The organism is uncultured Sneathiella sp., from assembly GCF_963973085.1.
In the GTDB taxonomy this organism is placed as follows: Bacteria; Pseudomonadota; Alphaproteobacteria; order Sneathiellales; family Sneathiellaceae; genus Sneathiella.
The window spans coordinates 740,432-855,318 of the sequence record NZ_CAXAXA010000001.1 but is presented as its reverse complement, the minus strand read 5'-3'; the positions used below and the strand labels follow the sequence as shown (position 1 = coordinate 855,318).

Genomic DNA, 114,887 nt, shown 5'->3' with positions numbered 1-114,887 from the left:
TATGTTGTTTACTCTGTTGAACCGCTCCGTGCTGGATGTGAATGTCATCCGGGATCGCAATCCATTATTTGTGACGCTGTCTGATGGATCTATCCGTAACGGCTATACGGTTAAGATCCTCAACAAGGTCCATGAAACACGACAGTTCCGAATTGAGGTTGAGGGGATAGAAGGCATGACAGCCTGGCTTGAAGTCTCCGGAGAGAGTGACCGGCCGCTGTTGGTGACAGTGCCAGCGGACGCCCTATCCAGCTATAAACTGTATGTGTCGGCGCCGGTGGATAACCTTGAGGAGAAAAGTACGGATATAGATGTTATTGTCACTGACACTGAAGGGACGGAGCGGGATGTCCAGGAAACCAGCTTCAAGGGGCCGGACAAATGAGCACAAGCATTGAAGGCAAGAGATTGACGGGCCGTCACGTGGCAATAATGCTTGCCGCCTTTTTCGGGCTCATGTTCGCCGTTAATGGTGTTTTTGTTTATTTTGCGTTGGGGAGTTTCTCGGGTGTGAGCGAAAAAGATGCCTATAAGCGTGGTCTCTCCTACAATCAGGAAATCGATCATCATACCCGCCAGCTGGCGCGCAACTGGCATTCCGAGATCAATTTCATGCAAACCGGTGCGTCGCAAGGCACGCTGACATTGGATATCCGCGATAAAGACGGCAAGGCGCTTGAAGATTTGCGTATCGTTGCGACCATTCGACGCCCTGTCGTCGACAGCACTGACCAGGAAGCGTCTTTGCTGTATGGTGGGGAAGACTATATCGCTGATTTAACTCTCGGCGGGCCGGGACAATGGGATGTGTCCATTCTGGCCTATGGCGGCGGATATGAAGAACCCTATCGGTTGGATAAGAGGTTATGGCTGAAATAGCCCTTGAGAAACGAAGAGACCTGATGACAGACCGATCCCATGACTTGGGAGCTGGCTGTTGCTCTGGTGGTGTGATGGCGCTGGCGGCGGCATCCACGACTGGAGCCGACTATTCCGATTTTGTCAGCGCCGATCCCTCAGCCTTCGTCGAGGCAGATCAGGACGGCAATTTGATGCTGCATATGCTGGTCGAGAATATGCATTGCGCAAACTGCATCAAAACGATCGAAAAAACCTTGAAGTCAAATGATGCGGTTCTCGAGGCGCGGGTGAATTTTTCAACCCGGCGCCTGTTTCTGCGTTGGCGGCCGGATGAGGTCGAGGTCGGTGAACTCGTCAGGCCTGTGATTACGCTAGGCTATCCTTTGACGCCCTATAACCCGGAAATGATCAAATCCGCATCGGCGGAAGAAAATACAAGATTGCTGCGGGCACTTGCCGTCGCGGGCTTTGCCGCCGCCAATGTCATGCTGCTTTCCGTGTCGGTCTGGGCCGGTCTTTTTTCCGAGGATATGGGACCGGCAACCCGGGATTTTCTGCACTGGATTTCGGCCATGATTGCGTTGCCAGCCGTGGCATATGCAGGCCAGCCATTCTTCAAGTCCGCAATCGGCGCGCTCAAGGCGGGTCATGTCAATATGGATGTGCCCATCTCTCTCGCTGTCATCCTCGCGTCCGGAATGAGTCTGGCGGAGACGATCCAGAGCGGGATGCATGTATATTTTGACGCCTCTGTCACGCTGTTGTTCTTCCTTCTTATCGGCCGCTACCTGGACAGCGCGGCCCGGAGCAAGGCGCGATCTGCGGCGGAACGGCTGGTGATGCTAAAAGCGGTCGCTGCGACCCTTATCCTGCCGGGCGGCAGCCGCAAGACAGTATCGGTAGAGGCGGTTACTCCAGGTTCCCTTGTTCAGGTCATGACTGGCGACAGATTGCCCGTTGATGGTGTCGTTGAGGCAGGGCAGTCGGACCTGGACGTCAGCCTTATAACGGGGGAAAGTCTGCCAAGTACTGTCAACGCAGGGGATGACGTTTTCGCGGGCACCCTAAATCTTAGCGCGCCTTTGGAAGTCAGGGCCACCAAGACCGGCGATAATACATTACTTGGCGATATAGTGCGCCTGATGGAATCCGCCGAGCAGGGACGCGCGAAATATGTCCGCCTAGCCGACCGGATTGCCGGATACTACGCTCCGGCTGTGCATATTCTTGCTGCCGTTACATTTGCGGGCTGGTGGTTCTTTGCCGGAAGTTGGCAGGTCGCGTTGATGCAGGCCGTTGCAGTGCTTATCATAACGTGCCCTTGTGCGCTGGGCCTTGCAGTGCCGGTTGTACAGGTAGTCGCCAGCGGGCGTCTTTTGTTGAAGGGAATACTGGTCAAGGCCGCCGATGGCCTCGAGCGTCTGGCGGAGATCGATGTGATTGTCTTTGACAAGACGGGGACTTTGACGGAAGGGCGCCTTGACCTCATTAATCGGGATGAAATTCCGAATGAGGCCCTTCATCTCGCAGCCCGACTTGCGCGCAACAGCCGTCACCCGCTTGCGATGGCTGTCGCGCGCGTTGGAACTCCGGGCAGTGAGTATCTGGCGGTTACAGAATGCCCCGGGCTTGGCCTGAAAGCCGTTTGTGCAGGTGAGGAAGTCCGTCTCGGCAGTCGGGAATTTTGCTCGGTAGTGGAGGTTGAGAATACGGACTTTACTGTTGGCCCTGAACTCTGGTTGCGGGTCGGGCAGGGCGAGGCCATCCAGTTCCGTTTCAAGGATCGTTTGCGTCCCGGCGCGCAGGCGGCTATCGAGAAGCTGAAATCACAAGGGTACGCAATAGAAATTCTTTCCGGTGACCGTGCCGAGGTTGTTGAGGAACTCGCAACAGCGCTTGGCATAGAATACTGGCGCGCACAACAAAAGCCGGAAGACAAGGTCAATCGGCTTAAGTCACTTATTGCTGCCGGACATAAGCCCCTGATGGTCGGTGATGGGTTGAATGACGCCCCGGCGCTGGCGGCGGCTCATGTCTCGCTTTCTCCGGCAAGCGCTGCCGACATCAGCCAGACCGCTGCGGATTTTGTTTTTCAGGGACGGGATCTTCAGGCAGTACCGGAAACGATATATGTTGCCAAAGCGGCGCGGAGGCTGATTTTACAAAACTTCTCTCTTGCGTTTCTTTATAACGCAATTGCCATTCCGCTTGCAGTGGCGGGGATTGTGACGCCGCTGATTGCGGCTGTTGCCATGTCTGCCTCTTCCCTGATCGTTTGCCTGAACTCTCTGAGGCTCCGCCTTGAGCGAGGCATTATTTCGTCATGAATGTCTTGATTTACCTCATCCCGGTGGCGTTGTTTCTCGGTGGCCTCGGTCTCGCCGCCTTTCTCTGGAGCCTGAAAAGTGGTCAGTATGAAGACCTGGACGGTGCCGCCAACAGAATTCTCATTGATGATGAGGACGAAGACCTTCGATAAAGATATATGAAATCCGTGTAGCGGAAAGCTGGCGATTTTAAAACTGTCCTGATACTGTATCCTTCTTTGCAAAATCCGGACAGCGTATTTCATTATGGCAATTTGGGGTAAAATTCTCGGCGGAGCAGCCGGACTTCTGGTTGGGGGGCCGCTTGGTGCCCTGGTTGGCGGTCTCGCAGGACATGCTGTTGATAAGTACCGAGAAACATCTACGGAGATTGATGAGGGCATTGGCGGACATCAGGTCAAGCAGGTTGCATTTACCATTGCCGTCATCGCGCTCGGGGCGAAGATGGCCAAAGCGGATGGTGTTGTCACTCGCGAGGAAGTCAAGGTTTTCAAGCAGGTTTTCCGCATTCCTCCGAATGAGGAAAAGAATGTCGGGCGTGTCTTCAACATGGCGCGGCAGGATACGGCGGGCTATGAAGAATATGCAGCCCAAGTCGAGAGAATGTTCCGCGATACGCCACATCTGATGGAAGACCTGCTACACGGCTTGTTTGCAATTGCGATGGCCGACGGCGTTCTTCATCCGGCTGAGGATATATATCTTCAGAATGTCGCGTCGATCTTTGGTTTTAATGAAGCTGCCTATGCCCGTATTCGAAGCTATCACGCCAAGGATGGGGAAGCGGATCCTTACCAGATTTTGGGTGTCTCGGCAGACATCTCGGATGCGGAGCTTAAACAGGCTTATAGAAGACTAATCCGTGAAAATCATCCTGATAAGGTAATGGCGGAAGGTTTGCCGCAGGAGTTTGTCGATGTCGCCAATGACAAACTCGCCAAAATAAACGCGGCGTATGACCAGATAGCCAAGATACGCGGTCTTTAAGAATCGGAACATATATTGAGCAATAAAGATCTTGCCCTCATCTTGTTGATAAACATGTTGTGGGCATCTAATTTCCTGGCGGCAAAGATCGGTATGGAAGTTTTCTCGCCGATATTGTTTACGGCAATCCGGTTCACAATTGTCATTTTTATCATGGTTCCCTTCATCACGTTGCCTCACGGCTATTGGCGGAAGATGATCCTTGTCGGCCTGATCATGGGGGTGTTCCATTTCACTCTCATGTTCTGGGGGCTGTCCCTGTCCCCGGATATTTCCTCTGTCGCTATTATCAATCAGACGTTCGTGCCGTTTTCTGCTCTTCTGGCAATGATTTTTCTGAAGGAAAAAATTGGGTGGCGCCGCTGGACAGCGATTGCTCTGGCTTTTTGCGGTGTCATGGTTATCGGGTTTGATCCGATTATTTTTGCAAATTTGCTCTCACCCACACTGGTCGTTATTGCGTCTTTCCTCGTCTCACTGAATATGGTGATTGTCCGGACTATGCCCGGTATTGGTGCACTTAACCTGACGTTCTGGACGGCGGCAATCGGTGTCGTCCCGCTGTATATCATTTCATTTCTGGTTGAGGATGGACATTTTATGGCTGTACAGACGGCCGGTTGGGAGCAATGGAGTGCTGTGGCCTTTTCCGCCATCGGCGCGACAGTCGTTGGTCACGGCCTTACAAATTATCTGATACGGCGGTATCCCGTGAGCACCATTTCCCCTTATTTTTTGTTAGTGCCGGTGTTTGCCGTAATTCTGGGAATCGTGTTTTGGGGTGATATACTAACGACCGAACTGATGATCGGTGGGGCGATGGTCATGAGCGGTGTGACAGTTATTACGCTCCGGTCTGGGAAGAAGAAGTCCAAAGAGGAGTCAAATGCCGCTTGAGAATATTGCTTGGCGGCCGTCACCCAACTTCGATGAGCGCGAAGCCGACACTCCTATCGACATGCTGGTCCTCCACTACACCGGCATGCAAACGGCAGAGGAGGCGCTTAGCCGTCTGACCGATGAGAAGACGAAAGTCAGTGCCCACTATTTCGTCGAAGAGGATGGCAAGATCACGGCTCTTGTCCGGGAAGAGCAGCGCGCTTGGCACGCGGGTGTCTCTAGCTGGCGCGGAAAGAGCAATATCAATGCTCGCTCCATTGGGGTTGAAATCGTCAATCCCGGCCATGAATTCGGGTACAGGCCTTTTCCGAAAATGCAGATGGAGGCGGTCAAGGCCCTATCCGTTGATATTGTTGCGCGTCATGAAATCTCGCCGCGAAATGTTGTCGGACATTCGGACGTTGCCCCGGACCGGAAAGAGGATCCGGGAGAGCTTTTTGACTGGCGCGCCCTTTCTGATGTGGGTGTGGGGCTTTGGTTTGAGGAGAGTGCCGCCATTCCGCCTAGTGACAAGGTGATCTCCGTCGGCGCAAACGAAGCGGAGGTTTTAGAGTTACAGCAGGCGCTTCGGGAAATCGGCTACGGGACAACGCTGACGAGCCTGTTTGATCGGTCGCTTGAAAATATCCTTCGCGCTTTCCAGCGGCATTGGCGTGCAGCGCGGGTGGACGGAGTAGCGGATCCGGAGACGCAAGGCATCATTTATGCCGTTCTTGCAGAGGTTCGCCGCTTGACTTGATGCATCACCGCGCTTAGTTACATTTCTGCAGATGGCTGGATGATCGCCGCTCGCCCATGAGGTGAGGGGAGGAAAGTCCGGGCTCCACGGAAATGCGATGCCGGTTAATGGCCGGCGGGGGCGACCCTAGGGAAAGTGCCACAGAAAGGAAACCGCCCGGTTTTTCCGGGTAAGGGTGAAAGGGTGCGGTAAAAGCGCACCGCGCCACTGGCAACAGGGGCGGCATGGTAAACCCCATCGGGAGCAAAACCAAATAGGGATGATCAGCGCAGGGGTAACCCGTGCGCAGGCCGGTTTTCCGGGCTATCATCCGGGTTGGTTGCTTGAGGTGCCTGGCAACAGGCATCCTAGATGAATGATCATCACCTGGTAACAGGAACAGAACCCGGCTTACAGGCCATCTGCCTTATTTTCTGCCGCCAAGTGCAGTAAAATGATAGATTAAATTGAGCGTCTTCTCACGGTAGGAAATGAAATGGTTTTTTTGCGGGTGGTTGGTCTTGGGATGGGAGCAGTTCTGCTGCCCGGCTTAGCATCACCTGCGTTGGCGGCCGGTACAGATATGCCGTCCCTCGTTTATGATATTGGTATCAGCATCTTTGTTGCCAGTATTCTTGCCATTCTCTTTGTACGTGTCAAAATTCCAAGTATTGCGGCGTTTCTCGTTTGCGGAATTCTTATTGGCCCGATCGGCATCAAGCTGATCACGCAACCGGAAAATATTGAAACCATCTCCGAGCTTGGGTTTATCCTGCTCCTGTTCATGATCGGGATGGAAATTGATCTGCGTCGAATGCTGCGAAGCGGCAAGATGATTATCGCAACCGGTTTGCTGCAATATCCTCTGACGGTGTTATTCGGAATTCTCGCAGGCAAGGCCCTGGCCTGGTTTGGGCTATCGACTGTTGGCGATACGTATGATGCGCTTTATTTTGGCCTGTTCATTGCCGGGTCATCGACCCTGCTGGTGATCAAGCTTTTCCAGGAAAAATATGAACTCGATACGGAGCCGGGGCGTATCGCCCTCGGCCTTCTGGTGTTTCAGGATTTCTGGGCCATTATCGTGATCATCCTGCAGCCCTCCTTTGCCGCGCCGGAGCTGGCGCCGGTCCTTTATACGATGCTGGCGATTGCGTTGCTGGCGATTGTCTCCTATTCGCTGGCGAAAAGCCTTGTCCCGCTGGTATTTCGCTGGCTTTCAAAGGAGCCGCAGATGATGCTGGTGGGAGCGCTTGGCTGGTGCTTCGCCATTGTATTTATCGGGCGTGGGTTTGAATATGTCGGTGACTATGTCTTTGGAGAGGGCAAGCATATGTCCGTCGCCACGGGCATGAGCGCGCTGATTGCCGGACTTACTGTTGCGACGCTTCCCTATAGCCGTGAGATCGTTGCGAAAGTGGGGATTGTCAGGGATTTCTTCATTACACTTTTCTTTGTCGGGCTCGGGATGAGCGTACCGCCGATTGACGGGATAGAGGTTATCCTGATTGCCGTAGCGCTCACATTTTTCGCCCTTTTAAGTCGCCAGATTATTTTCTTTCCGCTGATGTATTTCACCGGCGGAGATCAGCGTCATGCTGAAGTTGCATCCATCCGGCTTGCGCAAATTTCGGAGTTTGGCCTCGTTATCTCCTATCTGGGAACGCAGTACGGCCATATCTCGAATGAATTTGCCAGCGCAATTATTTTTGCCTTTATCATTACAGCGCTGCTCACCCCAACCCTCTATAAGCATGCCTACAGAATCCATGCCTGGATGGCCCCCTATTTGCAGGCCATCGGTTTTCGCGAGCCGGAGGAAGGGGCTGTTGATACGGAACGGGAATTTGACTTGGTGTTGTTGGGTTTCCATCGGGTGGCGTCCTCCCTTCTTCATGATATCGCGAAAAACAATCCCGACCTTCTGCCCCGTATTCTGGTCATCGATTTCAATGTTCATCTCCATCCGGCTATTCGCAAGCTGGGGGCGTCGGTGCGGTATGGTGATTTGTCGAATGATGAAATCCTGCTCCATGCCGGCGTTGGCAAAGCAAAGGTCGTGGTCTCCACAATTCCCGACGATATTCTTCGCGGCACCAACAACAAGGAGCTGGTGGAAGTTATCCGCCGGATAAACAAAGATGCGGTCGTTATAGCCAATGCCGAGGAACTTAGTTCTGCTCAGGAGGTGTATAGCAGCGGAGCGGACTATGTGTATATGGGCCGCATCAATACAGCCCGCACATTGGAAGAGATTATTGTCCGGACGATGGACGGGGCGCTGTCCGATTATCGGCGGGAGCAGGAAGAGCTTCATGGGCGCCATCATGAGAGAACGGAAATCCTGAAATAGGGCTCTTTCATGAGGTTTTCTCCCGTTAACTGATGCTTTATATTAGAAGTTGGCGAATCTTTATCGGCCGATTCAAAAAAAATCCTCAAATATCCAGATAAATCCAGAAACTTTCTGAAGCTTTGATCCTGCTCAAAATCCGCCAGAACTCTCTCTGCGTTGGGTGAAGTAGAGCATATTGACAGTTTTTTAGCGATCATCAAATAAGAACAAATAAAGAACATGAATTAAATTATTCATTACTTTCAAGCTTGGAAGTGACAATACGGTTGATCGAATGCTGCCTGAGAAATAGAAAATTTTTTACTTGTTTTGTATCTATTTTCCTCTGTGAAACCCGCTATTTTCCAGCCGTTTGGCATTGACTTCCATAAAATCCCATGATATTCCGGTTTTTATCCATGACATGCCAGAAACGCTTGTTTTTACCGGTCGATGCCGGATTTTCACAAGGAGCGACGGGGGCAATTGGATGATTTTGGTTTAAGGGGGATTTTGGCTGCATGGCCCTGTTTCTGTCCACATATGTAAACAAGGTCGACAAGAAGGGGCGGGTTTCCGTTCCCGCGCGATTTCGCGCCGTCCTTGCTTCAAAGGGCTTTGACAGCGTTGTCCTTCTGCCAACCGTTAATGGGGATGCTATTGACGCATGCGGCATGGACGTGATGGAGCGGTTGTTGGAAAAAATTGGCGGCTTTGACCCTCTCTCTGAAGATCGTGAAAGCTATGCCGACGCGCTGATGAGTGACGCGATTGAATTACCGATTGACGGCGACGGAAGAATTATGGTGCCCCTTGAAATGCTCGAGGACGCCGGAATTGACGGCCAGTGCGCATTCGTCGGGCGTGGCGACAGTTTCCAGCTTTGGCAGCCCGCCGCATTTGAAGTTCGCAAGAAGCAGGCTCGTACCCGTGCTGCCAACAAGCGCGCAGCAAGCACTGGGCTTGGCTCGGAAGGAGGGGGCGATGACTAAGCAAAACGCTCCCCATATTTCCGTACTCCTCCGGGAGGTTCTGGATATTCTCGCGCCGAAAGACGGCGGCGTTTACGTCGATGGCACATTCGGTGCCGGTGGATACAGCCGTGCCATTCTTGAATCAGCGGATTGCAAGGTCTTTGGTATCGATCGTGACCCCCTTGCAATCTCAATTGGTCAGGAAATGGCAAAGGAATTTGCGGGCCGGCTGGTCATGATTGAAGGTTGCTACGCGGATATGGAGACACTTTTGTCCAGCCTCGGCGAAGGTGCGGTCGACGGCATTGCGCTCGATATTGGCGTGTCTTCCATGCAGATCGATGAAGCTGAGCGTGGCTTTTCCTTCATGCGTGAGGGGCCGCTTGACATGCGGATGTCCGGTAAAGGCCGGACGGCGGCAGAGGTTGTTAATGAAGAATCTGAAGCAGAACTCGCCAAGATTATTTTTGTGTATGGCGAGGAGCAAAGATCACGTGCGATTGCACGTGCAGTAACCGAAAGGCGCGAGTTGGCGCCTTTCAAGAGTACAGTTGAGTTAGCGGAAGTGGTGGCTTCGGTTGTTCGTCCAACAGGAAAGGGCATACATCCGGCGACGCGTACCTTCCAAGCGTTGCGTATAGTAGTAAATGATGAACTTGGGCAGCTGGTCAAGGGTCTGGCCGCATCCGAACGATTGCTTACTCCCGGCGGTCGTTTAGCGGTTGTATCTTTCCATAGTCTTGAAGACCGACGCGTGAAAAAATTCCTGTCAGCAAGGTCTGAAGGGCGTGCCAGGCCGTCTCGTCATGTTCCTGTCTCGGACGAGGGGCCAGCTCCCACTTTCAAGCTTATCAAGCGCGGTGCCTTCAAGGCCCGCGCAGACGAACTAGCCGTTAACCCGCGTTCGCGATCGGCCCGCCTGAGAGGGGCAATCAGGACATCGGCTCCCGCTTGGACGGAGGCGGCATGAAACTAAACCTGACAGTTTTGACGTTGGTGCTGTTTGCGGTGGTTTCCTATGGCCTTTACCAGCTTTCCTATGAAGTGCAGGAGCTGGAAAAAGACCTGAAGTCACTAAACGTAAATATCGCCGAGAATAAAGAGTCTGTCCGTATCTTGAAGGCGGAATGGACCTATCAGAACCGTCCTGACGTATTACAGACGCTCGCCACTAAGTATTTGCCATTGTTGCTAATTGCTCCATATCAGGTGGCGTCTGTTGGCGAGGTGCCCTATCCGCCTGTGGACCCGGAGCAATATTCCGTGCCGGTCCCGCGCCATAATCCTCGCCGAGATTATTCTCCGGTTGAAAGGATGCCGACAGGGCCACTCCAGTTGGCAACCTTCACACGAGCGGGGAGTTTGCAATGAGCGAACTGACTTGGCTCACTAAGTCACCTCGCCCACGCATCTCGTTGACGACACCCCTCGGCCATAAAAATCTGGAAGATCGTCACAAGCCATTGCGCCTTGATGGCAGTGCGAAGGAGACGCTGGAGCAGGGGCGGAACCGTCTTGTCATGGCAGGCGTCATCTTTGCGTTCTGTTTTGTTATCCTGGCAGGCAGGCTCGTCGGGCTTGCGATTAGCGGCATTGGTGAAGAAGAGGCACCGACTGCCGATACCGATATTTCGCGGCCTGTCGCAATGGTCGAAAACAAGCGCGCTGAAATCCGCGATCGCAACGGTGTTTTGCTAGCGACAACGCTTACAACGGCATCTTTATTCGCTGAGCCGAAAAAGGTTATAAACCCTAAGGAGCTGGCAGCAAAGCTGACAACGGTTCTGGACGATTTGAGTGAGGCGACAATCCTGAGCAGGCTCGCTTCTGCCCGTAATTTTGTCTGGCTTAAGCGTAACCTGACCCCGTCGCAACAATATCAGGTGAATGCGCTTGGTATTCCCGGCCTGCATTTCCGCTCGGAGGAGAAAAGATTTTATCCCATGGGCGCGCTGGTCTCCCATGTGATGGGGTTCACTGACGTGGATAATCACGGAATTGCTGGGGTGGAGAAGTATTTCGATGCGCAACTTGGCGGATCGGAGGATAGCCCAGCGCAGGATTTGTCGCTTTCCATTGATGTGCGCATTCAGCATGCGCTGAGGGACGAACTTTCCCGCCATATGTCGGTTTTCCGGGCGATCGGAGCGGCAGGCATGGTGATGGATGTCAAAACCGGTGAGATCCTCGGAATGGTATCCCTGCCAGATTTTGACCCGAACCGGCCGAGCGATTTTTCCGGCGATGCCAAATTTAACCGGATTACCCTTGGCGTTTATGAGATGGGATCGACCTTTAAGACTTTTACTACGGCGATGGCTCTCGATTCCGGCACCGTTGGTCTAAAAGGTGGATATGACGCGACAGAACCTATTCGCAAGGCCGGCTTTCGAATTCGGGATGATCATCCCAAGAAACGTTGGTTGTCGGTTCCGGAAATCTTCATGTACTCATCGAACATCGGCGCCGCGAAAATGGCTGACGAAGTGGGACCGAAGAACCATAAGGCATTTTTGGCGAAACTCGGGTTGCTCGACAAGCCATCGCTTGAAATTCCGGAGATCGGTGCCCCAATTTTGCCGCCAAGATGGAATAGTCTGGAGACCATGACGATTTCTTTTGGTCACGGGCTGTCCGTCAGTCCCTTGCAACTGAGTACGGGGATCACGGCGATCGTTAATGGCGGCGCTTACATTAACCCGACGGTGATCCGTCGTGATAACATGAAGACATCACCGGTACGTCAGGTCATTCGCGAGGAGACGTCCAGCATCATGCGGCGCTTGATGCGACTTGTTGTTGAAAAGGGAACTGGCGGCAGGGCGGCTGCGGAAGGTTATCTCGTCGGCGGCAAGACCGGCACCGCGGAAAAGGCCGTGGGTGGGCGTTACAAGCGCGATGCTCTTATTGCGTCCTTCGTGAGTGCGTTTCCGATGAATGATCCACGCTATGTGGTCTTTGCCATGCTTGATGAGCCGAAAGGGAATGCGGAGACCCATGGATTCAGGAGCGCTGGCTGGACGGCGGCTCCGATTGTTGGGCGCCTCATTTCCCGTATCGGTCCGATATTGTCGATTTCTCCTGTTAACGAGGAAAGCGAAGCCGTTCAGAAGGCGATGTTTATTCCCATCTACTCACGGGAGAAGAAACTTGCGTCTTTCTGAGTTGATGAAAGGGCGGGATGTGCCCGTGGTTCATGATAAACATATAAAGGGACTGACCGCAGACAGCCGTATGGTTGAGCCTGGCTTTCTCTTCGCGGCGCTTTCTGGAACCCGCGCCGATGGACGTGAGTATATTGAAGAGGCGGTGAACAAAGGGGCCGTTGCCATTCTCACGGATACGGCATACGAGCCCGAAGATTGCAGCCTTCTTTGTTTTCGCGAGGAAAATCCGCGCTTGATTCTTGCCCGTTTGGCCTCTCGTTTCTATGGGGCCGAGCCTGAAACAATCGCAGCGGTGACCGGGACGAATGGTAAAACCTCTGTCGCTTATTTTACCCGCGCGCTCTGGGAAGCTATGGAATTACCGGCCGCAAGCATCGGGACGCTTGGGGTTGTCATGCCAGAGAAGATAATTCCGCTCGGCTATACGACACCTGACCCGGTCTTGTTGCACAAAACCTTGACCTATCTGGTCGGTCACGGCATCCAGCATGCCGTTATCGAGGCGTCAAGTCATGGGCTCGATCAATATCGTCTGGATGGCGCACGTATCAAATCCGCAGCGTTCACCAATCTGACACGGGATCACCTTGACTATCATCCGACATCGGAAGCTTATCTGAACGCGAAACTGGGGCTTATTTCACGGGTTCTGGATCGCACGGGAACAGCGGTGCTGAATGCGGATTCGGAAGTTTATCCCACCTTTTTGCGGACCGCGAAGAACCGCGGAGTCAAAATCATCTCCTATGGCCGTGAAGGCGAAGAAATAAAGCTCGTTGATGTCGTGCCGGAAAGCGCAGGCCAGGCCATAAAAATTGATGTCTTCGGAACACGCCATGACATCATGCTGCCGCTTGCCGGTGAATTCCAGGCCCTGAACGCGCTCTGTGCGCTCGGTCTGGTGATCGGAGCGGGCGGTGATCCGGTCGCTGCAAGCAAGGCGCTTTCGAATATAACCAACGTGCCGGGCCGGCTGGAACTTGTCGCACAGCTTTCAAACAATGCGGCGATCTATGTTGATTACGCGCATTCACCGGATGCCCTTGAAACGGTGCTGGAGGCAGTCCGTAGCCATGCCAAGGGTAAAATTCTTGTGGTCTTTGGGTGCGGCGGAGATCGGGACAAGGGAAAACGCGCGGAAATGGGCCGCATTGCCGGACTTTATGCGGACCATGCCATTGTCACAGATGATAATCCGCGAACCGAGGATCCTGCCTTGATCCGGGCCGAAATCATTGTTGCCTGCCCAGATGCTTTGAATATTGGAGATCGGTATGCGGCAATTGAAGCCGCCATCAAAGAATTGGAATCCGACGACATCCTCGTTGTCGCAGGCAAAGGGCACGAAGAGGGGCAGGTCATCGGGACCGAAACGATCCCTTTTAACGACAAAAAGGCTGTGCTGCAGATTGTGGCGGCGCTAGGGGGCGGCAATGGTTGATACACCGCTCTGGGAAGGGACCGACGTAATCTCCGCCGTTAACGGCAAGGCGACGAACGACGATTGGAAAGCGACCGGCGTTTCCATCGACAGCCGGTCCCTTACGGCTGGGGACTTGTTCGTTGCAATCGTTGGTCCTGTTCATGACGGCCATGAGTTCGCGAAGGTAGCCCATGAAAACGGAGCAGCCGCGCTGTTACTGAGTCGGGTGCCAGAAGATCTGCCGAAAGATGCCAAAGTTGTTATGGTGGATGATACGCTGCGGGCGCTTGAAGAACTTGGCGCCGCCGCCCGCAAAAGAACAAAGGCCCGGATCGCAGCAGTGACGGGTAGCGTCGGCAAGACAGGAACCAAGGAAGCACTCTTGCATATCCTGTCGCGACAGGGAAGAACCCACGCCAGCGTCGGCAGCTTCAATAACCATTGGGGAGTTCCCCTTTCCCTTTCCCGGATGCCGGTGGACACTGAATTTGCTATTTTCGAACTGGGAATGAACCACCCCGGCGAACTGGGCCCTTTGTCCTGTATGGTCCGCCCGCATGTTGCCATGATCACCACGATTGAGGCCGTGCATCTTGAGTTTTTCCCTGATGTCGAGGCTATCGCCCGCGCAAAGGCGGAAATATTTGAAGGTTTGACTTCAAGCGGTTCGGTTATTCTGAACGGAGACAACAGCTATGGCGGCTTATTGAAAAGCATTGCGGCCAATGCCGGAATCACGCGGATCCTGACATTCGGGGAGAAATCCGAGGCAGATGTCCGCCTGACTGATTTTACTCTCTATGCGGATTATAGCGATATGGCGGTCAGGATCGCGTCACATGAGGTGTTTTTTCGCCTCGGTGTGCCGGGGCGTCACTGGGTGAGCAATGTTCTCGGGGTGCTTGGGATGATTAGCGAGCTCGGCGCAGATATCGAGCAGGCTGCCGAGACACTCGGTGACTTGCGGTTGCCGAAGGGGCGGGGAGAGCGCCATATGGTGCCATGCCCTGACGGCAGCTATATGGTGCTGGATGACAGTTATAATGCAAGTCCGGCGTCCATGCGGGCATCGCTTGAGGTGCTCCATACTCTTTATCCTGACGGAAAAGGGCGGCGTATTGCTGTTCTGGGAGACATGTTGGAACTTGGCGACAAGTCCGCAGATATTCACCGCAGCCTTAAAGAAGATGTTTGTGCCGCGGAGGTAAACATCCTCTTTACGTGCGGTCCCAATATGACGCATTTAACGAAATCCATGCCAAGCTCGGTCACAACATATCATGCGATGACGTCCGAGGAGTTGATAGAACCGTTGCTGGAAACGGTAGGCGCCGGGGATATTGTGTTAGTGAAGGGGTCGCTTGGAAGCAAGATGAGCGTGCCGCTTGAGGCATTGCTTGCCAGACGACCTGCGGTTTTGGTCGCCGCCGAACAGAGGGGGCGCTGATGCTCTATAACTTCCTATTTCCGCTGGCAGATGATTTTGCTCTCTTTAATCTCTTTCGTTATCTGACATTTCGAACTGGCGGAGCAGTTATGACGGCGCTCCTGATCAGTTTTATCTGTGGCCCCAGCGTTATCAGGTGGCTGAAAAGCAAGCAGCATCGCGGACAGCCGATCCGTGACGACGGTCCGCAAAGCCATATCATCGCGAAACAGGGTACGCCGACGATGGGCGGGTTCCTGATCCTTCTGGCATTGGCGATCAGTACGCTTCTCTGGGCGGATTTAAGTAATATCTATGTCTGGGTTGTATTGTTGGTCACCATCGGATTTGGTGCGATCGGGTTTGCCGATGATTACTTGAAGGTCAGCCGTCACAACACGCGGGGCTTGCCAGGAAAGCTAAAACTGCTGTTGGAGTTCATCATTGCCGGTTTGGCCGGTTATGTGGTGATGATGAGTTCGCCAGTTGATATCTCCGGTGTCCTGACAATCCCGTTCTTCAAGAATGCCATTCTTAATCTCGGCTGGTTCTATATTCCGTTTGCTATATTGGTCACAGTTGGCGCGGGGAACGCAGTTAATCTGACGGACGGGCTGGATGGTCTCGCCATCGTTCCGGTGATGATCGCTGCCGCCTCTTTTGCCTTGATTGCCTATCTCGTCGGCAATGCTGTTTTCTCCAACTATCTGCAGATTCAATACGTTCCGGGGTCCGGCGAACTGACTGTTTTTTGCGGGGCCCTGATCGGAGCAAGTCTCGGATTCCTCTGGTTCAATGCCCCGCCAGCAATGGTTTTTATGGGAGATACGGGTTCGCTTGCCATGGGTGGCGCCCTTGGCTCCATCAGCCTTGTGGCGCGTCACGAAATCGTTCTGGCCATTATCGGAGGGCTTTTCGTACTTGAGACGATTTCAGTCATCGTGCAGGTGGCATCCTATAAAATGACTGGGAAGCGGGTATTCCGCATGGCGCCGCTGCATCATCATTTTGAGCAAAAAGGCTGGGCGGAGCCGACAATCGTCATCCGGTTCTGGATCATCGCTGTCATCCTTGCCCTGGTCGGCCTTGCATCGTTGAAGTTGAGGTGAGGGATGATGCACAGCCACGCATATCAGCATAAGAATATCGCCGTTTTTGGACTTGGTAAAAGCGGTCTGGCGACGGCACGTCAGCTTCATCTTGGGGAAGCCCATGTATTCGTCTGGGACGATGACGAAGCGCGCCGTAAGGCGGCGCTTGACGCCGGGCTGACCGTTCAGGATCCGTTCCAACAAAGCTGGCCCGGGGCAGAAGCGCTGATATTAAGCCCAGGTGTCCCTCTCACCCATCCCGCACCTCACCCTGTTGTCGAACTCGCCAAAAAAGCAGGCGCGTCGGTGATTGGCGACGTGGAAATTTTTCTGCAGGAGAAGGAGGCTGGCCGGATCATCGGGATTACGGGAACGAACGGCAAGTCGACGACGTCCGCCCTTATCCATCATCTGTTGAGCAAAGCCGGCAAGTCATCCGCACTTGGCGGGAATATCGGCACGCCGGTTATGGATCTGCCGGAGCTCGACGAAGATGGAAACTATGTTCTTGAGCTATCATCCTATCAGCTTGATCTCACGCCCTCATGGCATGCGGACATTGCGGTATTACTGAATATTACGCCAGACCATCTGGATCGCCATGGTGATATGGCAGGATACGCGGCGGTCAAGCGGCGGATTTTTCAGCGCCAGAATGAGGATGATGTTGCGATCATTAACATTGATGATCCACTTTGCGAGCATATTGCGACCTGTCTCGCCATACATGGCGAAGGACGGATAATTCCTGTTTCGACAACCACGCCGGTTGATAGCGGGGTTGCTGTTATTGACGGCCGTCTGGAGGATCGATCCTTCGGCGATCAATCTTGGACGATGGATATTTCAAAGATTGGTTCTCTGCGCGGCCGTCATAACTGGCAAAATGCGGCGGCAGCTGTTGCTGCAGCGAGGAGTGCGGGGCTGACGTCCGATGAAATATGCGCTGGGCTCTTGTCATTTGGAGGTCTACCCCACCGGATGGAGGAAGTTGGCCGCTGGAATAATGTCCTGTTCATAAATGATTCCAAGGCCACAAATGCTGAGGCGGCCGAGAAGGCGCTGACCAGCTTCGATAATATTTTCTGGATTGCTGGCGGCCGGGAAAAAGCTGGCGGGATAACGGCTCTTGTCCCTCATTTCGGCCGTATTCGTGAGGCATTCCTGATTGGCGAGGCGGCCGATAATTTTGAATCCACGCTAAAAGGCAAGGTGCCTGTCCGCAAATGCAATGAGCTTGAAGACGCGGTTCGTCAAGCAGCGGATGCCGCGTTTCGGTCTGGGTATAGGGAGGCAATTGTCCTGCTGTCTCCGGCTGCGGCAAGCTTTGATCAGTTCGAGAGTTTTGAGGCGCGCGGCGATGCTTTTCGTGCCGCCGCAAAACGATTGATAGGAGAGGCGGCATCATGACAACATTTACGCGCCTCGACCGTTCCGTCGTTGGAAGTTGGTGGTGGACAGTTGATCGCTGGACTTTGGTAGCTGTTGGTCTGCTGGTCGTCATGGGCGGCGTCATGGTTCTCGCGGCAAGTCCGGCGATTGCCGCCCGCCTGAACCTCGATAATTTCCATTTTGTTCGCCGTCAGTTCATGTATTTACCGATGGCGGCAATGATCATCTTTGCGATTTCGTTGCTGTCCCCGTTGTGGGTACGGCGGCTGGCAGTTGTCAGCTTCGGTGTTTTCTCGCTTCTAACCATTGCGACGCTTCTGGTTGGCCCGGAAGTCAAGGGCGCGCATCGCTGGTTGCAATTCGGCAGCTTCACCTTGCAGCCAACGGAATTTCTCAAGCCGTCTTTTGCGGTCGTCGCCGCCTGGATGTTTGCGGAACAACGGCGCAGCGATGAAATTCCTGGAAACCTGATTTCGATCCTGCTGTTTGTTTTTGTGATCTCCTTGCTGTTGCTGCAGCCTGATGTCGGTATGAACCTCCTGGTTTCAGCCGTGTGGTTTGTGCAATTTTTCCTGGCGGGTCTTCCGATTATCTGGGTGGTAATGTTCGTCGTTGTTGGCATCGTCAGCGCGGCGGCGGCCTATAGTTTGTTTCCTCATGTGGCCAGCCGGGTTGATCGTTTCCTTGATCCTTCGGGCGGCGGAAACTACCAGATTGAGCGCGCGATGGAGGCGTTTCAGACGGGCGGTTTCCTCGGTGTGGGTCCCGGGGATGGTTCGGTAAAGCGGCAACTGCCAGATGCGCATACGGACTTTATCTTCGCCGTGCTAGGCGAAGAATTTGGCGTGGTTGTCTGCCTTCTCGTCGTTGCAATTTTCGCCTTTATCGTCCTGCGCGGATTCAGCCGACTTCTGGAAGAGAAGAACTTTTTTGTGGTTCTCGCTGCGGCCGGTTTGCTGACCCAGTTTGGTCTTCAGGCCGTTGTGAATATCGGCGTTAATTTACGCCTGATGCCGACCAAAGGCATGACATTGCCGTTTATCTCCTATGGCGGCTCGTCGATGTTCGCGCTGGCCCTTTTGATGGGGATGCTGTTGGCACTGAGCCGTCGTCGTGCGGGCACAGGGGAACTAAAATGACGGTGGCGGTAAAGAAAAATATCGTTCTTGCGAGTGGCGGTACGGGGGGACATATCTTCCCGGCCCGCGCTCTTGCTGAAGAGCTGACAGCACGCGGATTTGCTGTCACCCTGATAACGGACGGTCGCGGCGAAAAGTTCGAGCAGCTGTTTCCGGGGGTTAGCATTCTGCAGGTGAAAGCTGGCTCCCCGTCCGTTCGCGGCATCGTTGGCAAGATCAAGGCGGTTGCATCACTGATTATCGGCTTTTTTCAAGCCCGTCGTGCATTGCGGCGTCTTAAGCCGGCGGTTGTTGTCGGTTTTGGCGGATATCCCTCAATGCCACCTGCCGCGGCGGCGGCGAGCCTTGGCATTCCATTACTTTTGCATGAACAAAATGCGGTTTTGGGACGCGTGAATAAACTATTGGCAAATCATGCGCGTATTATAGCGACTTCCTTCGACCATACCGAGAGTCCGGATAATGAGATTGCCAACAAGATGATTTATACGGGTAACCCTGTTCGCCGTGCGATCCTGCCGTTGTTTGGCAAGCACTATGAAAGCTTGACGCCGGAAGGCGAGATCAAGCTCCTTGTCCTGGGCGGAAGTCAGGGTGCGACAATCCTGTCTGAGGTTGTGCCGACAGCACTCGCGGCGCTTCCCGAAGATCTGAAATCACGGCTTCACGTAACCCAGCAGTGCCGTGCAGAAGACCTCGAGGCTGTCCGTACAGTATACAGCGGCGCAAATATCGACGCTAATCTCTCTACTTTTTTTGACAATGTGGCGGAACTATTGGGCGAATGCCATCTGGCAATCACCCGTTCGGGCGCGTCAACATTGTCTGAACTGACGGTGGCTGGCCGCCCCTCTCTGCTGGTGCCCTACAAGCATGCCATGGATGACCATCAACGGAAGAATGGAGAGAACGCTGTAGCGCGCGGTGCCGCCCGATTGATCCTGCAAGATAATTTTACGGTAGAGGAGGCGACACGCCAGTTGACCTATCTTCTCCGCCATCCGGACTGCTTGTCCGTTATGGCTTCGGCGGCATCCAGTCTTGGCGAAATTCACGCCGCTGAAAAACTTGCAGACCTTGTGGAGGAATGCAAACCGGCGAATAGCGACAGCAAGAATAGTGGAAAGGCCGCGGCATGAGAACGTTACCGCTAGATATGGGCCTTGTGCATTTTGTCGGAATTGGCGGCATCGGGATGAGCGGCATTGCGGAGGTTATGCATACGCTCGGCTATCAGGTGCAGGGTTCCGACCTCTCCGCCAATGCAAATGTGGAGCGCCTCCGTTCCTTGGGGATTACCGTTCATGAAGGCCACGATGCGAAGAATCTCGGGGAGGCGCAGGTGGTTGTGATTTCCTCGGCGGTGAAGGCGGATAATCCGGAAGTGCGCGAAGCGCGCGATCATCTGATTCCTGTGGTTCGCCGCGCTGAAATGCTGGCGGAATTGATGCGCCTCAAATGGGCGATTGCCGTGGGCGGCACGCATGGAAAGACGACAACAACCTCAATGCTGGCAAGCCTTCTGGATGCTGCCGGTATGGAACCGACGGTAATCAATGGCGGCATCATCAATGCCTATGGGACCAATGCCCGGCTTGGAAATGGGGAATGGATGGTGGTTGAGGCGGATGAGTCCGACGGTAGCTTCACGAAGCTGCCCGCCACAATCGCCGTCGTAACGAATATCGATCCGGAGCATCTTGATTTCTATGGGGACTTTGACGGGGTGCGAGATGCATTCCAGACCTTTGTGCAGAATATTCCTTTCTATGGTTTTGCCGCGGTCTGCATTGACCATCCGGAAGTGCAGGCGCTTATTGGACGGATTTCGGATCGCCGCCTCGTTTCCTATGGCACATCGCCGCAGGCGGACTATCGGGCAACAGACATCCGCTTTTCCGATGGCCATGCGCATTTCAACGTTGTGATAAGCGATCGCGTAGAAAGTGAATCCCGTTTGATGGAGGGCTTTGAGCTGCCAATGCCGGGGAATCATAATGTGATGAATGCCCTGGCGGCCATTGTTGTCGGCAGAGAGATGGATTTCTCCGAAGCGGATATCAAGAAAGGCCTGCGGGCGTTTGGCGGCGTCAAACGGCGTTTCACCAAAACCGGGGAGGTGAACGGCGTGGCGATAATTGATGATTACGGTCACCATCCCGTGGAAATAGCCTCCGTTCTGTCGGCCGCACGTCAAGCCTATGACAAGAAGATCATTGCGGTGGTTCAGCCACATCGCTATTCCCGCCTTCACGACCTGTTTGAAGAATTCTGCACCTGCTTCAATGACGCCGATACAGTTATCGTTGCGGATATCTATGCCGCAGGGGAGGCGCCGCTCCCGGGGATCGACCGCGATCATTTCGTGGAAGGCTTGCGCGCGAGAGGGCATCGACATGTAATCGCCCTTGAGGGGCCGGAGGCATTAGCAGAAATAATCAAGAATATTAGCCATCCTGGCGATGTTGTCGTCTGTCTTGGCGCCGGTTCCATTTCGACTTGGGCGAACAACTTGCCGGGTGAGCTTGACGCCCTGTCAGGCGGGAAAGGGGAAAGGTGAGCATCATGTCTCCTTCAGCTCCGGAAATAAAAAAGTCGGTCCGCCTGATGGACAGGATGCCTGCCGTTCGGGGTCGCCTTCGCGAGAATGCCGACCTTGGAAAGGTGACGTGGTTCCAGGTTGGCGGCCCGGCGGATATATTATTCAAGCCCGAAGACGAGGCTGATCTCGCGGGTTTCTTGAAAAACCTGCCACGAGATATACCGGTTTACGTCATTGGAGTCGGTTCTAACCTGCTGGTGCGTGATTCGGGTGTGCGCGGTGTTGTTATCCGGCTTGGGCGGCATTTCGCGAAAATCAATAATGATGGCGAAAAGCTGATCGTCGGCGCGGGCGCCCTTGATGGTCATGTCGCGCGATTTGCAGCTGACGTAGGACTTGAGGGCGTGGAGTTTCTAAGCGGCATTCCAGGAGGCATCGGCGGAGCGTTGCGTATGAACGCCGGAGCCTATGGGGCGGATATCTCGGAGATATTCCTGTCGGCCGTAGCCTATGATCGTGACGGCGAGCGGCATGAGCTGACATTGAAAGATATGGGTTTTTCCTATCGCCATACGGATATTCCGAAGGACTGGATTTTTACCCAAGCCGTCTTCCAGCTTTCATATGGCGACAGGAACGAGATTCTTGGCCGTATGGCGGATATCTCGCGCAATCGGGAAGAGAGCCAGCCGATCAGAAGCCGTACCGGGGGTTCTACATTTGCTAATCCACCCGGCAAGAAGGCGTGGGAATTGATCGACAGCGTCGGCGGGCGCGGCTTGACCATTGGGAATGCCATGGTCTCCGAAAAGCACTGTAACTTCCTGATTAATAAAGGCGCCGCGCGGGCGACCGATCTTGAGGCTGTCGGTGAAGAGCTGCGCCGACGGGTCTTTAAAACGCATGACGTGTTGCTGCGATGGGAAATTGTCCGCCTTGGAGCCGGTGGGAAGAAATCGGAAGGAAAGGCGTTATGAAACATGTCGCTGTGTTAATGGGCGGCTGGTCCGCTGAGAGGGAAGTGTCGATGAACAGCGGCCTTGCCTGTGCTGAGGCGTTGAAGAAAAGCGGCTATCAGGTAACCCCTGTCGACGTCGGGCGGAATATCGCGGAAACCTTGAGCGAGATAAAGCCGGATGTCTGCTTTAATGCGCTGCATGGCCGCTATGGGGAAGACGGCTATATTCAGGGACTGCTTGAAATTATTGGCATTCCCTATACCCATTCGGGCGTTCTTGCCTCGGCCCTTGCCATGGACAAGCCGGTTGCCAAATCTCTTTTTGTACAAGCCGGAATTCCCGTTGCGGACGGTAAAATCCTGACGCGTCAGGAAATTCAGGACGGGGCAACCTATCCAAAACCCTTCGTGGTCAAACCGCTCAATGAAGGGTCCAGCGTCGGTGTGACGATCATTCTCGAAGAAGAGAATATGAGCCTTCAGGATTTGCCTTGGACATTTGGTGAGGAGGTACTGGTAGAGACATTTATTCCCGGCCGGGAAATTCAGGTCGCCGTCATGGGGGAAGCCGCACTTGGTGCCGTTGAAATTCGCCCCCTCGGGCGATTCTACGATTACGAAGCCAAATATACCGAAGGTAAAGCAGAACATCTGATGCCCGCTCCGCTCAGTGAAGCGGAATACGCGGAAGCCCTGCGCCTTGCCTTGCTCGCGCATCAGACTCTCGGATGCCGGGGGGTCAGCCGAAGCGATTTGCGTTTCGATGATACCGGTGAGGGGGCAGGTAAATTCTATATGCTGGAGACGAATACCCAACCCGGCATGACGTCGCTCAGCCTCGTGCCGGAAATTGCCGGTCATTCCGGCATTTCCTTTGAAGAACTGGTCAGTTGGATTGTGGAGGATGCCTCATGCGACCGATAACCATTGATCGGGACGATCGCGTGGATCCGCGCGCCCGTCCAAAAAAGTCATCTAAGAAAGGCGGATTGTTCAAAACCATGTTTGGCGGATCGAAGAAGAAGCCCGCAAAGCGAAAGGCGGAACCCCGGCTTTCCTCTGGCGGAGCCTTTTCGCGCCTTGGCGGGATGTCAGTCCAGATAGGCGATCGGATCAGCGCATCTTTCCGTCAGGAAAAGCCAAAGCGGGGAGGGCGACGCAAACCGGTGCCAGCCTGGCGCAAACCTGCATTGATCTGTGGCGGCGTCTTGCTCATCGCCGTGATCATCGGCGGCATTACAAACTTTATGGTTCGCACTGAGGTACTAGAGAGATCTGCAGCATGGATTGATGAGCAACAGCAATCGCTCGCTGAGGTTTTCGGACTGACGGTTCAGGAAGTCAGCGTGATTGGGCGTGACAAGGCTTCAGGGCAGGATATTCTGAAGGTGCTCAATGTGAAGCGCGGCGACAGCATACTCGGTATTGACCCGGAGGCCGCGCGGGAGCGGCTGGAAACTCTGGGATGGATTGAAACCGCCTCCGTGATGCGTCGGTATCCTGATGAAATCTTCATCGAAATAACGGAACGCCGCCCCTATGCCCGCTGGCAGATTGACGGGAAGACTGGCGTTATTGATCGAACCGGTGTGGTTGTTTCAAAAAAGGATGAAGCAGCGTTTCGCTATCTGCCAAGAGTCGTTGGACCCGGGGCAAATATGCATGCAGCCGAACTGTTCGACATGCTGGTACAGACACCGGAACTCTTTACCCGATTGGAAAATGCTGTGCGCATCCGGGATCGCCGGTGGAATCTGGAATTCGAGAATGGGGTCACGGTTTTGCTGCCCGAGAAAGGGACGTTGCAGGCGTGGAAGCATCTCTATCAGATTCAGGTCGAGCAGAAAATCCTCGACAAGGATGTGGTCGCGATCGACCTGCGGGCCAGCGACCGGACATATGTACGGCTGAAGGAAGATTCGGCAAAGCTTCGGCGGCTTGCCGGGAATGATGCGTGAACATCGAATGACGGAAAAGAACAGACATAAGATGGAGCAGTTGGAAAGTTAATGGCAGCGGGACGTAATGGACCTTTGGCGGCACTGGATGTCGGTTCGACAAAAGTATGCTGTTTTGTTGCGCTTGAAGAAGCAGGGCGTCTTCGTGTGACCGGAATCGGACATCAGGTCAGCCGGGGATTGCGCGCGGGCGGTATCACCAACATGGAAATGGCCGAAGAAGCGATCCGCTCGGCTGTTGATGCGGCGGAGCGCATGGCGGGAGAGACAGTCCGTGAAGTCTATCTCGGGGTGTCGGCTGGAAAGCCCGCGTCACAGACGGTTGATGTGGAAATGTCCATTGGCGGGCAGGAAATCACGGAAAGGGATTTGCAGCGCACTCTGAAGGAAGCCCGCGCGAGCTATCAGCCCGAAGGACGGACCGTCGTTCATGCGTTGCCGGTGGGCTATACGGTCGATGGCAATCGCGGCATTCGTGATCCGCGTGGCATGTACGGCGAAAGTCTCGGCATCAGTATGCATATGGTGTCTCTGCAAAACAGCCATATGCGAAACCTCGCCAATTGTGTGGAACGTTGTCACCTCGGGGTTGCCGGCATGGTTGCTGCGCCTTACGCCTCGGGCCTTGCATGCCTGGTCGAGGATGAAATGGACCTTGGAGTCACAGTGATCGACATGGGCGGCGGGTCGACGTCTTTTGCGGTCTTTTATGATGGCGAGATGGTCTATAGCGAAGTTATTCCGGTCGGCGGCGGCCATGTAAGTAACGACATTGCGCGGGGACTTTCTACGACACTCGCCAATGCTGAGCGTATGAAAACATTGTATGGCAATGCTCTGGCCAGCCCGGCGGACGAAAAGGAAATCATCGACGTCCCCCTGATCGGGGAGGCCGATCATGATGTTGCCAATCATGTGCCGCGCTCGATGCTGGTCGGCATTATCAAGCCGCGCCTTGAAGAAATCCTCGAGCTTGTCAATGACCGCTTGGTAGCATCCGGATTTAACAAAGTCGCTGGACGCCGGGCCGTGTTGTGTGGTGGGGCTGCTCAGCTTGCCGGATTGCAGGAACTCACTGCGCGCGTTCTCGACAAGCAAGTCCGCATGGGTAAACCTATCCGTGTTAAGGGACTGGCGGATGCAACAGATGGCCCCGCCTTCACGACAGCGGCCGGACTATTGTCATACGCCGTTCGGGAAAGATTTGATGAAGGTATCAAGATGTCGGTGGCGGAAAAGCCGCCTAAAAACCGGTTTCTGAGAGTCGGAAACTGGTTCAAGGACAATTTTTAGGCATAAAAATGCATAAAAATTGTCAATATAGTGAGAAGTAGGGTTTCATTAACCACAATATTTGGTATTAATTAGCTGTTCGTCAGCGTAACCAAGGAGGAGAGTACCGTGAGTATCAATTTGTCAGTGCCGGAACAGTCGGAGTTGAAACCAAAAATCCTGGTATTGGGCGTCGGAGGAGCTGGCGGTAACGCGGTGAACAACATGATTTCCTCTGAACTTCAGGGGGTAGAGTTCGTCGTCGCCAACACAGATGCACAAGCCTTGAAGCAGAGTTTGGCTGAGCGACGTATTCAACTTGGAGCTGAGCTGACGGAAGGCTTGGGCGCTGGGTCGAAGCCGCATATCGGCGCCGGCGCTGCTGAAGAGGCAATTGAAGAAATAACTGGCCACCTTGAAGGGGTGCATATGTGCTTTATTACCGCCGGGATGGGCGGTGGAACGGGCACAGGCGCCGCGCCAGTCGTTGCGCGCGCAGCCCGAGAAAGAGGCATTCTGACAGTTGGTGTTGTCACAAAGCCCTTCCAGTTTGAAGGCAACCACCGGATGCGCATTGCAGAAGAAGGCATTGATGAACTGCAACGGTATGTGGATACGCTGATCATTATTCCGAATCAGAACCTGTTCCGGATAGCGAATGAGAAAACCACTTTTGCCGATGCATTCAACATGGCGGATGAAGTGCTTCATTCCGGTGTTCGCGGCGTCACCGACCTGATGGTCATGCCGGGCCTGATCAATCTTGACTTCGCTGACGTGAACACGGTCATGAATGAGATGGGCAAGGCGATGATGGGCACCGGCGAGGCGAGCGGTGAAAATCGCGCGATTGAGGCAGCGGAAGCCGCAATCTCCAATCCGCTTCTGGATGATGTGTCCATGAAAGGCGCGCGCGGGGTTCTCATCAATATCACTGGCGGCATGGATCTTACCTTGTATGAACTGGATGAAGCCGCGAACCGCATTCGCAGTGAAGTCGATCCGGAAGCGAATATCATTGTCGGGTCAACTTTCGACACCGAAATGGAAGGCCGGATGCGGGTGTCAGTTGTTGCAACAGGCATTGACGCTCTGGAGGTTCATAAAGCCAACTCACCGAATGTCACATCGCTTCTCTCTGTAAAGGGTGAAGGAAAGGCAGCTTCTTCCGGAGCAAGGAATTCTGGTGAGGCTGCAGGCCCTATGGTTCCGGCCGCGGCGGCAGTATCTGCATCAGGTTTCGGTGCGAGCATACCGGGCGGTAATTTTTCCGGTCAGCCGGTCGCGCAAGGCTCTGATGCGGAAGAGAGTTCAGAAAATATGGAAATGGGATCTACTTCCACAGATAACTCAATAATTCACGGCAATCTTGCGGTTGATCGGGAACGGGATTTGCTTTCTGACATTGATGAAGAAATGGAAGAAAGCGAGCATGAGCCCACGGAGACCGAAGGGCGGGACAGCCCGTTTGCGGCGCCGCCAGCGATCAAAGTAGATAAAAGCCCGGAGAAGCTGGTTAATCCGGACGCACAGGAGATTCTTTCCGACGCGGCGGGCGGCAAATCGAAGAAGCGCGGTCCAAGCCTGTTCGAACGCATGACCGGGGTTAGCCGTTCCTTCAAGAAAGATTCCGTGAAGGAGGACGCATCTGCTCCTGTCCGGCGTGAGCCGACGACAAGCCGGGCGGCGACGCCTCCCGCTCCGGCCCAGGCGCCGCAGCCGACTCGTAAGGAGCCGGTTTCTTCTGTCAAGATTGACCAGAAGCAGGAAGATGAGGATTTGCTGGACATTCCGGCGTTCCTGCGTCGCCAAGCGAACTGATTCCATCGTAGAACAACAAAAAAGGCATGGAACCGGGGGGTTTCATGCCTTTTTTGTACGCGGCGTATAAACGCCCGGGATACGTCTGTATTTATTGCACGTCGGGAGGCAACGCGGCTTTTAATCTAGAAGCAATCGCAGCCATGACAGGGTTTCGTGACGGTCGCAGGAGCGATGAGCATTTCCCGCAGACTCCGTAAGCTGCCAGCTATCAAAACCAAGAGACTATATCTATATCTGACCATCGTCCCAATTCCCTATGAAGTTACGAATACCAGCAAATATTACTTTGGCACGTCAGTATTTCCAAGAAAAAGGGGTGTGCGCCGCATCACAGCATGGTGCGAAAAATCTAATTCAGTTCCAATATCAGGGCCATTTCGCCTCTGGCGGCAGGGACATCAGAATGGCTTCCGTCTTTCCGCCGGTTTTGAGGCCAAAGGTTGTGCCCCTGTCATAGAGCAGATTGAATTCCGCATAGCGGCCCCTGCGAACAAGCTGATGTTCGCGCTGCTCAGCTGTCCATTCCTTGTTCATGTGCCGTCGTACGATCTCGGGATAGATATCGCGAAAGGCCTCTCCGACATCCTGGGTAAAGGCGAAGTCCTTCTCCCATTCAGTTTCCAGCCTGTCGTAGAATATGCCGCCAACGCCGCGCGGCTCGTTGCGGTGGGGAAGGAAGAAATATTCATCGCACCATTTCTTGAATCGTGGATAGTAATCCGGATCATGCGGATCACATGCGGCTTTCATTGCTGCGTGAAAATCCTGTGTGTCCTTTTCATCCGGATACATGGGGGTCAGGTCCGCGCCGCCACCAAACCAGCTGTTGCCGGTGACAATGTGGCGCGTATTCATATGAACCGCCGGGACGAGGGGGGATTGCATATGGGCGACAAGGGAGATTCCGCTCGCCCAGAACTCACCGGTCTTGTCGGTGCCGGGAATTGAACCCCGGAATTCTTCGGAGAACTGCCCGTGAACGGTCGATATATTGACCCCGACCTTCTCAAAGACCCGGCCTTTCATAACCGACATTTCGCCCTTCCCGCCGCCGGGTCGGTCCCAATGGGTCACTTCGAACCGACCGGGTTCCCGATCACTAAATGGTCCGGTCAGTTCACGTTCGAGAGACTCAAAGCTGTCCCGAATCTGATCTCTCAGCTCGCGAAACCACTCCGCCGCTTTTGATTTCCGTGATTCAGTTGTCTCGCTTGTCATAATTGCTCCGTCGTTTCAACAGATGGCAGGAAAGTTGAAAAATGGCCTGTTTGACGCAGGGCCTCGCCCAGGACCATAGCGGCAGACAACGCGACGTTAATGGATCGCATATTTGGCGCCATAGGGATGCAGAGGCGATGATCGGCCGCCTGATGGACATTTTCCGGTACTCCGGCACTTTCCCGGCCCAGCAACAAGATATCCGAATCTTCAAACATGAAATCCGTATAGGTCGCTTCTGCCCGCGTTGTCAGTAGTATAAGTCGGCCAGAAGACCTGTTTGTGCTGTACTCCTGCCATGAGATATGTCGCGTCACATCCGCCGCTGCCGCATAATCCATTACGGCTCTTTTCAGGTCACGCGCACCAAAAGGAAAGCCGCATGGTTCTATTATATCCACCGGAATGCCAAGGCATGCGCCAAGACGCAGCATCGTTCCGACATTGGGGGCAATATCTGGTTGGTAAAGTGCAAGTCGCATCTTGCCGTTGTACCGGGAGTATTGTAACAAATACAGAGAAAAAACCGCGCTTTATTGTCGCATATGACACGTTCGGACTGGACATAACGGCATTATGATGACAAAAAGCGGTCGCGGTAGAATTATTTTTTTAGGTTTCGGGGAAAGTAAATGACGACAACCACCCCTGTAGAAGAAAACGGCGTAAAGCGTCGCGATTTTCTATATATTGCGGCTGGCGGCCTTGGCGCTGTTGGTACGGCTGCGGCTATCTGGCCGTTTATTTCTCAAATGAACCCATCTGCGGACGTTCTTGCGCTTTCAACCACGGAAGTGGACCTGGAAGGTATCGAAACCGGGTCTGAAGTCACCGTTGTGTGGCAGGGCAAGCCGGTCTTTGTGAGGCATCGGACGGAAGAGGATATTGCCAGAGCCGAGGATGTGGACTTGGCGGATTTGCCGGACCCCGTGCCGGATGCGGATCGGGTGATCAAGCCGGAATGGCTGATCATGGTTGGCATCTGCACGCATCTTGGCTGCGTTCCGCTAAAGGGGCAAGGGGACTATGGTGGATGGTTCTGCCCTTGCCATGGGTCGCATTATGATACGTCTGGACGCATCCGTAAGGGGCCGGCACCACTAAATCTGGTCATTCCGCCTTACGAGTTCCTCGACGACAATAACATCAAGATCGGGTAGGGGGCCCCAAGATGTCTTTTCAACCAAAAAATCCTGCCGTCAAATGGGTCGAGGATCGCCTGCCGATCACGGGGATGCTGCATCATGCCCTGTATGAATACCCGACGCCCAAGAATCTGAGCTACTGGTGGACCTTCGGCTCTCTTGCCGGTGTTATGCTGGTCGTGCAGATTGTCACCGGCATTGTACTTGCCATGCATTATACACCGCATGTTGATATGGCTTTCACCAGCGTTGAGCATATCATGCGGGACGTTAATTACGGCTGGCTGCTGCGGTATATGCATGCAAATGGCGCATCGATGTTCTTCATTGTCGTTTATCTCCATATTTTCCGGGGGCTTTATTACGGCTCCTATAAGGCGCCACGGGAGCTCCTCTGGTGGCTTGGTCTGGTGATTTTCCTGCTGATGATGGCGACGGCCTTTATGGGGTACGTGCTTCCCTGGGGGCAGATGAGCTTCTGGGGTGCAACGGTTATTACCAATCTGTTCGGCGCTATTCCGCTTGTGGGGGATAGCATCGTAACCTGGCTCTGGGGCGGGTTCGCTGTTGATAACCCGACCTTGAACCGGTTCTTCAGCCTGCATTATCTCCTGCCGTTCGTGATCGTCGGCATCGTGATCCTGCATATCTGGGCCTTGCATACAAATGGATCCAACAACCCGACAGGTGTCGAGTTGAAAGATAAGCAGGACAGCATTCCTTTCCATCCCTATTACACGGTAAAGGACCTGTTCGGTCTGGCTATTTTCCTGATTTTCTTTTCGGCGTTTCTGTTTTATGCGCCGAACTATATGGGACATCCGGACAACTACATCCCGGCAAATCCGCTTGTGACACCGGCGCATATTGTCCCTGAATGGTACTTCCTGCCCTTCTACGCGATACTCAGGGCGGTACCAGACAAGCTTGGTGGAGTTATGCTGATGTTTGGTGCGATTGCCGTCTTGTTTGCCCTGCCGTGGCTTGATAAGAGCCGGATCCGCTCAGCTCGCTTCCGTCCTATTTACAAGCAGCTATTCTGGGTGTTCGTTGCAGATTGTATTCTGCTTACCTATATCGGCGGCAAGCCGGCGGAAGGGGCCTTCATTATCTGGGGCCGTATCGCGACCGTCTATTATTTCGTGCATATCCTGATCCTGTTGCCATTGGTAGGATTGTTTGAAAAACCTAAGCCATTACCAGCTAGTATTTCGGAGGATGTTCTCTCCAAGAAGCCCGCGGAGAAGGAGGCGGCCAATGCGTAAATTATTGACCTCCCTCGGTATCGCTGCTCTGGTTTCACTAGCCTCATTCAGCCCGGCCCAGGCTGCCGGGGAGGCGGTTGAACTCAAATCCGTAAACTGGAAACATGGCGGACTTTTCGGCACCTATGACCGCGCGTCGGCTCAGCGCGGGCTACAGGTTTACCGCGAAGTCTGCGCAGGCTGTCATGGTCTGGGTCTGGTGGCGTTTCGCACGCTGAAGGATCTTGGGTTCAGTGAAGAGGAAGTGAAGGCGCTGGCGGCTGAATCCGAGTATGTTGACGGACCTGATGATGCCGGTGACATGTTTGACCGGCCGGGCAAGCCTTCCGACAAGTTTCCATCACCATTTCCGAATGAGCAGGCTGCGCGCGCTTCTAACGGCGGCGCCTATCCACCGGATCTGTCTTTGATGACCAAGGCACGCCCGGATGGTGACAATTATATGTATTCGCTTCTGACAGGTTATGAAGAAGCGCCTTCCGATGTGACGCTCCCTGTAGGTATGTACTATAACGCTTACTTCCCGGGTCACAAGATCGCAATGCCGCCTCCGCTCTTAGAAGACGGTGTTGAGTATTCTGATGGGACGCCAGCAACCGTCGATCAGATGGCAAAAGACGTTTCGGTATTCCTGGCTTGGGCTGCGGAGCCGAAAATGGAACAGCGCAAGAGCATTGGCCTCAGGGTGATCCTGTTTCTTTTGATCCTTGCGGCCGTTTTCTATGCGGTAAAACGGAAAGTCTGGTCGGACCTACACTGAGGACCCTGATCATCGAATATGAAAGGGCGCTGATTTCAGCGCCCTTTTTTATGGAATGAGATCGATTTCAGGGCTAAATTTCCGCCAGGAAAACCGGAGAGTGAAATGGAATCATCAAGTAGCAAGCCTGTAATCGGGATTATCGGCGGGAGCGGTGTGTATGAGCTGGACGGACTCGTCGATACACGTTGGCAAGCCGTCGAAAGCCCTTTCGGAGAGCCATCGGATCAGCTGCTTTTCGGTACCTTGGAAGACACCCAGATAGTCTTTTTACCACGTCATGGACGCGGACATCGCATTCCCCCGGCAGCAGTGAATTATCGCGCAAACATAGATGCTCTGAAACGTGCGGGGGTAACGGAAATTATCTCCCTCAGTGCCTGCGGATCATTTGAAGAGGAGCTTTCCCCCGGAACATTTGTGATTGCTGATCAGTTCATCGATCGCACCATTGACAGGAAGAAAAGCTTCTTTGGGACGGGTCTTGTGGGCCATGTCAGCATGGCGCATCCAGTCTGTTCTCGGTTGGGCGAAGCGCTGGAAAAGGCGGCGCGTGATAGCGAGATAAAAGTGCATCGGGGCGGCACTTACCTCGCGATGGAAGGGCCGCAGTTCTCCACGCTTGCGGAATCCCGTTTATACCGGAGTTGGGGCTGCCAGGTGATCGGCATGACTAATATGCCGGAAGCCAAACTCGCCCGGGAAGCGGAAATGTGCTACGCGACCGTGGCCATGGTGACGGATTATGATTGCTGGCATCCCGATCACGACGCTGTCGAAGTGTCTGCTATCATTGAGGTCCTGATGAAGAACGCTGACAATGCCCGCAGTCTTGTGAAAACTGTGGTGCCTGCTTTGTCGTCGCGCGAAGATATATGTCCTGCGGGATGTCATCATGCTCTGGACAATGCTCTGATTACCGCGCCTGAGGCACGTGATCCTGATGTGATCAGGAAACTCGATGCTGTTGCCGGCCGCGTTCTTTAACCCGAGGAGATCATGGATATAAAATCTATTATCCGCACAATTCCGGATTATCCCAAGAAAGGGATTATGTTTCGCGACATTACGACGCTTTGGCAGGACGCTGGCGGGTTTCGGCAAGTGGTCGATCAACTGGTCTGGCCTTACGCAGGCGTGAGGATAGACAAGGTCGCGGGCATTGAGGCGCGCGGATTTGTCCTCGGCGGAGCCATCGCCCATCAGCTCAGTGTCGGATTTATACCCGTCCGCAAGAAAGGTAAACTGCCAGCGGCTGTTCTCGGTGAGGAATATGAACTTGAGTACGGCACGGATACCGTGGAGATTCATCATGATGCCATAAAAGATGGGGAGAATATCTTGCTTGTAGATGACCTGATTGCAACGGGCGGTACTGCCGCCGCTGCCATTAACTTGATACGCCGGGCAGGCGGAACAATCATTGGGGCGACCTTCGTGATTGATTTGCCGGATATCGGCGGGGCAAAGCGGATCGCGGAGATGGGCGTTAATGTTCGAACCTTGTGCGAGTTCGAAGGGGACTAACCTGTTCTCAGGCCCGGCAACAAGACTGTTGTCATTTTCGGGGCGATATGTCTTTGTTTGAATAGAGCAAGTGAATAAGGTAATGACTATGTCGTTGGAAATCTGGATTTCATTTTTTATCGCGAGTGCGGCGCTTCTGGCGATTCCCGGGCCAACCGTCATGATTGTCGTCAGCTATGCACTTGACCAAGGGCGCAGCAGTGCATGGGCGACTGTCCCCGGTGTGGCACTGGGTGATTTTACAGCGATGACGGCCTCATTGCTGGGGGCGGGTGCTATCTTGGCGGCTTCGGCGACCTTGTTCACGGCGCTTAAGATAGCGGGCGCGGTATATCTGATATGGCTCGGCGTGAAGCTCTGGCGCTCTGACGATAGAATGGGATCGATTCATACTGCGGGTCGGCAAAGCAAAGTGTCAATGTTCAGGGCATCCTATATTGTGACGGCGCTGAATCCTAAAGGCATTGTTTTCTTTGTGGCATTTGTTCCGCAGTTTGTGAACGTGAATGAACCGGTGCTGGGGCAGTTTATTATACTGGAGGCGACTTTTCTTGTATTGGCGGCTTTGAATGTTGCTATCTGGGCCGTTTTGGCAGGCAAATTGCGGGAACGGTTCAAAAGCCCGAAAAGTTTGAAAATAGTAAATCGAATTGGCGGCAGCTTCCTGATATGCGCAGGGATGCTGACTGCAGTTGTGCGTCGCACAGCCTGAAACGAAAATGAAAATTGGAGAGAGGGATGCTGCATAATCTGAAAGGAATCGATCATGCGTTGATCGGGGTCGAGGATCTGGAAGAAGCGCGATCTCAGTATGAGAAGCTCGGGTTCACTCTGACGCCGCGGGGCTCGCATATCGGCTGGGGCACGGCCAATTACTGCATCATGTTCGATGAGGATTATATCGAGATTCTTGGCATTGTTGATCCGTCGCTCGAAACGAATGGTCTCGATACGGCGCTGGAAGAAAGAGGCGAGGGACTTCTCGGACTGGCGCTGGCAAGCGATGAACCGGAGGAAACGCAGCAGTCCCTTGCAGAGGCCGGTCTGGAACCGTCGGATATTCTTCTCCTCAAACGGAAACTGGAATTACCTGAGGGAGATGTGTTGCCAGAGTTCAAGTTGATCCGGCTTACTTCTTCTGCCGGGTTGTCAGCGAAAAACCTTTTTATCTGCCATCATATGACACCCGAACTGGTTCGGCAGGAAAAGGATTGGTTAAGCCATGCGAACGGAGCTAAATTTATAAACTCCATCGTCGTGGTTGTGGATGATCCGGATGCGCTTGCTGAGTATTATCAGCGGCTTTGTGGGTCCATCAATGTGACCCAGACCGACAACACCCTGACCGTTCGGTTCGGTCGTGGCAGTATCATTTTTGTAAATGATCGGGACATTGACCTGTTATTTCCGGGCCTAACAATTTCGGACGAGATGCCGCCGTTGCCGCATTTGATCGCCATGACGATTGTCGTAGACAACCTTCAGGAAACCGAGAATACACTGACCAAGAATGGCATTAAATCTCAGAAAATTGCGACGGGAACACTCAGGGTAAATCCACCCGAGGCCAATGGCATTTTGCTTGAATTTACGGACCGTCCGGCTAGCTGATAAACTCCAGGGTGCGTTCACGTGCGAGCTTTGCCGCCTCCGCGTCGTAACTCCCTCGTTGGTCGCAATTGAAGCCATGCCCCGCCGCATAGACAAAAACCGGTATATCCGACCGGGCCGCCTTAACTTCCTCAACCGCCGACATCGGGATGGAGGCATCCTTGTCGCCAAAATGCAGCATGACCGGGGCTTTTGGTGTTTCCGCAATATTTTGTGCGACCTGCCCGCCATAATACCCGACTGCTTTTTCAATAGACGACAAGCGGCAGGCGGAGAGATAGGCCAGGCTCCCACCCCAGCAATAACCAATGACGGCAACATTTCCAGAGGCATCTGCCTCTTTTGCGGCGGCATCAATGTCTTTTAACGCCGCCTCATCAGCGATTTGGTTTTTATATTGGAGGCCTTGTTCCACGTCTGAGGGCGTATAATCCAGTTCAATATCAGGGCTGATGCGGTCAAATAATGCCGGGGCAATGGCAATGTAGCCCGCTTTGGCATAGCCGTCACATACATCCTTGATATGTGAATTCACGCCGAAAATCTCCTGCACGATAACAACGCTGCCTTTCGGTTCGTCATTCGGCGCTGCTCTGTAGGCGGCGAATTCGTGACCATCAGCCGCTGTTAATGTAATCATTTCTCCCATGATATTATCTCCCTTATTCTTTTGTGGCGGGCTCTACGATAAGCAGTGTACCGTCAACACCTGTTACCCGGACGACTTGGTTCAAATCAGTATCCGGTCCTTCGACAGTCCACTGGGTGTCATCGACGTGAATTTTCCCGCGACCGTTCCGGATTGCTTCCGTCAGGGTAAATTGTCGGCCTATATACTGAGCTCCGCGTTGGTTGAGTTTGGTATTGTCCTCAACGCCCGGATGCTTTTTAAGGAATAGGCGTGAGAGCACAATGCTTGCAATTGCAATGACGGCAAAGAGAATCCATTCGTATTCCCATGCCATGCCGGGAAATATCCAGGCGACAATCCCGACAATACCCGCGGCAATACCCAGCCAGAGAAAGAAAGTGCTGGGGGCGAAGACTTCGAGGATAACCAGAGCCAGCCCCAGTATCCACCATGACCAGAAATCGAGGCTCGCAAGCCATGTAATGATTGGATCAATCATGAGCGTTACTCAACCGTCGGGACAGAGCCGCTGGACCGTCGCGATGCACCATCATTGTCTTTACCGAAGACTTCCTTTGCGATTGCGCCGATGCCCCCTAGCGAGGCAATAAGGGCGCTTGCTTCCATCGGCAGCAGAATGACCTTCGAGTTGCGGGCCATGCCGATTTCTTTCATTGCTTCGGTATATTTCTGGGCCACGAAGTAATTGATGGACTGAATGTCGCCCGCCGCAATGGCTTCGGAGACATCATGGGTGGCCTTGGCCTCGGCTTCGGCTAGGCGCTCCCGTGCTTCAGCATCCCGAAAGGCGGCCTCCCGGCGTCCCTCTGCTTCCAGAATGGCAGCTTTCTTTTCGCCCTCGGCTTTCAGGATTTCGGACTGGCGCACACCTTCGGCTTCGAGAATGACAGCCCGTTTCAACCGTTCCGCCTTCATTTGCCGACCCATGGCCTCCACCAGATCAAGGGGCGGGGTGATATCCTTGATCTCAACGCGGGTAACTTTGATGCCCCACGGCGTCGAAGCCTGGTCGATGACATTGAGCAGCCGTACGTTAATGGAATCCCGCTGGCTCAGGGCTTCGTCAAGGTCCATCGAGCCGAGAACCGTCCTAAGATTTGTCTGGGCAAGATTTTGAATGGCGCGCTCCAGGTCACGAACCTCATAGGCCGATTTCGCGGCATCAAGTACCTGATAGAATAAAACACCATCCACCTGCACCATCGCATTATCACGTGAAATGACTTCCTGGGTTGGAATATCCAGAACCTGCTCCATCATATTGATCCGCCCGCCGACCCGATCGATAAACGGTATGATCAGACCGAGCCCGGGTTGCAGGCTGCGGGTATATCTGCCGAAACGTTCGATGGTAAACTGATAACCCTGCGGCACGATCGTAACGCCCATAAAGACAATAACGATTGCCAGCAGCACGAGAACGATGACAAAAATTGCAAATCCAGACAAGAATAAATCCATATCGCTTCCTCGAATAATCGGACAAAGGACAGCCCAGGCGAACTATATAATGTAACGCCGTCAAGCCTAAGCTAAAAATCTATGAGAAGGCGAGCAGGGCAAGGATTATGCTGGCCGGGTCTTGACCATGCCGATGGATTTCAGTGTGAGAACAACTTCGTCATTCTGGTTGAAGAGTTTTACATCTGCTCGGATGATGCCCATATCTGGGCGCGACTCGGATTTACGGGTCTCAATGACCTCTGATTCATATCGGAGAGCGTCGCCCGGCCGTACAGGGCGAACCCAGCGCAGATCGTCACATCCCGGAGATCCGAGACCGGCGCGTTTGTTCGTCATATTGTCAACCAGCAGGCGCATTAATATGGCCGTTGTATGCCAACCGGAAGCAATCAGCCCGCCATAAATACTGTCCTTTGCCGCGTCTTCATCTGTATGAAAGGGCTGCGGGTCGTATTTGCGGGCGAACTCGATAATTTCTTCTTTCGTGACGCTTTTGCTTCCTGAAGCGGTTCTGTCGCCAACAGCAATATCCTCGAAATAAATCGTGCTCATTGGTCGGCCTCCCCCCTTTTTCTGGCAGGATCGCGAAAGAACATCCCGCTGGAGATCATTGTCAGCTTTACTTCATCGTCCTGATTGAAGACAGTATGAGAAAGTTTGACGAAGCCAAGCTCGGGCCTGCTTTTGGAAAGACTGCGGTCCAGTACTTCCGCTTTTACATGGAGGATTTCACCTGGCCGAACAGGTTTTTTCCAGCGAAGCTGGTCAACACCCGGCGATCCCATTGATGCCGAGTCATGAATGTAGCCGTCAACCATCATTCGCATGCACATGGCACCGGTATGCCATCCACTGGCGATAATGCCACCGAAGTAATGCTCCTTCGCCGCCTCTTTATCAATGTGAAAAGGTTGTGGATCAAACGCCGTGGCATATTCGATTACTTCTTCTTCCGTCACTTCATAATTGCCGAATTCCAATGTCCAGCCGACGGGGAAGTCTTCCCAATATTTCATATTCTTTCGCCTTCTGACCTTGTTCCGATCATGGTTGCATTTGCTGCTTTTTCAAGGTTGGTATTAAGTGTCTCTAATTGGCAAATCTGAAATGTAAAACGTCACCATCCTCGACAACATATTCCTTCCCCTCCAGACGCATGAGGCCCGCTTCTTTTGCGCCATTCTCTCCGCCATGCGCCACATAGGCAGAATAGGCGATAGTCTCCGCACGAATAAAGCCTTTTTCGAAATCTGTGTGAATAACCCCGGCCGCTTGCGGAGCCTTTGTCCCTTTGTTAACTGTCCATGCGCGAGTTTCTTTCGGGCCAACGGTAAAATAGGTTATCAGGTCGAGCAAATCATAACCTGCGCGAATGATCCGGCTGAGGCCGGTTTCCTCCAGGCCCAGTTCGTCGAGGAATTCGGCCCGCTCTTCGGCGTCGAGCTGAGCAACCTCCGCTTCAATTGCCGCCGAGATGACAACGCTTCCTGCATTCTCCGCTGCGGCCTTTTCTGCGACTTTCGCAGAGAAGGCATTGCCGGACACGGCGCTTTCTTCATCCACATTGCAGACATAGAGAACCGGCTTTTGGGTCAGGAGGTGAAGGTTGCGGAAAGTCTTGACTTCATCGTCCGCCAGGGGGACGAGCCGGGCAGGCTTGCCATCTCGAAGAACGACGAGCGCGCGATCAATCAGTTCTGATTGCTTCTTGGCCTCCTTATCGCCCCCGCGGATTTTTTTGACAAGTGCTTCGGTCCGCTTCTCAAGGCTTTCCAGATCCGCCAGCATCAACTCTGTTTCGATGGTTTCGATATCAGAGAGAGGATCAATCTTGCCATCGACATGCGTGATATCATCATCCTCAAAACATCGAACAACCTGAATGATGGCGTCTACTTCGCGGATATGCGCAAGGAACTTGTTGCCGAGGCCCTCACCACTCGAAGCCCCGCGGACGAGACCGGCAATATCGACGAATGTCAGCTGGGTTGGAATGATTTCCTTGGATTTGGCAAGGGCTGCCAGTTCAACAAGGCGCTCATCAGGGACAGGAACCTGACCCAGGTTCGGTTCAATCGTGCAGAATGGATAGTTCTCGGCTGCTGCCTGTGCGGTTTGCGTCAAGGCGTTAAATAATGTCGATTTACCGACATTTGGCAGACCGACGATGCCGCATTTGAACCCCATACTCAGTTTCCTTTTGTTGTATCTGTGTCTTTGTTCTTGTACGGGGCGATATCCAGCGCCAGCTTGTTCATGAAGCCCGGCGCATCCCCGTCAATCAACAGGTCGATATGACGGGAGATGCTCTCTGTCGCGGCCTCAACGGTCGCTTGCTCCGCTTTGGAAAAATTACTGAGGACATGCCCGGTGACAAGATGTTTCTCTCCCGGATGTCCAATGCCTAAGCGAACGCGGCAAAAATTTTCACCAAGATGCCCGATAATGGATCGAAGACCGTTGTTCCCGCCATGACCGCCGCCGGTTTTGACACGGATTTTCCCCAACGGTAAGTCCAGTTCATCATGTAATACGATGATATTCTCAAGTGGGATCTTATAGAAACGGACCGCTTCGCCAACAGACTGGCCAGACAAGTTCATATAGGTAGTGGGTTTCAGGGCAAGAATTTTTGTCCCGCCAATATTCCCCTCGGCGGCCAATCCCTGAAATCGAACCCGTTCCGGCATAAAGGAGTGGCGGCGGATGATTTCATCCACCGCCATATATCCAAAATTATGCCGGTTGTCGGCATATCCCTTGCCGGGATTACCGAGACCAACCAGCAAAATCATCATTCAATCCTGAACTATTCTTCTTCGGTTTCTTCGGCTTCTGCTTCTTCAGAGCCTTCCTCAGCTTCAACCCCGTCTTCATCTTCCGCCGCTTCCTCATCTTCCGGATCCGGCTCAACCGTCGGGGAAGCGATGGTGGCAATCGTAAAGTCACGATCCGAAATTGTGGGTGCTGCGCCGTCCGGCAGGTTCACTTCGGAAATATGAACGCTATCGCCGATATCATAGTTCAGCAGGTCGATCTCAATGGCTTCCGGGATGTTGCCAGCCGGGACCATCATCTCGATTTCGTAGCGAACCACGTTGAGGACGCCACCGCGTTTGAGGCCGACACATTCCTCTTCGTTGAGGAAGCGAACAGCAACCATGACGGCGATCTGGGATTTTGCGGAAACCCGCAGAAAGTCAACATGTACTGGCATGTCATTGATCGGATGCAGCTGCATGTCACGCGGGAGCACGTTATGCTTGGTCGAGCCAACCTGAACCGTAAAAACCGAGGACAGGAAAGCACCATGGTTGATGGTTTTCACCAACTCTTTGGTTTCCAGTGAAATGGAAATGGGGTCTTTTTTATCACCATAGATAACGGCGGGTGTCCGGCCGTCACGACGCAATGCCCGGGAGGTCCCCTTTCCGACCCGGTCACGCGTTTCTGCAATTAAAACTGCATTTTCGCTCATTGTATTTCTCCTACTTAAGCGAGCAACACCGGGACGAACCCGGTGTCAAAAAGACATGTGCCTCCAGGGGTGCCCATGTCGTGAATTGCCTGATCGATTAGTCGAACAGGCTGGAAACCGATGTTTCCTTCGAAATTCTGTACATCGCCTCGCCGATAAGCGGAGCGACGGAAATCTGACGCATTTTTTCCGAGGCGCGGAACGCCTCCGTTGCCATGATGCTGTCGGTTGTGACCATTTCATCCAGCGCAGATGCATTTATCCGCGCGATAGCGCCTCCTGACAGAACACCGTGGGTAACATAACCGGCAACGCTTTTCGCGCCCTTATCCATCAGGGCAGCGGCGGCATTGCAGAGGGTTCCCGCACTATCGACAATATCGTCAACCAGAATACAATGCTGGTTCTTGACATTCCCAATAATATTCATGACTTCGGAAACACCCGCTTTTTCACGGCGCTTATCTACGATTGCAAGGTCCGCGTCAAGCCTTTTGGCGTAGGCGCGGGCGCGGACCACACCACCGACGTCCGGCGACACGATCGTAATATCGCCGCCCTTGCCATAATGTTTCTCAATATCGGGAACAATGACGGGCGCAGAGAAGAGGTTATCCGTCGGAATATCAAAGAACCCTTGTATTTGTCCAGCATGGAGATCCATGGTCAAGACCCGGTCCGCGCCGGCAGTGGTAATCAGGTTGGCGACAAGTTTAGCCGATATTGGCGTTCTCGGTCCGGGTTTGCGATCCTGGCGCGCATATCCGAAATAGGGCAGGACCGCCGTGATTCGCGAGGCCGATGCCCGTTTCAGCGCATCGATGCAAACCAGCAGTTCCATCAGATGGTCGTTTGCCGGGAACGATGTCGGCTGTACAACGAAGACATCTTCGCCGCGGACATTCTCATGAATTTCAACGAATACTTCCATGTCCGAGAAGCGCCGGACATCCGCATCTGTCAGAGGAAGCTTGAGGTAATTGGTGATGGCTTCAGCCAACGGTCGGTTGCCATTTCCCGAAAGCACTTTCATCGGAACGATCCTTTAATCAGTTGAGGGCTTTTTCCTGTTAAAAACACATTGCCCCCCGCGCGAAAATGTACGAGTTGGCGTCGGCGGGCGGAACTTACCAAGGCGCATGAGCCCTGTAAACGCTTTAAACGCCATTTTTTAGGGGAATTTCGTAAATATTTGGTGGAGAGGGGGAAATAGCTTCAAGATTTTGATTTGAAATATTCCGGCTCGCTTTTTCGAAGCAGATTGTAGATTCCATCTGCACCGCCCTGGGCCGCCAATGCCGCCGTATCTCCCCAGGCCCCGTTGAGGGAGCCCGCCCTGATTCTATTGCGCTGTTTGACTTGTCCAACCTGTTCACCATTGCGCCGCTCCAGACTCCAGGTAAGTTCTATAACTTGTGTCTCGAATTTGGGGGGCGTGATTTCTGCCTGACCACGGACAATGAAGTTCGCACCGGCTTCAGTCGGCAATACTTCAAGGCCGAGCCGTGCCAACCGGTCCTGTATAGCCGCCGCGAGACTTTCCGATCCATCTCCCGGCGCCCCTTCAACAATCGGGACAAAAATCACCGGCTTGTCGAGGGCGGCAAAATTAATGCCGTCACCCCCCAGAAGGCGATCAATATGGCTGGCGGAATTCAGAACCAGCTTTTCGAGCTCCTGCGGCGGTATAGTTGACGTTTCAACTGATGCCGGCAGCTTTTCGAGGGTAAAAAGGCCCGTGTCCCGGTTTTGTGGATCGAAGATCGTCCAGTTCAGAAACCGCCCGTTTGTATCTTCAAAAATCTCGCCGCGAACATAATAGCGATTTGGCTCGACCTGCCCGACAAAGGCAGCGATACCGAGATCTTGCAGTTTTGAGGCAACAGCCTGTTCAAGTTGGGGTGGTCCGCCGGTGACCGGTTCTACATAAAGTGCGGTTCGCGGACCGGGAGCCGCCCGCCACGATGTCTTGACTTCCGGCTGGAACGGGCGCTGCAGCGGTTGACAGGCAGCCAATCCCGCGATGCCGATAAGAAAAAAAACCTTTATGATGAAATTACAACGCACAGGTCGCGAGAACTCCCAGCAGACAGATCATGATAAAGATGACCATATAAGGCATTTTGCTTCTCTTTTACAAGTGACAAGGCGACCGGATCGGCTATTGCATGAGTGCGATCGCTGAAAGCTGGCGACCGTAATCCGCCTCTCCACGTTTTACCATACGTCGATAGCTGAAAAACAGCTCTTCTTCCGCGCAGGTATCATTCTCTAGCAAGTCAATTGCACCGATTTTTGCTTTTTCAAGTCCCGCGCGGACAAACCCGGTCAGGTCAAACATATAATGGCCCTCATTCTCTGAAGAGATAAAAAAGCGCGCAGCATCGGGATCTGCTTCCAGGAATGGCGCGGGAAATTCGGGGCCAACCTCGTATGATTTCTGCGCGATAGCGGGTCCGATTGCGGCGTGGATATTTGATCTCTGGGCACCGAGTTCCATCATCTTTTCCACTACATGCGCGCTAATGTTTCCGAGCGCGCCTTTCCAGCCCGAATGCGCGGCGCCAATAACGCCGTTTTCCATATCTGCAAACAGCACCGGCACACAGTCCGCCGTTAGAATCCCGAGAGCAATGCCCGGAATGTTGGTTACCATGGCGTCCGCTTTAGGCCGGGGCGTAATTTCTTTCCTCTGATCGATAACCAGAACCTCGGTGCTATGAATTTGATAAACTGTCCTGAGGGCATCCGCCGGTTGGTTGATCATGGCCATGGCGCGCGCTCGATTTTCAGCGACTTTGGTCGGTTCATCCTTGGAACCGGGACCGCAATTGAGGCTGAGATAGAGGTTTTCAGATACACCGCCACTGCGTGTGAAGAAACCATGAGTGAGCGTCTCACTCTCAAGAATTGAACTTTTTAGCATCTCAAGTTCCAAAACCTTCCGTTGCTGCCACTACATTATGGGATAATGCCATGACTTTGAAAAGTGTTCCCATTTCGGATGAACTGATCAGGCGTCGAAGTTGCGCATCAAGTTTTTTGCGCTGCTCCTCACTTGCATTTTTTCGCAGCTGATGATGCCGGGCCTCTACGCCAAGGCGCTCCAGAAACCGGCCTTGTGTGGTCGGGCCTTGAACAGTGATATTATAGGAAAGAGCAATTTCCTTGAGGCAGGAGAATCTGACATGGGTGGTGAGATCGGCCTCTCCGGGTTTGACGAGGGGATCTGTATATCCGTGACGTTTCACTGCCTGGAAACTGTCTCCCAGAAGGATTTCATCCGCTCCGTAATCGATGATCAGCGCGGCCCCGCCTTCACGAAATAAAAGCTTACTGACTTGTTCGATCATTTTGTTCCCGGCGGGACATAGTTCGAGAATGTCCCCATCGTCTGCTGACGCAGCGGATTTGACAGATGCAGGCGTGTTGGCGAGCGCGTAAACAAAATTGCCGTCCCGTAGAGCGATCATCCGCTCAAACCACGCGCCGGATTGATGGCAATATTGATGGATAGGCAGCGCGTCAAAAAATTCGTTGGCAAGCAGGATAACCGGTGCGCCGGAGAGCTCTGGTAGTTCATCATGCCAATGAATACCATGATCAGGAAGGGTGTACGCCTGCCGTTCTCTGAGTCGCGCGCTGTTCTCAATCAGATGGATTTCAGCTGCAGTCAGGAATTCAGGGACTAACCGGGCGCTTCTCTGCGCATCGGCCATCAGGGTTCCGTTACCCGGCCCCAGTTCGACGAGATAGAACTTTTTGGGGCGGCCGAGCTTGTCCCAGACATCCACCGCCCAAAGCCCGATAAGTTCCCCGAACATCTGGCTGGTCTCTGGCGCGGTAATGAAATCGCCCTCGGTTCCAAACGGGTTTTGCCGGGCGTAATAGCCATATTCCGGATGACCGAGCGCAATTTGCATATAGTCATGCAAGGAAATCGGGCCGTCTTTTTCAATCCGGGCCTTGATAATCTTGCCGAGGGCATTCATGCGATTTTGCGGGACGGGCGAAACATGAAATAGAGACCAACAATCAGGATGGGAAGGGAGAGAAGCTGACCCATCGTTGCACCGCCAATCAGGAAACCAAGATAAGCGTCAGGTTCTCTGTATAGCTCCACAATACTACGGGCAACGGCATAGCCCGCAAAGAAGAGACCCATAATGAAGCCCGGCTTTTCGGCATACCGTGTTCGCCGAAAAACGAGGAGCACGGCAAACAGCACGAGCCCTTCCAGAAACGCTTCATATAGCTGGCTTGGATGGCGCGGGAGATCGCCGCCGCCTGGGAAAACCATTCCCCACGGCACATCGGTTGCACGGCCATATAGCTCACCGTTAATGAAGTTTGCGATCCGTCCGAAGAATAGCCCGACCGGCACAACTGTCGCCAACAGGTCGCCAAAATCAAGAGTGACTATTTTTTTGAATCGGCAATAAAGGACCGTGGCCAGCACAACCCCTAAAAATCCTCCATGAAAGGACATGCCTCCCTGCCAGACCATGAAAATCTCGGATGGATTGGCAAAATAATACTCAGGCTTATAAAACAGCACATAACCGAGTCGACCACCCAGAATAACTCCCAATGTCGCCCAGATCAGGAAATCATCCACCTGCTTGGGCGAGACGCGCGATCCGTCTTCGCGGGCAAGGTGCATCATCAGCTGCCAGCCAATAATCAGGCCGACGATATAGGCGAGTGCGTACCAGCGAATGGCAAAGGGACCTATCTGGAAAATGACCGGGTCAATTTCTGGAAAGGCGATGGCCGCGAAAAGGGTCGATAACATCATGCGGCTACTATATAAAGTTCTTGAGAATATTCGCAAGCTTCTCTGGGCTAGGCGGTTGCTTTCCTGCCTCTCTCTTGCCATTATGAGACATATTTTTTTTGAAGGTTCAAAGTGATGCAGACAAATTCCCGCCTTTTTGATGATCTTGCCCGCCTTGCCACAGGTGCCTTGGGCACGGCACAGGGGGTTAAAGCGGAATGGGAAAACCTCTTTCATCAGCGGATGGAGCGCTTTATCAGCGAGATGGATCTGGTACCGCGGGAAGAATTTGACGCCGTGAAGGCCATGGCGGTGCTGGCACGCGAAGAAAATGACAAATTAAAAGAACAGCTTGCGGCACTTGAAAAGAAAGTGAGCGACCTTTCCAAGGCACCGCGTACGCGCAAAACGCCGGCGGCTAAGAAGAAGACATCGGCGGCGGACAGCTGATTTTATCCACAGAAAAAACAGTCTAGCCTTACTTTCTTTGTTGCGCTGCAACTCTAGGGGAACTACGCTAGATTTATGGTTTCACGGTAGATGTGGCACCATATATGGTCTGCAGTAGATTTCCTTACCGGCTAGGCTTCAACGTCAAGTCACAGGGTGCCAGCCGGGGGATGGTTCTGAAAGGAATGGCTCCATGACGTCCTTGTATCTCACCCACGAAGAACTCGAAGACTCCAACCCCCTTGATCTGATTGAAAGCATTATTGTCGATAACGACTGGTCCTTTGATCGGCAGGGTAATAATGAATTGACAGTCGGAGTGGAGGGAAGCTGGTGCCAGTATCATCTCTGGTTTTCCTGGCGGTCCGATCTTCGTGCGATTCATTTTTCCTGCGCCTATGATGTCAAGATACCTGAGCGTCGGTATGCAGCGGTTTATGAGTTGCTGGCACGGGTCAATGAAAGAATGCCGGTTGGGCATTTCGATACCTGGCGCGAAGAGGGAATGATCCTGTTTCGTCATTCCCTGCTGTTGAGCGGCGCCTGTATTATGACAAGCGAGCAGGTTCAAACGCTAGTCGAGATCGGAATAAGTGAACTGGAAAAATTTTATCCGGCGATCCAGTTCTGTATCTGGGGTGGAAAAACCCCGGAAGAGGCTATAGAAGCGGCGATGTTTGAAACAATGGGTGAGGCATAAATCATGTCTCTGTCATTGCTGCTGATTGGCTCCGGCAAGATGGGGCAGGCAATGCTTGGTGGCTGGATCGAAAACGGATTAGAGCCAGCCGGAATTATGGTTATCGACCCCAACACTGAGAATTTAGCCTATGCATCGGATCTGGGCTGTACGGGAATCGGCTCGGCAGAAGATATTCCGGGCGAATTCCAACCTGATATCATTGTCTTGGCCGTTAAACCCCAAATCATCAAGGATGTTCTGGGGACCTTCCGGAAATTGACGGACAAGGGAAGCCTTGTGATTTCCATTGCGGCGGGCACACGCATTTCAACATTTGAGGAGGCGTTTGGAAAGTCGGCGGCGATTATCCGCGTTATGCCGAATACCCCGGCCGCCGTCCATCAGGGCATGATGGTTTGCTGTCCAAATCCGCATGCAAATGCGGACCAAAGGAAGTATTGCGATCAGTTGATGCAGGCCATTGGTGAAGTTGCCTGGATCGAGGACGAGGGATTGATGGATGCGGTCACGGGCGTTTCCGGCTCCGGGCCAGCTTACATCTTTTATATGATAGAGGCGATGGCAGCTGCCGGGGTCGAGGCCGGGCTCCCGGAAGAACTCGCGGTCAAGCTGGCGCAAGAAACGGTGGCGGGAGCCGGCGCACTCGCCCGGCAATCGACGGAAACGGCCGCACAGCTCCGCAAGAATGTGACCAGCCCCAATGGCACAACAGCGGCAGGACTGGCTGTCTTGATGGATGAAAAGAATGGGCTGGGTCCTTTGATGACAGAAACGGTAGCAGCGGCAACCAATCGCTCAAAAGAACTCGGGTAATAGAATAAATTAAACATGTATCTCTTTAAAGTTGTGTTTCTGGCTCTATATTATCCTTTGTGATTGAGAGGATAGAGCTATGAGTGATACTCCCACGTCTTCAGAAAGCGATACGGCAACGAAAGAGTCCAATACAGCAGCACCGCCGCCTGCGCAGAGTAGCGATACAGCGGCACCGAGCGGTGGCCCGCCGACACCGGCCGGAGGAGTCATCATTCCTGATCTGAGCGCCATCACGACCTACCAAAATGAGAATATGCAGAAAATGACGGCCGCCGTACAGGCAGCTAGTCAGGGCTTGCAGGATATTGTTCAGCAACAGCGAACGACGTTGCAACAGACAATCGGTAATTTGCAGAAATCGCTTAACAGTTCCGTCTCAACGGCAAAGGCCGGGCAGGGCAAGGCGCCGGATATACAATCCGAAATAGATAACCTTAACGTTACGGTGGATACCTTGACCAAAGCGGCTGAAACCCTGACCACCTCGACGAACAAGTCCTTCGACGCAATCAACAAGTCGATGGAAAAATCGCTGGCCTCCATCGAACAGGTTGCGGAGACGTTCTCGTCGGGAGGATAAGACAGGTGATTTTCGATGTCGTTTACCCTAGCATCGCTGAAAGCAAAGGAGATGCATGGTTCATGGAAAAAGAAATTACGTTCGAGGATTTCACGAAGGTCGATATACGTGTCGGCTGCGTCGTAGAGGCAACCAAATTTCTGGAGGCGCGGAAACCGGCGTATAAGCTGAAAATTGATTTTGGCGAAGAAATCGGCTTTCGAAAAAGCTCAGCGCAGATAACCGCGCTGTATCAGCCGGAAGATCTTGTCGGCCGACGTGTTATGGCGGTCATGAATTTTCCGCCAAGGCAAATCGGTCCTTTCATGTCTGAAGTGCTGGTTCTGGGTTTCAGTGATGCAGACGGAAAAGTTTCTTTGGCTGCGCCGGACCATGACGTGCCGATCGGCTGCCGCCTCGAATAATCCAGGAGAATAGGAGTGCGTGCGATGGCTGAAACAACCCAATCCTCGGACGAGGAAATGCCGATTCCACCGGATTTAACCTCACTTTTTCAAAAGCAAACGCAGCAGATAGCCGCAGCCTGCCAAAAGGCGAATGAGGCATTCGCCGTTTTCAAATCCCGCGATCAGGATGTTGCAACTTTAACCGCAAGCCTCAACAGTGAAGTTAATGAGGTTTTTATGATGGCGGCGGCAGCTAAAACACCGCAACTGGCGGTGGCAACCATTCCGCCGGTTCTTGCGCTCGCTAATACTACATTTGCGCAAGTGCCGATAACGGAGCAAAAAGCCGTCAGCGAAATTCAGCAGAAATTCGCACCCTTTACCAAGTAGCGCCTGAAATCTGCGACTTACAGAGGTAGCCGGATTTCGATTTGGAGGCCCCCTGCGGGTGAGTTGCCCAGGGCGATCTGGCCACCATGTCCATGAACAACGTCACGGGCAATCGTCATACCGAGGCCGCTGCCCCCGGTTTTCACGTTGCGTGAAGGGTCAAGACGGTAGAAGGGACGGAACACATCCTTTCGGTTTTCTTCAGGGATGCCCGGCCCGTCATCATCGATCGTGATGATTATTTCCGAATTTGTTGATTTGACAGTGATCCATATCTCCGTTGCGTAGCGGGCGGCGTTATTCACCAGATTTGTAATGCAACGTTTAAAGCCGCTGGGACGGAGCTCTGCGCGAAGGGTCTCCGGGGCTTTAAGGGAAATGGCGGCACCCTGACGGCGGGCGTTCATGACAATGTCGTGGAACAGTTCCGGTATGTCCGTGTCTTCGACGGCCTCGGCTTCCTGACCTTGGGCAAAGGCGAGATACCCTTCCACCATCTTCTCCATATCTGCTACATCGCCTTGAAGGCTGACTTTGCTCTCATCTTCTGGCATCATGGCGAGTTGCAGCTTCATTCTTGTAAGAGGGGTGCGAAGGTCATGGCTGACACCGGCTAGCATTTCGGTGCGCTGTGTAATCTGCCGCAGGATTCGGTGTTTCATGACATGAAATGCGCGGGAGGCAGAACGGATTTCCTGAGCGCCACTTGGCTTGAAATCATCAACAAACTGGCCTTTACCAAACTGTTCAGCCGCCATCGCCAACTGCCGGATCGGGCGCATCTGATTGCGAAGAAACAATAGGGCGACGCCCAGCAGGACGAGGGAAATTGCCACCATCCACATGACAAAAATATAGGTTGTTGATGAAAATAGCCGTTTGTCCCGGACGATCACCTGCAACACGCCGTCTGGTAACTGTATTAAAATAATAACGGATTCGAGCTTTGTATTTGTTGAGATGTTGAATGCGCGCGCCGGAAGACTCTCTCTCATAGCGGTAGCAAGATGGCTTTCCAGAAAACCATAGCTTTTCTGTTTGTCGCTGCCTTCGGGGAGTAAAGCCCCTTCGTCGATACTGACAGCGAGGCGCATCTGTCCGCGGGCGATGCTGAGAATATCCGTTTCCGCCACTTTGCCGGGAAATCGATCGCGAAGCGAGATGACGGCGGAAACATCACCCGCCACACCTTGCGCAAGCCGCCGTGCAACGTCATCCCAGTGACGTTCATAAAAAATATAGGTCACCAGGATTTGCAGCAACAGGATCGGCAGGACAACGATCATGATTGACCGGCCGAACAAAGTTCGGGGCATAAGGTTTTTGATAAATCCAGCAGTAATCTGGTAGTAAATACCTCGCAACCGGTGATAAATATCGCGTAAAAAGGTCAGTCTGCCCATAAAACATATCCTTCACCGCGCACCGTCTGAAGATGGCGCGGTGCTTTCGGATCATCTTCTATCTTCCGCCTAAGGCGCGTTATCTGAACATCCACGGCGCGGCCCTGACTACCGCTGGAAACGGAGAGATCATCACGACTGATCGGCACACCCGGGGTTGCGGCCAATGATTTCAGCAGTAATGATTCGCCTGAGGTCAAATTAATGACGCTGCCATCCTTCAATAGTTCGCCGCGTTCAAGATTGAATGTGAAGGATCCGAATTGGAGGTCCTCTAGTTTCTCGGTTTTTGACCGGCGTAAAATCGCGTCTATGCGCAATAATAACTCACGCGGCTCGAATGGTTTGCTGAGGTAGTCGTCAACGCCGGCCTCAAGCCCATTGATTCTATCTTCGGCTTCGCCCATTGCGGTCAACATCAGTACCGGAATTTCCCGAATGGTTCCGCTGCCGCCACGCATTTTCTGTACCAGATCAATGCCGTCTCCACCTGGCATCATCCGATCCAGCACAATCAGGTCGAAAAAGAACCCTCCCATCCGACTCTCCGCCATCGCATTGTTGGTCGCCGTCGAGACGCGATAGCCATTGTCCATGAGATACTTTTTCAACAGAGACAGCAACCGGGCGTCGTCGTCAACGACAAGAATATGAGGCGCATTGTCCATCATCGTCCATTACTCATCAGCAAAATATATCATGGCTTCGAAACCCGACGCATTACCCTGTCGCGTTGCTCTTCATCAATAAGGCCGGTCAGTACCTTTCGATATCCTGCGACGGCATCTCCGCCCGCCTCCCGAAAAGCGTTGGCAACAAGTTCCCGCTGGACCCGACTCACCTTTTGCTCAAGTTTGCGTCCTTCTTCGGTCAGGTAAAGACAGCGCTGCCGCCGGTCTTCTTCCCCTTGTCGTTGTTCGACAAAGCCACGTTTGATGAGGTTGCTCAAGACGCGATTCAGGCTCTGTTTCGTAATTTTCAATATGTCGAGCAATTCAGATACTGTCATGCCTTCATTGCGTCCAACGAAATGAATCACACGGTGGTGTGCCCGTCCAAAATTATAGTCCTTAAGAATCTGGTCTGGCCCCGCTGTGAAGTCACGATAGGCAAAAAACAGGAGCTCTATCGCCTGCCTGAGTTCCTCTTCGCGCAGGAACAGCGGGTTGTTAGTAGATTTTACGTCAGTCATGTTGACATATATTTCTTATAATGTTACAAAATCATCATTCGATTCGACATAATCGAACGTTTTATGGGAATATACGATATTATAATAACGCAAGGTGCTTCAAAATGGATACCTCCTCTTTTGCCGACAAAGACGGCTATATCTGGTTGAATGGTAAACTCGTACCATGGCGCGATGCAAACATCCATGTGCTTACACACGGACTGCATTATGCCAGCAGTGTATTCGAAGGGGAACGGGTCTATGACGGCGAAATTTTTAAACTTCAGGAACATACAGATCGCCTGATTGAGTCAGCCCGTATTCTTGGTTTCAAGCTTGAACAAACTGCTGAGGAAATTAACGAAGCCTCTCGCCAGACAGTAATTGCGAACAAGATCGTTGATGGCTACGTCCGTCCGGTCGCTTGGCGCGGTTCTGAAATGATGGGCGTATCGGCCCAGAGTAATCGGATTAACCTAGCGATCGCTGCTTGGGTTTGGCCGAGCTACTTCTCGCCGGAAGCGAGAATGAAAGGAATTCGGTTAAAGCTTTCCGAATGGAAACGTCCATCGCCGGAGACGATCCCCACCAAATCGAAAGCGGCCGGTTTGTATATGATCTGCACATTGAGCAAGCATCAGGCTGAATCAGAAGGGTTCGATGATGCGCTCATGCTTGATTATCGTGGCCGGATTGCCGAAGCGACGGGCGCGAACATCTTTTTTGTACGGGATGGCGCGCTCCATACGCCAACACCGGATTGCTTCCTGGATGGCATTACCCGACGGACAGTGATCGATCTTGCCCGCGCCCGGGGAATTGAGGTTATCGAGCGGGCCATCATGCCGGAAGAGATGGCTGATTTCTCCGAATGTTTTCTGACGGGAACGGCTGCAGAGGTTACTCCGGTCAGCAGTATCGACAGCTATCAATTTACGCCTGGCGCTATTTGTGCGCAGCTGATCAAGGATTATGATCAATGTGTACGCCGTAAAATCGCTGCGTAATCCAACGAGTAAAAAACGCTAGCTGAGTACCCGCCTTAACCATGTTGAGGCGGGTATTTTGATTTTCGAGCAATTTCGTCTAAAATAATGTATACATATGGACAAATTGAATAAGCTGCAGATTATTCGGGACAAATGACTGTTATGATAGTGACGCGATTAACCATGGCCCTCGGGCTCGTCTTGTTTGGCATGCAATTCGCCCAAGCAAGTTACGATGCGGGGAAGGATGCTCTTGACCGAAACGATGCCGTGACTGCCATCGAGAAATGGCAGCCTGTCGCCAAACGTGGTGATGTCCAAGCACAAATTGCGCTTGGAGAGATATTCGAAAAGGGCGCCGAGGGAGTTAATATCAATCTGATTGACGCCTATGCCTGGTACAATCTGGCGGCGGCTCAGGGTTCTGAAGTGGCGGATACGGCGGTTGAGCGACTTAAGAGCAGTATGTCTCCTGAAGAGATTGAGGATGGTGAGGCTCAGTCTCTCGCGGCATTGGGCTTCTGGTTTCGCGATTATTCCGGTCAGGATGAAGCCGCGTTTCAGGTCGCCAAAGCCGCCGTTGGCACGTCGGATCAGCAGCAGAACAACGATAGTGCAACCCTTGCCGAGCAACGAGCGGCGGAGCAGCGCGAATTAATCGCGCAGCGAAAGGCAGAAGCAGAGGCAAAGGCAAAGGCATTGGAAGCGAGTCGCGACGCGGCAATCCAGGCGGCTCAGGCACAGGCTGAGGAAGCGAAACGGCAGGCGGCTTTGCGCGAACAGCAGATAGAAGAGCAGCGGATCGCTATTGCGCAGAAAGGCCCAATGAATGATCAGGCTGAAGTCGCCGCGGCCCGTGCGAGACTGGCCGCCTTGATGGCGAAGCAAAATGGATCCGCTACGGCATCAACGACAACGATGCCTGCAGTGCCTCAGCCCGTGATCTCGAAGGTCGAGCCTGCACCGGAACCTAAAATTGAGAAAGGCATTCCCGCCCAGCCCGTGCAGTCTTCGAGCGAAGGAATGAGTGCTGAAACGAAACCGGCGCAACCTGTTCAGCTTGCCAACGAGAGTTCTGCCGCCGAGGCAAAATCGGTAGTGTTGGCAAAGACGGAGCCGGTAGCTGAGACAAAGGAATTGACGATTGCCGACTCCGCTGAGCCCCAGAAGAAGCAGAAAGTTGCGAATACGGAACCTGCTTTGTCCGATGAAAAATCCGCGGCACTCGCCTCGCTGAAAAAGAAGGGCAGCCTTAATAATGATGCCGTTGAGCAGATTTTTGAGCAGGCCAAAATCGCTAATCTGAATACTGCGACCGCTCAGGCGGAAATCGAACAATCCATCATCAGGATTGAGGCGCTGAAATGGTCCCTTATTTCGGGGGCAAAAGGTGATACGGCCGCACCGAAAATGAACAAGGTGTTGATGTCAAAGATGTCACCGGTTCAGATAGCCGAGGCGAACCGCTTGGCGAGCGAATGGCTTATCGAGAGACAGAGCGAACTCTGACCGCCTGACATACTTGCCATACCAGCCTTTGTTAATCGTCCGCCGTCCATCGTTTTGCGGCATCAATATCCGTTTGACGTTCATTGACCCAGCTTGTCTCGCCGTCTTCGCCTTTTTCCATTTTCCAGAAAGGGGCTTTTGTCTTCAGCCAATCCATCAGGAAGCTTGCTGCGTCAAAGGCGTCCTGACGATGAGGGGAGGCGGTAATCACGAGGACAATCGGCTCCCCGAGCGCCATATCGCCATAGCGGTGAATAATGAGGCTTGCCTGTAAATCCCAACGCGCCGTTGCCTCTGCCTCTATCTTGGCAAGCTCCCGCTCCGTCATGCCGGGGTAATGTTCCAGGCTGAAGCCTGCAACAGCGGCGCCGTCATTGAAGTCGCGGACGAGACCGGTAAAGCTGACGACGGCGCCAATATCCGTCCGACCCTCCGTTAGTGCCGTCATCTCTGTACCGACATCGAAAATCTCACGCTGAACGCGGATCATCCTAACCTCCGGTCACCGGCGGGAAAAACGCAACTTCGTCATTTTCCTTCAATGGCGTATTTCCGACGATATATTCCTGATTAACCGCAATGCGGACAACCTCAAGATCGCTGAATACTTCTGCGAAGGCCGGACCGCGCGACTTCATCCAGCGAACGAGGCTATCCGTGTCCGATCGTTCTTCCGACCAGGGCAGGGTTTCCTCCGTCATCTGTAATTTGGCTTTCAACCAGGCAAAATAGAGAATTTTCATCTCATCAACTCCGAGAAGGGAAGAAAAGTAACCATGTCCCCGTTCTCAATATAGGTGACATCATCCCCGATTTCGATCAATCCATTTGCCCAGACGGCAGACGAGAGAATACCGGAACCTTCCGTGTGATATTTTTCGGCAATCCCGACATCATCTTTTGCCGGCGTGTAGCGCCCGCGCAACCACTCTGTACGGCCGGGTTTCTTTTTCATCGTAAAGTCGGCTTTTGCCTGAAAGGAGAGGGGGGGATCAATCCCCCAGCCACTTAATATGCCGATTAATGGACGAACAAACTTCAGGGAGCACACAAGCGCGGCTATCGGATTTCCCGGCAACCCAATGAATGCCGTATTCCCGATCTGCCCGAGCGCGAGTGGACGTCCCGGCTTGATGGCAATTCTCCAGAAGTGAAGTTGGCCAGTTTCTGAGAGGGCCGTTTTGACATGGTCCTCCTCACCCATCGAAACACCGCCGGATGTGATAACAAGATCATGCGTCTCGGCTGCGCCTTTCAAGGCATTCCGAACAGTCTGTCGTTCATCCCTTAATATTCCGAGATCTGTAACCTTACAGCCATAACTCTCTAGAAGAGTGGTCAGGATAATACGGTTGCTGTCATAAATACTGCCGGTAAATATGGCTTCGCCCGGATTAATCAGCTCATCGCCGGTCGAGAAGACGGCAACCTTTAGCCGTTTGAAGACTCGGACGGCGTCAATCCCGACTGAGGCAAGATATCCAAGCTCCTGCGCTCTAAGACTGCTCCCGCGTTTCAGCAGAACTTGCCCTTCGCGAACATCCTCTCCCGCCTTTCTGCGGTTCGCTCCTAATTTGAGGTGAGGGGGAAGAATGACATTATCGCCTGCGAAGGAGACATCTTCAATCATGGCAACAGTATCGAAACCGTCCGGCATCAGCGCGCCTGTCAGTATCTTGACGACCGTATCTGGCGGCGGTGCTTCGGCCAACGGATGCCCTGCCGTGCTTTGGCCAAAAACAATGCGTGGCGCCTCACCCGTATCTTGATCTTGATCGCTGGAATAACGGAAGGCGAAGCCATCAACGGCGGAATTATCGAAGAGCGGGACGTTCCGCGGCGCAATGATGTCTTCCGCCAGGTGACGGTTCTTTGCTTTGGGAAGCGAGCATGTTTCCGTTCCTACAATAAGAGACGCGGCACTGGAGATTTTATTCAGCGCTTCATTGGCGCTGATCATCTCCGACGCATTGGCGAAACAATCGTTAGCCAGCCGTTCCATGGATTGGTCTCTCCAGCTTAAAATGCTGAATGATAAACGCTGCAATACAATGCTCATCATTCAAGTTCAGAACCGGGATGGGCGCGTCAAAACCGGGAGCTGGCGTTGCCAATGCAATCACGGTTTTGTCTGACATGTATCTTGGCTTGGTTCCACTTTCAGCGCGCCAAACTTCGATTTTCGGAAAGTCCTCCGTCTTGAAACCTTCCACCAGCAGGATATCCACTGGGGATAACTTTGCAATCAACTCGTCGAGCCTTGCCTCTTCTTCGTTACGGTTCTCATGCATGAGCGCCCACCGGCTTGCAGAGGAAACGAGAACCTCCGCCGCTCCGGCCTCTCGATGGCGATAGGAGTCCTTGCCTGGTGTATCAATGTCAAATTTGTGATGCGCATGCTTTATGGTCGAAACGCTGTACCCTCGCTCTATCAATGCCGGTATCAGACGGACCAGAAGGGTTGTCTTGCCATTTCCGCTCCATCCTGAAATTCCGATGACTTTCATGATAAGGTTGCCCAAAGAAGACGTTTCACGTGCCTTCTTTCATCATATGCTTAAGTCCGAGGCGGAGGTAGTCATAGCCAGTCCAGACAGTAAGGGCGCCCGCGAGCCAGAGCAACACCTGACCGATAATAATTGCATCAAACTGGCCGGCAACAGCGGGACCGCCAAGAAGAAAGCAAAGGGCAAATATCTGTGCTGTAGTCTTCCACTTGGCAAGCTTGCTGACCGGCATGCCGACACGAAGTTCCGCAAGATACTCGCGCAATCCCGACACCATGATCTCACGGCAGAGGATAATTGTGGCCGGGATCAACTCCCAATCTCCGATACGACCAATTCCGACCAGAACCAAAAGAACAGAAGCGACCAGTAATTTATCCGCGACCGGGTCCAGAAAGCGCCCTAGGTTGGATGTCTGGCGATAGCGACGAGCGAAATACCCGTCGAAAAAGTCAGTGATTCCTGCCGCTATGAACAATCCAAGTGGCACCCAGCTTGACAGCTTTCCCGGCAGGAACAGCGAGGCTAGCAACAGAGGGATGACAACAATGCGCGACAGTGTCAGTAAATTCGGTAAGCTATGAAGCATGGATTGTTGACGCCGACGGACAGGTGATAAAAAAACAGTATAGGCGTGGCGCAGCATGAATTAAAGAGCAGAAATCAGCTTTCTTCATGGAAAAACTGGTAGATGGTCTCGGCGGTCGCGCGGGATATCCCTTCGACCGCCTGTAAATCACTGAGGGCCGCTTGCTCAACGCCTTTGGCAGAGCCAAAGCGGTTCAGAAGAGCTTTCTTGCGCTTGGCGCCAATACCTGGAATTTCATCCAGCGGCGACTTTCCGATAGCGCGGGAGCGTTTGGCCCGATGGGTGGAGATGGCAAAGTGATGCACTTCGTCCCGTAGCCGCTGTAAAAAATAGAGTGTCGGGTCTCGATCCGGTATGGAAAACGGCGCCTTGCCCGTCATGAAGAAACGTTCCCGCCCGGCATTGCGGTCCGGTCCCTTCGCAATGCCGACCAAGGCGACATCCGTGATTTCAAGTTCGTCAAACACTGCTTGCGCGACAGACAATTGCCCCTGACCGCCATCAATCAGGATCAGGTCAGGCCATTGTTCCCGTGAGCCGGAAACCATCGGTCCTGATTTATCAGGGTCCTCCTTTTGCAGGCGTGAAAAGCGGCGGGTCAAAACTTCGCGCATCATTCCGTAATCATCCCCGGGCGCGAGCGCTGTGTTCTTGATATTGAATTTGCGATAGGCCTTTTTTTCAAACCCGTCCGGGCCTGCAACAACCATTCCGCCTACGGAATGGGTGCCGGAGATATGACTGTTGTCATATACCTCGATCCGCGTGGGCGGTTCGCTGAGACCGAAGGCTTCCGCAACGCCCTCCAGGTGTTTTCGCTGGGTTGCATTTTCGGCCATACGACGGGCGAGAGCCCCTTTTGCATTCATTCTCGCATGTTCAACCATTTCCTTTTTGGGGCCGCGCTGCGGTGCTTCGATTTTGACGACACGTTCGGAGGTAATGGATAGCGCCTCCGCAATCAGGTCGGCATCCTTCAACTGATGACTTGTCCAGATACGGCGCGGTGCCCCGCGGCCGTCATAGAACTGACCTATGAAGGCGCTCAGGACATCTTCAGGCTCATCTTCCTTGTTATGCGATGGATAATGCGCGCGGTTGCCGAAGTTCTGACCTGAACGCAAGAAGAAGACCTGAACGCATGTTTGACCACCCTCCTGATGGGCGGCGATAACATCCACTTCATCTTCTCCCGGCAGATTTATGGTTTGCTTTGACTGGATATGAGCCATGGCCTTTAACCGGTCTCGCAAAATGGCGGCCTGCTCAAAATCAAGGGAATCACTGGCCGCCTGCATTTTTCCTGCAAGTTTCTCCTGGAGCATATGGCTTTTGCCGGAGAGGAAATTGCGGGCTTCGTCAACAACATCCAGATAGTCTTCCCGGCTGATCAAATTGACGCAGGGGCCGGAACAGCGTTTGATCTGATACTGCAGGCAGGGTCGGGTTCGATTTTGAAACTCTGAATCCGAGCAGGAGCGCAGGGGAAACAACCGCTGAAAGGTAGCGAGGGTTTCATTCACAGCGCCAGCCGAGGCGAAAGGACCGTAGTATTCCCCTTTTCGAGATCGAGCGCCACGATGTTTTGTGATCTGCGGCCATTCATGGTCGCCGGTGATCAGGATATAGGGAAAGGATTTGTCATCGCGAAGGATGATGTTGTAGCGCGGTTTGAGATTCTTGATCAGGTTCGCTTCAAGCAGCAATGCCTCCACCTCGGTATGAGTAGAGACGAATTCCATCGATCGGGTGAGAGAGACCATCCGCATAATGCGCGTTGATTGGCCTGTCATTTTGACATAGGAGCTGACCCGCTTCTTCAGGTTCTTGGCCTTGCCGACATAGAGTATCTGACCGCCGCCGTCGATCATGCGATAGACGCCCGGGGTTCCAGGAAGGTTTTTGAGGAACCGTTCAATTACCAAAGCGCCGCGCCGAAAGGGCGATTCGCTATTACTGTTTTTTGATTCGAGTTCCTGTTGTGTCATTTCCTTCAATCTGCTCGTGAAAATCGTTGAAAGTTAGTCGTGAGAGTTAAAACGATTTTCAGTAAAATAGCCTAACCCCCTTATAGAAAAGAGACATTAGAGATCAATATTTTTACCCCAAAATCTCCTGTTACAGTTTTTTGACACTATCCACGATTCCTGTGGAAAACTTTGTGCATAACCTATCGACATAACCCTGTAGGTCATGGGAAACCTAGCCTTTGACGACACTGCCTAAAAAATAGGCAATTTTGTAAGTATCTGAATTATATATCATTTTTAAATGTCAAGCCAGAGGCTCAAGGAAAAACACAATTTTTTTAGTTGGTTGCACCGGAACCGGGCTATTCATGTGGTGATGTGCACAACTATCGCAGAGATTTCGTCAAATTTTACGTTTTTTGCCTAACACGAACAAAATTAAGGCCTTCCGCGAATGATTTCAACACCGACACTTGTCGTGTTTTTTATTGCGTTGAGCTTCTCCACTTTCACCTTTACGAGGCTAACCCGTTCATTATCAAGACAGATCGCAGCGGTTTTCTCGGCAAGGGTTTCAACCAGGTTAACATGCTCGCTTTTTGCCATATCCATGATGTGGTTTGCTATGGTCTCATAACACACCACGTTCTTGTAATTGTCATCAAGCGGAGCGGGCGTATCAAGCACGGTCATCTCGATATTAAAACGGACGGGCTGAACCGTGGATTTCTCATGCGTATAAACGCCAATCAGCATATCCACCATAAGATCGGAAATAAAGACCTGATGAGTGGAGGTCGGCCGGGTCATCTTTTCCGGAAACAGAACATTGGCAGTTGTGGGTTTATTCATATGCATCATCCTTCGCATCGTTCTGAACTATAGGTAGATGCTGACCCCCATCAAGGCAAATAAACTCACCCGTCATTGATCTTGCTCTCACGATAAAAAGAACTGCCTCCGCGATCTCCTCGGGCGCTGGACCATAGCCTAGCGGAACGGATTGCTGCTGCTGTTTGAATTGCGCCGCCGTTTGTCTTGAATTTGCCAGTGTCGGACCCGGACCGATGGCATTTACCCGTATGCCGGGAGCGAGCGCCATGGCAGTGGTTTGAGTAAGGGTCCAAAGACCAGCTTTACTTAAGGTATAGGTCGTGAATTCCGGCTGCAGGTTGAAAACCCGCTGATCGGCGATGTTGATGATGTTCCCTTGCTCTTCTTTCGGCAATTGTTTAGCAAAAGATTGCGTGAGCAGCATAGGAGCGAGAAGATTGGTGTTGAGATGATGATGGAAACCCTCCGCCGTTGCGTCACTAATCGTATCCTTATCGAAAACGGCAGCATTGTTAACGAGACAAGTAAGAGGCCCCAGATTTGCTGTGGCTTCCGGCACAATGCCTGCAACTGCTGCCGCGTCTGAAAGGTCTGCTTTTATGAGGCAGACACGTGCATTCAGCTCATTAAGCTCTTCCCTCAGGGTCTCGGCATCTTTTTTGGATTGATGGTAGTGAAGCGCAATACCCCAACCTTCCGCCGCGAAGCCGAGGGCGATGGCACGGCCTATTCGACGGCTGGCTCCGGTTATCAATATATTGTTTGGCATTCCTGAAAATGTCCCGTTTAACTTTGCCTAGTTCAGAGGCGCGGCGTAAACACCCGACATACCATAAAACTGGGCAGCTATATAGGTGACATAGGCAATGCAGAAGGCGCCTCCCAGAACCCGCCCTATTGGCTTCTTGGAGAGAAAGATGGGGACCATCAGGAGTGAGACGAAAAGCATGATCCAAAGATCAAAGTGGAGGATTTGAGCTGGTGCCGTCATCGGTTCGACAATCGCGGTCACACCTATGATCCCTGTAATGTTAAACAGGTTGGACCCCAGAACGTTCCCGATGGCGACGTCACCATGATGGCGAAATGCGGCAATGATTGACGTTGCCAACTCCGGCAGGGAAGTTCCAAGCGCGACAAGCGTCAGGCCTATGATTTCATCGGACACGCCCGCGATCCTGGCGATCACTTCAGCGCCCTCAACAAGCAAGTGAGATCCCAGTATCAACCCGGCCAGACCCATGAACACAAACAGGAGAGAAAAAGGCAGGCTTTTGGGCATATTCTGCTCATATTCCTCCAGCGCTTCTTCCGCTCCTTCATCCCCTTCCTTGCGGGCCCGGAAATAGGATCGCAAGACAATTACCGCAAGAAACCCAACAAGAAGCGCCCCCTGCCAGAGCTGGATTGTACCATTCCAGGCCAGCACCATAAACAAGAGGGTGGCGGTAATCATGATGAAGCTGTCGCGCAGTGCCGACCGCGTGTCACAAACAATCGGATATATCAAGGCAGGAACACCGATTACCAAAAGCACATTGGCGATATTACTGCCAATGACATTGCCGAAGGCAATGCCGGGGACACCATCAATTGCAGCTTGAATGCAAACTACCAATTCCGGTGCCGAGGTGCCGAAGGCGATCACGGTAAAGCCGATCACCAGTTTGGAAACACCCATCTGCTCCGCCAGAGCAACGGAGCCTCTAACGAGAAGTTCACCGCAAACCAGAAGGATAACCAGACCAGCAGCTACTTGTAGATACATCATTTAGGGTTAGTACCCTGGGACTTATTCCCCTTTACACGCATACGGTCACCACTGTTCCTTGAAGACAATTGGGTGTTATATAGACATGCCCCCGCAGCAGTAAAAGAGCTAAAGACATTAAATTGACTTCTTTTCAGATAGCGCGATGATTTTCACTCACGGTTTCCATGCAGTTTCCGGGATTTCTTGGGCCGTTCAATGTCAGTATTTCTGTTCTATCTCGTAACCAAGCTTTTCCAGAAGCGAGAGAACACCCTCCTCTCCAGGCAAATGCAGCGCGCCGATCCCGATGAAGGCATTCCCCCGTTGGAGTTCAGGAAGCATTCGTTCGACCATTCGGTGGTTACGCATATATATAAGATCCGTGGTCATTATCTTGCTCAGGGCAGCGCTGGTTTCCTGAAGTGTCTCTTCCAGGTTGCAGGCTATCCATCCCGTATTGCCGGAGAGATAATAGCTTGTCATGGTTTCAAGCTCTTCATTCAGTTGATGATTCTCATCAATAGCCTGATCAAGGTATTCAAGCTGAACCGCATCGCTCATGGAGTTGAAAATAGCGAGCTGCTCTGCGTTGCTCTCAAGGGCGATGACGCGTTTACCGGACTGCCTTGCGGATTTTTCGAGTTCCTTGTCCAGCAACGTCAGAGTATGTTCGCCTGATTGCGGGTTGGGCGGCGGTTGGCTGATGATCGCCGCGGCCGCCCATACCTTGACCCGATCAAGGGTTGCAGGCGCCATGCCGTATTTGGCAACAATCCGGGACAATTCGTTGAAGCGGGGCTCACCTAACTTCTCTTTCAGACTTTGGCCCGGCTCAAGCAACATCATTTGCTGATTGCGGGCGAGTTCATCATCTTTTAAAGACGTTTCAAACACGGCAGTATTCGAGGCCATGAAGACCTGCATGATAATTCCTGGCAGATGAAGTATCCGCGGATCCTTTGAATGCATCGTCCCGAATATATAGCTTGGGACAGCGTCGCCCTTGGTAACTTTCCACAGCCGTCCCTTATCATAGGGTCGTTCGGTACAATTTTCTGGGGGTGCAGGACTGGCGAGGAGGGCAGGTGCAAATCCTATCTGCATAAACAAAAGAGCAAGGCCAAAAAGCAGTTTTGAAAACATGGTCATTGCAGGCCTCGTTAATTGCGAAAATGGGCGAACTATGACTAGATATAACATATTGAGCCGGGATTTCACGGTATTGGCGGAATAAAGTATGGGGACTAAGGTGCGACGGTGTGGAATTTGCCGAAATTTCTTGCGATATCTTATGCTGCCGATCGCTTCTATTATGCTTCTCATCGGTCCAGTCAGCGCATCGGAAGATGATGTGGTTGTGTTCGCCGCAGCCAGCACGACCAACGTTGTCTCCGCCCTTGCCAAGGAGTTTGAGAAGCGAACCGGATTTACCGTTATTCCCTCTTTCGCCGGTAGCGGAACTCTGGCCCGGCAAATCAGCGAAGGTGCCCCGGCGGATATTATGATTTCTGCCAATATGGAATGGCTGAACTATCTTGATCAGGCTGGTTTCTTGGGGCCGGAAAGCCTGATGAAAATTGCCTCGAACAATTTGGCTCTGGTTGTGCCGGAAGGAACTCCGATCCCTGATCCTTTCGAGTTTGAAAAACTGCCCTCCATTCTCGGGCAGGGACGGTTGGCAATTGGAAATCCGGCGCATGTCCCGGCAGGGAATTATGCCATGGCGGCGCTTCAATCTCTAAATCTATGGGATCAGCTTGAAAGCCAACTGGTTCTGCTGCCCAATGTCCGTGCCGTGTTGGCGCTGGTGGAGCGCGGTGAAGTTCCCTTCGCCATTATTTACGAGACGGATATGCGCCTTGCCAGGAATATTAGTCTTGCAAGTATATTCCCGGCTGATTCCCATCCGCCAATTTTTTACGGCATGGCGAAAATCAAAGACAATGACGGCCATTCAACCAGTCTGTTCTATGATTTCGTGCGTTCGCAGGACGGGCAGGAGATTTTCCGTCAGTTTGGATTTATTGCAGAGGGAGGCTAGGGCTTTACCGAGAGCGTCCACCTAATATATGGCCGCTGCCAGCGCGCCCTTTGCTGGACCGCCCCTGCGGGCGACCGCTGTTGGGGCCGCCAATACCCAGTTCGCGATCCTGCAATTTCTTGATTTCATCACGAATGCGGGCGGCTTCCTCAAATTCAAGATCCCCGGCTGCCGTCCGCATTTTCTTCTCTAGGTCCTCGATATGGGCTTCAAGATTGTGTCCAATCATATGGCTAGTCTCTTCAAGGCCAAGGCCGACGTTATAGTGATCCTGCTCATAGACACTTTGCATAATGTCGCCGATATTTTTTCGCACCGACATGGGCGTGATACCATGTTCGGCGTTAAAGGCTTCCTGCTTGTCCTTGCGCCGTTTTGTTTCGTCCAGTGCGAATTGCATGCTCTTCGTGATCTTGTCCGCATAAAGGATAACCCGGCCATCTACATTTCTCGCGGCACGGCCAATCGTCTGGATCAATGATGTCGAGGATCTCAGAAATCCTTCCTTATCCGCATCAAGAATGGCAACAAGCGCACATTCTGGAATGTCCAGCCCTTCCCGCAGGAGGTTGATGCCGACCAGCACATCGAAAGTACCTAAACGAAGATCCCGGATTATTTCGATCCGTTCGAGTGTATCGATATCAGAGTGAAGGTAACGGACCTTTATGCCATTCTCATGAAAATACTCTGTCAGATCTTCCGCCATCTTCTTGGTGAGTGTTGTGACAAGAACGCGTTCGCCTTTTGCCGCGCAAAGCTTGCTTTCGCGCATCAGGTCGTCTACCTGCTGGGCTACCGGGCGGATAATACAATCAGGGTCAGTCAAGCCTGTCGGGCGGATAACCTGTTCAACAAACGCACCGCCAGTGCGTTCCAGCTCCCACGGTCCAGGCGTCGCGGAAACGAATAATGTCTGTGGGCGCATGGCCTCCCACTCCTCAAACTTGAGGGGGCGGTTATCCATGCAGGACGGCAGACGGAAGCCATACTCCGCCAAAGTGGATTTTCGGCGAAAGTCGCCTTTATACATGGCGCCAATCTGGCTGACCGTGACATGGCTCTCGTCCACCATCAACATTGCATTGTCAGGCAGATACTCAAACAGTGTCGGCGGCGGCTGTCCCGGACCACGACCCGAAAGATAGCGCGAGTAATTCTCAATTCCGGCGCAGGCACCGGTCGCTTCCATCATTTCAAGATCAAACATGGTGCGTTGCTCAAGCCGCTGGGCTTCGAGCAGTTTGTTCTGGGTCTCAAATTCGGCAAGCCGTAATTTAAGTTCTTGCTTGATCAGTTCCTGTGCCTGCTTCAGGGTCGGCTTTGGCGTTACGTAATGGCTATTTGCATAAATACGGACTTCAGAGAGAGAGCCAGCCTTCTCTCCGGTGAGTGGATCGAACTCCGTAATACTTTCAAGCTCATTGCCAAAAAGCGAGAGACGCCACGCGCGATCTTCCAGATGGGCCGGGAAGATTTCTATTGTATCGCCGCGCACCCGGAAAGTTCCGCGGGTAAAGCTTGCGTCATTACGCCGATACTGAATCTCGACAAGCTGTCGAAGCAATGTCTGGCGATCAAATTCCTTGCCGACTTTCAGGTCCAGCGTCATTTCGCTGTAGGTCTCAACCGAGCCGATACCATAAATACAGGAGACGGACGCAACAATGATCACGTCGTCTCGTTCCAGCAGGGCACGGGTTGCCGAATGGCGCAGCCGATCAATCTGCTCATTTACCGAAGCGTCTTTTTCGATATAGGTATCCGTCCGGGCGACATAGGCTTCCGGCTGATAATAGTCGTAGTAGGAGACGAAATATTCGACCGCGTTATTGGGGAAAAACGCTTTCATCTCGCCGTAGAGCTGCGCGGCAAGCGTCTTGTTGTGGGCGAGGATAAGGGTTGGGCGTTGCAGTCTCTCAATGGCTTTTGCCATGGTGAAGGTTTTACCCGATCCGGTTACACCAAGTAAAACCTGGTCCTTCTCGTGCTGCTTTACGCCGTTAACTAGCGCCTCTATGGCTTCGGGCTGATCGCCTGCGGGTTCGTATTCTGAAACTACCTCGAAGGAGATGCCGCCCTCGGATTTTTCGGGCCGCACGGGGCGGTGAGGAATGAAGGCCGCCGAAGCGTCTTCCAGTCCTGATGTTTCATTTTTGTTCTTTAACTGCATAAGGAGGTTATAGGGCGCTCGCGGGTAAATTTCCAATTCATTTTGATCTGAAATGTAAAATTATTTGCAAGGTCTCTTGCTGGCGCAAGTGGCCGCCCGGACGTCTGAGGACAGGGGGGGGGAGGACAGACGTTATTCCGGGCGGTAGCTTGAAACGATCATGACTGCCAGAAGGCCTTACCGGTTTCGGTTTGTATCTGGGAGGTGGAAAGGCCCGCGTCATTCAAATATTCTTTATCCAGAGACGCGAGATGGTGCCGCATAGTTGCCCGTTCCTGCCATTGAAGAACGATATTCGTGATGGACCCCATGAACCCTGTGCTGCTACCATAGCCGCTGACGGGTGCGTGATGTATGTTTCCACCATTGATAACTGATTTTGTTGCCATCTTTTTAATTCCTTTACTCAATTGGGCGGTCCGACGAAACGGCTGCACCGGTTGTTCTGATGAGCCATACTTGTTCTTTTTTTGGCTTGATTACAAACGACAAATTCTAATAGAATAAGTTAGTTTTTCTAATCTGAAATGGGATTGAATCATGCGCTTCCCCCCGCTTAAAGCGTTGCGCAGCTTCGAAGCAGCGGCACGGCATTTAAGTTTTTCTAAAGCGGCAGAGGAGCTCTTCGTAACTCCGGCGGCTGTTAGCCATCAGGTCAAGGCATTGGAGGACTGGCTAGGAGTGATCCTGTTCAAGCGGTTGAACCGTGCCGTGATTCTGACGAACGAGGGACAGAACTATGTCATGGGTGTGCGCAACGGCCTTGAGATAATTGGTGCTGCGACAGAAAAAATTATGCTTCAAGATGCCTCAGGCGCTCTACATGTGGATACACTACCGTCATTCGCAGCCCGGTGGCTGCTGCCGCGTCTCAGCCGCTTTCGGGAGGCGCATCCGGACATAGACGTGCGGTTATCCGCATCGGACCATTTGACGGATTTTAATCGAGAGGATGTTGATGTCGTTATCCGTTATGGTCACGGTCATTATCCGGGTCTTCGTGTTAACAAGCTCCTGACAGAGGAATTGATGTTCCCGGTCTGTAGTCCAAACCTTCTGGAAGGAAAACATCCCCTGCGGCACCCGAACGATCTGAAATACCATACCCTTCTTCACGATGACATGCGGATCGACTGGCAGGCCTGGCTGGCTATGGCAGGGGTCACTGGTGTTGACCCGAAGAAAGGGCCGAGTTTCAATGACAGTTCAATGTTGCTGACGGCAGCGATGGAAGGGCAGGGCGTGGCGCTTGGTCGAAGCACGCTCGCGGCGGATGACTTGATGGCTGGCAGGCTGGTCCAACCGTTCAATATACAGCCCATGCAGGCAGACCATGCTTATTATATTGTAAGCCCTGAAGAGGCAGCAGATCGTCCTCGTATTGCCGCCTTCCGGGAATGGATCATGGAAGAGGCTTCCGTGAACTCAGGCCGGTTCAAATCCCGGATCGAACAGGCATAGACTAGGTGTAAGTACCAAAATTATGTTTGCGGCTTGTAGCCGATACGAAATCCACCCCAATGCCGCCCTTTTACATAAATGGGGGAGGAAAGGTCTTTCATCATTGCAAAGTTGCCGCCCCCCATGTCCCGCCGATAAGTCTGGAGCAGAAAGGGTTTCGTATTCTGTCCAGCGGCGAGGCCGGTCCGGTCATTGAAGATACGGCGGTTCCGGCAGTTAGCGGCATTCCATTCCGGATCATCCTGTCGTTGCGGGTGGGAAAACTTGGCATTGTGAGTGGGTAAATATCCATTTCGATCAATTGCCGCACAAAAGATAATGCTGTCGTCCATTTCAAGCGCGGGTTCTTGAATGCTTGGTAGAATGCGGTCTGTCAAACCAACAAATTTTGTCATTTGCTGCTGCGGGTCCGTTCCCTCTATATCACGATAATCTTCGTCAAACAGATCATTGAGCGTGATCGTTCCCTGATCGATGGCCGCCTCGAATTGCCGAGCAATTTCCGCGGCTGTCTCTGTTGCCAGATGGATAAAGGGCGTATCCACTGTTTCATGCCCACTTCCTGCAATCAGCTCAATCAGTGTTTCGCTGACTTGAAGTAGGCCTGAGGCTTTGGCGTCTGCGTGGGAAATATTTTGATCCGTTTCCTTGACGCTGCTCATGAGCGAGCCGAGTTCCGTCGAAACCTGATCGCATTGGCTGAGATTACTGCCTGCATCCGCCGCCATAGTGGTGATTTCCGAACTAATCTGGGTGAGATTGTTTTCAACGGTTTCAAAAATATCGGCGATATTGGACGAACCCTCCTGCGCCGATTGAGCAATCTCGGAATTTCCGGCGACCTGGGTTTGCAAGGAGCTTACCTGCTCGGTGAGTATCTTCACTGTACTTGTAATTTCCACGGTTGCTTTTTTGGTCTCGTCGGCCAGGCTTTTTACTTCGGTAGCGACAACGGCAAAGCCTTTGCCGGCCTCTCCGGCGCGCGCCGCTTCGATCGTTGCATTCAGGGCTAGAAGATTAGTCTGGCTGGCAATCCCCTCAATACCGGCGGCAACCTTGGCAACATTCGAGAGCGCTTCGCTAAGTGTCGCAAGCTGCCCTTCGAACTGGCTTACACCGGCGACAAGCTCCTGGATATTGCCAACTGCGTGGGAAATTTTTTCCCGGGAGTCATGAATGTCGGAAGCCGTCTGGGCTGTCGCCGATTTTGACGATTGTGCTGCCTCGCTGATTTTGTTGTTGGCGGCGATCATGTTCTGCGCCATCTCAGAAAGACTCTCAAACTGCTTTGATTGCAATTTGCTGCGTTCTGAGACTTCTGCGAGGTGCCCCGCAATTTCAGCGACTTCAACGCCAAGATTACCGACTTCGCTCGCCATCTTCGCGACAAAAGAGTCGGATTTTTTCTCCGCTTCGGACATCCGGGATATCCTCCTAATACTATCTCCCATTAGATAATGCCCCGCAGTATCGATGAATATGGTAAAAATTTAATGAAAGAGGGATACCCCTTATTTCATTCCGGTTTTCGGCCCTTTAAGGAGAAAAACGGGTGGTCTAGTCGCCCGATAAGCGCTATAGATCACTTGCTTGAAGACGCAAAATCGCGTCTTGATTTTATCCTAACCAGGAGAGATGGGAAGTTATGTCTATTGTTGCGCAGAGTCTGGGTCGTATTAAGCCTTCTGTTACTATCGCGGTCACCACCAAGGCCGCGGAACTCAAACTGGCGGGCCGCGACATTATTGGTCTTGGCGCCGGGGAGCCGGATTTCGATACGCCGGACAACATCAAGGAAGCGGCAATCCGGGCGATCAGCGAAGGCAAGACAAAATACACGGCTGTGGACGGAATTCTGGAGCTGAAGCAGGCGATTTGCGCAAAGTTCAAGCGTGATAATGATCTCGATTATGAACCCTCCCAGGTAACTGTTGGGACGGGCGGCAAGCAGATTATTTATAACGCATTGATCGCAACCCTTAATCCAGGCGATGAAGTGCTCATTCCCGCGCCCTATTGGGTTTCCTATCCGGATATGGTTCTACTGGGTGGCGGGGAGCCGGTTTTTGTTCCCACTTCCGCCGAGAACAGGTTTAAGATGCAACCCGCTGACCTGGAGGCCGCCATTACGCCAAAAACGAAATGGCTGATTTTCAACTCTCCGTCAAACCCGTCAGGGGCCGGATACAGCCATGACGAATTGAAGGCGCTGACGGACGTCCTTATCCGGCACCCGGATGTCTGGATACTGACGGATGATATGTATGAGCATCTGGTTTATGGAGATTTCAAGTTTGTCACCCCGGCACAGGTCGAGCCCGCCCTCTATGACCGAACGCTGACCATGAACGGGGTGTCGAAATCCTATGCAATGACCGGGTGGCGTATTGGTTATGGCGCTGGTCCAATCGAGTTGATCAAAGCGATGGCGAAAGTGCAGTCGCAAAGCACTTCCAACCCGTGTTCCATTAGCCAGTATGCGGCCGTTGAGGCACTGAACGGACCGCAGGATTTTATCGCGGAACGAGCGAAAGTCTTTGAAGAGCGGCGGGATCTTGTCGTTGGCATGCTAAACCAAGCAAATGGCCTCAGCTGTCTGGTGCCGGAAGGAGCATTTTATGTCTATCCGTCCTGCGCAGGATGTATCGGCAAGAAAACACCGGAGGGAAAAGTGATCGAGAGCGATTTTGATTTTATTTCCGAGCTTCTGGAAAGCGAGGGTGTCGCCGTGGTCCACGGGGAGGCATTCGGCCTGTCTCCGCATTTTCGGGTTTCTTACGCGACATCGACAGAGGCCCTTACCGAGGCTTGTGAACGTATACAACGGTTTTGTGCCAGCCTGAGCTGAGATAAACGGGATTCCATTGAAAAGGCGGCCGATGATTCGGTCGCCTTTTTTTGTGGGCTAAAATTCACCTAGAATTTTCCAGAAACGCCTACGAGTTTCTGCGCCGTTCAGGCAAACCTCCAAGATTCTTCTTGCGCCAGCTGTTCCGGAGGAGGAACATTAGAATAATCTAACGAATAAGGGAGGTATGTTATGGTCGTAGACAAACCTAAGGGACCTCGCAGCATTGCGCTGGTAGGTCCCTACTCAAGCGGAAAAACAACTCTTCTTGAAGCCATCCTGCATATTTGTGGTGAAACAGATCGCAAAGGAAGTGTCACGGCTGGCACATCTTGCGGAGACAGTTCCAAGGAAGCGCGGGAACGTCAGATGAGCGTTGAGGTGAACGCCGCTCACGCCAACTATCTTGGTGACGAGTTCACTATTCTGGATTGTCCCGGATCCGTGGAATTTTTCCAGGAATGCGAGAACGCTCTTGCCGGGGTCGATGCGGCGGTTGTTGTATGCGAGCCGGATAGCGAGCGAGTCCTGACCTTGTCACCTCTCCTTAAATGCCTGCAGGAGAAAGGGCTGCCGACCTTTATCTTCGTTAACAAGATGGATAAAGCTTACGGCTCTGTTCATGATCTTTTTAACTCCCTTCAGGCTGTGGCCGATCGGGCGCTCGTCCTGCGTCAGGTGCCGATTTTTAAGGACGATATTATCACAGGCTATGTCGACCTCGCTTCTGAAAGAGCCTATGTCTACAAGGAAGGGGAGGCGTCGCGCATCATTGATCTGCCGCCTGAAATGGCAGAGGAGGAAGGAACCTCCCGGTTTGAAATGCTCGAAAAACTGGCCGATTTTGATGATCATTTAATGGAAGAGCTGCTGGAGGATATCGAACCTGAGCGCGAGGAGATCTATGCACTGTTGCAAAATGACTTGTGCGAAGGACTGGTAACGCCTGTGTTTCTTGGATCGGCAGAAAATGACAACGGTGTGCGGCGTCTCCTTAAGGCATTACGGCATGAGGTGCCGGAAGCGTCCGTTGCGGCAGTGCGAAATGGTTTTGATCCCGGGTCCGGAGAGCCCATTGCGCAAATACTTAAAACATATATGTCGGCACAAGGTGGGAAACTCTCTCTTGGTCGTATCTGGTCAGGTGAAATCAAGGATGGCGACAGTTTATTCACGGGAAGGATTGGTGGATTATATCGACTGCAGGGCGGTAAATCTGAGAAATTAGCCAAGGCAGGTCCCGGCGATATTGTCGGTTTCGGGCGCCTTGATGAAGCGCAGACCGGTGATATTCTGATGAAAGACAAAACAGTATCTCTATCGCAGGATGCAATGCTCGCGCCCGTTTACAGTTTTGCGCTCGTTCCGGAGAACCGGGATGATGAGGTCAAGCTCTCCGCGGCACTGGCCAAGGTCCTAGAAGAAGACAACTCGTTAAAAGCTGAACATAAACAGGAAACGCAGGAATTGCTGCTGTGGGGGCAGGGCGAGATTCATTTGAATGTCGCTTTGGACCGGATGCGGAACAAGTACGGCATAAGCGTAAATTCACGTCGGCCAAAGGTTGCCTATAGAGAGGCAATCCGCAAAGCTGCGAAGCAACATGCGCGCTATAAGAAACAAAGCGGTGGCCATGGGCAATTTGGAGATGTTCATATCGAGATCAAGCCATTGCCACGCGGTTCCGGCTTTAATTTCGAAGAGAAGATTGTCGGCGGCTCCGTGCCTAAGCAGTATATCCCCGCCGTTGAAAGCGGAGTAAAGGAATATCTGGTGGAGGGGCCGCTCGGGTTTCCGGTTGTCGATGTTTCCGTGACCCTGTTCGATGGGCAGTTCCACTCGGTCGATAGCTCGGAAAATTCGTTTCGGTCTGCTGCGCGTATCGCCATGAGCGAGGGCATGCCGAAATGCGATCCGGTATTGCTAGAACCAATTTACAAGGTGGAAATTGCGATGCCGTCGGAACATACGTCGCGTGTTAACAGTATCGTCAGTAGTCGCCGGGGTCAGATCCTGGGATTTGATGCCCGTGATGGCTGGGACGGCTGGGATATGCTGGTGGCGATGATCCCTGAATCAGAGGTGCACGATCTGATCGTCGACTTGAGGTCCGTGACTCTTGGGATAGGGACCTATCGCAGCGAGTTCGATCATCTCCAGGAGCTGACAGGTCAGAACGCCGAAAAAGTCCTGCAAAACCGAAGTTGAAACCCGGTATTCTGAGACGTACTCACAGACTGTTGACTTGTAGTTGAAGCCTTGTCGCCCGATTATCTTCTGTAATACAAACGAAGCAGGAGGAACTGGGCGCGTGCTAATTAGGAATCCAAAAGGCTGGGTACTCCCGGAATCGAAGGCGACTTCGGAAAATGTGTATCTGAACAGGCGGAAAATCCTTCAGGGGATGGCGGGCGCTGGATTAATAGCATCAATAGGATCGTCGGCTGCCTTAAGATCTGCTTTTGCAGCGACGGACGGTGATCCAAGCGCTGGACTCTATCCGGTGCCTCGCAATGATCGCTATAAAGTTACGCGGGAACTAACGCCAGAGAAAATCGCCACGACCTACAACAATTTCTATGAGTTCGGATCTCACAAGGAAATCTACAATGCGGCGCAGGCCCTCAAAATTCGGCCTTGGACCGTCACGATCGATGGCATGGTCGAAAAAGAGATGGAGATTGGCGTAGATGATCTACTCGCAAAAATGCCGCTGGAGGAACGCCTCTACCGGCACCGCTGCGTCGAAGCTTGGTCGATGGTTGTGCCTTGGAGCGGGTTTCCCCTGAAAGAGCTGGTAAAGCTTGCCGCACCCACCTCTAAAGCGAAATATCTGGTGATGCAGACCTTCGAGGATAGTTCCGTCGCTCCGGGTCAGAGACAGTTCTGGTACCCTTGGCCTTATACTGACGGCCTGACGATAGAAGAGGCAACCAACGATCTTTCGTTCATCGTGACCGGTCTGTATGGCAAGCCCTTGCCAAAGCAGAATGGGGCCCCCTTGCGCCTTGCCGTGCCATGGAAATACGGTTTCAAACATGTAAAATCCATTGTCCGTTTCTCTTTCACGGACAAGCGACCGGAAACTTTCTGGGAAACCCTCCTCAAGAATGAATATGGCTTTTGGGCAAATGTAAACCCGGAGGTACCCCATCCCCGCTGGTCACAAGCGAAAGAACGTGACATTGGAACGGGGGAATATGTTCCTACTGTTATCTATAATGGCTATGGAGAGTATGTTGCCGATCTCTATAAAGACATGAAGGGTGAAAATCTGTTTATGTAGATTTTTGATATTTCCGCTCTCGGCGGGTTGCGAATGTTTCAGCTTCTGCTATCTATAAAATGATACTAATCTGGAATCATTCCAATGCGCCGAGGAGGGCGATATTAAATGGCCAATGAAGGATACCACGAGCCAATCGATGAACTTTCTGATGAAACACGGGATATGCATCGGGCAATCACGTCGCTGATGGAGGAGCTGGAAGCCGTTGACTGGTATAATCAACGGGTTGATGCCTGCAAGGATGAAGAGCTGAAGAAGATTCTTGCACATAATCGCGATGAGGAAAAAGAGCATGCCGCGATGGTACTGGAGTGGATTCGCCGTCGGGATTCCGTTTTGGACGATGAGCTGAAAGACTATTTGTTCAAGGAAGGCCCCATCGGTCATTGACGCCCCTAGACTTCCGCGCAATCAAAAATGCCGACCATGTGAATGGTCGGCATTTCTGACAGGGAGGTGCATCGAGATAAAAGATGCGTTGAAACAAGCGGATAGGGAGGGACCCACTTGATTCTTGCCGAAAAGCTCCGGCAATAAGGTGATGCTTGCTTCAACACCACTCCTTAACAATATTGGGTTTTCTCGATCTTTTAGAATATGCATTTAAGCATATCAGCCATGCGGTCACGGCATGCAAAAAAAAGACCGGCCTCAATGAAGAGGCCGGCTAAGTCTAACAGGGAGGTATTGCCTTTCGACAATACAGATTACATGTGATTGGGAGGAATACATGCAATCGATATCAGCAGGGAGCTGATATTCTGAATGCTGCAACGCAACATCCATGCTCTATAAATAGCTAACTCCGACCCTGTTTTCCACCAATAATATTGCAGTGCACATATGCAAAAACTGCATAGCTCTGAATTGGCAATAAAATCTTGTTTATGAGATTTTTTAAATCTAGGCGAAGGATATAGCCAAAAAGAGACCGGCCTCAATGAAGAGGCCGGTCAAGTCTAACAGGGAGGTATATGTCAAGAAGACATAGGATTGCAAAAATCAGGGAGGAAATTTTGCAATACCACAAAAATCAAAGATTTCTGCGAGAACATTTGTTGCGTCGCAACATCGTTCGCCGTCTTTGTATAAAAATATCTGACTTGGGGGAAGAGCAATTTGGTCAATGCTAATATGTTTGTTGTGCATGGCTTGACCGCAGCCACTCTAAAAAGAGTATTCGGCTACCTTCTGAATAAGAAAGTCCCGGAAAATTGTCACTCTCTTGGACTTTCGCAATTCTTCGGGATAAACGTAGTAGGAATCGAAGGTCGGACCGCCGACATCGGGCAGAATACGGATGATATTTGCATGGCCGTCTACGATATAGTCCGGCAGGCTCGCTATCCCGAGACCGCTTTGAACGGCCAACAGCAGACCATAAACGTTATTGACTTTGAATATCGGTTCCTTCGTGCGGCCGGCCTTTGCGAGTTCATGCACCAGCCAATTGACATTGGAAATATTGGACGGCGCCTCGTCGCCGTAGCTGATGAGATTGGCGTCAATAATATCTTCCAAGCGCGTTGGTGTGCCATGCTTTTTAAGATAGTCCGGTGATGCGTAGACATGATGATTAACCGTCATCAGTTTGCGCTGAATGAGGTCCGGTTGTACGGGTGCACGCAAGCGAATGGCGATATCGGCCTCTCGCATGCCAAGGTCCAGCTCCCGGTCCGCAAGAATAAGATTGACCGTGATATCGGGGTACAACTCTACAAATTCCCGAATACGCGGTGTCAGCCAGTTGGCGCCCAGACCTACTGTGGCGGTAACCCTCAGCTCGCCCGACGGTTTTTCATGCGCGTCCATCAACTGGGCCTCTGTCATCGCCAGTTTGGCAAAGACTTCATGGGCGGTTTGAAACAGTAATTCTCCCTGCTCGGTCAGCAGCAAGCCGCGGGCGTGACGGTGGAAGAGGGCAACCTGAAGGCTTTCTTCAAGAGCGCTGATCTGACGGCTGATCGCGGATTGGCTGAGATGCAGCGTTTCACCGGCGCGTGTGAAGCTGCCAGCCTCCGCAACCGCATGAAATATGCGCAACTTGTCCCAATCCATCTAATTTCCTGCTGCGGGCTCTAACGCGACCGTCAAAACTCCGCGGCCCCTCTCTATTCCGCGGCTTGAGCCGAAGTGGTTTCGCTTTCGGCAATATATTTTTCGGCTTCAAGCGCGGCCATGCAGCCGGTTCCCGCTGCCGTCACTGCCTGGCGGTAAATCTTGTCCTGCACATCGCCGCACGCGAAGATGCCGGGGATATTGGTTGCGGTGGAATCGGGCGCTGTAATCAGATAGCCTTCGCTATCCATATCAAGCTTTCCTTTAACGAGTTCCGTGTTCGGTGTGTGCCCAATGGCGATAAAGACACCATGAACGGACACTTCCTGTATCTCACCGGTTTTTGCATGACGCAGACGTGCGCCGGTAACGCCGAAAGGATCGTCCTGCCCGACTATTTCTTCAAGCACATGATCCCAAATGACCTCGATCTTCGGGTTTTTCATCAAGCGATCGACCAGGATTTTTTCGGCCCTGAGTTCATCCCGCCGATGAACCAATATTACCTTGTCAGCATGATTGGTGAGATAAATCGCTTCTTCCACGGCGGTGTTGCCGCCGCCAATGACCATGACATCCTTACCGCGATAGAAAAAGCCGTCGCAGGTGGCACAGGCGGAAACACCGAAGCCCATATATTTCTGCTCTGTTGGGAGGCCGAGCCATTTCGCCGCAGCGCCAGTAGCGATCACCACGGACTGGGCGATATATTTTGTACCAGAATCAGCCGTTGCAACGAAGGGCCGCTGGGTGACATCCAGGTCGACGATGTAGTCGTTAAAAATACGCGTGCCGACATTCCGGGCCTGGGCTTCCATCTGCTCCATTAGCCACGGGCCCTGAATTGGATCGGCAAAACCCGGGTAGTTTTCAACATCTGTCGTAATTGTCAGCTGGCCGCCGGGCTGTAATCCGTGCACAAGGATTGGATCGAGAGAGGCACGCGCGGCATATATGGCTGCCGTGTCCCCAGCCGGGCCGGAGCCAATAATTAGTACGTCAGTTTGATGAATATCCGCCATGCCGAACTCCGGTATCAGTTTGCCGCGCTTTTAGAAGTATTGATGTATTTATAACGTGCGACGAAGCCATGCAAGGGCGCGTCCACAACTTTGCGACAAAGGCTACAAGGCCTGATGCTTTGCGGTCACTTTTGGCGTGATTGCAGAATAACTCTGACTTCGTCCGCAATCTTTTGTGTTTCAAGGAGAGGAGGGTAGCTCCATTGTTCCAGGCGGCCTTTAAACGGGCGGGTATAACCCTTATCGCGCATACGTTTATGGAAATAATTGAACTTGGCGTTCCCACCCGGCAGCTCAAATATATGGACCGGTTTGCCGAGCGCACAGGCTTCACAGACCATATTGACAGAATCACTTGTTACGATAAGCGCATCAGCAAGTGCCAGATATCCAAAATACGGATTCTCGCCCTCTCCCGTCCAAAGTTGATGCGGAACATTGTTGAGCGCCGATTTTAGGATATGTTCATTTTCCTCGCCTGTTCGTCGGGACGTTGTCACAAGAAAACTACATTTCACCTCGTCGTGAAGGGCTTCCAGTTTCGCGGCGAGATCCTTCATGACATCCTCGGTCATGTCATAACACCGGTTACTTCCCCCGATCAGGACCGCCACGCGGGGCGAGGGGAGATGGGAGACCGTTTCCTGAAATTTTTTGCCTGCCTCATGGAGCTTTTCCGGCGTTATTCGCCCAAGCGCGCCTTCGCATACCAGGACATTATCGCCGCGCAGCTTGTCATGCTCGGGGACGATGACGAGATCAAATTTCGACGCATCACTGTTCGGCGTCTGGATATGAATAGTGAATGTTTTTGCGCCATTTGCCTTTTTTATCGCCAGACTTGCTGGAATAGACTGCCGACCACATGTGATAAGGACGTCGGGCCAGGGCGGAAGAAGTACATCACCGGTTTTATCGAGAAGGCTGAGAGGGTTGATCCACAACTGCGGCGGTAGCCAACGCCATGGCGCTTTCGTCACAATTCTTTTCACTTCAAACTCAAGGCCTAGCGCTTCCGCAAGGCCGATTCCCTGAATTTCCATGCCTGCACTGCCATCGGTAACGATCCAGCATGACATTTGAGTTATTTTTCCATTCGCGTTCATTTTTCTGGCATAGGCCGCCGTTCCGGCGTGGGTCAAGGCATTTAGTGGTCGGCCGGGTAATTTTCTTACTCATTTGGCATAGTCTCTGCTTCTATGGCTTGGCGGAACGCAATCTTTGTAATAATATTGCGCGCAACAAACGTGTGGAGGAAATAAATGCAACGCGTAAAGCTAGACGAAATTGATCGCCGTATCTTGCATGATCTGCAGGAAGACGGGCGTATCACAAATGTAGAACTGGCAAAAAATGCCGGCATATCTGCTCCTCCGTGCCTGCGGCGGGTTCGCGCCCTTGAAGAGGCGGGATATATTGAAGGGTATCATGCGCAGCTGAATGCAGAGCATCTTGGCTTCGGTGTTACGGTCTTCGCACTGGTCGGTCTCCAGAGTCAGGCTGAGAATGACCTTTCCGCCTTTGAGAGTCTTGTGCAAAGCTGGCCGCTGGTGCGGGAATGCTACATGCTTGCCGGTGAAAATGACTTTATTTTAAAAGTGGTGGCAAAAGACTGGGATACCTACCAGCATTTCCTCACGCATGAATTAACAGGCGCTCCCAATGTGGAGCATGTGAAAACATCGTTGGGAATTCGGGTGTCGAAATTCCTGCCCGGTGTGCCGGTAAACTTAAGCGGTGAGAAAGAAGGAGTTGGAAAAAAACCGCAACAATGACAACAAATATCTTTGGGTAATTTTTTGAAGAAAGATTGGGAGACTCTTTTGACTGAAAATCCGTATCAAACTGACCTAGATCGTAATCCCGCAAATTATGAGCCGCTAACACCTCTCACGTTTCTCCAGCGATCGGCAGAGGTTTATCCGGAAAAGATCGCAATTGTGCACGGCGACCTCACATATAATTATCGTGATTTTTATAACAGGTCCCGCCAGCTGGCGAGCGCCTTGAAGGCGCGCGGATTGGGGATTGGCGACACAGTGGCAATCATGGCTCCGAACATTCCGGCTGTGTTGGAGACACATTACGGCGTGCCGATGATTGGCGCGGTTTTAAACACGCTTAATACCCGTCTGGATGCGGCGGCACTGGCTTTTATTCTTGATCATGGTGAGTGCAAGCTGCTTTTGACGGACCGCGAATTTTCCCCGCTTATCAAGGGGGCGTTGTCTCTCGCCAAGGTGAAACCTATTGTCATTGATATTGATGATTCGCTCGCGGAAAGCGGTGAACTGATTGGTGAAATGGAATATGAAGCCTTTATCGCGAGCGGTGATGCGAATTTCGCGTGGCAGGGACCGAAAGATGAATGGTCCGCAATTTCACTGAATTACACATCCGGCACAACAGGTGATCCGAAAGGCGTCGTCTACCATCATCGGGGTGCCTTTCTGTCCGCCATGGGAAATGCCGTTTCCTGGAGCCTGCCCAAGCACCCGGTTTATCTATGGACGCTGCCGATGTTTCATTGCAACGGATGGTGTTTTCCCTGGACAATGACGGCGGTGGGCGGAACGCATGTCTGCCTGCGCAAGGTTGAGGCCAGCGCGATATATTATGAATTGGAAAGGTGCCAGGTCGATCACATGTGCGGGGCACCGATCATTCTTTCGATGCTGATCAATGCGTCGGCCGAGGATAAGGCGAAAGCACCGAAGGGCGTGAAGTTCATGGTGGCTGCGGCTCCGCCACCTGCAACGGTCCTGGCGGAGATGGATGAAATGGGATTCGATGTCACCCACGTTTATGGCCTGACCGAAACTTTTGGTCCGGCGGTACTATGTGACTGGAATGCGGATTGGAATGACAAGCCTGTTGAAGACCGGGCGGCCCTCAAGGCCCGCCAGGGCGTTCGCTATCATGCGTTGGCCGGTCTTGAGATAATGGACCCGGAAACAATGACGCCCGTTGCCGCAGACGGCAATACCATGGGCGAAGTGATGCTGCGGGGTAACCTGATCATGAAAGGTTACCTGAAGAACGCAAAAACGACGCAGGCATCATTTAAAGACGGCTGGTTCCATTCCGGCGACCTGGGTGTTGTCCATGAAGATGGCTATATCGAACTGCGGGACCGCTCAAAGGACATTATCATTTCAGGCGGGGAAAATATTTCGACAATTGAAGTTGAAGGGACCCTATATAAACATCCTGCCGTGCTGGAAGTTGCTGTCGTTGCCCGTCCGGATGACAAATGGGGCGAAACGCCCTGCGCCTTTGTCATGCTGCGTGAGGGTAAAACAGCGACGGAGACGGAGCTAATCCAATTCTGTCGGGACAACATGGCCCATTACAAATGTCCGAAGACTGTGGTATTTGAAGACTTGCCCAAAACATCCACAGGAAAAGTGCAGAAGTTCGTTCTGCGGGAACGCGCACGAAACTTATGATAGGCTTCTGCCGACAGCCGGTTATCAAAAAATTAACCAAAAAACTGGTAATGTGGCGCCAAGTTTCTGGTTAGGAGGGCATGAATGTGACCCATTATTTGGTAACAGAAGATAATCCAGCAGGTAAAAAGCTGGAAGACGTACTTGGTATGTTGCGTAAAGACATTCTTGAACGCTGCGCGTTGATTACCGATGATCCGCGGGTCGAGGCGAAAGCCGTCCTTGCCAACAATATGCGCATTCTTAATTCCGTGACGGATGCAATATTGTTGGCGGAGGATAGTACCAGCATTCTCGATAAAGCGTTTGGCCCCAGTCAGGCATCCAAGGGTGGGCCGCCTCGTATTGGCCACCTGTAAGTATTCGAGAAGTAATAGAAATTATTGAGGGGGCTGCCACATGGGCGCCCCCTCTTTTTTTGCCTCAACCTGTCAGACTTGCTTCTGATGGAGCGAATTAAAACGCTGATTTTATGCAAGAGTCAAGAGGCTATATTACTGATTTATTAAACGAAAGAGGGGAGAAGCTTAGGTGCAGTGCAAAAAAAAGAGCCGCCTTAAAGAAGGCGGCCCAAGTCAACAGGGAGGCGTCATAAAGACTGGAAAAGGATTCCAGCCAAATGCAGTCCTAGGTGGGCTGCAGCATTTAACTTAACGATCAAATATTAAATTACAATTAATGAATATACAAATTTTTAGCATTTTCATTATTTTTTTTAAAAATAATCTACTGATTCGCTCATTGCCTCTTCAGGACGAGAAATATCTAGTTAGCTTTTGAAGACATTTGTCGCGGCATCCTGGGCTGCCTTCTTTTTCAAAATGACCTGCTTCGTTCTTTCGACTTCTTCCTTCAGGGTCACGATATATTCTTCTAGGTCCGAGATTGACATAGTGTCGAAATTCACCGGGCCGGTTCCCGTGAGGGGTTTGTCATCTTCATCACTTGTCATTGTTCATTTCCTCAATATGCTATTGCTGGAACTGCAACCAGAATAATTAACCTTCTCAATCCTGTCCAAGCATTCGCTACTGGCAGATTGAAATGCATGGAGAATAATATGACAACCCTTCCAAAGACAATGACCGCGATCGAAATCAAGGAGTTCGGCGGGCCGGAAGGACTTGTGCCTGCCACGCGCCCGGTCCCGGAACCGGGACATGATGAAGTGTTGATCAAGGTTGCCGCTGCGGGTGTGAACCGGCCAGACGTTTTGCAACGCAAGGGTGGCTACGCGCCGCCTCCCGGCGCGTCTGATATTCCCGGGCTTGAAGTCTCAGGAACCGTTGCCGCAGCAGGAGCAGGTGTGACCAAATATAAAGTGGGCGATCAGCTTTGTGCCCTCGTTGCCGGCGGCGGCTATGCGGAATATTGCGTCGCGCCGGAAGCGCAATGCCTTGATATCCCGAAAGGATTTGATCTGGTACAGGCGGCGGCATTGCCGGAGACCTTTTTTACGGTCTGGACGAATGTGTTTGACCGGGGACATCTGACGGGCGGTGAATCATTTCTTGTACATGGCGGAGCGAGCGGTATCGGAACGACGGCTATTCAGCTCGCCAAGGCATTCGGGGCGCGGGCTTTCACTACTGCCTCGACTGATGAGAAATGTCGCGCTGTTGAAAAGCTCGGGGCAGAGCGAGGAATTAATTACCGATCTGAGGACTATGTAGAGGTGGTCAAGGAACTGACAGATGGCAAGGGTGTGGACCTCATCCTTGATATGGTTGGCGGCGACTATATACAGCGTAATATTTCGGCGCTGGCCGTTGAGGGACGGCTGGTTTACATCGCCTTCCTTGGCGGAGCGGAGGTGAAAGTCAACTTCGCGGCCATGATGCTGAAGCGATTGACGATAACCGGATCAACTCTTCGCCCTCAATCCGTGCAGGCGAAAGCAGATATCGGATCACGGTTGGAAGCGAAGGTATGGCCGCTCTTGTCGGCAGGAACAGTCACGCCGGTCATGGACAGCACATTCCCGCTGACGGAGGCGGCCGCAGCCCATCACCGTATAGATGATTCTGCTCATATCGGGAAAATCGTTTTGACGGTTTAGGTGTGGACTTTAGGGGCTTTTTTCGCCATATACATACAAGAATCGAGTTTGGGTCCGATTGTTGATAAAGAGACCCGAAAAAGGAGACTTTATGGTAACGCCCCTACTGCCAAAGGCAACGGCCGTTTGGCTGATTGATAACACATCTTTGTCCTTTTCGCAGATCGCTGACTTTTGCGGCCTACACTCCCTTGAAGTTCAGGGGATTGCTGACGGTGAAGTTGCCGTCGGGATCGTCGGACTCGACCCGATAGCCAACGGACAGCTGACAATGGAGGAGCTTGAGCGTTGTCAGAAAGACCCGGCGGCGCGCCTCGCGATCAGTGATCCCGCCGGTGACGTCCCGCAACCCCGCCGACGCGGTGGCCGTTATACGCCTGTATCCCGTCGCGGCGATCGTCCGGACGCCATTTCATGGCTGGTGAAGTTTCACCCTGAACTGACGGATGCGCAAATATCGAAACTGGTTGGTACGACGAAGACCACAATTAATGCCGTGCGCGACCGCACTCACTGGAATGCGCAAAATATTAGGCCTCGGGATCCGGTCAGTCTCGGCATCTGTACCCAGTTGGAACTTGATGAAGCTGTGCAGAAATCTGCCCATCGTCGTAAAGACGAAGATCGTGGTAAGCTGATGGAGGAAGTGGCCGCCGCTGTTGCCGCGGAGGCTGCGGCTGTGCCTCTCACGCCTTATGAGTTGAAAAAGAAGCAGGTCGAGAAAGAAGAGGCCTATGATCCGCGTGCAGAGGCGGAAGCGGTTTTCGGTAAATCGTTCGCCAGAAAAAAAGAAGAGGACGAGAAGAAATCTGCCTCCGCGAGGGAGCTTGACGGGTTGTTCAAGTCATCTTCTGACGATTAAACGTCAATAATTATCAGAAACCCGCCGGGCAGTGCCTGACGGGTTTCTTTTTACCCAATAAAGGCTCGGAATGCGGCAGTTTGTCCCGGCAGTTTCTGTTGACAATAGGGGCGGGCCGTTGTTTTTCTATGAGTAAGCAAGAAACAGTCAGGGAAATGGGATATGACCAGCTATGAGAATGACTATCAGCAATCACTGCAAGACCCGGAAACATTTTGGTCCAAGGCCGCTGAAGGCATAAGCTGGAGTAAACCCTGGGACCGTGTCCTGAATTCGGAAAATCCGCCTTTCTATCGCTGGTTCGAAGGTGCGGAAATGAACACCTGCTACAATTGTCTCGACCGTCATGTCGAAGAGGGGCGCGGTGATCAGGACGCGCTTATCTATGACAGCCCGATGACGGGCCAGGTTGTCAAATTTACCTATCGCGAATTCACGGATATTGTTGCCCGCTTTGCCGGAGCACTTGCCTCACGCGGCATTACAAAGGGCGACAGGGTCCTGATTTATATGCCGATGGTGCCGGAGGCAGCGGTCGCCATGCTTGCATGTGCCCGTATCGGGGCCATTCACTCCGTTGTTTTCGGCGGATTTGCGCCGAAGGAACTGGCGACGCGTATCGATGACGCAAAGCCTGTGGCGATTATTGCGGCTTCCTGTGGGCTGGAACCGGGCCGGACCATTGCCTATAAGCCGTTGATTGATGATGCGATCAATCTTTCCTCCCATAAACCATCCAGCTGTATCATCCTGCAACGTCCTGAATGTGAGGCGGAATTGTCATCGGAACGGGATTGCGATTGGCAGGCGCTGGTGGCAGCGTCTGAGCCAGCTCCCTGCGTTCCTGTTGCCGCGACGGACCCACTCTATATCCTCTATACTTCCGGGACAACAGGTATTCCAAAGGGGGTCGTTCGCGATAATGGCGGGCATGCCGTCGCTCTTCGCTGGTCGATGAAGTATGTCTATGACATAAACCCCGGGGAAGTGTTCTGGGCCGCATCTGATGTTGGCTGGGTCGTAGGCCATTCTTATATTGTCTATGCGCCTCTGTTGCATGGCTGCACGACGATCCTTTATGAAGGAAAACCGGTTGGTACGCCGGATGCCGGTGCGTTCTGGCGTGTCATTCAGGACCACAAGGTCAAGGCGCTATTTACGGCGCCAACGGCTTTTCGTGCTATTCGTCAGCAGGATCCAGAAGGCAAGCTTATCCCGGATTATGATCTTAGCAATTTCGTCACGCTGTTTCTTGCGGGGGAGCGGGCCGATCCAGACACCATCATCTGGGCGCAGGATCAACTCAAGGTTCCTGTTATCGATCACTGGTGGCAGACGGAAACGGGCTGGGCCATAGGCGCAAACTGCATGGGCTACGGGATGAAACCGGTGAAGCTTGGCAGCCCGACCCTCCCGGTGCCGGGTTACGATATCCGGATCATAGACGAGCGGGATAGCAAGACCGAGATGGCACGCGGCGACATTGGTGTAATTGCAGTGAAATTGCCGTTGCCGCCCGGATCTCTGCCGACGCTTTGGCAAAATGATGAGGGTTTTGTTCGGTCCTATATGGCGGATATTCCGGGCTACTACAAAACCGGGGATGCTGGCTATATTGATGAAGACGGCTATCTTTTCATCATGGCACGAACCGACGATATCATTAATGTCGCAGGCCATAGGCTTTCCACTGGTGGGATGGAAGAAGTACTCGCCGGTCATCCCGATGTCGCTGAAAGTGCCGTCATGGGTGTCCAGGACAAGCTAAAGGGTCAGGTCCCAGTAGGGTTCGTTGTTGTGAATGCCGGGGTGAACCGCCCGGAAGAGGAGATACAGAAAGAACTGGTCGCCTTGGTTCGGGAGAAAATCGGACCGGTTGCTGCCTTTAAGATTGTCCTTTTGGTAAAGCGCCTTCCCAAAACACGCTCCGGCAAAATACTGCGCGCTGTCATGCGAAAAATAGCTGATGGGGAGCCTTACAATGCGCCGGCAACCATTGATGATCCGGAAGTTCTGACGGAGATCACGGAAGTCCTGGCGAATGCGGGATATCCTGCAAAATAAACAAGGGAGGCTTCAATGCGGTTGAAAGACAAAGTCGCAATTGTAACTGGCGCAGCGCAGGGTATTGGGTTTGGAGTCGCTGAGCTGTTCGTGCGTGAAGGAGCAATTGTTTATCTTGCCGATGTAAATGGTGACGCGGCGGCGGCTGCTGCGGCAAAGCTCGGCAGTTCGGCTATCGGGAAAAAGTGCGATATCTCGAAAAAAGCGGCCTGCGTTCAACTTGTCGCCGATGTAGTAGCGGAGCAGGGACATCTCGATGTTCTTGTTAACAATGCAGGCATTCTTCGAACCGGCGATGTGCTTGAAATATCGGAAGAGGATTATGATGCCGTGCTGGGAGTCAATCTCAAGGGGGCATTTCTTCTGAGCCAGGCTGCCGGCAAGGTTATGGTCGAGCAGGAAAAAGGCGGCAGCATCGTTAATATGTCGTCGGTGAATGCCCTTCTTACCATCCCCAGTATTCTACCCTACAATGTTTCCAAAGGCGGACTGAACCAGCTTACAAGAGTAATGGGAGTTGCGCTTGCACAAAGAGGTGTTCGCGTGAACGGCGTTGGTCCCGGATCAATCGCAACTGAAATGCTGGAAAAGGTCATGGAGGACGAGGCGGCGCGGCACGGAGTTCTCTCCCGGACGCCTATGGGAAGGACCGGGACGCCTGAAGAGATTGCCAAGGTTGTTTTGTTTCTTGCCTCCGACGACAGCTCATATGTCACCGGGCAAATTATCTATGCGGATGGCGGACGGCTCGGCCTAAATTATACTTCACCAGTTCCGGATGCATAACGACGCCGTGAAGATTATCTGGCTTTAGCATTTTCAATCGCCGCAATAATCGGCGCGGCCTTCGGATCAGTGTCATCCTTAATCCGGTTGGCGTTCACATAAATCAAAAGATCAAGATGAACCCGGATAAGGGGTAGCATTAAGTTCTTTGTTTCAAACTCTTCGCGGGTGAGTTCACAGATACCCGAACCAATTGTTCCCATAATGGGATAACCGAATGAGCCGCCCATGCCCTTCAGATCGTGGCCTTGGCGGAAAATTTCTTTCTGCTCGATTGTTGAGCCTTCTCCTTTTTCAAGGCAACTGAGCGCGTCTTCGATTGCCTCAATCACAGGCGGGATTTCTTTGAGGAACTCAGCCTCCAGCGCATCCATTTTTTTGGCCACGCGTTTTTCAATTTCCTTAAGCGAAAGACCTTCACCTTTGCTCGCCTTTTGCTTCAGATCGGACACCGGGTGATGAATTTCATACCCCTCCATCTTGACAATTTTCGTCATTGGGTACCTTTTCGCTTAATGTAATTGCTGATCGCCGTCTCAGGTTTCATGCTCACTGCCGCCGTTCCATTCCTTCGTACCCGCGCATGGCACGCCGACGATCCGGGCCTATATAGGTGGACGCCTTGATAAAGGGGCGCGGATTCTCGATCATCCAGACCAGTCGGTCATGCAGAGAGCCAACTGAGACAGGCTTTGCCAGAAACTCCGTCGCACCAGCATCGCGCGCCGTAATCACATGTTTCAAGGCAGTTTGTCCAGAGAGAACCAGGATAGGTGTATAGCGATCCACGCCCTTTTCTCCCTGACGTATGCGACGGATAAGGTCAATACCATTTTCCGGATTAAGCGACATATCGGTAATGACAATATCCGGAGCTTCTTCCAACATACAATCGAAGCATTCTTCCGAAGTATAGCACCCCCGCGAGTTAACGACATTCATCGCGAGCAAAAGGCTCTTCAACAGGCTGTGCATATTCTTGTTATCGTCGACAAAAAGAATATCCAGATTTCTGAAATTGTAATATTTCGACATCTGCTTAAATTTAACTCTGCTTTCCGGTTAACCATGTTAGTTTGAATGGTAAAATAGTGATAATTTCCTAATTTTTCTTAAAGCAGATGAGCCCAAAGTAAATATTATTCAACTAATGGGGCGCAAGCAGGATTTCAGGTCAAGATACTGACGCGCTTTTATTGCGAGGGGAGGAGAATTTGCCAAAATCCATCGATATCAACGCAGTGCTGAGCGAGCTTACCCCGTTAACGGGACGGACCCCTTATACAACGGATGAAGAATCAGCGAACACCTTTGCCCGGCTTGAAGAATATAATAACGGCGCTGTTTTTACAGGTAGTTTTGACGGGACCAGTGAATGGGAGCGGCATCGCGGCGGGGATGAGCTGGTACATATCCTTAAAGGCGAAACCGAATTGACGATCCTGTCTGGAAATTCGGAGGATGTACTTGTTCTTAAGGGCGGGATGTTGACGGTGGTTCCGCAAGGTTGCTGGCATCGGTTCCATGCTCCGGACGGAGTGACCGTTTTAACGGTGACACCACAACCGACAGACCATTCGGATGAAGATGATCCGCGCCAATTCTGATTGATATTGAATAAGAATGCCCATGGCAGAATATGCCATGGGTTCAGATTAACCGGCGAGCTGGTCAGCCGACGTAGTTCACTTCAATCACTTCATAGGCTTTGGACCCTCCGGGGGTCATAACCTCAACACTGTCGCCTTGTTCCTTGCCAATCAGTGCGCGGGCAAGCGGCGCCGTTATGGAAAGGCGCCCTTCTTCAATATTGCTCTCGTCTTCCCCGACAATCTGATAGCTCGTCTCTTCATCCGTGTCTTCGTCAGCCAGCAGGATCGTAGCGCCAAACTTGATCTGGCGCCCGGAAATAGAGGACACATCGATAATCTCCGCACGACCAAGTTTATCGGCAAGTTCGGCTATGCGACCTTCTATATGAGATTGCTGCTCTTTTGCGGCATGATATTCGGCGTTTTCCGAGAGGTCTCCATGCTCGCGTGCTGTAGAGATCGCCTGAATGACCGCCGGACGCGCCGTCGATTTCAGTTCTTTTAGCTCTTTTTCGAGCCGCGCATATCCCGTCGCTGTTATTGGTAGTCTTTCCATCAGAAATCTCGATTACGTTTTCGCAAAAAATTTCGGCTCATGCCAGTCACAAAGCCGCCTTGACTAAAGGCTCTTCAAGGCAGTGTCAAGGTATTAAGAATATGATTGAAGGGAATTAACTTCAAGTGTTCCAGTAAGAATTTTCTCAATCGCCTGCACAGTTGCATAGGCCCCGGCGACGGTTGTCGAGTAGGGGGTTTTCATGACGAGCGCCGTATGGCGGATATCATAGCTGTCCCGGAGTGCCTGCGTTCCCTCGGTCGTGTTGAAGACCATCGCGATATCGCCATTCTTCATCGTATCAACAATATTCGGACGCCCCTCCATGACCTTGTTGACGCGTGTGACAGTTAAGCCTTGATCGCTCAGATATTTTGCGGTTCCGCCGGTGGAAACAATATTGAAGCCAAGATCAATCAGCTTCGAGACCGCATCCTTAATCGGGGCTTTGTCAAGATCCTTGACGGAGACAAAGACAGTTCCGGATGTCGGAAGGCGGACGCCCGCCGCGATTTGAGATTTCAGGAAAGCCGCTCCGAAATCCCTGTCAATTCCCATGACTTCGCCAGTCGAGCGCATTTCTGGGCCCAGCACAACATCAACTCCCGGAAAGCGAGAGAAAGGAAAGACAGCTTCTTTAACCGTCACATGGTTGAGCGTGCGATATTCCAAATCAAAAGATGCCAGACTTTCTCCCGCCATAACCCGTGCGGCGATCTTCGCGATTGGATAGTTGATGCTTTTTGCAACGAAGGGGACAGTACGGCTGGCGCGCGGATTGACCTCCAGAATATAGATGACGTCGCCTTTAACAGCGAACTGTACATTCATCAGCCCGACAACATTAAGGGCCAGTGCCATGGCTTCTGTCTGGCGCATAATTTCTTCAATTGTATTTGCCGGAAGGGTATGCGGCGGCAAAGAGCAGGCGCTGTCACCGGAATGGATTCCGGCTTCTTCGATATGCTCCATAATGCCAGCGACGAAGACGGTCTTGCCGTCGCTCAGGCAATCTACATCGACTTCGATCGCATTCTGAAGATATCCATCGACCAGAACAGGGTCGTCTCCGGAAACGATCACCGCTTCGCGCATGTAGCGATCCAGGGACTCCCCATCCCGGACAATTTCCATGCCACGGCCACCCAGCACATAAGACGGGCGGACAACGACCGGATAGCCAATTCTTTCTGCTACTGCAAAAGCTTCTGAAACCGAACGCGCAATCCCATTCTCCGGTTGTTTAAGGCCGAGCTTATGAAGAAGCTGCTGGAACCTCTCACGATCTTCCGCAAGGTCGATTGCATCGGGGGTGGTACCGAGGATGGGAACGCCTGCTGCTTCTAGGCCCGCAGCCAGCTTGAGCGGTGTCTGGCCACCAAATTGGACAATGACACCATGAAGTGTCCCGTTTGATTGCTCTTTACGGATAACGGCGAGTGTGTCTTCAACGGTTAAAGGCTCGAAATACAGCCGGTCCGATGTGTCATAGTCGGTCGAGACTGTTTCCGGATTGCAATTGACCATGATTGTCTCGTAGCCCGCCTCGGACAGAGCATAAGCTGCGTGAACACAGCAGTAGTCAAACTCGATACCCTGACCAATGCGGTTAGGACCGCCGCCGAGAATAATAACCTTTTTCGCCTCTGTTGGGTCTGCCTCGCAGACCGCGTCGTCCCATTCATTCCCCTCATAGGTGGAATACATATAAGGGGTCTGGGATGGGAATTCGCCGGCGCATGTATCGATCCGTTTGTAAACAGGTTCTATTCCGAACTTCTGCCGGGCGGCAATTACATGCTCTTCTCGCGTTCCGGCGAGTTCGGCAAGACGAGCATCGCTGAAACCCATCGATTTCAGAGTGAGCAGGCCGCCCTTTGTCGTAGGGATTCCGCCTTCGCGGACCGCATTCTCCATTTCGACAATGGACTGTATCTGTGCCAGAAACCATGGCTCGTATTTGCTGGCATATTGAATTTCTTCAAGTGTGAGCCCTTCGCGAAAGGCTTGGGCGATGTTAAGCAAACGCTCAGGCGTTGGTTGCGCCAGAATTGACTGGATGCGTTGCTTGTCCGCCCGCTTTTCACCCGGTCCGGCAAAATTCTGCTCATTGAGGCCGGTCAGGCCGGTTTCAAGCGACCGGAGCGCCTTTTGCAGGCTTTCGGCAAACGTGCGGCCAATGGCCATGGCTTCGCCGACAGACTTCATCGCTGTGCCGAGCTTGGCTTCTGCGCCGGTGAATTTCTCGAATGTGAACCGAGGAATCTTGGTGACGACATAATCGATGGTCGGTTCAAACGACGCGGGCGTCACGCCGGTAATATCATTGTCCAGTTCATCCAGTGTATAACCTACGGCGAGCTTCGCTGCGATTTTTGCGATCGGAAAACCGGTTGCCTTGGACGCCAGAGCACTGGAGCGGGACACACGCGGGTTCATCTCGATAATGATCAAGCGGCCATTTTCCGGATTGACGGCGAATTGGACGTTCGAGCCGCCTGTCTCGACCCCGATCTCCCGAAGTACGGCAATCGAGGCATTGCGCATGACCTGATATTCCTTATCGGTCAGGGTAAGCGCCGGTGCAACAGTGATGGAATCGCCTGTATGAACACCCATCGGATCGACATTCTCGATCGAGCATATGATGATGCAGTTGTCCGCCTTGTCGCGGACCACTTCCATCTCATATTCTTTCCAGCCGACAATGCTCTCCTCCACCAGAACTTCCGTTGTGGGGGACGCATCAAGGCCGCCGGTCACAATTTCCTCGAACTCTTCGCGGTTATAGGCGATCCCGCCACCGGTGCCGCCGAGGGTGTAGGACGGGCGGATGATGCAGGGGAGCTTGACCTCCTCCAGTACCTTCCAGGCTTCTTCCATGGTGTGGGCAACCGCGCTCACCGGCATGTCGAGGCCGATTTTCAGCATGGCCGTACGGAACTGGTCCCGGTCTTCCGCCTTGGCGATAGCTTCCCGGTTCGCACCGATCAACTGGACGCCGAGCCGTTCCAGCACGCCGCTTTCAGCAAGCGCCAGAGCCGTATTAAGCGCAGTTTGCCCGCCCATAGTCGGCAGGATTGCGTCCGGGCGTTCCTTCTCGATAATCTTCTCGACAAATTCCGGGGTGATCGGCTCCACATAGGTGGCGTCGGCAAGGCCGGGGTCTGTCATAATCGTCGCCGGATTGGAGTTCACCAGGATAACCCGGTAGCCTTCTTCCTTCAGCGCCTTGCAGGCCTGGGTGCCGGAATAATCAAATTCGCAGGCCTGGCCGATAATGATGGGCCCGGCGCCGATGATCATGATGGACTGAATATCAGTACGTTTAGGCATTTTTGCTATCAACCAGATCTATAAACCGTTTGAAGAGATATTGGCTATCCTGAGGACCGGGGCTCGCTTCCGGATGGTATTGCACTGAGAAAACCGGCTTGCCGTCCACCTCCAGCCCTTCAACCACGCCGTCGAACAGCGATTTATGGGTTTCCGTCACGCCGCTGGGCAGGCTCTCTCGCTTGACGACGAAGCCATGGTTTTGCGACGTGATCTCCACCTTGCCGGTGATCATGTCTTTGACTGGCTGGTTGGCGCCGCGATGTCCCTGATGCATTTTCATCGTCTCCGCGCCAAGCGCGATCGCCAGCATCTGGTGACCGAGGCAAATGCCGAAAGTGGGGACGCCGCTTTCCACGCATTCCCGGATGACCGGCACAGCATATTCACCGGTTGCGGCCGGATCGCCGGGGCCGTTCGCAAGGAAAATCCCGTCAGGTTTGAGCGCCCTGATCTCATCATATGTCGCGGTTGCCGGGACGACGGTGATGCGGCAGCCAAGCTCTGCAAGACTGCGCAGGATATTATGCTTTACGCCGTAATCAACAGCGACGATGTGCCGCTTCGGGGCCTCCTGCTTGCCGTAGCCCGTCTTGATATCCCAACTCGTCTCGGTCCATTCATAGGCCGTCTTGCATGAAACTTCTTTGGCAAGGTCCATGCCTTCCAGACCCGGCCATTCCGCAGCCTTCTTGGTCAAGGCGGCAATATCGAACTTGCCATCCTTGCGGTGGGCGATGACACCGTTGGGCGCGCCGGACTTGCGGATATAGTGGGTGAGGCGACGGGTATCGACACCGGAGATGCCAGTGAGTTCACGGGATTTTAGCCAGTCGTCAAGTGGACCAATTGCCCGCCAGTTTGCCGGGTCCGTGATGTCTGCCCGAATGATCAGGCCGTTCGCTGCGATGCCTGAAGTCTCGATATCTTCGTCATTGAAACCGACATTGCCAATATGCGGGAAAGTGAAGGTGATCAGCTGGCCGGCAAATGAAGGATCGGTAAGACTTTCCTGATATCCGGTCATTGACGTGTTGAAGCAAACCTCCCCAATCGTCTCTCCTTCAATCCCGACGCCAAAGCCGTGAAACACTGTGCCATCGGCCAAGACCAGCACGGCCGTTGCCGTCCGTTCGCTGTTCAGGTCAATTGCGCCATTGTTGTTTGCATAAGACATGATAAAAGGGACCCTCTTGCGGCAGTTCCGCTGAGCCGAAAATTCTCTGGCCTGATAGCTGAATATTGCGCAGCAACATAAGCAGTTTGATCCTGCGCGTCAAGTTTTTCGACATAAAAATAACCCTTTAATTTCAATGACTTAGAAAGAATAATTGGTTTGCTATCAACTGTGGTTTCAGTTAGTATGGCGCCTTTCTTCATTACAGATTCGGATATCGATGTTACGAAGTAAAATTAAAGAGTCGCTAAAAGAGGCAATGAAATCAAAGGATAAGCGCCGTACTTCAACGCTTCGTCTGATCATTGCTACTCTTCAGGATCGGGATCTCGCGGCCCGCGATAAAGGTGCCGAAGAGGGAATCACCGATGACGAGATTCTCCAGATGTTGACCACCATGGTTCGCCAGCGCAAAGACTCTATTGCCGCTTACGAGAAAGGCGGGCGCGTCGACCTAGCTGCGTCGGAGCAGGAGGAAATTGATATTATTTCCGATTATCTGCCAAAGCAATTCGATGAAGCGGAAACCCGCGCGGCAGTGGAAAAAGTTATCGCTGATATCGAGGCGAAAGGCCTGAAAGATATGGGAAGGACGATGGCTGAGCTTAAAAATCGTCATGCCGGGCAGATGGACTTTTCAAAAGCGAGCGCTATCGTTAAGGAAACGCTCGGGGCATAAATTTGCAGGAATTGTCGGTTTTCATATTAACCGGTTAAAAAAAATTATAAGGTTGGACGCAGGAATGGCCTTTCCGCCGCAATTCATGGAAGAGCTTAAAAGCCGCGTCGGCCTTGCGGAAGTGGTTGGGCGACGAACCAAGCTTACAAAAAAGGGCCGTGAATATTCCGGTCTCTGTCCCTTCCACAATGAGAAGACACCGTCCTTCACCGTAAATGAGGAGAAGGGTTTCTACCATTGTTTTGGCTGCGGCGCCAACGGTGACCTTATTGAGTTTGTCAAACAGACCGAGGGTGTTTCCTTTCCCGAAGCAGTTGAACGCTTGGCCGCAGTTGCCGGGCTGCCGATGCCGGTCGAGCGGCCTGAAGAGAAGGCGCGACAACAGCGCGCTGCGACCTTGCATGAGGCCATGGAGCTCGCCGGTAAATGGTTTACGGCGCAACTTGCCAGCCAGGCCGGAGCCGTGGCACGGCAATATCTCGGTCGCCGGCAGGTCTCCGAAGAAGCGGTTTCTTCCTTTCGTCTGGGCTTCGCGCCAAACAGTCGGACAGCTTTGAAAGAAGCGTTGATTGCACGCGGGGTAAGCGAAGGGACACTCATCGAAGGTGGGTTGATCATCAAGCCGGATGAGGGCCGGGAGAGCTATGACCGCTTCCGCGATCGCTTGATGTTTCCGATCACGGATCGCCGGGGTCGGATTATTGCGTTTGGCGGCCGGGCGCTGGGGGATGCGCCGGCAAAATATCTCAACTCGCCTGAGACCCCCCTGTTTCATAAGGGGCATGTGCTTTACAATATGGCCACTGCGCGCCAAAAGGCGTTTGATACCGGCACGGTTATCGTGGCCGAAGGATATATGGATGTTATTGCGCTCAGCGATGCGGGTTTCTCGCAATCCGTTGCGCCGCTCGGCACGGCTATTACGGAAGACCAGTTGCAGGTTTTATGGCAGATGGCCCCTGAACCAATCCTTTGTCTAGATGGGGATACGGCAGGCTGGCGCGCCGCGCTTCGGACTTCGGAGCGGGCATTGCCGTTGCTTAGACCAGGCTATTCTTTGCGATTTGCTCTGTTGCCGGAGGGCGTGGACCCTGATGATCTGATCCGGAAGGAAGGGGCCGGGGCCATGTCCCAGATTCTTGACAATGCCCAACCGCTTTCCGAAATACTCTGGCGTAAGGAAGTGGCGGACCGTCCGGTAGATACACCAGAACGAAAAGCGGCACTTGAAAAGGCGCTTTATAGCCTGTGTGATGAGATGCGCGATCCGGCTGTGCAGACCCACTATCGTGCTTTTTTCAAGGAACGCCTTTGGCAGGCGTTTCGGTCAAAAGGGCAAACGCCCCGGCAGGGGTCACGCGGCGCTGGCGAACGAAATCGATTCGCACGATTCGCGAATCAAGGAAGTGATTCGCGATTTTTACGCAAATCTTCCCATCGCACCGCTGTCGCACCCGCCGTTGGCCGGCGAGAAGAATTGATCCTTCTAACCGTGGTAAACCACCCGGAGATAATGGAAAATCACTATGACACGCTGGCGTCACTCCATCTCTCTAGTCCTCAACTTGACAGATTACGGCGTGCGATAATAGATATTGCGACAGTCGAATCATCCCTTGACTATACGGACATGGCGCACCATCTAGCTAAACGTAAATTGTCTGAGCAAGTAAAGGGGTTGCAAGGGCCGACAACCAAGTCATTGGACTGGTTCGTTGATCCCGCCGCGGCGTATGAAGATGCATTGAACGCGTGGCTGCATATTGTGGCTCGCCATAAGGTGGAGGCATTGCAAAAGGATCTGGAAGCAGCGGAGCGTCAACTCGGTGAAAATGCGACCACAGAAAATCTCGACCGACTTAAAATGGCAAAACAAGCACTGGATGCGGCGGCCGGGAACGAAGCCGATATTGAAGGCTTCGGGCTGGCGTCCGGGCGAAACAAGAGCGTTTAAACAGACTTAATCCAATATTTCCCGCGACGCGGGTCGTAACGATGGAAACCTTCAGGAGTTAAAATTTATGGCGACAAAAAGTGCGGAAGCCGTCGATACGTCGGATCAGAGCGATGAAAGCCCCGATAGCCCGCTAATTGATGCTTCCCAGGCAGCCGTCAAGAAGATGCTCGCGAAGGCGAAGGACAAGGGTTATGTGACCTTTGATGAGCTGAACGCCGTCCTTCCGCAAGATCAGATGTCGTCCGAACAGATTGAGGACACGATGTCTCTGTTGTCGGAAATGGGGATTAATGTTGTCGAAAATGACGAAGAAGGCAATGACGATGCCCCCGTCGATCAATCAGATGACAATGATGAAGATGGTGACGACGAAGTTGAAGAAAAGAAGGTAAAGGAAACACCGGAAAAACCAGCGTCGACCGCGGGTGACCGGACGGATGATCCTGTCCGGATGTATCTGCGCGAGATGGGCACGGTTGAGCTTTTGTCGCGCGAGGGTGAGATTGCCATTGCGAAACGGATTGAGGCCGGTCGTGGCAAGCTGATCGGGGCTATATGCGAAAGTCCGTTGACGATCCGCGCCATTCTGAACTGGCGTGAACTGATGCTTCAGGAAAAGCTGCTGCTGCGGGATGTTATCGATCTTGATGCCACCTATGGCGCGGGCGCGGCAGCGGAAAAGGCGCTTCAGGAAGGCTTTAGTGAAGACAGCGAGGATGACGAACTTCCCGCTGCTGGCCTTAGCGATGACGATGACGATGACGATGACGATGACGACGATTCAGACTCGGATTCCGAGGAAGATAAAGATGAGGATTCCGACGACGAAGAGGGTGAAGAAGGCCGTAGTCGTAAAGAAGATGATGACGATGACGACGACGCGGAAGACAACACAATGTCCCTCGCCGCGCTGGAAGAGACACTGAAACCGGAAGTGTTCGAACGTTTCGACGAAATTGCAAAGACATATAAGAAACTTCATAAAATGCAGGAACTGCGGCTGACGGCCGCGCTGGAAAATGAGGCTGTCTCGAATGCGCAGGAGAAGAAGTACGAAAAGCTGAAGCTTGAACTGGTCAAGCTGATGGATGATGTGCATTTGACAAACAACCGGATCGAGGCATTGGTTGACCAGCTATACGGTATCAATCGCCGCCTCATGAGCCTCGAAGGTAAACTGCTACGGCTCGCTGAACGGCACAAAGTCTCGCGCGCAAGTTTTCTCGAAAACTATTTCGGCAGCGAGCTGGACCCCGGCTGGGTTGACAAGATGGGCGTTATGAAAGCCAAGGGCTGGAAAGATTTTGTCGCCAACGAAAATGAAGGAATTGGCGAAATTCGGAGCGAGATTATCAAAATCAGTTCCGAGTTCGGCATGCCCATGAATGAATTCCGCCGGATTGTCAGCACGGTGCAGCAAGGGGAGCGTGAAGCGAGCCGGGCGAAAAAGGAAATGGTGGAGGCCAACCTCCGTCTCGTGATCTCGATTGCCAAGAAATATACGAACCGTGGCCTGCAATTCCTCGACCTTATTCAGGAGGGGAATATCGGCCTCATGAAGGCCGTGGATAAGTTCGAATATCGCCGGGGGTATAAATTTTCGACCTATGCGACATGGTGGATCCGTCAGGCCATCACACGGTCGATCGCGGATCAGGCGCGGACAATCCGCATTCCAGTGCATATGATTGAGACAATCAACAAGCTTGTCCGGACGTCGCGCCAGATGCTTCATGAGATTGGTCGCGAGCCCACACCTGAAGAGCTGGCGGTCAAGCTGGGTATGCCGCTTGAAAAAGTGCGCAAGGTCATGAAGATCGCGAAGGAACCGATCAGCCTTGAAACGCCGATCGGGGATGAGGAAGACAGCCACCTTGGCGATTTCATTCAGGACGAAAACGCAGTGCAGCCTTTGGATGCGGCAATTCAATCGAATTTACGTGAAACAACGACTCGTGTTCTGGCGTCGCTTACTCCGCGGGAGGAGCGCGTGTTGCGTATGCGGTTCGGCATCGGCATGAATACAGACCATACATTGGAAGAGGTGGGCCAGCAGTTCTCGGTCACCCGAGAGCGTATTCGCCAGATTGAAGCCAAGGCCCTCCGGAAGCTCAAGCATCCGAGCCGGTCGCGCAAACTGAGAAGTTTTCTCGATACCTGACCCATGCACAGCAAATGGGATAAAAATTGGCGGTAATTTAAATTCGCCAATTGCGTCCCTTTGTTGAACAGGCTAAATAGTCACGAATGAAAGGCCGTTCGCGTCCTTTTTTCGGTTGCGAAAAACAATTCGGGCCTGTAGCTCAGCTGGTTAGAGCCGTCCGCTCATAACGGACTGGTCGTAGGTTCAAGTCCTACCGGGCCCACCACTAACGCCTTGTTATCACAGGGTTTTTTTGAAATACGATGCAGTTGGATTGCTGCGAAATGGCGACCAGTTTGTGTCTCTAAAAACCCTGTGATAGCAATTCTCCCTGAATATTCGATAGATTTGACGAACTGGCAGAGACTGATCAAGGCCTCTGAGATTCACTTAATGAATTCAATGGGTTAAAAACGGTCTGGTTGCGGTTTTGTGTGTCGTACTGCCCACCACTAATACCTTGTTATTGCAGGGTTTTTAGAGATATGATGCGGTTGAGTTGTTGCGAAACGATGACCAGTTTATATCTCTAAAAACCCTGCAATAACAATTTTCCCTGAAATTCCGAAGTTTTTTACGAACTAGTAGGGACTACCCAAGACGTCTGTGATTCATTTAATGAATTCAAAGGGTTAAAAACCGGCTGGTTGCGAGTTCATGTGTTGTGCGCTCCACCACTCATTCAGAGGCGAACCTTGGTCCAATCGAGGTTCGCCCCTGAACCCCGCAGAACCGGGGGCTTCGGGATTATCCGCTGATCTCAGAGACGCTTGGAGTGGCTCCATGAGACCGCAAATCCCCCTTCGTCTCTACAGGCCACTTTCCGTGTCCAATCCATTGATATTTTTGATGGAGTCAGGCTGGATATCCGAGCTGCGTTCGCTGAGCTTTCCAGTCAAATGCGAGGGAGCGTAGGCGTTGAAGCCGCCTCACCGTCAAGGATTCCGGATGCCGGCCGGCCAATATGTCTTCAACGATTTCCGGCGACAAAAATGCCAGCGGAAGAACCCTGCTAATCTCGGTAACGAATACATGTTCACGAGAGGCAATTTCCTGAACAGACTTTGCCTCTCGTGAAGCCAATTGATCAAACCAATGCCTGGCCTTGGCAATCAAGCGACAGAGATCCGGATCAGGCTGACGGACTTTCATCGCGCCGGCAATAACCAACTTTGCCTCGACACCCTTACGCTGCAATTTAATGTCTATTTTGAGAGTGAGGACGTTGCGATCTTCGTTCTGGCCATCGAGCATTTTGATTTGCAATAGCCTGGCCAAAGCCTCTCGGCTCAGGTCAATAGAGATTGAATCTGATCTGAGCTCAACCCGATGGATGAACGCCTTTAACAAGCCCTTCCGTGAAACGGTATCGTCGCTCATGATCTTTTCGGCCAGCGCGATGGCCTGTTCGTTTATCACTTGCAAGTCAGGCAGGCTGTGGTCTTGGAGATGAAGGACGTCAATTAATCGGTTCTGATTGCAAAGCAGTTCCCGAACGGGATTGAGGATAGTCTCTTCAAGTGTCGACGCTGGCAGACGCCATCCACCGGCATCCGGTTCCTCATCCTGCGCCAACTGTTTCGAGATATAATAGCGATACCGCTTGCCCTGTTTGCTGGCCTGGGCTTGATAGAGCGGTTCTCCCGCTTCATCGAAGACCAGCCCCGTCAGCAGAAACGGCGCTTTCATATTTGTTGGCGAAGATCGCTCCCGGCGGTTACCGCTCATCATCTGCTGAACCTGATCCCAGGTTTCCTGATCGATGATGGCTTTATGCATCCCGGGCCAGGTATCTCCTTTATGCGAGATCAATCCAACATATAGCGGGTTTGACAGCAACCGATACAGATTGCCGCGCAATAGGGGCTTGCCGCCTGCAACAGATCCATCCTTTCGGATAATCCTCTTGGTCCTGATACCAAGGCGATCTGCCTCTGCTTTTAAAAGCCGGACCGTCCCGAGCTCGATATAAAGGTTAAACAGCTGTCGGACTATTGTCGCCTCCTTTTCATTGATCACCAGCTTGCGATCCACAACGTCATACCCGAGCGGCAGGTTGCCGCCCATCCACATGCCTTTCTTCTTGGAGGCAGCAATCTTGTCCCGGATGCGTTCTGCGGTCACTTCCCGTTCGAACTGGGCAAAGGAGAGAAGCACATTCAATGTCAGCCGGCCCATGGAGGAGGTGGTATTGAAGGCTTGCGTCACCGAGACAAAGGAAACATCATGTTGATCGAGTTTCTCTATGATCTTTGAGAAGTCAGCAAGCGACCGGGTGAGGCGGTCCACCTTATAGACAACAATGATATCCACCTCATGCCGCTCAACAGCCGCCAGCAGTTTTGTAAGGGCAGGGCGGTCCATGGTGCCGCCCGAGAAGCCGCCATCATCAAAAGCGGTTCGGACCAGTTTCCAGCCCTCATGACGCTGGCTCTTGATATAGGCTTCACAGGCCTCCCGCTGGGCCTGCAGGGAATTAAAATCCTGCTCCAACCCATCCTCGGTCGACTTGCGGGTATAGATGGCACAGCGTTGCATAGCAGTTCCTCACAGTCCGAAGAAACGCGGACCGGACCAGCGAGCTCCGGTAATGGTCCGGGCGATAGCAGATAACGACCGGTAGGATTTTCCTTCATAGACAAAGCCATTTTCTACAATGTCAACCATATGGGTTTTTCCCCGCCATTCCCGAACCAGTCGGCTACCGGTACCAGGCTTTAAAGCGACCGGTGCCCGTGAATTATTGGTGGTCGTCCCCGGTGGTGCAGGTACATATCGCCGAAGTTGGCGAAGGGTTGATTTCTTTAAACCACCAAAATCCTTTGCCTGACGGTTGTAGTGACAGGCATAGAGAAGAAGCCGGGTGCTCAGCCCTTTGGGCGGCGGTCCGCCATAAGCCTTGATCCAGGCGTCGATAAGGTTTTTCCGGGAAGGTTGGTCGTCCGTAGTTACGTTTGCCATCGCCTCAACCCTCAACGGCTTTATATATTGTCTTTCCAGAAGGGGTTCGAGAATGATCAATTCGCACGCCCTGTTTGCGTAACCCCGTCAGCGCAGCCCGGATACTATGGGCCTGCCATCCTGTCGCCTTCTGCAGATCCTGCATCCGCGCGCCTTTTGAACGTTTGAGAAGCCTGAGGATGATCTCCGGCTTTTTAGGTGGAGCCTTTATTGGCTTCCGTATTCGGGAAAAGGACGCCGGTTTGTCGGCCGCTTTGGCAGACCTTGTCATTGCTTGTGAAGATTCTGCCGTGTTGTCAGTGATTGCTTTGACTGTCTCTGCCTGTCGCTCTTTCTTTGTTGCTGTCATATTACCCTCCGTGATGTTGCTCCGGCCGATGCCGGAGCTTGCACTGAGGAAAGCCCGGCTCGAAACAGGGTCGAACGTCGGGCATGCGGTGAGGCGGGGTATAAAAGGAGCGTCACGGCATGATTACAGTGACGCTCTGTTCGTTCCGGAAGTCCAGTCTAAAATAGATTATCGAAAACACCTATTCCCGTGCGGGCAAAGTAGTTGTCTTGATAGATAATCTCATGTCCACCCATTGAGATTTGAGAGACTTTTACGTTCAGATCAGGAATGGGGGATTCCCTCGCCCAAAGCAGAAACTGCGTCATAGAGTCAACTTGATCCGCATACTTGCTTCCGGGAAAACTCAGTATTTCATGCTCAAAGGCTTGCAACCAGTCCGCCTTCTCCGGCAGGAATACCTTGCCGGCCTCGACGGTATTAGTGGTCATGGTGGCGCGACTTTCTTTATCTCCAGTCGGCTTTATTGGAATCACTTTCAGGTTTGTATGTTGCAGATTTTGATATACCTGAATACCACTTGAGGCATGCTCTACAAGCACGGCATTCGCATTACGAGCTTTCGCCAGCTCAACTATCGTTTTCAGCAGTTCCGGATATTCGAGCTTAAATCTTCGACAGTCCAGCAGGAAATATCTTCCGCCACGGATACCCCAGGTCGTGCAGCAGGAATAGGCGTTGTTCGGGCCGGTTCCGGCGGCGGTATCCCAACTGTCAACGATACTGTCAAACTTTTCCGAAGAGACGGCATTGGGATACCGGCGCAACCATTTTTTCTTGAATAAAGCACCACCCGGGGGTGCAGGGTTCTGTTGATACTGGGTTTCAAAAATATAACTTCCAACCGACTTTTTTATTCCCTCCAGAATTGCCAGGCTTTCCCGCTCTGCATGCAAGGGTTCTCCTGCTTTGCGCTCATACCACGCATCATCTCCGACTTGATATGAAATCGTTTCAATCTCAATTGCCGGAATATCGAGATAGCACCACTCATCTTCTTCCAATTCCAATAGGTGACCGATGAGATCATCGCAATGTACGCGTTGGGAGATGATGATTACGCAGCCGGTATTCTTGTTGTTCAAGCGGGTGAACGCGGTGTGATGGTACCAGTCGTTCACCTTCTTTCGTTCCGCCTCCGACATGGCTTCATTTGGTTTGATCGGATCATCGATAATCAGATAGTCACAACCAAACCCCGTGAGCGTGCCACCGACCGATGTCGTATAAATGCCTCCACCTTCGGTCGTAAAAATGCTTTTTTCCGTATTCTTCATCTTGCTGATCTTGAGCTTTGGAAACAGCTTTTTGATAAAGGGATCTTCCAGAAGCTTACGTCTCTTTGCGGAGAAGTCGGCGGCAAGCCCGTCAGAATAGCTCACGCAGATAATCTTCGCTTTTGGATTATTTCCCAAAATCCAGATCGGGAGGGCAATTGACGCGCAGAAGGATTTCAAATAGCGCGGGCCAATGGCAATCATCAACCTCTTTATATCGCGTGTAACACAGCCCTCCAAGAGGTAGGCCATGCAGTCAATATGCCAGTTCCCCATACATTGCTCACCTTCAAAAAGCTCAAACAACTTGAGGCAAAAATCTTTGAAGATGGTTCTGTAAATTGCGTAAACAGCTTGAATATCAGTCTTCATCGGAAGCCTCCGTAAATTCAGTTTTGGAAATAAATTTCTTTGCGTATGCATCTAGAACGGCTTTATCCGTTGCCGTCAGTTCTTGTTCGTCAGGTAATTCTCCTTCATCGGTCAAAAGTTTAATTGTCATGGTGAGTAAGGTATTTGAGGCGCGCAGGTCGCCCTGTACGGCTTTTACCGCCAGGCTTTTAAGCATCGCCCGTTGCTTGGATATCTTTTTTGCCTTGCCGCCCTCCTTAATCGTGATCATTTCCGCAAGCTCTTCCATCAGGTCCGTCTTGAGGTTCTTCGTGCCCTTCGGGCGGCCTTTCTTGTTGCCGGACTGACCGGGCTTGAACTGGTGCTTTTTGGGAGGCTTTTTATAACCGATATCTTCATCACTCATGGCTTTGCCCTCCTTCCGTCAAGAAAGTTGAAGGGGGTGGCAAGAGCTTGAGGCCTGAGCGGCCCTGGTCCTTGATCTGATCGAAGGTCAGTCCCAGCTCGGCATGAATGGCCTGTTGTCCCGTAAAATCCTGCCAACGCTTGATCGCAACATCCACATAATGGGGATCGAGCTCCATGCCCCGGCCTTTGCGGCCGGTTTTTTCGGCGGCAATGATCAGGGTGCCGCTTCCGAGGAACGGATCGAGGATAATGTCGCCGGGCGCCGAGCTATCGAGGATCGCATCGGCGATCATGGCAACGGGTTTGACCGTTGGGTGCAAATCGAGATTTTCCTGCCGGTCTGGCCCGAAGCTGTTTGCACCGGTATATTCCCAGACGTTTGTGCGATTACGGCCGTATTTTCCGAGCTGAATATTGTTGAGATGCGTTGCCGTTCCGTTTTTGCAGACGAGAACGAGCTCATGTTGCGACCGATAGAAAGAGCCCATTCCCCCATTGTTTTTGACCCAGACACAGAGGTTGAGTTGCTCTGTGTATAAACGATCACAAACGGCCTGTAGCTGCGATAAATGCCGCCAATCCATAAAAATGTAATGGACTGAGCCATCCTGGCTGGACTCGGTAAGATTGATAATTGCATCGGTTAAGAATTTGGTGAATTCTGTATCTGACATTTCACCAGATGCCATTATAAACTCTTTGTGGTCTCCTTTCTCCGAAACCCTTATATGGCCCTTTACTTTCACATTGTAGGGAGGGTCTGTAATCACCTGCCGGGCAAATTCGTCGCCCAACAGATGCAGGTAACATGCTTCGTTGAGGGCATCTCCGCAAAGTACCCTGTGGCCCCCGCAAAGCCATAAGTCGCCGAGCTGGGAAACGGGAGGGTTTTTTAGATCGGGCTGCGGAATCTCATCATCTTGTGTATTGTCAGCGGAATGCTCTACGGTTTCAAAAGTGAAATCAATCTCCGGAATATCAAATCCTGTTGACTCCAAGTCGATGCCGGCCTCAAGGAATTCCGCAAATTCAATTTTGAGACGTTCGCGATTCCACAACGCTTCTTCGGATAAGCGATTGTCTAAGAGGCGAAAGCCCTTGACCTGAAATGGCGTCAAGTGATCTGCAAAAATGACAGGTAGTTTCTTAAGGCAGAGTTCGAGGGCAGCAAGCACTCTTGCATGTCCCGAAATAATCGTACCATCTCTGTCTGCCAGGACCGGGATGATAAACCCGTACTCGCGGATACTTCTTTTGAGCTTCCGGATTTGCTTATTAGAGTGTTTGCGCGGGTTATTTTGGTAAGGCCTTAGCTCATCAATCGACACGTGCTCTATCCAAATTGAGACGTGCAGATTGTTTCCAACGACTTGATTGTGGAGCTTGCTTGTCACAACAGCTTGTGACTTAGCTAATTTTTTACTTCTAGCCATAATGGCCTCCATTCCCGTGCATTTCATAATGCTGGCGATAGAGGCCGGGGCTCCAACGTCAGCGGTTAAACCGCTTCCATCGTCAGGGCCCTCCTTGGCTCAGATGTAGCTTGCACACAATATGAGGTGTGAATGGGGAAAATCTTCTACTAATTCTTTGGTCTCTGTCAACGAAAAAATAATGAAAGTGTGTTTTTGGAGGGGTTTGGTTGGGAGCTCTCTATCATATCTTTTCGGGGCGTTGTCACATTAACTTGCGATAGTCGCGGTGAACCCTCAGTGGATATATTTAGGCAGCCTTGCTTGTAGTTGCCCAAACGCTGAATGCTTCAGCACGCCTTTGCTTTAAATGAGATCGGTTTATAAGGTGACGTTGAAGGTAGAAGCTATTGTAAGTCGCTGAATGAATATTGAGAAATTTTTGAGTGGATCCCGATGACTTAAACTTTTGCATTTTTCGCTCTCTTTGACGGACCGGAAGATGAGAGTTTTCCGCTCGATTATTTGATCGTTTGTTGTCAATATGCTCGGCGCTCAGGCCCAGAGTTCGAAATGCTTTATGATATGATTTCAGCTTATCTGTGACGATTTGCGTTGGCGCAAAGCCTTGCTTCTTCAGTAATTTCCGCATTATTTTCAAAGCAGCTTTGGTGTTTCGCCTGGATTGTACGAGGAAATCCAGGACTTCGCCTTCACTATCGACGGCACGCCACAGGAAATACCGTCTTCCTCGAATAACGACGACCATTTCATCTAAATGCCAAATATCATTGGGAGTAGGGCGGGAAGATCTCAGATTTCGCGCAATAGGAGCACCGAATTTCTAAAACCAGCGCCTTACTGTTTCGTAGGAGATATCTAAACCTCTTTCTGCGAGCAGATCCTCAACATCTCGATAGCTCAGCGAAAATCGGGCATACAGCCAAACTGCATGTTGAATGATGTCAGAGGGAAAGCGATGCCGAGAATAGGAGATCTTTTGCATCAGTGGAGATTAGATCATCATCAATTTCCTTGCCACAAAGTTAATGTGACAAAGCCAGGAAATGTCCCGCGAGTAACGACATATCTACACCTCAAGAAATATAAGCTTTGTGGAAGTAAACGGGTGTGCAATTTTCAGATCATATCTCCGAAAGGCACACCAGAGGCACATGAAATTTAAAAATACAATAATATCAATTACTTAAATCGGCAATATTCAGGCTCATAACCTGAAGGTCGTAGGTTCAAATCCTACCCTCGCAACCAACTAAATCAATGACTTAGTCGCGATTTTGACAGGCCCCACTGGGGCCTGTTATCGTTTCAAATGTGTTACACACTTTCACACATTTTGAGACGCGACGAAGAATCATGAAGAGCCACACGATATTTGGCGGCAAAGTCCACCTCTATAAGCGCGATAACAGCCGATTTTGGCAGTGCTCCTCCTACCTCGCTGGTCGAAACTGGCGAACTTCGACCAAGCAAGAGAGCCTTCAACTCGCCAAGGATTTTGCCGAGGACTGGTATCTGACCCTCAGAGACAAGGGCCGTCACGGCGAGCTGCCGACCGGCAAGTCCTTCGCCCAGGCCGCGAAGGCGTTTGAGGAAGAGTATGAAGCCATCACACGGGGCCGCCGCAGCCCGAAATAGGTGCAAGGCCACAAGGACCAAATTCGACTCCATCTCATGCCGTATTTCGGCAAGATGTCCGTCACCAAGATAACCTCCGGCGCGGTTCAGAAATACCGCGTCCATCGCATGACGGAGCCGAAGCGCGACGACAAAGCCGATCAGACAAACAACAGCGCCAAGGGTAAAGGTAACCGCAAGGGCAAGGTGAAACAGAACAACCCGGAGCCGAAGCCCTGGAAGGCACCTGCCCGCAACACCATCCACAATGAAATCGTCACCTTGAGCATGGTGCTCAAGACGGCCCAGCGTCACGGCTGGCTGGAGAACCTGCCCGACCTCTCCGATCCATACCGGAGACGAAGCAAGGTCGAGCGCCGGCCTTGGTTCACGCCGAACGAATATGAGCAACTCTACAAGGCGACGCGTGCCAACGCCGCCAACCCGAAAAACCCACGCTTCAAATGGCATGCCGAGCAACTGCACGACTTCGTACTGTTGATGGCGAACACTGGACTCCGCCCCGACGAGGTGAAGCACCTCGAATTCCGCGACGTGGTTATCGTCGATGACGATTTCTCCGGGGATCGCATTCTAGAAATCGAGGTGCGCGGCAAGCGCGGCGTCGGCTACTGCAAATCCATGCCCGGCGCGGTGCGCCTGTTCGAGCGCCTGCGTGACCGGGAGCGGCCCGTCGCCGACAATCCAAACAATGACTCAGGGGAACCTAAGCTGGAAAAACCGAAGCCCACGGACCGGCTCTTCCCGAACGAATTCAAGAAGATGTTCAACGGCATCCTCAATGAGCCCAAACTGAAGTTTGACCGCAACGGCAAACCTCGCACGGCTTATAGCCTGCGCCACAGCTACATATGCTTCCGCCTTCTCGAAGACGCTGACATCTATCAGGTTGCCAAGAACTGCCGGACCAGCGTCGAGATGATCGAGAAGCACTATGCGGCACACCTCAAGGATATGATCGACACATCCTTGGTCAATGTCCGGCGCGACAGGCCGAAGCGCAAAGACAAATCCACCAAGGGCGATTCCGGCCAGAGGCCGGAGGCTTGATCCAACCCGTCAGGTTCAGAGAGCAGTCTCAGGAGCCGTCAGGTCCAGCTCGGTGAGCGTCAATGGACCTGGACGGGTATATAGGCCGCCGCTTGAAGGTCGTCCGGCAGCGGACGATTGCGGTGCGCCGTCTGTCAGGCTGAGAGGGAAGCCGTTCAGCCGTCCGAGCCAGCCCGTTGGGCGTCAGGGGTTCGGGACAATATCCATTAAAAGGCAATGGCTACACGTAATATTTTCTGCTCTTCCGAGTTCGTATTATGAGGCTTACGCAAACTCGTCAAAGAGTGCATCCAACTGTGTATTCTTATCCAGAACGCGCAAACGATCTCTAATCTCGCTCCGGTGAAGGTCTAACCTTATGAACTTGTCCCCAGCCCCACCACGGATTAATTGAACGCGACCAAACACATCGCCATGTTTCTCAGCGAAGTCAGCGAGCCCTTTGGCTTTAGCCATATTGTCGTTTAGCGAAGGATTATGCGGCTCAAGAATGTCAAAAATGAAGTCGCCATCAACTTCTCGCACGATTAACAGATCAGGGAACATGGGCTTGGCGATCCCTCCCTGGCTGTAGGGAATTTCAAGAGACCAGGGTTTTCGCTCTAAATTCCGCAGCCATGCAACGGTCTTGCTCCTGGCAAGTTCTTCGGCCAATACCCCCGCTTCCCATGTTCCCAAATCCACCCGAAATTCTCCGTCATCTTCCGTAAACAAGTGACGGTCCCAGACGGGTTCTTTGGGATCTCGCCGGAAGTCAATTGTGTCCTGGAGCTGCCAGGAAATTGCCTCTGGCGTAGTCGAGGCAGAACGAAGGCGCTCATAGGCCATCCGACTTTGCTCATGCAGCTTGCCAATGGCGGCGCGGTTGTCATCGTATAGAGTATTAAAAGCCTTCTTCGACCGTCGTTCCAATTCTGTCATCGAAGCCCCGTCCCTGCTTGCGACGATAACCTCTAGCTTGACCTCCAGCGGATCACGTTCTGCGTGGGCTTTCCAATAGCTCTGGTGAAGACCATTTCCTAAAGCACGACCAGCCTCTTGGTACTGGCGGTCAATATCGAGATCAGAAACATCAATTTCATAGTCCTCTTGACTCTCCGCCACCCCAGTTACGCTTTCAACTGCGAGGGTATTCAGCGCCAAACGGGTAAGGGTCTTTTGGTCGACGTCGAACTGACCGGACTTTTTTAGCCTCGTAACCCCATCTCCAATCCATGCGACCGCATCGGATTTCGCCTTCTCCCATGCACTATCGTCAATGCCATCGATAGTCAGCCGCTGTGCAATTCCCTGATACCGGCGCAGGTCACTCTGCGCGCGGTGAGCATTCACCCTGTAAGTGACCAGCTCCGACATTGCGGCAAATATATTTTCGGTTCCCGCTCTTCGATTGAGCACAACAAGTTCGCGGGCATCTGCGGCTTCGGCGGGCGGGATGTCTTCGCTAGTTTGAAGGGCGGTAATGACATCTTTAACCGCCTTACTGTCGAAATGCGGGAGAAAAAGATGCACGTCGTTTAACTCGGCACGCCGCTCAATCCGCCGGGCGAGAGGCGTTCGCACCATTCTGCCAAGAAGCTGAGCGATATAGGTATGATCTTCAGCTCGCCGGAACGACATCATCACTTCCGCGCGAGGACAATCCCAGCCAGTAGAGAGAGCCATCTTGAAAAGAACCACCGACAATTCAGGGTCCTCTTCGATTCTGGATGGTTCAATGTAGAGTAGCTCGCGTTCAGCCGCCTTGACTCCAACTTTATCCATGAAGGAGTGGGCAATTTCGCTGTCTTTCAGTGAGCGACCTAAAACGTCCTCTATTACCTTTACGACTGCGCCTAGGTTCGTCTTAGTGAGGATGCTGCCGCTCCCATCTTCAACTTGAATCACCAGGATTGGCCTTACGTTCCGTTCGCCTTCTTCCCGGCAGTATGTTTCCCAGTTTTTTGATATCTCTATCCAACGACGTGTGGCCTCCGCAACCAGACCTAGTTCCGCTTTGGTCGCTACATCGGGGTGGTGGATCAGAATACGCTCTTTCAATAACCCAGATTCTCGCACGTCCTCTGGCGGCACAGTAACGCGCGATATCGTATGGTTGGTATCGGCCAGAAGATCGTTGAAACGTTTCGGCGTGGCTGAAACGCCTATAATCAGTGGCATCCTGACCAGGCCGTTTTCTACATCCCCTTTGATAAATTTTTGAACGATCGATTGCGCCGCAGACCTGCCCCGCCCGTTTGACATGCCCCGGTGCGCTTCGTCGATCACCACATAAAAGCGATCCGGAATGGCACGAGCCGTGTTCGTAAGTGTCCGCCAGAGTGACCAGGTGCGCTTATCCCCCTCACGCGTCAGCAGTTTGTCGGTCGCGAGTTTCTGCGTATTGATAAAATAGATGCGTCCACCTTGAAGGCGTTCTTCATCGAAACTGGCATCAACGGTCACAAGTTGGCCGACGCGAAAAACCTTGTCGGATTGCCTTTCGATTTTCCGCCGAGTTTGTTCGTTCAGTTCCGGCATATCGGATAGCCATAGGATAACGGCGTTTTGCTGCGGCTCCCACTCATGTGGCAACCAATCCAACTGCGCATCTGGAGAATCTAGGATGGCTTCGAAGAGAGCCGTCATGATGACCGTTTTCCCGCTACCCGTGGGTGCGGAAAGCGTAATTGCCTGAGGATTCTCAGATGATGCATCTCGACGGGCCGTCAACAAGCGCGTCCGCAAATTGGACAGCGCGTCTTTCTGGAAATCGAACAGAGAAATTTTCATGCCTCATCCCCCCGTGCCATCGAGGCATTATCGTTCCGTGTGTTAATGACAAAATTGGCCAGGTAATCTCGGTAGAGTTGCACGAACTTCAATTCCTGATTTTCCGTGGTCAAAAGGGATCTGAGTTCGTCCGACAAAGCGCGGTACGCTTCTTCCGAGTCAGTCACAATAAAGATGTACGCTAGATCTTTTTGCCCCTTCAGAGATTTCATAAAGTCCTTGATGCGAGCTTCGTGAATGAGCACTGCGAAATTTGTACCGTCTTGCACGAACCAGTCAGGCAATGGACCAGAAGGCAATTCAGGCCTCGCGCCGATTGCTCCTGCCTTAAGCCATAAAAGTGGGAGCACCTCACGTAAAGCCGCGCCCAGCTCAACCCGGTTTTTGTCGAGGAAATCGAGCTTGAAATAGGCCAGGTTAGCGGCAAAGCCTTCGGCCATAGGGCGTTTTTCTTCGTCTTGAATAATCTGAGGCCCAAGCAGATCCTCGACCCTGCTCCTGATCTCTTTGAATTGCTTGACCGTATCAGCCACGATAAAAAAATCGGTTGCTTGGTTTTCCTCACCAAGTTCGGCTAGCCAATCGTCCGCGGCGTCCGGATCAAACAGTACCGCGGTTTTGTAGTCCTCACTAGCAATGTAACGGCAGCCGACAGTCACAGAATTTTGCGGCAGTCCGTCGATCAATGCGACAAGCGACTTTTGTCTCGCTATGATCTCTTTGCCTGACTTGGCGTGAGCTTTTTCGTCCAGCCCTCCTGGTATTCTGAAGTCTTCCGCCGTAACGAACGCTAGATGTCGGAACCTGCGTGACTTCTCACGTTCGACCATTCGACCTGTGATGTAATCACCTGGAAGAGCTGTGCCGTCATCACGATAACCAAGAATGGTAAACTTGGACCGAGGCCAGGTCACTGATTTGCAAATGCCCTTGGACTCCCATTCTGGGTCGCCGGGCTGGTGGCCTTGTTCGGCCAGCGCTTGGGCTTCATCTGCCGCCACCTCATTGTTGGTGACGAGAATGCATTGGCGTCGTCCACCGTCCGTGGCATTTAGTAGGTTGACGGCATTGAGCGTTGTCCCGCTTCCAGCGAAAAAATCTACGACAAGTGCCTCTGAATTATCTCTAACAACTGAAGCTATGGCGTCTCGGGTAGAGTAAATCGATTTTGGAAATGTGAAAGCGGCACCTTCTCCAAGTATCCCACGCAAAATACTCGAACCATAAATACCGGAGTCGTGTATTCCTCTATTCCAAACAGTTTTTATATTTCTGAGTCTCGCGTCCAATGATGAATATTCAATATTCACCGATCCTGTTATTTCATTTTTTCCGGTTATTATAATTTCTCCGTTGTCTATTCTGGACCGTGTCCCGCGGTTCAGATACTGAATAGTCCAAGTCTTTCTTTTCTTGTCATACCCGCCTAAACGTACAAATCCTTTTTCTATTAATGCCTTGAAGCTAGTCGGCCCCACTTGCCAATTGCCAAATGAACCGTCTCTGCGCACGGGCCATGCCACACTGGGATCATCCAGCGACGCCTGATCCGGAACCTGATCAAGTGGAAGCGGCTCTCCTACATCAAGTATTCGTTTCGTTTCTGGGTCCACAAATACCGGATAAAATAATAAGTGGCGATCTTCTCGGCGCGAATTAGAGCCACCCCGAAGCAACCATTCCCAGCGGGGCGTTTGAAATCTCTTTTCATTGGTTCTGTCTACCGAAAGAAGATCATCATGATGGGCTTTTAGAGAAGCGTCTGGCATAAATACATACATCGCATATTCTTCTACTCTTGCCAGTCTACCTTGCGAAACTCCCTTAGCATTGATAACGATAGTTGCCATCTGAACGGCACACTCAGGGAATATGTCTTCGAGTAAATTACCGAGGTGATGCACTTCGTGCTCATCAATGGTGCAGATTAATACGCCTGTATCTGGCTTCAGAAGGCTTTTGGCGAGACGCAGTCTCTTTTCCATGAAGGAAAGCCATTTGCTGTGCCGCCAGCCATCGTTTCCGTCCACATAATCGTTGTTGTATTTCCAATCACGAGCACCAGTATTGTAGGGTGGATCGATATAGATGCAGTCCACCTTGCCCGCATAGAGGTATTCTAGAAGCTGCAAAGCGTGGTAATTGTCGGCCTCGATCAAGGCATGCCACGGTGCATCAGTTGGGCCATTTTGCACAACATCTACCGGGGTCAACGCTGGAAAAATGGGTTCTCCGAATTGTTTAACGACAATTAAGTCCGACAAGGCCTTATATGTTTTTTCGCGCGATTGCGCTTGTTCATCAATCGTGCCGGATGGAACCAAAAAAGCATTCGCCGCTTTAATGTGTCGCACTTGCCACGTTTCAGAGAGTGCTCCTCCTCGAAGAGCGACCAAATCGCCCCGTTTCGGTTTGGCGTCGTATATCGGTACTAGCTCCGGAAGGTGCCGTTCATATACCAAACCAAATTTCTTCTTTCGCGTCGCCGCATCCCATTCTTCTTCGATGCGGTCGCGCAGTTTTGGATCGGCGATCTGACGCACTAAATCATGTATGGCAGCCATAAGAGCTCTTCTCCCTAGCCGCGCTATTGCGACCTTCGTTTATTCCATGCCTCAATTTCTTCCCGCTTGAAACGCCATGAGCCGCCGACCTTAAAGCCGGGGATTTTTCGTGCGCCGACCAAGCGGTAGGCCGTCTTTTCCTTGATCTTTTGAGGTACGCCACAACCTCTTTGATGGTCATGATTTCGTCTGGCACATGATCTCTTCCCTTGACGGTCAGTTTCTGCTGACGCACGGCTTCGAACCAGCCTAGCCGCCGAAAGATCGGCCTGATCAAGTCGTCTTCGGTTCGGGACACATTGGGCGTCTTCTCAATAGAAAAGGCGGAGTAGATTGCAGTTAAATCCGCAGAAAGCGAATATATCTCATCGTCTCTGAGGTTTTCCCAGTCCGCAGTCCTGACAACCGACTGTGTCAGGAAATCACTGTTAAATAGATGGCCTTGAAATACGTTCTCTATCATGAATTTATACTACACAAGTCAATCAGGAGCCCAAGTGTAAATAGTCGAAAAGGCTGATTTTTTCCTGCTAAAGTGTCACGCGGAGTGTTCCCTGTCATCGCTCCCACCTTTCGTACCGCCCGGCTTCGATTGCCCGCAGGAAGACCAGAATCGCGCTGACCGTGTCGAACACGTAACGCGCTTCTGTCGGCTCCAGGATCGGGTTGTCGTGAGCGAATGAATGACGATTGCGTATGTCGTTGTAGCTTTCGAACAAGCTTATTGCCGATTTGAGCGCTCTGTCGGTAAACGGGTTCAGGTCGCGCTCTTTCAAAAGCTCTTTGCGGTATTTGCCAAACCGGGAGTGCAGCGGCTCGTCATCGCCGCATTCCACGTTCCGCGTCCGCAGGAGGTGCGTGAACTTTTTCACGCAATATGTATGAAGGTGATCCATGGCAGCTTCCGGCTTGTTAGCCTGAAGGTCACGCTCTATGTCTTGGATCAATTCATCCAGTGTTCGGTCACGGGCATACCGATCCAGCGCGTCGGTCCGCGGGATTTCAGAGCTGCCTTCAACACTGGCGATAATTTCGAGGAAAACACGTTTCGTTTCCTCCTCTGCGGCCTCGTTCTCATTCCCTCCGCTTTTGCGGATCAAGCCTTCGCGCCGATCCCATAGGGCTCGTAATATCTTGGCGACAGTGTAGGCGTCTTCGATCGCGATGAAGATCGTCAGCCGGTTTCGTTTCGAGCTTCCATTTTCCGCGTATTTGGGATCATCGAAGTCGATACCGAACTCGTCCTCGAAAAATTCGGAGATCGTCCGGTCGGAAAAATCCAGCACGTAGCCGAAGCCTTGCGGATAGGCCACGGCCTCCTCGACAGCGCGGATTTGTGATCGCTTCAGCTTCACCATCCGCGCCCCTCCGCTTTGAGAACGACCGTCACAATTGCGAAGAGCCGGTGGAACAGGTAATCGACATGGCTGCTCTGGGATACTGGCTCGCGGTTCGTTTCGGCGTGGCGGATTTGTAGCTCATTGCCAAGGCGGGTGAGTTCGTGCGCCTCTTTTTCAAGTGCGTCGCGGAACAGCGGGGAGGTCGGTCCTGAGGCCTTGTCGAGCATGGCTGGGAAAAGCGTTTTCTTGTTCGGGCCGTTCAGTGTCTTCAGCCGTTCCCACGCGTCCCAAAGGGCCTCAAGGGATTCCCGTCTCACGGCAATGTCAGGATCGAGGAATTTCCGCCGCGCCTTCTCCAGCATCATATCCAGCTCGCTATCGCCGGTGTGGAAGGCGGCGGCCGTCAACACTTCGCGAAGGACCGGTGGCGCTAGCCGTTCGATATGTCCGTTCTTCCGCAGCTCGTAGACAAGCCCGTTGCGTCGGAAAATCTTGTTCACCGCCTCGCGAAACTCATCGCGCCCGGCGTCGATATCGAAGCTCAGGTGATGGTGCTGGAAGTAGCTGTGATACCCGCCCTTGATCGGCTTGCTGACCGTGCGCCAGGAAAACTCGACAAGGTCGAGAATGTCGAGCGTGCCCGGTACTCCGGACGCTATGTCGAACCACGGTGGATCGGAAAAGGTTGGGATCTCCGCGCGGACCGCCCTAGCCAGCGAATCGGAGTCGGTGCCGACCGGACCCGCTCCGTCATGGCATGTTTCAGGATAGGTTGCTCCGAACGAGCCGTCTTCCACCCGGCTCCGTATCAAGGCCTGGATGCCACCCCATGCCCCTTCGCCGATAGCTTCGGACTCGCGTGGCTGCTCTCCATGTTCACGTTCGCTGAAATAGCTCATGCCCCGATTTCCTTTAGCAGGCGCATGATGAGGTCGGCTGACTGCCGCTGCCGCAGGACTCGGGCTTCCCTTAGCCCTTCGTCTTCGCCCAGCTCAAATTTCGCGACGGCGACAGGTCCATCTTTTGTGAAGCCTTCGAACTTGTCGTCATCGGCGAAGTGTTTTTTGAGGATTTGAAGGGCTTCTTCGACGGTCTCCTTGTGTTTACCGCCCATTGCATCCCGGAATGCCTGGGCCGCTGCTTCCAAGCCACCCTCATAATGTTCGATGCAGTAAACAAGGTCATGCGCGTCCTTGCGCTCGTACCGCTGGTCGAGAGCGTAAGCTTTCAGACAGGTAAAGCTCACAATGTCAGCATGCCGGATTTTTTCGGTCGCAACGCCATCGTCCCCCAGCAGCTCAGCGCTGATTTCCTTTACCTCATGATGGTCAAAGACCATCGATGCGTGGGGAATGTTAAGGGCTGAGACATTCCCCTCGGTTGGTAGGGGCTGGACCTTGCCGCCGCCAAGTTTGGGGTCGTCAGCAAGCAGCTCCAGGATAATTGTCGCGCCGCTATCGGTCTTCGTCTGCCAACGCCATGAGACTTTTTCATGCTTAGCGTTTTCGCCGCGCGCGAAACCCAGCTTCATGAAGTTTTCTTCAAGTGAGTGATACGCCTCGGTATCGGTCAGCATTTGCAGCTCGACGACGATATCCACATCGCCAGTTCCCGCATGCTCCGGGACAGCCGGGGGCCTGGCCCTAACGAGATAGCGCGGCGTCAATCCGCCCACGAGATAGACAGAATCCTTCCACGGACCGAGTCCGCGAAGCAGGGTCACAAGAACCCGTTCGCAGTTCTCGGTCACTTCGTTATCGTAACCGCTGGCTTCACCCGGCTTGTTCATCAGAAACCGATCCTTTCTTGCCGGAGGTGTTCCGCCATTTCCTTTCCGCGTCCGCCACTTCGGAGCAGGTCAAGATAGACCTGCACAGGACTTGCCAACCAAAGCTGACCGACACGTTCCCTGAACAGGAATTCGCCCTGTGACCGCGTTTCGATCACA

General features: G+C 52.5%; 110 protein-coding genes, 1 tRNA gene, 1 other RNA gene and 2 pseudogenes (2 of these 114 running past the window's edge). 60 read left to right on the top strand and 54 right to left on the bottom strand.

Annotated elements, in window-relative coordinates:
* The 25 genes from ccoG to ftsZ all read left to right on the top strand — a co-directional run.
* Positions 1-385: the 3' end of a cytochrome c oxidase accessory protein CcoG gene (ccoG, locus tag AACZ19_RS04030; RefSeq protein ID WP_339631359.1), read on the top strand. It extends 1,076 nt beyond the left edge of the window; only the last 385 of its 1,461 coding nucleotides appear in the window; its start codon lies off the left edge, out of view; its stop codon occupies positions 383-385.
* The gene (locus AACZ19_RS04025; protein ID WP_339631357.1) at positions 382-879 is read left to right on the top strand and encodes a FixH family protein; all 498 of its coding nucleotides are present in this window, start codon (positions 382-384) and stop codon (positions 877-879) included. The genes ccoG and AACZ19_RS04025 overlap by 4 nt, the downstream gene beginning before the upstream one ends.
* 23 nt (positions 880-902) lie before the next feature.
* Positions 903-3,188, top strand: coding sequence for a heavy metal translocating P-type ATPase (locus AACZ19_RS04020; RefSeq protein ID WP_339631356.1), 2,286 nt, complete (start codon positions 903-905; stop codon positions 3,186-3,188).
* Complete coding sequence (gene ccoS, locus AACZ19_RS04015; RefSeq protein WP_339631355.1) at positions 3,185-3,340, top strand: cbb3-type cytochrome oxidase assembly protein CcoS; 156 nt, start codon at positions 3,185-3,187, stop codon at positions 3,338-3,340. The genes AACZ19_RS04020 and ccoS overlap by 4 nt, the downstream gene beginning before the upstream one ends.
* Before the next feature lie 94 nt (positions 3,341-3,434).
* Positions 3,435-4,175, top strand: a complete 741-nt coding sequence (locus AACZ19_RS04010) for a TerB family tellurite resistance protein (protein WP_339631354.1) — start codon at positions 3,435-3,437, stop codon at positions 4,173-4,175.
* Between the two features lie 15 nt (positions 4,176-4,190).
* Positions 4,191-5,072, top strand: a complete 882-nt coding sequence (locus AACZ19_RS04005) for a DMT family transporter (RefSeq protein ID WP_339631352.1) — start codon at positions 4,191-4,193, stop codon at positions 5,070-5,072.
* Complete coding sequence (locus AACZ19_RS04000; RefSeq protein ID WP_339631350.1) at positions 5,062-5,814, top strand: N-acetylmuramoyl-L-alanine amidase; 753 nt, start codon at positions 5,062-5,064, stop codon at positions 5,812-5,814. The genes AACZ19_RS04005 and AACZ19_RS04000 overlap by 11 nt, the downstream gene beginning before the upstream one ends.
* Positions 5,815-5,841: 27 nt before the next feature.
* Positions 5,842-6,223, top strand: an RNA gene (gene rnpB, locus AACZ19_RS03995) — RNase P RNA component class A.
* Between the two features lie 66 nt (positions 6,224-6,289).
* Positions 6,290-8,146, top strand: a complete 1,857-nt coding sequence (locus AACZ19_RS03990; RefSeq protein WP_339631348.1) for a cation:proton antiporter — start codon at positions 6,290-6,292, stop codon at positions 8,144-8,146.
* A gap of 503 nt (positions 8,147-8,649) precedes the next feature.
* Positions 8,650-9,120, top strand: coding sequence for a hypothetical protein (locus AACZ19_RS03985; protein WP_339631347.1), 471 nt, complete (start codon positions 8,650-8,652; stop codon positions 9,118-9,120).
* Positions 9,113-10,072, top strand: a complete 960-nt coding sequence (gene rsmH, locus AACZ19_RS03980; protein WP_339631345.1) for a 16S rRNA (cytosine(1402)-N(4))-methyltransferase RsmH — start codon at positions 9,113-9,115, stop codon at positions 10,070-10,072. Before AACZ19_RS03985 ends, rsmH begins: the two co-directional genes overlap by 8 nt.
* Positions 10,069-10,473 (top strand): hypothetical protein, encoded by a 405-nt coding sequence (locus AACZ19_RS03975; protein WP_339631343.1) that lies wholly within the window; start codon positions 10,069-10,071, stop codon positions 10,471-10,473. The genes rsmH and AACZ19_RS03975 overlap by 4 nt, the downstream gene beginning before the upstream one ends.
* Positions 10,470-12,266, top strand: a complete 1,797-nt coding sequence (locus AACZ19_RS03970) for a penicillin-binding protein 2 (RefSeq protein WP_339631341.1) — start codon at positions 10,470-10,472, stop codon at positions 12,264-12,266. Before AACZ19_RS03975 ends, AACZ19_RS03970 begins: the two co-directional genes overlap by 4 nt.
* Positions 12,253-13,710, top strand: a complete 1,458-nt coding sequence (locus AACZ19_RS03965; RefSeq protein WP_339631340.1) for a UDP-N-acetylmuramoyl-L-alanyl-D-glutamate--2,6-diaminopimelate ligase — start codon at positions 12,253-12,255, stop codon at positions 13,708-13,710. The genes AACZ19_RS03970 and AACZ19_RS03965 overlap by 14 nt, the downstream gene beginning before the upstream one ends.
* Positions 13,703-15,139 (top strand): UDP-N-acetylmuramoyl-tripeptide--D-alanyl-D-alanine ligase, encoded by a 1,437-nt coding sequence (murF, locus tag AACZ19_RS03960; RefSeq protein ID WP_339631338.1) that lies wholly within the window; start codon positions 13,703-13,705, stop codon positions 15,137-15,139. The genes AACZ19_RS03965 and murF overlap by 8 nt, the downstream gene beginning before the upstream one ends.
* Positions 15,139-16,227 (top strand): phospho-N-acetylmuramoyl-pentapeptide-transferase, encoded by a 1,089-nt coding sequence (gene mraY / locus AACZ19_RS03955; RefSeq protein ID WP_339631336.1) that lies wholly within the window; start codon positions 15,139-15,141, stop codon positions 16,225-16,227. The genes murF and mraY overlap by 1 nt, the downstream gene beginning before the upstream one ends.
* Positions 16,228-16,230: 3 nt before the next feature.
* Complete coding sequence (gene murD, locus AACZ19_RS03950; protein WP_339631334.1) at positions 16,231-17,619, top strand: UDP-N-acetylmuramoyl-L-alanine--D-glutamate ligase; 1,389 nt, start codon at positions 16,231-16,233, stop codon at positions 17,617-17,619.
* The gene (gene ftsW, locus AACZ19_RS03945; RefSeq protein ID WP_339631332.1) at positions 17,616-18,740 is read left to right on the top strand and encodes a putative lipid II flippase FtsW; all 1,125 of its coding nucleotides are present in this window, start codon (positions 17,616-17,618) and stop codon (positions 18,738-18,740) included. Before murD ends, ftsW begins: the two co-directional genes overlap by 4 nt.
* On the top strand, positions 18,737-19,879 hold the full coding sequence (gene murG / locus AACZ19_RS03940; protein WP_339631330.1) for an undecaprenyldiphospho-muramoylpentapeptide beta-N-acetylglucosaminyltransferase: 1,143 nt from the start codon (positions 18,737-18,739) through the stop codon (positions 19,877-19,879). Before ftsW ends, murG begins: the two co-directional genes overlap by 4 nt.
* On the top strand, positions 19,876-21,300 hold the full coding sequence (gene murC / locus AACZ19_RS03935; RefSeq protein ID WP_339631328.1) for a UDP-N-acetylmuramate--L-alanine ligase: 1,425 nt from the start codon (positions 19,876-19,878) through the stop codon (positions 21,298-21,300). Before murG ends, murC begins: the two co-directional genes overlap by 4 nt.
* A 5-nt stretch (positions 21,301-21,305) precedes the next feature.
* A complete protein-coding gene (murB, locus tag AACZ19_RS03930) occupies positions 21,306-22,259 on the top strand; it encodes a UDP-N-acetylmuramate dehydrogenase (protein ID WP_339631326.1) in 954 nt (317 codons plus the stop codon).
* Entirely contained in the window at positions 22,256-23,164 is a 909-nt protein-coding gene (locus AACZ19_RS03925; protein WP_339631324.1) for a D-alanine--D-alanine ligase, read from the top strand. Before murB ends, AACZ19_RS03925 begins: the two co-directional genes overlap by 4 nt.
* Entirely contained in the window at positions 23,152-24,198 is a 1,047-nt protein-coding gene (locus AACZ19_RS03920) for a cell division protein FtsQ/DivIB (RefSeq protein ID WP_339631322.1), read from the top strand. Before AACZ19_RS03925 ends, AACZ19_RS03920 begins: the two co-directional genes overlap by 13 nt.
* A gap of 51 nt (positions 24,199-24,249) precedes the next feature.
* Positions 24,250-25,491: a cell division protein FtsA gene (ftsA, locus tag AACZ19_RS03915; protein ID WP_339631320.1), complete on the top strand. Its 1,242-nt coding sequence runs from the start codon at positions 24,250-24,252 to the stop codon at positions 25,489-25,491.
* Between the two features lie 108 nt (positions 25,492-25,599).
* Positions 25,600-27,291 (top strand): cell division protein FtsZ, encoded by a 1,692-nt coding sequence (gene ftsZ, locus AACZ19_RS03910; protein WP_339631318.1) that lies wholly within the window; start codon positions 25,600-25,602, stop codon positions 27,289-27,291.
* A 369-nt stretch (positions 27,292-27,660) separates the two neighbouring features.
* Here the strand turns inward: ftsZ and hemF are convergent, their stop codons facing one another.
* Both hemF and AACZ19_RS03900 read right to left on the bottom strand, forming a co-directional pair.
* Complete coding sequence (gene hemF, locus AACZ19_RS03905; RefSeq protein WP_339631316.1) at positions 27,661-28,512, bottom strand: oxygen-dependent coproporphyrinogen oxidase; 852 nt, start codon at positions 28,510-28,512, stop codon at positions 27,661-27,663.
* Entirely contained in the window at positions 28,509-28,994 is a 486-nt protein-coding gene (locus AACZ19_RS03900) for a tRNA (cytidine(34)-2'-O)-methyltransferase (RefSeq protein WP_339631314.1), read from the bottom strand. Before AACZ19_RS03900 ends, hemF begins: the two co-directional genes overlap by 4 nt.
* A gap of 150 nt (positions 28,995-29,144) precedes the next feature.
* Between AACZ19_RS03900 and petA the strand changes: the two genes are divergently transcribed.
* From petA to AACZ19_RS03865, 7 genes are all read left to right on the top strand, one after another.
* Positions 29,145-29,672, top strand: coding sequence for a ubiquinol-cytochrome c reductase iron-sulfur subunit (petA, locus tag AACZ19_RS03895; RefSeq protein ID WP_339631312.1), 528 nt, complete (start codon positions 29,145-29,147; stop codon positions 29,670-29,672).
* An 11-nt stretch (positions 29,673-29,683) separates the two neighbouring features.
* On the top strand, positions 29,684-30,922 hold the full coding sequence (locus AACZ19_RS03890) for a cytochrome b N-terminal domain-containing protein (RefSeq protein WP_339631310.1): 1,239 nt from the start codon (positions 29,684-29,686) through the stop codon (positions 30,920-30,922).
* Positions 30,915-31,682: a cytochrome c1 gene (locus AACZ19_RS03885; protein ID WP_339631308.1), complete on the top strand. Its 768-nt coding sequence runs from the start codon at positions 30,915-30,917 to the stop codon at positions 31,680-31,682. The genes AACZ19_RS03890 and AACZ19_RS03885 overlap by 8 nt, the downstream gene beginning before the upstream one ends.
* Before the next feature lie 105 nt (positions 31,683-31,787).
* Complete coding sequence (locus AACZ19_RS03880; RefSeq protein ID WP_339631306.1) at positions 31,788-32,669, top strand: S-methyl-5'-thioadenosine phosphorylase; 882 nt, start codon at positions 31,788-31,790, stop codon at positions 32,667-32,669.
* A gap of 12 nt (positions 32,670-32,681) precedes the next feature.
* Positions 32,682-33,209 (top strand): adenine phosphoribosyltransferase, encoded by a 528-nt coding sequence (locus AACZ19_RS03875; RefSeq protein ID WP_339631304.1) that lies wholly within the window; start codon positions 32,682-32,684, stop codon positions 33,207-33,209.
* 88 nt (positions 33,210-33,297) lie between these two features.
* On the top strand, positions 33,298-33,921 hold the full coding sequence (locus AACZ19_RS03870) for a LysE family translocator (RefSeq protein ID WP_339631303.1): 624 nt from the start codon (positions 33,298-33,300) through the stop codon (positions 33,919-33,921).
* 26 nt (positions 33,922-33,947) lie between these two features.
* On the top strand, positions 33,948-34,820 hold the full coding sequence (locus tag AACZ19_RS03865; RefSeq protein ID WP_339631301.1) for a VOC family protein: 873 nt from the start codon (positions 33,948-33,950) through the stop codon (positions 34,818-34,820).
* Here AACZ19_RS03865 and AACZ19_RS03860 read toward each other — a convergent pair.
* The 13 genes from AACZ19_RS03860 to lgt all read right to left on the bottom strand — a co-directional run bounded on the left by AACZ19_RS03860 (position 34,813) and on the right by lgt (position 45,212).
* Positions 34,813-35,469, bottom strand: a complete 657-nt coding sequence (locus AACZ19_RS03860) for a dienelactone hydrolase family protein (protein WP_339631299.1) — start codon at positions 35,467-35,469, stop codon at positions 34,813-34,815. The genes AACZ19_RS03865 and AACZ19_RS03860 overlap by 8 nt on opposite strands.
* 13 nt (positions 35,470-35,482) lie before the next feature.
* Positions 35,483-35,950, bottom strand: coding sequence for an NfeD family protein (locus AACZ19_RS03855; protein ID WP_339631297.1), 468 nt, complete (start codon positions 35,948-35,950; stop codon positions 35,483-35,485).
* Positions 35,951-35,955: 5 nt separating this feature from the next.
* Positions 35,956-36,933 carry an SPFH domain-containing protein gene (locus AACZ19_RS03850; RefSeq protein ID WP_339631295.1) on the bottom strand — a complete coding sequence of 326 codons (978 nt, stop codon included), beginning with the start codon at positions 36,931-36,933 and terminating at the stop codon, positions 35,956-35,958.
* A gap of 105 nt (positions 36,934-37,038) precedes the next feature.
* The gene (locus AACZ19_RS03845; protein WP_339631293.1) at positions 37,039-37,488 is read right to left on the bottom strand and encodes a MaoC family dehydratase; all 450 of its coding nucleotides are present in this window, start codon (positions 37,486-37,488) and stop codon (positions 37,039-37,041) included.
* On the bottom strand, positions 37,485-37,952 hold the full coding sequence (locus tag AACZ19_RS03840) for a MaoC family dehydratase (RefSeq protein WP_339631291.1): 468 nt from the start codon (positions 37,950-37,952) through the stop codon (positions 37,485-37,487). The genes AACZ19_RS03845 and AACZ19_RS03840 overlap by 4 nt, the downstream gene beginning before the upstream one ends.
* A 73-nt stretch (positions 37,953-38,025) precedes the next feature.
* Positions 38,026-39,123: a redox-regulated ATPase YchF gene (gene ychF, locus AACZ19_RS03835; protein ID WP_339631289.1), complete on the bottom strand. Its 1,098-nt coding sequence runs from the start codon at positions 39,121-39,123 to the stop codon at positions 38,026-38,028.
* Positions 39,124-39,125: 2 nt separating this feature from the next.
* Positions 39,126-39,734, bottom strand: a complete 609-nt coding sequence (gene pth, locus AACZ19_RS03830; RefSeq protein ID WP_339631287.1) for an aminoacyl-tRNA hydrolase — start codon at positions 39,732-39,734, stop codon at positions 39,126-39,128.
* An 11-nt stretch (positions 39,735-39,745) separates the two neighbouring features.
* Positions 39,746-40,414, bottom strand: coding sequence for a 50S ribosomal protein L25/general stress protein Ctc (locus AACZ19_RS03825; RefSeq protein ID WP_339631286.1), 669 nt, complete (start codon positions 40,412-40,414; stop codon positions 39,746-39,748).
* A gap of 97 nt (positions 40,415-40,511) precedes the next feature.
* Positions 40,512-41,447 carry a ribose-phosphate pyrophosphokinase gene (locus tag AACZ19_RS03820; protein ID WP_339631284.1) on the bottom strand — a complete coding sequence of 312 codons (936 nt, stop codon included), beginning with the start codon at positions 41,445-41,447 and terminating at the stop codon, positions 40,512-40,514.
* Between the two features lie 182 nt (positions 41,448-41,629).
* Positions 41,630-42,430 carry a hypothetical protein gene (locus AACZ19_RS03815; protein WP_339631281.1) on the bottom strand — a complete coding sequence of 267 codons (801 nt, stop codon included), beginning with the start codon at positions 42,428-42,430 and terminating at the stop codon, positions 41,630-41,632.
* 145 nt (positions 42,431-42,575) lie between these two features.
* Positions 42,576-43,340 carry a peptidoglycan editing factor PgeF gene (pgeF, locus tag AACZ19_RS03810; RefSeq protein ID WP_339631279.1) on the bottom strand — a complete coding sequence of 255 codons (765 nt, stop codon included), beginning with the start codon at positions 43,338-43,340 and terminating at the stop codon, positions 42,576-42,578.
* Position 43,341: 1 nt separating this feature from the next.
* Positions 43,342-44,406: an SAM-dependent methyltransferase gene (locus AACZ19_RS03805; protein ID WP_339631277.1), complete on the bottom strand. Its 1,065-nt coding sequence runs from the start codon at positions 44,404-44,406 to the stop codon at positions 43,342-43,344.
* The gene (gene lgt / locus AACZ19_RS03800; RefSeq protein WP_339631275.1) at positions 44,403-45,212 is read right to left on the bottom strand and encodes a prolipoprotein diacylglyceryl transferase; all 810 of its coding nucleotides are present in this window, start codon (positions 45,210-45,212) and stop codon (positions 44,403-44,405) included. The genes AACZ19_RS03805 and lgt overlap by 4 nt, the downstream gene beginning before the upstream one ends.
* Before the next feature lie 114 nt (positions 45,213-45,326).
* On the opposite strand from lgt, the gene AACZ19_RS03795 reads away from it, so the two are divergent.
* From AACZ19_RS03795 to AACZ19_RS03770, 6 genes are all read left to right on the top strand, one after another.
* Positions 45,327-45,641 (top strand): accessory factor UbiK family protein, encoded by a 315-nt coding sequence (locus tag AACZ19_RS03795; RefSeq protein WP_339631273.1) that lies wholly within the window; start codon positions 45,327-45,329, stop codon positions 45,639-45,641.
* Between the two features lie 193 nt (positions 45,642-45,834).
* On the top strand, positions 45,835-46,341 hold the full coding sequence (locus AACZ19_RS03790) for a YbjN domain-containing protein (protein ID WP_339631271.1): 507 nt from the start codon (positions 45,835-45,837) through the stop codon (positions 46,339-46,341).
* A gap of 3 nt (positions 46,342-46,344) precedes the next feature.
* Entirely contained in the window at positions 46,345-47,157 is an 813-nt protein-coding gene (gene proC, locus AACZ19_RS03785; protein ID WP_339631269.1) for a pyrroline-5-carboxylate reductase, read from the top strand.
* Positions 47,158-47,236: 79 nt separating this feature from the next.
* On the top strand, positions 47,237-47,740 hold the full coding sequence (locus AACZ19_RS03780; RefSeq protein WP_339631267.1) for a hypothetical protein: 504 nt from the start codon (positions 47,237-47,239) through the stop codon (positions 47,738-47,740).
* Between the two features lie 62 nt (positions 47,741-47,802).
* Positions 47,803-48,144 carry a tRNA-binding protein gene (locus AACZ19_RS03775; RefSeq protein WP_339631265.1) on the top strand — a complete coding sequence of 114 codons (342 nt, stop codon included), beginning with the start codon at positions 47,803-47,805 and terminating at the stop codon, positions 48,142-48,144.
* A gap of 24 nt (positions 48,145-48,168) precedes the next feature.
* Positions 48,169-48,516 (top strand): hypothetical protein, encoded by a 348-nt coding sequence (locus tag AACZ19_RS03770; RefSeq protein ID WP_339631263.1) that lies wholly within the window; start codon positions 48,169-48,171, stop codon positions 48,514-48,516.
* Positions 48,517-48,533: 17 nt separating this feature from the next.
* Here the strand turns inward: AACZ19_RS03770 and AACZ19_RS03765 are convergent, their stop codons facing one another.
* From AACZ19_RS03765 to AACZ19_RS03755, 3 genes are read right to left on the bottom strand one after another with little or no spacing between them, the layout of a single operon-like run.
* Positions 48,534-49,919: an ATP-binding protein gene (locus tag AACZ19_RS03765; protein ID WP_339631261.1), complete on the bottom strand. Its 1,386-nt coding sequence runs from the start codon at positions 49,917-49,919 to the stop codon at positions 48,534-48,536.
* Positions 49,907-50,590, bottom strand: a complete 684-nt coding sequence (locus AACZ19_RS03760; RefSeq protein WP_339631259.1) for a response regulator — start codon at positions 50,588-50,590, stop codon at positions 49,907-49,909. The genes AACZ19_RS03765 and AACZ19_RS03760 overlap by 13 nt, the downstream gene beginning before the upstream one ends.
* 26 nt (positions 50,591-50,616) lie before the next feature.
* Complete coding sequence (locus tag AACZ19_RS03755; RefSeq protein WP_339631257.1) at positions 50,617-51,111, bottom strand: MarR family transcriptional regulator; 495 nt, start codon at positions 51,109-51,111, stop codon at positions 50,617-50,619.
* Between the two features lie 104 nt (positions 51,112-51,215).
* On the opposite strand from AACZ19_RS03755, the gene AACZ19_RS03750 reads away from it, so the two are divergent.
* Positions 51,216-52,100: a branched-chain amino acid aminotransferase gene (locus AACZ19_RS03750; protein ID WP_339631255.1), complete on the top strand. Its 885-nt coding sequence runs from the start codon at positions 51,216-51,218 to the stop codon at positions 52,098-52,100.
* A 135-nt stretch (positions 52,101-52,235) separates the two neighbouring features.
* Complete coding sequence (locus AACZ19_RS03745) at positions 52,236-53,591, top strand: hypothetical protein (protein ID WP_339631254.1); 1,356 nt, start codon at positions 52,236-52,238, stop codon at positions 53,589-53,591.
* Positions 53,592-53,622: 31 nt separating this feature from the next.
* Here AACZ19_RS03745 and AACZ19_RS03740 read toward each other — a convergent pair whose 3' ends face one another.
* The 10 genes from AACZ19_RS03740 to AACZ19_RS03695 all read right to left on the bottom strand — a co-directional run bounded on the left by AACZ19_RS03740 (position 53,623) and on the right by AACZ19_RS03695 (position 62,393).
* Entirely contained in the window at positions 53,623-54,081 is a 459-nt protein-coding gene (locus AACZ19_RS03740; protein WP_339631253.1) for a molybdenum cofactor biosynthesis protein MoaE, read from the bottom strand.
* A 1-nt stretch (position 54,082) separates the two neighbouring features.
* Positions 54,083-54,334: a molybdopterin converting factor subunit 1 gene (moaD, locus tag AACZ19_RS03735; RefSeq protein WP_339631251.1), complete on the bottom strand. Its 252-nt coding sequence runs from the start codon at positions 54,332-54,334 to the stop codon at positions 54,083-54,085.
* Positions 54,331-55,593 (bottom strand): gephyrin-like molybdotransferase Glp, encoded by a 1,263-nt coding sequence (gene glp / locus AACZ19_RS03730; protein ID WP_339631249.1) that lies wholly within the window; start codon positions 55,591-55,593, stop codon positions 54,331-54,333. The genes moaD and glp overlap by 4 nt, the downstream gene beginning before the upstream one ends.
* The gene (mobB, locus tag AACZ19_RS03725) at positions 55,577-56,098 is read right to left on the bottom strand and encodes a molybdopterin-guanine dinucleotide biosynthesis protein B (protein ID WP_339631248.1); all 522 of its coding nucleotides are present in this window, start codon (positions 56,096-56,098) and stop codon (positions 55,577-55,579) included. Before mobB ends, glp begins: the two co-directional genes overlap by 17 nt.
* Positions 56,099-56,123: 25 nt before the next feature.
* Entirely contained in the window at positions 56,124-56,687 is a 564-nt protein-coding gene (pgsA, locus tag AACZ19_RS03720; protein ID WP_339631247.1) for a CDP-diacylglycerol--glycerol-3-phosphate 3-phosphatidyltransferase, read from the bottom strand.
* A gap of 74 nt (positions 56,688-56,761) precedes the next feature.
* Entirely contained in the window at positions 56,762-58,675 is a 1,914-nt protein-coding gene (gene uvrC / locus AACZ19_RS03715) for an excinuclease ABC subunit UvrC (protein ID WP_339631245.1), read from the bottom strand.
* Between the two features lie 420 nt (positions 58,676-59,095).
* On the bottom strand, positions 59,096-59,509 hold the full coding sequence (locus tag AACZ19_RS03710; RefSeq protein ID WP_339631243.1) for a dihydroneopterin aldolase: 414 nt from the start codon (positions 59,507-59,509) through the stop codon (positions 59,096-59,098).
* Positions 59,502-60,260, bottom strand: coding sequence for an SDR family oxidoreductase (locus AACZ19_RS03705; protein ID WP_339631241.1), 759 nt, complete (start codon positions 60,258-60,260; stop codon positions 59,502-59,504). The genes AACZ19_RS03710 and AACZ19_RS03705 overlap by 8 nt, the downstream gene beginning before the upstream one ends.
* Positions 60,261-60,287: 27 nt before the next feature.
* Positions 60,288-61,262, bottom strand: coding sequence for a calcium/sodium antiporter (locus AACZ19_RS03700; protein WP_339631239.1), 975 nt, complete (start codon positions 61,260-61,262; stop codon positions 60,288-60,290).
* Positions 61,263-61,463: 201 nt separating this feature from the next.
* Entirely contained in the window at positions 61,464-62,393 is a 930-nt protein-coding gene (locus AACZ19_RS03695; RefSeq protein WP_339631237.1) for a TraB/GumN family protein, read from the bottom strand.
* A gap of 142 nt (positions 62,394-62,535) precedes the next feature.
* On the opposite strand from AACZ19_RS03695, the gene modA reads away from it, so the two are divergent.
* Complete coding sequence (gene modA, locus AACZ19_RS03690; protein WP_339631235.1) at positions 62,536-63,285, top strand: molybdate ABC transporter substrate-binding protein; 750 nt, start codon at positions 62,536-62,538, stop codon at positions 63,283-63,285.
* A gap of 4 nt (positions 63,286-63,289) precedes the next feature.
* Here the strand turns inward: modA and uvrB are convergent, their stop codons facing one another.
* The gene (gene uvrB, locus AACZ19_RS03685; RefSeq protein ID WP_339631233.1) at positions 63,290-65,458 is read right to left on the bottom strand and encodes an excinuclease ABC subunit UvrB; all 2,169 of its coding nucleotides are present in this window, start codon (positions 65,456-65,458) and stop codon (positions 63,290-63,292) included.
* Positions 65,459-65,616: 158 nt separating this feature from the next.
* The gene (locus AACZ19_RS03680; protein WP_339631232.1) at positions 65,617-65,847 is read right to left on the bottom strand and encodes a DUF1127 domain-containing protein; all 231 of its coding nucleotides are present in this window, start codon (positions 65,845-65,847) and stop codon (positions 65,617-65,619) included.
* Positions 65,848-65,998: 151 nt separating this feature from the next.
* Between AACZ19_RS03680 and AACZ19_RS03675 the strand changes: the two genes are divergently transcribed.
* The gene (locus tag AACZ19_RS03675) at positions 65,999-66,919 is read left to right on the top strand and encodes a transcriptional regulator GcvA (RefSeq protein ID WP_339631230.1); all 921 of its coding nucleotides are present in this window, start codon (positions 65,999-66,001) and stop codon (positions 66,917-66,919) included.
* Positions 66,920-66,939: 20 nt separating this feature from the next.
* Here AACZ19_RS03675 and AACZ19_RS03670 read toward each other — a convergent pair whose 3' ends face one another.
* Positions 66,940-68,340: a methyl-accepting chemotaxis protein gene (locus AACZ19_RS03670; protein WP_339631228.1), complete on the bottom strand. Its 1,401-nt coding sequence runs from the start codon at positions 68,338-68,340 to the stop codon at positions 66,940-66,942.
* Positions 68,341-68,564: 224 nt separating this feature from the next.
* On the opposite strand from AACZ19_RS03670, the gene AACZ19_RS03665 reads away from it, so the two are divergent.
* From AACZ19_RS03665 to AACZ19_RS03650, 4 genes are all read left to right on the top strand, one after another.
* Entirely contained in the window at positions 68,565-69,767 is a 1,203-nt protein-coding gene (locus AACZ19_RS03665) for a pyridoxal phosphate-dependent aminotransferase (RefSeq protein ID WP_339631226.1), read from the top strand.
* A gap of 192 nt (positions 69,768-69,959) precedes the next feature.
* Positions 69,960-71,975 carry an elongation factor G gene (locus tag AACZ19_RS03660; RefSeq protein ID WP_339631224.1) on the top strand — a complete coding sequence of 672 codons (2,016 nt, stop codon included), beginning with the start codon at positions 69,960-69,962 and terminating at the stop codon, positions 71,973-71,975.
* A gap of 103 nt (positions 71,976-72,078) precedes the next feature.
* A complete protein-coding gene (msrP, locus tag AACZ19_RS03655; protein WP_339631223.1) occupies positions 72,079-73,053 on the top strand; it encodes a protein-methionine-sulfoxide reductase catalytic subunit MsrP in 975 nt (324 codons plus the stop codon).
* A 108-nt stretch (positions 73,054-73,161) separates the two neighbouring features.
* Positions 73,162-73,446: a ferritin-like domain-containing protein gene (locus AACZ19_RS03650; protein WP_339631222.1), complete on the top strand. Its 285-nt coding sequence runs from the start codon at positions 73,162-73,164 to the stop codon at positions 73,444-73,446.
* 777 nt (positions 73,447-74,223) lie between these two features.
* On the opposite strand, the gene AACZ19_RS03645 is transcribed toward AACZ19_RS03650, so the two are convergent.
* The 3 genes from AACZ19_RS03645 to AACZ19_RS03635 form a co-directional block, all read right to left on the bottom strand.
* A complete protein-coding gene (locus tag AACZ19_RS03645) occupies positions 74,224-75,114 on the bottom strand; it encodes a LysR family transcriptional regulator (protein ID WP_339631220.1) in 891 nt (296 codons plus the stop codon).
* 53 nt (positions 75,115-75,167) lie between these two features.
* Positions 75,168-76,136, bottom strand: coding sequence for a thioredoxin-disulfide reductase (gene trxB / locus AACZ19_RS03640; protein WP_339631218.1), 969 nt, complete (start codon positions 76,134-76,136; stop codon positions 75,168-75,170).
* A gap of 125 nt (positions 76,137-76,261) precedes the next feature.
* The gene (locus AACZ19_RS03635) at positions 76,262-77,215 is read right to left on the bottom strand and encodes a mitochondrial fission ELM1 family protein (protein ID WP_339631216.1); all 954 of its coding nucleotides are present in this window, start codon (positions 77,213-77,215) and stop codon (positions 76,262-76,264) included.
* A 183-nt stretch (positions 77,216-77,398) separates the two neighbouring features.
* Here AACZ19_RS03635 and AACZ19_RS03630 point away from each other — a divergent pair, with 183 nt between their 5' ends.
* The 3 genes from AACZ19_RS03630 to AACZ19_RS03620 all read left to right on the top strand — a co-directional run bounded on the left by AACZ19_RS03630 (position 77,399) and on the right by AACZ19_RS03620 (position 79,944).
* The gene (locus tag AACZ19_RS03630) at positions 77,399-77,911 is read left to right on the top strand and encodes an Lrp/AsnC family transcriptional regulator (RefSeq protein WP_339631214.1); all 513 of its coding nucleotides are present in this window, start codon (positions 77,399-77,401) and stop codon (positions 77,909-77,911) included.
* A 48-nt stretch (positions 77,912-77,959) separates the two neighbouring features.
* Complete coding sequence (locus tag AACZ19_RS03625) at positions 77,960-79,585, top strand: acyl-CoA synthetase (protein ID WP_339631212.1); 1,626 nt, start codon at positions 77,960-77,962, stop codon at positions 79,583-79,585.
* An 86-nt stretch (positions 79,586-79,671) separates the two neighbouring features.
* Positions 79,672-79,944, top strand: a complete 273-nt coding sequence (locus AACZ19_RS03620; protein ID WP_339631210.1) for a hypothetical protein — start codon at positions 79,672-79,674, stop codon at positions 79,942-79,944.
* Positions 79,945-80,354: 410 nt separating this feature from the next.
* On the opposite strand, the gene AACZ19_RS03615 is transcribed toward AACZ19_RS03620, so the two are convergent.
* A complete protein-coding gene (locus tag AACZ19_RS03615) occupies positions 80,355-80,537 on the bottom strand; it encodes a DUF1192 domain-containing protein (RefSeq protein WP_339631208.1) in 183 nt (60 codons plus the stop codon).
* A 108-nt stretch (positions 80,538-80,645) separates the two neighbouring features.
* Here AACZ19_RS03615 and AACZ19_RS03610 point away from each other — a divergent pair, with 108 nt between their 5' ends.
* The 4 genes from AACZ19_RS03610 (at position 80,646) to AACZ19_RS03595 (ending at position 85,356) form a co-directional block, all read left to right on the top strand.
* Positions 80,646-81,644, top strand: coding sequence for an NAD(P)H-quinone oxidoreductase (locus AACZ19_RS03610; protein ID WP_339631207.1), 999 nt, complete (start codon positions 80,646-80,648; stop codon positions 81,642-81,644).
* A 91-nt stretch (positions 81,645-81,735) separates the two neighbouring features.
* Positions 81,736-82,506, top strand: a complete 771-nt coding sequence (locus tag AACZ19_RS03605; protein ID WP_339631205.1) for a cell cycle transcriptional regulator TrcR — start codon at positions 81,736-81,738, stop codon at positions 82,504-82,506.
* A gap of 162 nt (positions 82,507-82,668) precedes the next feature.
* Positions 82,669-84,570: a propionyl-CoA synthetase gene (locus tag AACZ19_RS03600; protein ID WP_339631203.1), complete on the top strand. Its 1,902-nt coding sequence runs from the start codon at positions 82,669-82,671 to the stop codon at positions 84,568-84,570.
* A 15-nt stretch (positions 84,571-84,585) separates the two neighbouring features.
* Positions 84,586-85,356, top strand: a complete 771-nt coding sequence (locus AACZ19_RS03595) for an SDR family oxidoreductase (protein WP_339631201.1) — start codon at positions 84,586-84,588, stop codon at positions 85,354-85,356.
* Positions 85,357-85,370: 14 nt separating this feature from the next.
* On the opposite strand, the gene AACZ19_RS03590 is transcribed toward AACZ19_RS03595, so the two are convergent.
* Entirely contained in the window at positions 85,371-85,835 is a 465-nt protein-coding gene (locus AACZ19_RS03590; protein WP_339631200.1) for an Hpt domain-containing protein, read from the bottom strand.
* A 70-nt stretch (positions 85,836-85,905) separates the two neighbouring features.
* Positions 85,906-86,391, bottom strand: coding sequence for a response regulator (locus tag AACZ19_RS03585; protein ID WP_339631199.1), 486 nt, complete (start codon positions 86,389-86,391; stop codon positions 85,906-85,908).
* A gap of 179 nt (positions 86,392-86,570) precedes the next feature.
* Here AACZ19_RS03585 and AACZ19_RS03580 point away from each other — a divergent pair, with 179 nt between their 5' ends.
* Complete coding sequence (locus AACZ19_RS03580; RefSeq protein ID WP_339631198.1) at positions 86,571-86,963, top strand: cupin domain-containing protein; 393 nt, start codon at positions 86,571-86,573, stop codon at positions 86,961-86,963.
* Between the two features lie 64 nt (positions 86,964-87,027).
* Here the strand turns inward: AACZ19_RS03580 and greA are convergent, their stop codons facing one another.
* The 3 genes from greA to carA form a co-directional block, all read right to left on the bottom strand.
* Entirely contained in the window at positions 87,028-87,504 is a 477-nt protein-coding gene (gene greA, locus AACZ19_RS03575) for a transcription elongation factor GreA (RefSeq protein WP_339631197.1), read from the bottom strand.
* Between the two features lie 93 nt (positions 87,505-87,597).
* A complete protein-coding gene (gene carB / locus AACZ19_RS03570) occupies positions 87,598-90,840 on the bottom strand; it encodes a carbamoyl-phosphate synthase large subunit (protein ID WP_339631196.1) in 3,243 nt (1,080 codons plus the stop codon).
* Positions 90,833-92,017: a glutamine-hydrolyzing carbamoyl-phosphate synthase small subunit gene (gene carA / locus AACZ19_RS03565; protein WP_339631194.1), complete on the bottom strand. Its 1,185-nt coding sequence runs from the start codon at positions 92,015-92,017 to the stop codon at positions 90,833-90,835. Before carA ends, carB begins: the two co-directional genes overlap by 8 nt.
* 220 nt (positions 92,018-92,237) lie before the next feature.
* Between carA and AACZ19_RS03560 the strand changes: the two genes are divergently transcribed.
* The 4 genes from AACZ19_RS03560 to AACZ19_RS03545 all read left to right on the top strand — a co-directional run bounded on the left by AACZ19_RS03560 (position 92,238) and on the right by AACZ19_RS03545 (position 97,022).
* The gene (locus tag AACZ19_RS03560; RefSeq protein ID WP_339631192.1) at positions 92,238-92,696 is read left to right on the top strand and encodes a GatB/YqeY domain-containing protein; all 459 of its coding nucleotides are present in this window, start codon (positions 92,238-92,240) and stop codon (positions 92,694-92,696) included.
* A 64-nt stretch (positions 92,697-92,760) separates the two neighbouring features.
* Positions 92,761-94,650 (top strand): DNA primase, encoded by a 1,890-nt coding sequence (gene dnaG / locus AACZ19_RS03555; protein ID WP_339631190.1) that lies wholly within the window; start codon positions 92,761-92,763, stop codon positions 94,648-94,650.
* Positions 94,651-94,717: 67 nt separating this feature from the next.
* Positions 94,718-96,814 (top strand): RNA polymerase sigma factor RpoD, encoded by a 2,097-nt coding sequence (gene rpoD, locus AACZ19_RS03550; RefSeq protein ID WP_339631188.1) that lies wholly within the window; start codon positions 94,718-94,720, stop codon positions 96,812-96,814.
* Between the two features lie 131 nt (positions 96,815-96,945).
* Positions 96,946-97,022: transfer RNA gene (locus AACZ19_RS03545), tRNA-Ile, on the top strand.
* Positions 97,023-97,651: 629 nt separating this feature from the next.
* Here the strand turns inward: AACZ19_RS03545 and AACZ19_RS03540 are convergent.
* From AACZ19_RS03540 to AACZ19_RS03510, 7 genes and pseudogenes are all read right to left on the bottom strand, one after another.
* Positions 97,652-99,334 carry a recombinase family protein gene (locus AACZ19_RS03540; protein WP_339631187.1) on the bottom strand — a complete coding sequence of 561 codons (1,683 nt, stop codon included), beginning with the start codon at positions 99,332-99,334 and terminating at the stop codon, positions 97,652-97,654.
* Positions 99,335-99,343: 9 nt separating this feature from the next.
* A complete protein-coding gene (locus tag AACZ19_RS03535; RefSeq protein ID WP_339631186.1) occupies positions 99,344-99,757 on the bottom strand; it encodes a DUF2924 domain-containing protein in 414 nt (137 codons plus the stop codon).
* A 4-nt stretch (positions 99,758-99,761) separates the two neighbouring features.
* Positions 99,762-100,106, bottom strand: a complete 345-nt coding sequence (locus tag AACZ19_RS03530; RefSeq protein WP_339631184.1) for a DUF3489 domain-containing protein — start codon at positions 100,104-100,106, stop codon at positions 99,762-99,764.
* Positions 100,107-100,264: 158 nt separating this feature from the next.
* Positions 100,265-101,755, bottom strand: coding sequence for a phage terminase large subunit (gene terL, locus AACZ19_RS03525; RefSeq protein ID WP_339631183.1), 1,491 nt, complete (start codon positions 101,753-101,755; stop codon positions 100,265-100,267).
* A complete protein-coding gene (locus AACZ19_RS03520) occupies positions 101,745-102,140 on the bottom strand; it encodes a DUF5681 domain-containing protein (protein WP_339631182.1) in 396 nt (131 codons plus the stop codon). Before AACZ19_RS03520 ends, terL begins: the two co-directional genes overlap by 11 nt.
* Positions 102,133-103,575 carry a DNA methyltransferase gene (locus AACZ19_RS03515; protein WP_339631180.1) on the bottom strand — a complete coding sequence of 481 codons (1,443 nt, stop codon included), beginning with the start codon at positions 103,573-103,575 and terminating at the stop codon, positions 102,133-102,135. The genes AACZ19_RS03520 and AACZ19_RS03515 overlap by 8 nt, the downstream gene beginning before the upstream one ends.
* 289 nt (positions 103,576-103,864) lie before the next feature.
* Positions 103,865-104,560 (bottom strand): annotated as a pseudogene (locus AACZ19_RS03510) (IS6 family transposase).
* 371 nt (positions 104,561-104,931) lie between these two features.
* Here AACZ19_RS03510 and AACZ19_RS03505 point away from each other — a divergent pair.
* Both AACZ19_RS03505 and AACZ19_RS03500 read left to right on the top strand, forming a co-directional pair.
* Complete coding sequence (locus tag AACZ19_RS03505) at positions 104,932-105,213, top strand: hypothetical protein (RefSeq protein ID WP_339631178.1); 282 nt, start codon at positions 104,932-104,934, stop codon at positions 105,211-105,213.
* Positions 105,214-106,263: a hypothetical protein gene (locus AACZ19_RS03500; protein ID WP_339631176.1), complete on the top strand. Its 1,050-nt coding sequence runs from the start codon at positions 105,214-105,216 to the stop codon at positions 106,261-106,263.
* A 264-nt stretch (positions 106,264-106,527) separates the two neighbouring features.
* On the opposite strand, the gene AACZ19_RS03495 is transcribed toward AACZ19_RS03500, so the two are convergent.
* The 7 genes and pseudogenes from AACZ19_RS03495 to AACZ19_RS03465 all read right to left on the bottom strand — a co-directional run.
* Complete coding sequence (locus AACZ19_RS03495; RefSeq protein WP_339631175.1) at positions 106,528-109,035, bottom strand: DEAD/DEAH box helicase family protein; 2,508 nt, start codon at positions 109,033-109,035, stop codon at positions 106,528-106,530.
* The gene (locus tag AACZ19_RS03490; RefSeq protein ID WP_339631173.1) at positions 109,032-111,599 is read right to left on the bottom strand and encodes a DNA methyltransferase; all 2,568 of its coding nucleotides are present in this window, start codon (positions 111,597-111,599) and stop codon (positions 109,032-109,034) included. Before AACZ19_RS03490 ends, AACZ19_RS03495 begins: the two co-directional genes overlap by 4 nt.
* A 23-nt stretch (positions 111,600-111,622) precedes the next feature.
* Positions 111,623-111,780: pseudogene (locus tag AACZ19_RS03485) on the bottom strand (helix-turn-helix domain-containing protein).
* A gap of 376 nt (positions 111,781-112,156) precedes the next feature.
* Positions 112,157-112,957: an abortive infection family protein gene (locus AACZ19_RS03480; protein ID WP_339631171.1), complete on the bottom strand. Its 801-nt coding sequence runs from the start codon at positions 112,955-112,957 to the stop codon at positions 112,157-112,159.
* Positions 112,951-113,838 carry a hypothetical protein gene (locus tag AACZ19_RS03475; RefSeq protein WP_339631169.1) on the bottom strand — a complete coding sequence of 296 codons (888 nt, stop codon included), beginning with the start codon at positions 113,836-113,838 and terminating at the stop codon, positions 112,951-112,953. Before AACZ19_RS03475 ends, AACZ19_RS03480 begins: the two co-directional genes overlap by 7 nt.
* The gene (locus AACZ19_RS03470; RefSeq protein ID WP_339631167.1) at positions 113,835-114,728 is read right to left on the bottom strand and encodes an antitoxin; all 894 of its coding nucleotides are present in this window, start codon (positions 114,726-114,728) and stop codon (positions 113,835-113,837) included. The genes AACZ19_RS03475 and AACZ19_RS03470 overlap by 4 nt, the downstream gene beginning before the upstream one ends.
* Positions 114,728-114,887, bottom strand: partial view of a type IV toxin-antitoxin system AbiEi family antitoxin gene (locus tag AACZ19_RS03465; RefSeq protein WP_339631165.1) — the end only. It continues 941 nt past the right edge of the window; the window shows 160 of its 1,101 coding nt (coding positions 942-1,101); the start codon falls outside the window, past its right edge; its stop codon occupies positions 114,728-114,730. Before AACZ19_RS03465 ends, AACZ19_RS03470 begins: the two co-directional genes overlap by 1 nt.

Bases quoted from the DNA above. Each gene is read 5' to 3' on its own strand.
- AACZ19_RS04025 (WP_339631357.1), top strand. From the start codon at position 382: ATGAGCACAAGCATTGAAGGCAAGAGATTGACGGGCCGTCACGTGGCA.
- AACZ19_RS04020 (WP_339631356.1), top strand. From the start codon at position 903: ATGACAGACCGATCCCATGACTTGGGAGCTGGCTGTTGCTCTGGTGGT.
- ccoS (WP_339631355.1), top strand. From the start codon at position 3,185: ATGAATGTCTTGATTTACCTCATCCCGGTGGCGTTGTTTCTCGGTGGC.
- AACZ19_RS04010 (WP_339631354.1), top strand. From the start codon at position 3,435: ATGGCAATTTGGGGTAAAATTCTCGGCGGAGCAGCCGGACTTCTGGTT.
- AACZ19_RS04000 (WP_339631350.1), top strand. From the start codon at position 5,062: ATGCCGCTTGAGAATATTGCTTGGCGGCCGTCACCCAACTTCGATGAG.
- AACZ19_RS03990 (WP_339631348.1), top strand. From the start codon at position 6,290: ATGGTTTTTTTGCGGGTGGTTGGTCTTGGGATGGGAGCAGTTCTGCTG.
- AACZ19_RS03985 (WP_339631347.1), top strand. From the start codon at position 8,650: ATGGCCCTGTTTCTGTCCACATATGTAAACAAGGTCGACAAGAAGGGG.
- rsmH (WP_339631345.1), top strand. From the start codon at position 9,113: ATGACTAAGCAAAACGCTCCCCATATTTCCGTACTCCTCCGGGAGGTT.
- AACZ19_RS03975 (WP_339631343.1), top strand. From the start codon at position 10,069: ATGAAACTAAACCTGACAGTTTTGACGTTGGTGCTGTTTGCGGTGGTT.
- AACZ19_RS03970 (WP_339631341.1), top strand. From the start codon at position 10,470: ATGAGCGAACTGACTTGGCTCACTAAGTCACCTCGCCCACGCATCTCG.
- murF (WP_339631338.1), top strand. From the start codon at position 13,703: ATGGTTGATACACCGCTCTGGGAAGGGACCGACGTAATCTCCGCCGTT.
- mraY (WP_339631336.1), top strand. From the start codon at position 15,139: ATGCTCTATAACTTCCTATTTCCGCTGGCAGATGATTTTGCTCTCTTT.
- murD (WP_339631334.1), top strand. From the start codon at position 16,231: ATGATGCACAGCCACGCATATCAGCATAAGAATATCGCCGTTTTTGGA.
- ftsW (WP_339631332.1), top strand. From the start codon at position 17,616: ATGACAACATTTACGCGCCTCGACCGTTCCGTCGTTGGAAGTTGGTGG.
- murG (WP_339631330.1), top strand. From the start codon at position 18,737: ATGACGGTGGCGGTAAAGAAAAATATCGTTCTTGCGAGTGGCGGTACG.
- murC (WP_339631328.1), top strand. From the start codon at position 19,876: ATGAGAACGTTACCGCTAGATATGGGCCTTGTGCATTTTGTCGGAATT.
- murB (WP_339631326.1), top strand. From the start codon at position 21,306: ATGTCTCCTTCAGCTCCGGAAATAAAAAAGTCGGTCCGCCTGATGGAC.
- AACZ19_RS03925 (WP_339631324.1), top strand. From the start codon at position 22,256: ATGAAACATGTCGCTGTGTTAATGGGCGGCTGGTCCGCTGAGAGGGAA.
- AACZ19_RS03920 (WP_339631322.1), top strand. From the start codon at position 23,152: ATGCGACCGATAACCATTGATCGGGACGATCGCGTGGATCCGCGCGCC.
- ftsA (WP_339631320.1), top strand. From the start codon at position 24,250: ATGGCAGCGGGACGTAATGGACCTTTGGCGGCACTGGATGTCGGTTCG.
- hemF (WP_339631316.1), bottom strand. From the start codon at position 28,512: ATGACAAGCGAGACAACTGAATCACGGAAATCAAAAGCGGCGGAGTGG.
- AACZ19_RS03900 (WP_339631314.1), bottom strand. From the start codon at position 28,994: ATGCGACTTGCACTTTACCAACCAGATATTGCCCCCAATGTCGGAACG.
- petA (WP_339631312.1), top strand. From the start codon at position 29,145: ATGACGACAACCACCCCTGTAGAAGAAAACGGCGTAAAGCGTCGCGAT.
- AACZ19_RS03890 (WP_339631310.1), top strand. From the start codon at position 29,684: ATGTCTTTTCAACCAAAAAATCCTGCCGTCAAATGGGTCGAGGATCGC.
- AACZ19_RS03885 (WP_339631308.1), top strand. From the start codon at position 30,915: ATGCGTAAATTATTGACCTCCCTCGGTATCGCTGCTCTGGTTTCACTA.
- AACZ19_RS03880 (WP_339631306.1), top strand. From the start codon at position 31,788: ATGGAATCATCAAGTAGCAAGCCTGTAATCGGGATTATCGGCGGGAGC.
- AACZ19_RS03875 (WP_339631304.1), top strand. From the start codon at position 32,682: ATGGATATAAAATCTATTATCCGCACAATTCCGGATTATCCCAAGAAA.
- AACZ19_RS03870 (WP_339631303.1), top strand. From the start codon at position 33,298: ATGTCGTTGGAAATCTGGATTTCATTTTTTATCGCGAGTGCGGCGCTT.
- AACZ19_RS03865 (WP_339631301.1), top strand. From the start codon at position 33,948: ATGCTGCATAATCTGAAAGGAATCGATCATGCGTTGATCGGGGTCGAG.
- AACZ19_RS03860 (WP_339631299.1), bottom strand. From the start codon at position 35,469: ATGGGAGAAATGATTACATTAACAGCGGCTGATGGTCACGAATTCGCC.
- AACZ19_RS03855 (WP_339631297.1), bottom strand. From the start codon at position 35,950: ATGATTGATCCAATCATTACATGGCTTGCGAGCCTCGATTTCTGGTCA.
- AACZ19_RS03850 (WP_339631295.1), bottom strand. From the start codon at position 36,933: ATGGATTTATTCTTGTCTGGATTTGCAATTTTTGTCATCGTTCTCGTG.
- AACZ19_RS03845 (WP_339631293.1), bottom strand. From the start codon at position 37,488: ATGAGCACGATTTATTTCGAGGATATTGCTGTTGGCGACAGAACCGCT.
- AACZ19_RS03840 (WP_339631291.1), bottom strand. From the start codon at position 37,952: ATGAAATATTGGGAAGACTTCCCCGTCGGCTGGACATTGGAATTCGGC.
- ychF (WP_339631289.1), bottom strand. From the start codon at position 39,123: ATGGGGTTCAAATGCGGCATCGTCGGTCTGCCAAATGTCGGTAAATCG.
- pth (WP_339631287.1), bottom strand. From the start codon at position 39,734: ATGATGATTTTGCTGGTTGGTCTCGGTAATCCCGGCAAGGGATATGCC.
- AACZ19_RS03825 (WP_339631286.1), bottom strand. From the start codon at position 40,414: ATGAGCGAAAATGCAGTTTTAATTGCAGAAACGCGTGACCGGGTCGGA.
- AACZ19_RS03820 (WP_339631284.1), bottom strand. From the start codon at position 41,447: ATGAAAGTGCTTTCGGGAAATGGCAACCGACCGTTGGCTGAAGCCATC.
- pgeF (WP_339631279.1), bottom strand. From the start codon at position 43,340: ATGCTAAAAAGTTCAATTCTTGAGAGTGAGACGCTCACTCATGGTTTC.
- AACZ19_RS03805 (WP_339631277.1), bottom strand. From the start codon at position 44,406: ATGAATGCCCTCGGCAAGATTATCAAGGCCCGGATTGAAAAAGACGGC.
- lgt (WP_339631275.1), bottom strand. From the start codon at position 45,212: ATGATGTTATCGACCCTTTTCGCGGCCATCGCCTTTCCAGAAATTGAC.
- AACZ19_RS03795 (WP_339631273.1), top strand. From the start codon at position 45,327: ATGCAGACAAATTCCCGCCTTTTTGATGATCTTGCCCGCCTTGCCACA.
- AACZ19_RS03790 (WP_339631271.1), top strand. From the start codon at position 45,835: ATGACGTCCTTGTATCTCACCCACGAAGAACTCGAAGACTCCAACCCC.
- proC (WP_339631269.1), top strand. From the start codon at position 46,345: ATGTCTCTGTCATTGCTGCTGATTGGCTCCGGCAAGATGGGGCAGGCA.
- AACZ19_RS03780 (WP_339631267.1), top strand. From the start codon at position 47,237: ATGAGTGATACTCCCACGTCTTCAGAAAGCGATACGGCAACGAAAGAG.
- AACZ19_RS03775 (WP_339631265.1), top strand. From the start codon at position 47,803: ATGGAAAAAGAAATTACGTTCGAGGATTTCACGAAGGTCGATATACGT.
- AACZ19_RS03770 (WP_339631263.1), top strand. From the start codon at position 48,169: ATGGCTGAAACAACCCAATCCTCGGACGAGGAAATGCCGATTCCACCG.
- AACZ19_RS03765 (WP_339631261.1), bottom strand. From the start codon at position 49,919: ATGGGCAGACTGACCTTTTTACGCGATATTTATCACCGGTTGCGAGGT.
- AACZ19_RS03760 (WP_339631259.1), bottom strand. From the start codon at position 50,590: ATGATGGACAATGCGCCTCATATTCTTGTCGTTGACGACGACGCCCGG.
- AACZ19_RS03755 (WP_339631257.1), bottom strand. From the start codon at position 51,111: ATGACTGACGTAAAATCTACTAACAACCCGCTGTTCCTGCGCGAAGAG.
- AACZ19_RS03750 (WP_339631255.1), top strand. From the start codon at position 51,216: ATGGATACCTCCTCTTTTGCCGACAAAGACGGCTATATCTGGTTGAAT.
- AACZ19_RS03745 (WP_339631254.1), top strand. From the start codon at position 52,236: ATGACTGTTATGATAGTGACGCGATTAACCATGGCCCTCGGGCTCGTC.
- AACZ19_RS03740 (WP_339631253.1), bottom strand. From the start codon at position 54,081: ATGATCCGCGTTCAGCGTGAGATTTTCGATGTCGGTACAGAGATGACG.
- moaD (WP_339631251.1), bottom strand. From the start codon at position 54,334: ATGAAAATTCTCTATTTTGCCTGGTTGAAAGCCAAATTACAGATGACG.
- glp (WP_339631249.1), bottom strand. From the start codon at position 55,593: ATGGAACGGCTGGCTAACGATTGTTTCGCCAATGCGTCGGAGATGATC.
- mobB (WP_339631248.1), bottom strand. From the start codon at position 56,098: ATGAAAGTCATCGGAATTTCAGGATGGAGCGGAAATGGCAAGACAACC.
- pgsA (WP_339631247.1), bottom strand. From the start codon at position 56,687: ATGCTTCATAGCTTACCGAATTTACTGACACTGTCGCGCATTGTTGTC.
- uvrC (WP_339631245.1), bottom strand. From the start codon at position 58,675: ATGACACAACAGGAACTCGAATCAAAAAACAGTAATAGCGAATCGCCC.
- AACZ19_RS03710 (WP_339631243.1), bottom strand. From the start codon at position 59,509: ATGAATAAACCCACAACTGCCAATGTTCTGTTTCCGGAAAAGATGACC.
- AACZ19_RS03705 (WP_339631241.1), bottom strand. From the start codon at position 60,260: ATGCCAAACAATATATTGATAACCGGAGCCAGCCGTCGAATAGGCCGT.
- AACZ19_RS03700 (WP_339631239.1), bottom strand. From the start codon at position 61,262: ATGATGTATCTACAAGTAGCTGCTGGTCTGGTTATCCTTCTGGTTTGC.
- AACZ19_RS03695 (WP_339631237.1), bottom strand. From the start codon at position 62,393: ATGACCATGTTTTCAAAACTGCTTTTTGGCCTTGCTCTTTTGTTTATG.
- modA (WP_339631235.1), top strand. From the start codon at position 62,536: ATGCTGCCGATCGCTTCTATTATGCTTCTCATCGGTCCAGTCAGCGCA.
- uvrB (WP_339631233.1), bottom strand. From the start codon at position 65,458: ATGCAGTTAAAGAACAAAAATGAAACATCAGGACTGGAAGACGCTTCG.
- AACZ19_RS03680 (WP_339631232.1), bottom strand. From the start codon at position 65,847: ATGGCAACAAAATCAGTTATCAATGGTGGAAACATACATCACGCACCC.
- AACZ19_RS03675 (WP_339631230.1), top strand. From the start codon at position 65,999: ATGCGCTTCCCCCCGCTTAAAGCGTTGCGCAGCTTCGAAGCAGCGGCA.
- AACZ19_RS03670 (WP_339631228.1), bottom strand. From the start codon at position 68,340: ATGTCCGAAGCGGAGAAAAAATCCGACTCTTTTGTCGCGAAGATGGCG.
- AACZ19_RS03665 (WP_339631226.1), top strand. From the start codon at position 68,565: ATGTCTATTGTTGCGCAGAGTCTGGGTCGTATTAAGCCTTCTGTTACT.
- AACZ19_RS03660 (WP_339631224.1), top strand. From the start codon at position 69,960: ATGGTCGTAGACAAACCTAAGGGACCTCGCAGCATTGCGCTGGTAGGT.
- AACZ19_RS03650 (WP_339631222.1), top strand. From the start codon at position 73,162: ATGGCCAATGAAGGATACCACGAGCCAATCGATGAACTTTCTGATGAA.
- AACZ19_RS03645 (WP_339631220.1), bottom strand. From the start codon at position 75,114: ATGGATTGGGACAAGTTGCGCATATTTCATGCGGTTGCGGAGGCTGGC.
- trxB (WP_339631218.1), bottom strand. From the start codon at position 76,136: ATGGCGGATATTCATCAAACTGACGTACTAATTATTGGCTCCGGCCCG.
- AACZ19_RS03635 (WP_339631216.1), bottom strand. From the start codon at position 77,215: ATGTCATGCTGGATCGTTACCGATGGCAGTGCAGGCATGGAAATTCAG.
- AACZ19_RS03630 (WP_339631214.1), top strand. From the start codon at position 77,399: ATGCAACGCGTAAAGCTAGACGAAATTGATCGCCGTATCTTGCATGAT.
- AACZ19_RS03615 (WP_339631208.1), bottom strand. From the start codon at position 80,537: ATGACAAGTGATGAAGATGACAAACCCCTCACGGGAACCGGCCCGGTG.
- AACZ19_RS03610 (WP_339631207.1), top strand. From the start codon at position 80,646: ATGACAACCCTTCCAAAGACAATGACCGCGATCGAAATCAAGGAGTTC.
- AACZ19_RS03605 (WP_339631205.1), top strand. From the start codon at position 81,736: ATGGTAACGCCCCTACTGCCAAAGGCAACGGCCGTTTGGCTGATTGAT.
- AACZ19_RS03600 (WP_339631203.1), top strand. From the start codon at position 82,669: ATGACCAGCTATGAGAATGACTATCAGCAATCACTGCAAGACCCGGAA.
- AACZ19_RS03595 (WP_339631201.1), top strand. From the start codon at position 84,586: ATGCGGTTGAAAGACAAAGTCGCAATTGTAACTGGCGCAGCGCAGGGT.
- AACZ19_RS03590 (WP_339631200.1), bottom strand. From the start codon at position 85,835: ATGGAGGGGTATGAAATTCATCACCCGGTGTCCGATCTGAAGCAAAAG.
- AACZ19_RS03585 (WP_339631199.1), bottom strand. From the start codon at position 86,391: ATGTCGAAATATTACAATTTCAGAAATCTGGATATTCTTTTTGTCGAC.
- greA (WP_339631197.1), bottom strand. From the start codon at position 87,504: ATGGAAAGACTACCAATAACAGCGACGGGATATGCGCGGCTCGAAAAA.
- carB (WP_339631196.1), bottom strand. From the start codon at position 90,840: ATGCCTAAACGTACTGATATTCAGTCCATCATGATCATCGGCGCCGGG.
- carA (WP_339631194.1), bottom strand. From the start codon at position 92,017: ATGTCTTATGCAAACAACAATGGCGCAATTGACCTGAACAGCGAACGG.
- AACZ19_RS03560 (WP_339631192.1), top strand. From the start codon at position 92,238: ATGTTACGAAGTAAAATTAAAGAGTCGCTAAAAGAGGCAATGAAATCA.
- dnaG (WP_339631190.1), top strand. From the start codon at position 92,761: ATGGCCTTTCCGCCGCAATTCATGGAAGAGCTTAAAAGCCGCGTCGGC.
- rpoD (WP_339631188.1), top strand. From the start codon at position 94,718: ATGGCGACAAAAAGTGCGGAAGCCGTCGATACGTCGGATCAGAGCGAT.
- AACZ19_RS03540 (WP_339631187.1), bottom strand. From the start codon at position 99,334: ATGCAACGCTGTGCCATCTATACCCGCAAGTCGACCGAGGATGGGTTG.
- AACZ19_RS03535 (WP_339631186.1), bottom strand. From the start codon at position 99,757: ATGGCAAACGTAACTACGGACGACCAACCTTCCCGGAAAAACCTTATC.
- AACZ19_RS03530 (WP_339631184.1), bottom strand. From the start codon at position 100,106: ATGACAGCAACAAAGAAAGAGCGACAGGCAGAGACAGTCAAAGCAATC.
- terL (WP_339631183.1), bottom strand. From the start codon at position 101,755: ATGAAGACTGATATTCAAGCTGTTTACGCAATTTACAGAACCATCTTC.
- AACZ19_RS03520 (WP_339631182.1), bottom strand. From the start codon at position 102,140: ATGAGTGATGAAGATATCGGTTATAAAAAGCCTCCCAAAAAGCACCAG.
- AACZ19_RS03515 (WP_339631180.1), bottom strand. From the start codon at position 103,575: ATGGCTAGAAGTAAAAAATTAGCTAAGTCACAAGCTGTTGTGACAAGC.
- AACZ19_RS03505 (WP_339631178.1), top strand. From the start codon at position 104,932: ATGAAGAGCCACACGATATTTGGCGGCAAAGTCCACCTCTATAAGCGC.
- AACZ19_RS03495 (WP_339631175.1), bottom strand. From the start codon at position 109,035: ATGAAAATTTCTCTGTTCGATTTCCAGAAAGACGCGCTGTCCAATTTG.
- AACZ19_RS03490 (WP_339631173.1), bottom strand. From the start codon at position 111,599: ATGGCTGCCATACATGATTTAGTGCGTCAGATCGCCGATCCAAAACTG.
- AACZ19_RS03480 (WP_339631171.1), bottom strand. From the start codon at position 112,957: ATGGTGAAGCTGAAGCGATCACAAATCCGCGCTGTCGAGGAGGCCGTG.
- AACZ19_RS03475 (WP_339631169.1), bottom strand. From the start codon at position 113,838: ATGAGCTATTTCAGCGAACGTGAACATGGAGAGCAGCCACGCGAGTCC.
- AACZ19_RS03470 (WP_339631167.1), bottom strand. From the start codon at position 114,728: ATGAACAAGCCGGGTGAAGCCAGCGGTTACGATAACGAAGTGACCGAG.